The organism is Singulisphaera sp. GP187, from assembly GCF_900129635.1.
Classification (GTDB): domain Bacteria; phylum Planctomycetota; class Planctomycetia; order Isosphaerales; family Isosphaeraceae; genus Singulisphaera.
The window spans coordinates 1346841-1462183 of record NZ_FSRB01000001.1 but is presented as its reverse complement, the minus strand read 5'-3'; the positions used below and the strand labels follow the sequence as shown (position 1 = coordinate 1462183).

85 protein-coding genes (2 of these 85 cut by a window edge) are annotated in these 115343 nt (G+C 63.2%); 50 read left to right on the top strand and 35 right to left on the bottom strand.

Features of this window, described 5'->3' with window-relative positions; all coding sequences use genetic code 11:
* A protein-coding gene (locus BUS42_RS42545) for a hypothetical protein (protein ID WP_143206251.1) crosses the window boundary here: on the bottom strand, positions 1 to 954 show its 5' end (the start). Its footprint begins 1188 nt before the window's first position; only the first 954 of its 2142 coding nucleotides appear in the window; it begins with the start codon at positions 952 to 954; the stop codon falls past the left edge of the window.
* Between the two features lie 1272 nt (positions 955 to 2226).
* Here BUS42_RS42545 and BUS42_RS44270 point away from each other — a divergent pair.
* Positions 2227 to 2472, top strand: a complete 246-nt coding sequence (locus BUS42_RS44270) for a hypothetical protein (RefSeq protein WP_074306014.1) — start codon at positions 2227 to 2229, stop codon at positions 2470 to 2472.
* A complete protein-coding gene (locus BUS42_RS05690; protein WP_074306011.1) occupies positions 2469 to 3434 on the top strand; it encodes an ISAzo13 family transposase in 966 nt (321 codons plus the stop codon). The genes BUS42_RS44270 and BUS42_RS05690 overlap by 4 nt, the downstream gene beginning before the upstream one ends.
* 28 nt (positions 3435 to 3462) lie before the next feature.
* Here the strand turns inward: BUS42_RS05690 and BUS42_RS05685 are convergent, their stop codons facing one another.
* The 5 genes from BUS42_RS05685 to BUS42_RS05665 all read right to left on the bottom strand — a co-directional run bounded on the left by BUS42_RS05685 (position 3463) and on the right by BUS42_RS05665 (position 12848).
* Positions 3463 to 4428, bottom strand: coding sequence for a DUF1559 family PulG-like putative transporter (locus BUS42_RS05685; protein ID WP_074306009.1), 966 nt, complete (start codon positions 4426 to 4428; stop codon positions 3463 to 3465).
* Between the two features lie 184 nt (positions 4429 to 4612).
* A complete protein-coding gene (locus tag BUS42_RS05680; RefSeq protein WP_074306007.1) occupies positions 4613 to 5758 on the bottom strand; it encodes an ISAs1 family transposase in 1146 nt (381 codons plus the stop codon).
* Between the two features lie 1525 nt (positions 5759 to 7283).
* Positions 7284 to 8867 carry a zinc metalloprotease gene (locus BUS42_RS05675; protein ID WP_074306005.1) on the bottom strand — a complete coding sequence of 528 codons (1584 nt, stop codon included), beginning with the start codon at positions 8865 to 8867 and terminating at the stop codon, positions 7284 to 7286.
* 331 nt (positions 8868 to 9198) lie between these two features.
* A complete protein-coding gene (locus BUS42_RS05670; protein ID WP_074306003.1) occupies positions 9199 to 12069 on the bottom strand; it encodes a hypothetical protein in 2871 nt (956 codons plus the stop codon).
* Positions 12066 to 12848 (bottom strand): protein-L-isoaspartate(D-aspartate) O-methyltransferase, encoded by a 783-nt coding sequence (locus BUS42_RS05665; RefSeq protein ID WP_074306001.1) that lies wholly within the window; start codon positions 12846 to 12848, stop codon positions 12066 to 12068. Before BUS42_RS05665 ends, BUS42_RS05670 begins: the two co-directional genes overlap by 4 nt.
* A gap of 306 nt (positions 12849 to 13154) precedes the next feature.
* On the opposite strand from BUS42_RS05665, the gene BUS42_RS05660 reads away from it, so the two are divergent.
* From BUS42_RS05660 to BUS42_RS05615, 10 genes are all read left to right on the top strand, one after another.
* The gene (locus BUS42_RS05660; protein WP_074310735.1) at positions 13155 to 13604 is read left to right on the top strand and encodes a hypothetical protein; all 450 of its coding nucleotides are present in this window, start codon (positions 13155 to 13157) and stop codon (positions 13602 to 13604) included.
* 88 nt (positions 13605 to 13692) lie between these two features.
* Complete coding sequence (locus tag BUS42_RS05655) at positions 13693 to 14901, top strand: ceramide glucosyltransferase (RefSeq protein ID WP_074305999.1); 1209 nt, start codon at positions 13693 to 13695, stop codon at positions 14899 to 14901.
* 95 nt (positions 14902 to 14996) lie between these two features.
* The gene (locus tag BUS42_RS05650; RefSeq protein ID WP_074305997.1) at positions 14997 to 16622 is read left to right on the top strand and encodes an ABC transporter permease subunit; all 1626 of its coding nucleotides are present in this window, start codon (positions 14997 to 14999) and stop codon (positions 16620 to 16622) included.
* Complete coding sequence (locus tag BUS42_RS05645) at positions 16619 to 17365, top strand: amino acid ABC transporter ATP-binding protein (protein WP_074305995.1); 747 nt, start codon at positions 16619 to 16621, stop codon at positions 17363 to 17365. The genes BUS42_RS05650 and BUS42_RS05645 overlap by 4 nt, the downstream gene beginning before the upstream one ends.
* Before the next feature lie 73 nt (positions 17366 to 17438).
* Complete coding sequence (locus BUS42_RS05640; RefSeq protein WP_074305993.1) at positions 17439 to 18512, top strand: fatty acid desaturase family protein; 1074 nt, start codon at positions 17439 to 17441, stop codon at positions 18510 to 18512.
* A gap of 193 nt (positions 18513 to 18705) precedes the next feature.
* On the top strand, positions 18706 to 19956 hold the full coding sequence (locus BUS42_RS05635; RefSeq protein WP_074305991.1) for an RNA polymerase sigma factor: 1251 nt from the start codon (positions 18706 to 18708) through the stop codon (positions 19954 to 19956).
* A gap of 87 nt (positions 19957 to 20043) precedes the next feature.
* Positions 20044 to 20424 carry a YciI family protein gene (locus tag BUS42_RS05630; RefSeq protein WP_216821009.1) on the top strand — a complete coding sequence of 127 codons (381 nt, stop codon included), beginning with the start codon at positions 20044 to 20046 and terminating at the stop codon, positions 20422 to 20424.
* Between the two features lie 104 nt (positions 20425 to 20528).
* Positions 20529 to 21008: a DUF1579 domain-containing protein gene (locus BUS42_RS05625; RefSeq protein WP_074305988.1), complete on the top strand. Its 480-nt coding sequence runs from the start codon at positions 20529 to 20531 to the stop codon at positions 21006 to 21008.
* A 38-nt stretch (positions 21009 to 21046) separates the two neighbouring features.
* The gene (locus BUS42_RS05620; RefSeq protein WP_074305986.1) at positions 21047 to 21406 is read left to right on the top strand and encodes a YciI family protein; all 360 of its coding nucleotides are present in this window, start codon (positions 21047 to 21049) and stop codon (positions 21404 to 21406) included.
* 52 nt (positions 21407 to 21458) lie between these two features.
* Positions 21459 to 21908 (top strand): DoxX family protein, encoded by a 450-nt coding sequence (locus BUS42_RS05615; protein WP_074305984.1) that lies wholly within the window; start codon positions 21459 to 21461, stop codon positions 21906 to 21908.
* A gap of 344 nt (positions 21909 to 22252) precedes the next feature.
* On the opposite strand, the gene BUS42_RS05610 is transcribed toward BUS42_RS05615, so the two are convergent.
* From BUS42_RS05610 to hpnC, 8 genes are all read right to left on the bottom strand, one after another.
* Complete coding sequence (locus BUS42_RS05610) at positions 22253 to 23629, bottom strand: PFL family protein (protein ID WP_074305982.1); 1377 nt, start codon at positions 23627 to 23629, stop codon at positions 22253 to 22255.
* Positions 23616 to 24215, bottom strand: a complete 600-nt coding sequence (locus BUS42_RS05605; RefSeq protein ID WP_254053326.1) for a glycine cleavage system transcriptional repressor — start codon at positions 24213 to 24215, stop codon at positions 23616 to 23618. Before BUS42_RS05605 ends, BUS42_RS05610 begins: the two co-directional genes overlap by 14 nt.
* Positions 24216 to 24294: 79 nt before the next feature.
* The gene (locus BUS42_RS05600) at positions 24295 to 24717 is read right to left on the bottom strand and encodes a DUF423 domain-containing protein (protein WP_074305980.1); all 423 of its coding nucleotides are present in this window, start codon (positions 24715 to 24717) and stop codon (positions 24295 to 24297) included.
* 116 nt (positions 24718 to 24833) lie between these two features.
* A complete protein-coding gene (locus BUS42_RS05595; protein WP_254053325.1) occupies positions 24834 to 26240 on the bottom strand; it encodes a bifunctional folylpolyglutamate synthase/dihydrofolate synthase in 1407 nt (468 codons plus the stop codon).
* Positions 26241 to 26252: 12 nt separating this feature from the next.
* Positions 26253 to 26645, bottom strand: coding sequence for a response regulator (locus BUS42_RS05590; protein WP_074305978.1), 393 nt, complete (start codon positions 26643 to 26645; stop codon positions 26253 to 26255).
* A gap of 118 nt (positions 26646 to 26763) precedes the next feature.
* Positions 26764 to 28320 (bottom strand): hydroxysqualene dehydroxylase HpnE, encoded by a 1557-nt coding sequence (gene hpnE, locus BUS42_RS05585; protein WP_143206250.1) that lies wholly within the window; start codon positions 28318 to 28320, stop codon positions 26764 to 26766.
* Entirely contained in the window at positions 28314 to 29216 is a 903-nt protein-coding gene (locus BUS42_RS05580; RefSeq protein ID WP_074305976.1) for a phytoene/squalene synthase family protein, read from the bottom strand. Before BUS42_RS05580 ends, hpnE begins: the two co-directional genes overlap by 7 nt.
* Positions 29213 to 30211, bottom strand: a complete 999-nt coding sequence (hpnC, locus tag BUS42_RS05575) for a squalene synthase HpnC (protein WP_074305974.1) — start codon at positions 30209 to 30211, stop codon at positions 29213 to 29215. Before hpnC ends, BUS42_RS05580 begins: the two co-directional genes overlap by 4 nt.
* A 269-nt stretch (positions 30212 to 30480) precedes the next feature.
* Between hpnC and BUS42_RS05570 the strand changes: the two genes are divergently transcribed.
* The 13 genes from BUS42_RS05570 to eutC all read left to right on the top strand — a co-directional run bounded on the left by BUS42_RS05570 (position 30481) and on the right by eutC (position 48252).
* Positions 30481 to 31092: a 3-keto-disaccharide hydrolase gene (locus tag BUS42_RS05570; RefSeq protein WP_074305972.1), complete on the top strand. Its 612-nt coding sequence runs from the start codon at positions 30481 to 30483 to the stop codon at positions 31090 to 31092.
* Between the two features lie 310 nt (positions 31093 to 31402).
* A complete protein-coding gene (locus BUS42_RS05565; RefSeq protein ID WP_074305971.1) occupies positions 31403 to 32899 on the top strand; it encodes a DUF3754 domain-containing protein in 1497 nt (498 codons plus the stop codon).
* Positions 32900 to 33219: 320 nt separating this feature from the next.
* Positions 33220 to 35430, top strand: coding sequence for a cytochrome c biogenesis ResB family protein (locus BUS42_RS05560; protein WP_074305969.1), 2211 nt, complete (start codon positions 33220 to 33222; stop codon positions 35428 to 35430).
* A gap of 137 nt (positions 35431 to 35567) precedes the next feature.
* Positions 35568 to 38228, top strand: a complete 2661-nt coding sequence (locus BUS42_RS05555) for a cytochrome c biogenesis protein (protein WP_074310731.1) — start codon at positions 35568 to 35570, stop codon at positions 38226 to 38228.
* 262 nt (positions 38229 to 38490) lie between these two features.
* Positions 38491 to 39555, top strand: a complete 1065-nt coding sequence (locus BUS42_RS05550; protein ID WP_074305968.1) for a hypothetical protein — start codon at positions 38491 to 38493, stop codon at positions 39553 to 39555.
* Between the two features lie 4 nt (positions 39556 to 39559).
* Complete coding sequence (locus tag BUS42_RS05545; RefSeq protein WP_074305966.1) at positions 39560 to 41824, top strand: molybdopterin oxidoreductase family protein; 2265 nt, start codon at positions 39560 to 39562, stop codon at positions 41822 to 41824.
* Between the two features lie 49 nt (positions 41825 to 41873).
* The gene (locus tag BUS42_RS05540) at positions 41874 to 42503 is read left to right on the top strand and encodes a 4Fe-4S dicluster domain-containing protein (protein ID WP_083670516.1); all 630 of its coding nucleotides are present in this window, start codon (positions 41874 to 41876) and stop codon (positions 42501 to 42503) included.
* Positions 42500 to 43042, top strand: a complete 543-nt coding sequence (locus BUS42_RS05535) for a QcrA and Rieske domain-containing protein (protein WP_083670065.1) — start codon at positions 42500 to 42502, stop codon at positions 43040 to 43042. Before BUS42_RS05540 ends, BUS42_RS05535 begins: the two co-directional genes overlap by 4 nt.
* Complete coding sequence (locus BUS42_RS05530; RefSeq protein WP_074305962.1) at positions 43039 to 43269, top strand: DUF6755 family protein; 231 nt, start codon at positions 43039 to 43041, stop codon at positions 43267 to 43269. The genes BUS42_RS05535 and BUS42_RS05530 overlap by 4 nt, the downstream gene beginning before the upstream one ends.
* A 1-nt stretch (position 43270) precedes the next feature.
* Positions 43271 to 44311, top strand: coding sequence for a tellurite resistance/C4-dicarboxylate transporter family protein (locus tag BUS42_RS05525; RefSeq protein ID WP_074305960.1), 1041 nt, complete (start codon positions 43271 to 43273; stop codon positions 44309 to 44311).
* A gap of 176 nt (positions 44312 to 44487) precedes the next feature.
* Entirely contained in the window at positions 44488 to 45900 is a 1413-nt protein-coding gene (locus BUS42_RS05520; RefSeq protein ID WP_074305958.1) for an ethanolamine ammonia-lyase subunit EutB, read from the top strand.
* Positions 45839 to 47422 (top strand): amino acid permease, encoded by a 1584-nt coding sequence (locus tag BUS42_RS05515; RefSeq protein WP_315850714.1) that lies wholly within the window; start codon positions 45839 to 45841, stop codon positions 47420 to 47422. Before BUS42_RS05520 ends, BUS42_RS05515 begins: the two co-directional genes overlap by 62 nt.
* A 38-nt stretch (positions 47423 to 47460) precedes the next feature.
* Positions 47461 to 48252 (top strand): ethanolamine ammonia-lyase subunit EutC, encoded by a 792-nt coding sequence (eutC, locus tag BUS42_RS05510; protein WP_074305955.1) that lies wholly within the window; start codon positions 47461 to 47463, stop codon positions 48250 to 48252.
* Between the two features lie 21 nt (positions 48253 to 48273).
* Here the strand turns inward: eutC and BUS42_RS05505 are convergent, their stop codons facing one another.
* Together BUS42_RS05505 and BUS42_RS05500 are read right to left on the bottom strand one after the other, a co-directional pair.
* Positions 48274 to 49110, bottom strand: a complete 837-nt coding sequence (locus tag BUS42_RS05505) for a Cof-type HAD-IIB family hydrolase (protein WP_074305953.1) — start codon at positions 49108 to 49110, stop codon at positions 48274 to 48276.
* A gap of 45 nt (positions 49111 to 49155) precedes the next feature.
* The gene (locus tag BUS42_RS05500) at positions 49156 to 50346 is read right to left on the bottom strand and encodes an MFS transporter (RefSeq protein WP_074305951.1); all 1191 of its coding nucleotides are present in this window, start codon (positions 50344 to 50346) and stop codon (positions 49156 to 49158) included.
* A 172-nt stretch (positions 50347 to 50518) separates the two neighbouring features.
* On the opposite strand from BUS42_RS05500, the gene BUS42_RS05495 reads away from it, so the two are divergent.
* Positions 50519 to 51280, top strand: a complete 762-nt coding sequence (locus tag BUS42_RS05495) for a DeoR/GlpR family DNA-binding transcription regulator (protein ID WP_254053324.1) — start codon at positions 50519 to 50521, stop codon at positions 51278 to 51280.
* Positions 51281 to 51324: 44 nt separating this feature from the next.
* Here the strand turns inward: BUS42_RS05495 and BUS42_RS05490 are convergent, their stop codons facing one another.
* Both BUS42_RS05490 and BUS42_RS05485 read right to left on the bottom strand, forming a co-directional pair.
* Positions 51325 to 52260, bottom strand: a complete 936-nt coding sequence (locus BUS42_RS05490) for a hypothetical protein (protein WP_074305949.1) — start codon at positions 52258 to 52260, stop codon at positions 51325 to 51327.
* Between the two features lie 303 nt (positions 52261 to 52563).
* Positions 52564 to 53163: a TetR/AcrR family transcriptional regulator gene (locus BUS42_RS05485; RefSeq protein ID WP_074305946.1), complete on the bottom strand. Its 600-nt coding sequence runs from the start codon at positions 53161 to 53163 to the stop codon at positions 52564 to 52566.
* 147 nt (positions 53164 to 53310) lie between these two features.
* Between BUS42_RS05485 and BUS42_RS05480 the strand changes: the two genes are divergently transcribed.
* The gene (locus BUS42_RS05480) at positions 53311 to 54720 is read left to right on the top strand and encodes an amidase (protein WP_074305945.1); all 1410 of its coding nucleotides are present in this window, start codon (positions 53311 to 53313) and stop codon (positions 54718 to 54720) included.
* Positions 54721 to 54976: 256 nt separating this feature from the next.
* On the opposite strand, the gene thiO is transcribed toward BUS42_RS05480, so the two are convergent.
* Together thiO and BUS42_RS05470 are read right to left on the bottom strand one after the other, a co-directional pair.
* Positions 54977 to 56122, bottom strand: a complete 1146-nt coding sequence (gene thiO, locus BUS42_RS05475) for a glycine oxidase ThiO (RefSeq protein WP_074305943.1) — start codon at positions 56120 to 56122, stop codon at positions 54977 to 54979.
* A 25-nt stretch (positions 56123 to 56147) separates the two neighbouring features.
* Positions 56148 to 57017 carry a hypothetical protein gene (locus tag BUS42_RS05470; protein ID WP_074305941.1) on the bottom strand — a complete coding sequence of 290 codons (870 nt, stop codon included), beginning with the start codon at positions 57015 to 57017 and terminating at the stop codon, positions 56148 to 56150.
* A gap of 231 nt (positions 57018 to 57248) precedes the next feature.
* Here BUS42_RS05470 and BUS42_RS05465 point away from each other — a divergent pair, with 231 nt between their 5' ends.
* The 7 genes from BUS42_RS05465 to BUS42_RS05435 all read left to right on the top strand — a co-directional run bounded on the left by BUS42_RS05465 (position 57249) and on the right by BUS42_RS05435 (position 68949).
* Positions 57249 to 57530 (top strand): hypothetical protein, encoded by a 282-nt coding sequence (locus BUS42_RS05465; protein WP_074305939.1) that lies wholly within the window; start codon positions 57249 to 57251, stop codon positions 57528 to 57530.
* 62 nt (positions 57531 to 57592) lie between these two features.
* Positions 57593 to 58444, top strand: a complete 852-nt coding sequence (locus tag BUS42_RS05460) for a 3-keto-disaccharide hydrolase (protein ID WP_074305937.1) — start codon at positions 57593 to 57595, stop codon at positions 58442 to 58444.
* Between the two features lie 276 nt (positions 58445 to 58720).
* Positions 58721 to 60382: a prenyltransferase/squalene oxidase repeat-containing protein gene (locus BUS42_RS05455; RefSeq protein WP_074305935.1), complete on the top strand. Its 1662-nt coding sequence runs from the start codon at positions 58721 to 58723 to the stop codon at positions 60380 to 60382.
* Positions 60379 to 61329 carry a hypothetical protein gene (locus BUS42_RS05450; protein ID WP_074305933.1) on the top strand — a complete coding sequence of 317 codons (951 nt, stop codon included), beginning with the start codon at positions 60379 to 60381 and terminating at the stop codon, positions 61327 to 61329. Before BUS42_RS05455 ends, BUS42_RS05450 begins: the two co-directional genes overlap by 4 nt.
* 140 nt (positions 61330 to 61469) lie before the next feature.
* Positions 61470 to 64979 carry an outer membrane protein assembly factor BamB family protein gene (locus BUS42_RS05445; protein ID WP_074305931.1) on the top strand — a complete coding sequence of 1170 codons (3510 nt, stop codon included), beginning with the start codon at positions 61470 to 61472 and terminating at the stop codon, positions 64977 to 64979.
* Complete coding sequence (locus BUS42_RS05440) at positions 64976 to 67468, top strand: ABC transporter substrate-binding protein (protein ID WP_074305929.1); 2493 nt, start codon at positions 64976 to 64978, stop codon at positions 67466 to 67468. The genes BUS42_RS05445 and BUS42_RS05440 overlap by 4 nt, the downstream gene beginning before the upstream one ends.
* A complete protein-coding gene (locus tag BUS42_RS05435) occupies positions 67444 to 68949 on the top strand; it encodes a hypothetical protein (RefSeq protein ID WP_074305927.1) in 1506 nt (501 codons plus the stop codon). Before BUS42_RS05440 ends, BUS42_RS05435 begins: the two co-directional genes overlap by 25 nt.
* Before the next feature lie 596 nt (positions 68950 to 69545).
* On the opposite strand, the gene BUS42_RS05430 is transcribed toward BUS42_RS05435, so the two are convergent.
* Complete coding sequence (locus BUS42_RS05430; RefSeq protein ID WP_074305925.1) at positions 69546 to 70634, bottom strand: DUF1559 domain-containing protein; 1089 nt, start codon at positions 70632 to 70634, stop codon at positions 69546 to 69548.
* A gap of 363 nt (positions 70635 to 70997) precedes the next feature.
* On the opposite strand from BUS42_RS05430, the gene BUS42_RS05425 reads away from it, so the two are divergent.
* The 3 genes from BUS42_RS05425 (at position 70998) to BUS42_RS05415 (ending at position 72820) form a co-directional block, all read left to right on the top strand.
* On the top strand, positions 70998 to 71180 hold the full coding sequence (locus tag BUS42_RS05425; protein ID WP_074305923.1) for a hypothetical protein: 183 nt from the start codon (positions 70998 to 71000) through the stop codon (positions 71178 to 71180).
* Positions 71181 to 71483: 303 nt separating this feature from the next.
* Positions 71484 to 72560, top strand: a complete 1077-nt coding sequence (locus tag BUS42_RS05420) for a DUF1559 family PulG-like putative transporter (protein ID WP_074305921.1) — start codon at positions 71484 to 71486, stop codon at positions 72558 to 72560.
* Positions 72561 to 72592: 32 nt separating this feature from the next.
* Positions 72593 to 72820 (top strand): hypothetical protein, encoded by a 228-nt coding sequence (locus BUS42_RS05415; protein WP_074310724.1) that lies wholly within the window; start codon positions 72593 to 72595, stop codon positions 72818 to 72820.
* 474 nt (positions 72821 to 73294) lie between these two features.
* Here the strand turns inward: BUS42_RS05415 and BUS42_RS05405 are convergent, their stop codons facing one another.
* Together BUS42_RS05405 and BUS42_RS05400 are read right to left on the bottom strand one after the other, a co-directional pair.
* On the bottom strand, positions 73295 to 74122 hold the full coding sequence (locus BUS42_RS05405; RefSeq protein WP_074305915.1) for an IS5 family transposase: 828 nt from the start codon (positions 74120 to 74122) through the stop codon (positions 73295 to 73297).
* A gap of 51 nt (positions 74123 to 74173) precedes the next feature.
* The gene (locus BUS42_RS05400; RefSeq protein ID WP_074305913.1) at positions 74174 to 74773 is read right to left on the bottom strand and encodes a GbsR/MarR family transcriptional regulator; all 600 of its coding nucleotides are present in this window, start codon (positions 74771 to 74773) and stop codon (positions 74174 to 74176) included.
* Positions 74774 to 75185: 412 nt separating this feature from the next.
* Between BUS42_RS05400 and BUS42_RS05395 the strand changes: the two genes are divergently transcribed.
* The gene (locus BUS42_RS05395) at positions 75186 to 76100 is read left to right on the top strand and encodes a carbon-nitrogen hydrolase family protein (protein WP_074305910.1); all 915 of its coding nucleotides are present in this window, start codon (positions 75186 to 75188) and stop codon (positions 76098 to 76100) included.
* A gap of 211 nt (positions 76101 to 76311) precedes the next feature.
* Entirely contained in the window at positions 76312 to 78288 is a 1977-nt protein-coding gene (gene asnB, locus BUS42_RS05390; RefSeq protein WP_074305908.1) for an asparagine synthase (glutamine-hydrolyzing), read from the top strand.
* A gap of 170 nt (positions 78289 to 78458) precedes the next feature.
* On the opposite strand, the gene BUS42_RS05385 is transcribed toward asnB, so the two are convergent.
* On the bottom strand, positions 78459 to 79865 hold the full coding sequence (locus BUS42_RS05385; RefSeq protein WP_074305906.1) for an alkaline phosphatase family protein: 1407 nt from the start codon (positions 79863 to 79865) through the stop codon (positions 78459 to 78461).
* A 146-nt stretch (positions 79866 to 80011) separates the two neighbouring features.
* Here BUS42_RS05385 and BUS42_RS05380 point away from each other — a divergent pair, with 146 nt between their 5' ends.
* On the top strand, positions 80012 to 80578 hold the full coding sequence (locus tag BUS42_RS05380) for a DUF309 domain-containing protein (RefSeq protein ID WP_074310722.1): 567 nt from the start codon (positions 80012 to 80014) through the stop codon (positions 80576 to 80578).
* A gap of 62 nt (positions 80579 to 80640) precedes the next feature.
* Here BUS42_RS05380 and BUS42_RS05375 read toward each other — a convergent pair whose 3' ends face one another.
* The 5 genes from BUS42_RS05375 to secA all read right to left on the bottom strand — a co-directional run bounded on the left by BUS42_RS05375 (position 80641) and on the right by secA (position 92342).
* The gene (locus tag BUS42_RS05375; protein WP_074305904.1) at positions 80641 to 81051 is read right to left on the bottom strand and encodes a bleomycin resistance family protein; all 411 of its coding nucleotides are present in this window, start codon (positions 81049 to 81051) and stop codon (positions 80641 to 80643) included.
* A gap of 347 nt (positions 81052 to 81398) precedes the next feature.
* On the bottom strand, positions 81399 to 86012 hold the full coding sequence (locus BUS42_RS44265; RefSeq protein WP_216821008.1) for a type VII secretion-associated serine protease mycosin: 4614 nt from the start codon (positions 86010 to 86012) through the stop codon (positions 81399 to 81401).
* A gap of 562 nt (positions 86013 to 86574) precedes the next feature.
* On the bottom strand, positions 86575 to 86970 hold the full coding sequence (locus tag BUS42_RS05360; RefSeq protein WP_254053322.1) for a DUF3467 domain-containing protein: 396 nt from the start codon (positions 86968 to 86970) through the stop codon (positions 86575 to 86577).
* Between the two features lie 128 nt (positions 86971 to 87098).
* On the bottom strand, positions 87099 to 88406 hold the full coding sequence (locus BUS42_RS05355; protein WP_074305899.1) for a 3-deoxy-D-manno-octulosonic acid transferase: 1308 nt from the start codon (positions 88404 to 88406) through the stop codon (positions 87099 to 87101).
* Positions 88407 to 88721: 315 nt separating this feature from the next.
* Positions 88722 to 92342, bottom strand: a complete 3621-nt coding sequence (secA, locus tag BUS42_RS05350) for a preprotein translocase subunit SecA (RefSeq protein WP_074305896.1) — start codon at positions 92340 to 92342, stop codon at positions 88722 to 88724.
* A 275-nt stretch (positions 92343 to 92617) separates the two neighbouring features.
* Here secA and BUS42_RS05345 point away from each other — a divergent pair, with 275 nt between their 5' ends.
* The 8 genes from BUS42_RS05345 to BUS42_RS05295 all read left to right on the top strand — a co-directional run bounded on the left by BUS42_RS05345 (position 92618) and on the right by BUS42_RS05295 (position 103490).
* On the top strand, positions 92618 to 93415 hold the full coding sequence (locus BUS42_RS05345) for an MBL fold metallo-hydrolase (RefSeq protein WP_074305894.1): 798 nt from the start codon (positions 92618 to 92620) through the stop codon (positions 93413 to 93415).
* An 88-nt stretch (positions 93416 to 93503) separates the two neighbouring features.
* Positions 93504 to 94934: a UTP--glucose-1-phosphate uridylyltransferase gene (locus tag BUS42_RS05340; RefSeq protein WP_074305892.1), complete on the top strand. Its 1431-nt coding sequence runs from the start codon at positions 93504 to 93506 to the stop codon at positions 94932 to 94934.
* Between the two features lie 93 nt (positions 94935 to 95027).
* Complete coding sequence (locus tag BUS42_RS05335; RefSeq protein ID WP_074305890.1) at positions 95028 to 96107, top strand: mannose-1-phosphate guanylyltransferase; 1080 nt, start codon at positions 95028 to 95030, stop codon at positions 96105 to 96107.
* Between the two features lie 108 nt (positions 96108 to 96215).
* Positions 96216 to 96683, top strand: a complete 468-nt coding sequence (gene ruvX / locus BUS42_RS05330; RefSeq protein ID WP_074305888.1) for a Holliday junction resolvase RuvX — start codon at positions 96216 to 96218, stop codon at positions 96681 to 96683.
* Complete coding sequence (locus tag BUS42_RS05325) at positions 96680 to 97552, top strand: SDR family oxidoreductase (RefSeq protein ID WP_074305886.1); 873 nt, start codon at positions 96680 to 96682, stop codon at positions 97550 to 97552. Before ruvX ends, BUS42_RS05325 begins: the two co-directional genes overlap by 4 nt.
* Before the next feature lie 744 nt (positions 97553 to 98296).
* Positions 98297 to 98701 (top strand): BlaI/MecI/CopY family transcriptional regulator, encoded by a 405-nt coding sequence (locus BUS42_RS05315; protein WP_074305882.1) that lies wholly within the window; start codon positions 98297 to 98299, stop codon positions 98699 to 98701.
* A 94-nt stretch (positions 98702 to 98795) separates the two neighbouring features.
* A complete protein-coding gene (locus tag BUS42_RS05310; RefSeq protein WP_159452171.1) occupies positions 98796 to 102323 on the top strand; it encodes a M56 family metallopeptidase in 3528 nt (1175 codons plus the stop codon).
* Between the two features lie 660 nt (positions 102324 to 102983).
* Positions 102984 to 103490 (top strand): hypothetical protein, encoded by a 507-nt coding sequence (locus BUS42_RS05295; protein WP_074305874.1) that lies wholly within the window; start codon positions 102984 to 102986, stop codon positions 103488 to 103490.
* A gap of 1094 nt (positions 103491 to 104584) precedes the next feature.
* Here the strand turns inward: BUS42_RS05295 and BUS42_RS05290 are convergent.
* The 5 genes from BUS42_RS05290 to BUS42_RS05255 form a co-directional block, all read right to left on the bottom strand.
* Positions 104585 to 105040 carry a TIGR03067 domain-containing protein gene (locus tag BUS42_RS05290; RefSeq protein WP_159452170.1) on the bottom strand — a complete coding sequence of 152 codons (456 nt, stop codon included), beginning with the start codon at positions 105038 to 105040 and terminating at the stop codon, positions 104585 to 104587.
* A gap of 525 nt (positions 105041 to 105565) precedes the next feature.
* On the bottom strand, positions 105566 to 106771 hold the full coding sequence (locus BUS42_RS05285) for a DUF1501 domain-containing protein (protein WP_074305870.1): 1206 nt from the start codon (positions 106769 to 106771) through the stop codon (positions 105566 to 105568).
* A 24-nt stretch (positions 106772 to 106795) separates the two neighbouring features.
* Positions 106796 to 108127, bottom strand: a complete 1332-nt coding sequence (locus BUS42_RS05280) for a DUF1800 domain-containing protein (RefSeq protein ID WP_074305868.1) — start codon at positions 108125 to 108127, stop codon at positions 106796 to 106798.
* Between the two features lie 33 nt (positions 108128 to 108160).
* Entirely contained in the window at positions 108161 to 111172 is a 3012-nt protein-coding gene (locus BUS42_RS05275; RefSeq protein ID WP_074305866.1) for a sigma-70 family RNA polymerase sigma factor, read from the bottom strand.
* A gap of 1133 nt (positions 111173 to 112305) precedes the next feature.
* Positions 112306 to 113055 (bottom strand): leucine-rich repeat domain-containing protein, encoded by a 750-nt coding sequence (locus BUS42_RS05255; RefSeq protein WP_074305856.1) that lies wholly within the window; start codon positions 113053 to 113055, stop codon positions 112306 to 112308.
* A gap of 386 nt (positions 113056 to 113441) precedes the next feature.
* Between BUS42_RS05255 and BUS42_RS05250 the strand changes: the two genes are divergently transcribed.
* Together BUS42_RS05250 and BUS42_RS41730 are read left to right on the top strand one after the other, a co-directional pair.
* Positions 113442 to 113894: a TIGR03067 domain-containing protein gene (locus BUS42_RS05250; RefSeq protein WP_074305854.1), complete on the top strand. Its 453-nt coding sequence runs from the start codon at positions 113442 to 113444 to the stop codon at positions 113892 to 113894.
* A gap of 317 nt (positions 113895 to 114211) precedes the next feature.
* The gene (locus BUS42_RS41730) at positions 114212 to 114565 is read left to right on the top strand and encodes a hypothetical protein (RefSeq protein ID WP_254053321.1); all 354 of its coding nucleotides are present in this window, start codon (positions 114212 to 114214) and stop codon (positions 114563 to 114565) included.
* Between the two features lie 304 nt (positions 114566 to 114869).
* Here the strand turns inward: BUS42_RS41730 and BUS42_RS05240 are convergent, their stop codons facing one another.
* A protein-coding gene (locus tag BUS42_RS05240) for a hypothetical protein (protein ID WP_143206249.1) crosses the window boundary here: on the bottom strand, positions 114870 to 115343 show its 3' portion. 30 nt of this gene lie beyond the right edge of the window; only the last 474 of its 504 coding nucleotides appear in the window; its start codon lies off the right edge, out of view; it ends in the stop codon at positions 114870 to 114872.

Genomic DNA, 115343 nt, shown 5'->3' with positions numbered 1-115343 from the left:
ACGTGCCTTGTCTTTAAGTCGCACAACGCCGCCCGGAGAACTGATAGCGTACGCATTTTCCGTATTTGCGAATCGAATCGAAGCCTTAGGAGAAAGGTCTTCAAATTTTGTTACTTTGAATTGCGAAAGCGACACATGCCGTTCGGCAGGCTTAAGCACCGTTTCATCCGAATAATTCGGATAGGTAGCTTCAAAATTATTGACTAAATAGTATGCTCTTACCCATTCAGTAGGCACAAATCCTCCTCCAGAAGTGATCTGCGCATTCGCAAGAAACATTTCATTCACAACTCCCGAGCCAGCTTGACTGCCACCTTTTTGGACGAATATTGTCCGAATCGATCGCGGCAGATAGCCGATTGCTGGATCATAGGCTAACTCATGTTGAATCCACGTATTGCCAATTCCTTCCCGATAGATCTCGATTTCACATGGATGCCCACCGCGCAATCCTTGCTTGACTACTGGCTTGATCTTATTGAAGGTTTTTTCCAGAGAAGCTTTGAACGATACGAGCGAGAAATGGAATGGCCCGTAATCAAGGCATTTTGGCTCCTCCCTTGCTTCTACCTCGATCATAAACTTATCGGCTACATAATAGCATGCAGACATACCGTTGCCTGAAAGCACTTCAATATCAGGTTTCCAAGGAACAAACATTCCCGCCTTTGGCTCGGGCAAAGTCTTCTTCGCTTCAACAGACAGTCCGCTTTTGGTGTGCTGCACGTTGCCGTTGGATTCCCACATCCCGACAACAGTATAATCTTGTGAGACAACCATACCGTGGTCACCACTCGTCCAAATCCGTCCGCTGACAATCTCATCTTGATGTATTGTGCCCGTTTGATGTGTAAACTCTATTTTAGCGTGAATTGCTGCCTCATTCGCTCTAAACGCATCGATCGGCCCGACATTAGATTGCGTGACGAGAACCAGTATCATAGAAATGATCATCGGCAACTCCCGAAGTTGTGCTAATCTGACACTTAACGCCTAGGTGCAAAATGTACTACTGCCGGCTGTGGGCGTGATATTCCAAGTCACAAAACTTCCCGTCGCGATTCTCTAACTGGCGAGTAACATCCGAGGAGGGCGATAAAGACACGTAACTGCTTACAGCATAACAATCGCCAGCATATCAGCATTCACTAAAATCCCAATACGTTTTGTTTGTTTTAAGTGGGACGCATTCAAACACTTATCGTTGATCACGGCGGGCGATTTGAGGTAATACCGGTCCAGCTAACGAGTTACCTGGTGAATTCGGCCTCGGATTCCGGCGGCCGATCGCCGAAGAGGCTCTCCTCGTACACGTCGAGGGCAGGTCATAGCCGCGTCAAAGAGTGGGAACCGATCTTTTGCCACAATTTCAGACCTTACAAGCCGCCGGAGGCAGTCGGGATTGGCGAGAAGTGTCACGATTTGGCGAGCGCATCGAAAGGCTCACTGGAGCATTTCCTGCTCAATTTCGCGTGCAATGTTGATTAATATGTCATCTACAATAGCCAGATACGCCCTAACAAGAACCGGTTCAGCTCAAATCTGCGTGGTTTGCAGTGGCTATTGTCAGGGCCTCTTCATGTTATCCCTAAAAGGCAACAGCACGCCTCTCCATTCGCCCATCCAACTCTTAGAGGCATGGATTTGTGCCAGTAGAGCCACACATCAGCCGCGAGCCCGATCCACATTTAGTAAGGGTCTCGGAGCAGTAACAAAATCCCGGATCGCAGATTTGGGTCCAATGCAAATTATATGACATGCACACGGTTAGTTTTGTAGCACAAGCCCCGCCATTCACTTTGGGGACGCATGTTGGAAACGCGGCTGGAATGGCTGTTGGCCAAAACCACTTTGCGGTAAGATTTCCGCCACCACAATTGTTTATCCACGCGTCCAGATCGTAACAAGTATCTAGGTTGTAAGCTGAGCAGGGGTTTCCAGCACCCGCGTCTCCGCACGCGTCAGTAGATCCAGTGCAGGTCAAGGCCCACCCGTGGTTTGTATAGACAGTGACGCAAATCGCCACTACAACGCCCGTCAGAACTCCGAGGGCTAGTCTTGCTCGCGTTTTCCGCATGCTGTTGCTCCAATTGAAGAACCGTTTCGAAAACATTAACGGGCATTTTGCCCGAGACCGCCTTAGGAATAGGCAGGGAATAACTTCCGTGGTTGGCATCGGTTAGGATGTCAGACCAGATGTTTGGAGGGAGTATACGGGAGGGTCACATGGAAGCCTACACACCGACAGTCCAACGGATGATGAAACGGCTCTTCGGCTCGTTGAAAGAGAACGACCGGCGGCGGTATGCGGCGATCGAGGCCGCGAAGTTGGGGCACGGCGGGGTCGAGTACATCGCGGGTGTCCTGGAGTGTGATCCGAAGACGATCCGGTTGGGCCTCGGGGAGTTGGAAGGCGAGGACGACCTGGACACGGGCCGCACTCGCAAAAAAGGGGCGGCCGGAAACGGTTGATCGAGGTCGACCTGGCCGTCGAAGTGAAGTTTCACAAGGTCCTTGAGGATCACACCGCGGGCGACCCGATGCGACTCGAAGTGAAATGGACCAACTTGTCGCGGCGCCAGATCGCCAAGCGGATGGAGGAATTGGGGACACGCGTCAGTCGCGACATCGTCTCGAAGTTGCTCCGGAAGCATGGTTACCGCAGGCGGAAGGCGGTGAAGAAGAAGACGATGGGGCCGCGCCACCCGGATCGCAATGCCCAGTTCGAGAATATCTCCCGTCTCAAGAAGAGGTACTTGAAGGCCGGCTTGCCGGTAATCAGCATCGACACGAAGAAGAAGGAATTGCTGGGCGATTTCCAACGCGACGGGGTGGTCGATACTCAAGAAACGATCGTGGTCAACGACCATGACTTCGGGAGCATGGGCTCGGGTACTGTGATCCCGCACGGGATCTACGACGTGGGGCGGAACCTTGGATTCGTCCACCTCAACACCAGCCACGACACCAGCGAACTGGCCTGTGACAGCATCGCGGCTTGGTGGGAATATCACGGTCGGTCGGCCTATCCCGGGGCAAAGAAACTTCTGGTGCTGTGCGACGGCGGAGGTAGCAATAGTGCGTCGAGATATGTATTCAAGGAGCAACTTCAGAAGTTGGCGAATCGGCTGGGCATCGAGATCCGAATCGCCCATTACCCGCCGTACTGCTCGAAGTACAACCCGATCGAGCACCGCCTCTTCCCGCACGTGACGCGGGCCTGCCGCGGGGTGATCTTTCGAACGTTGGGGACGGTCCAGTACTACATCTCCAAGACCGAGACTGCCACGGGCTTGAAGGTGGCAGTGCGAATCCTTGAGAAGGTGTATCAGACCGGCATGAAGTGCGCCGAGGGATTCAAGAAGGGCATGAAAATTGTCTTCGACAAAGTCCTGCCCAAATGGAACTACCGGGCTCTCCCCAAACCAGCATGAAAACGGGAAGTTATTCCCGGCCTATTCCTTAGTCACCAGCATTATAAGTACCGAGGCTTTGCCAGACATTCAGCTGGATCGAATCTCTGATCGCCTCAAGATGCCCATCACCAAATAGTACGTTCACACATCCATTGTGAAATGATCGAGGTGGGCTTAAGCCGCCGGGATCAATAATTCCTAAACCACCGGTATAGCATGATGGCCTAACGTCATTTGGTACCCCGTTGTGATTGTAGTGAGTATTGGCGAATCCAGCATAGAACCAATATCGTCCCGACACGTTCATCCATAATGCCGGCTCATATGTCAAGCACAATTGTATCAACTGATTGTCCGAAGCCACCATAACAGCGGGCATATCAGGGTACCGTACATCCCGCTTCAGACCAGTAGAGCCACCTTGAAAACTACCCGCAATCCGCTCACTCGCGAACGCGGTACCTGAAAGTCCATCAGTAATTGTAGCCGCACTGGGCATAACCCCGATACTGAACGGTCCATCATATGGAAGACCGGTTCGTACATGATACCGGCCACGATTGAATCGATACGAATTGCGCAGATTTGCCTCACCGTCGCTGGGACACACAAATGTAGAAATTAATGTTCGGCGAGCAGTCCTGTTCTGAGTGGAGGGTGCTTCTGGACTTTCAACATCCATGAATGCTATATTTATAGATACATAGATTACGCGATTTTCAAGGTAAGGCAATAGAAACACATGCTCAGCAACACTGCTCCGGGCAATCTGCTTAGCATCAATCAGCATTGATGACTGATACATATTGTGATCGCCATGATACGATGTTATTGCTATTCCCAACTGCCGAAAGTTTGAACTGCATTGAACTCGCCTTGCCGCTTCGCGAGCAGCTTGCGTTGCCGGTATGATTAACACCAAAAGCATTCCGATTACACTAATTACACAAAGGCACTCAATAAGCGTAAACCCAGCTGGACTTTTTTCCCTCCTCCTGCCAATATGCCCCATAGCGACCAAGCTCTCCCTTTGCAGTGTGGAAATAAACTGTTGCAGTCATGGCCGCGAGCCAGAATTTCACCATCTGTAGAACGCATCATGTGACCAGGCCACGTAACTGGAAGCGAGGATGATCTATACCCCCTCAACGGCGTGATATGATTCCTCTGGGATAGGGCAACAAGGCCAGCGCATATCAAAGTGGCTGCAATGAAAGAACTTGTGTAAGATAGTCCGTATTGATCATACAGGACATCATCTTGCCGCGAAGACTATCCTTGTCGGGATGACGCTTCAGGAGCGTCACGGCGAACCGCCGAAGCCAGCTCAAATTGTTCCCCAAAGTTCGCTCGCGAGTGCGGTGCTCGTCCTCGCGAAAGTTGACATCCAGGACCCAATGCATCGACTCGATGCCCCAGTGTCCGCGCACCGCTTCGCCGAACCGCTTGCCACTGAGATCGCAAGTGCTCAGATAGTAACGCATCTCCTCCGACTCCGTACCGTCGGCATGCCACGTGACTCGCACCGAATAGCCGATCGCTTTGACCCACGGCCACTCTTTCCCCGGGGCGAAATCACTGGGCACCTTGGCCAGAAGATAGGCCCGTTCGTCGATGCGGCCGTGCCCGTCATCGCGGGTCTCGTGATATTGATACCGGAGGTCTTCCAGGTCGCGTTCCATGTGGTCGGAAAAGAACGACTGGATCGCTGCTGCAAGCTTCGGCTGGTTGTCTTTGACGGCGATCACGCAGTCGCCCTTGCCAGTGACGATCTGCTTGACGATCTCTTTCTGGCAGCCCATCGCGTCGATCGTAATGAGCGTACCGGCGAGGTCGATCTGGTTGAGGAGTTGCGGTATCGCCGTGATCTCGTTGGACTTGGCGTCGGTGGCGACCTGGCCCAGTGCGATGCCCTCCTCGCTGGCCCAGGCGCTAACGATGTGGAGATTGCCGAGTCCTTTGGCCTTGTCGTGCGACCCGCGACAAGCCTTGCCGTCGATGGCGACGAGACGGTGGGGATTGTTGACGTCGACCGGAATCGCATCACAGATCCAGGCCTGAAAGACGCGTTGAAACGCTTCGGGCTTGAGCGTCATGAGCAAGCGTCGGATGCAGTCTCGGGAGGGGATGCCGTTGGGCAGAGTGAGATGCAGGGCCAGCCAGGATTCTCGGTTCTTGGCCCATCGATGGATGGCGGTGGGTCCATCGCAACCACAGATGACGGCGCAGACCGCAATGACGGCGATATCGACCAGCAAGTGCTTGCGATTGCGTGTATGACGCGGATCGGAGAGCGACTCGAAGTAGGAACCGATCGAAGCCACGTCGACAAACTTGGCCATGAGACGAGATCCTGAGTTCGGTCCGTGTCCAACCTCCACGCGCCAAGTGTCGAGGCAGGCGATCACGAAAACCGTATCTCAGGATATCGAGTTGAATCCTCTCGCGCTAGACCGCCTAAACCGTACAGCTATGCGCGCTGGCCTTGGATAGGGCAATGGGAATTCGATTTGGATTTCACATGAGTCTTATAACAGCAGAGCATAGGGGCGTCAAGGCTCAAGAATTTTGATTTTCAGGTTTCTATTTGTCCTTTTTGAGGGATTGCTACGATGGCCAGGCACCCGAATTGAACAAGACCAGGAAGTCTAGGCAATATGTCCGGCCGCACGACTGGACTGCCCTACTGTCTAAACTGCCCAAATCTCCCCGCTGAGGTGCCTGGCGACTTTGCCCTGTGCTGATGAAAACCAACACCAAATGATCCAATGGATATTCCAGATTCCCTGCTCTACCCTCTTTAGGGCCGGGGAGCCCCGGAGGATTGCCCTCCGGGGCTCCCACAGATCCGGACTTGCCGAACTACGGCATCCGGCTCGTCGTCTCACGGTGACGCTGCACGCTTCATCGGCGCACACCCGACGCTTGAGGAACTCCCGGAGAGGGCCGTGAAGGCCATGTCCGGGGCTTTCCGAGCGAGTTCCGCGATCCGTTGTCGTTGCGGGGACACGGACTCAGGTCTCAGTGTACCTGTCATGTTTCCCTCCAACGGTTCATGAGACGGCGCCCCCTTCCCTCCTCGGGGTCCCTCGGGACGGTTCCCCCGACTCGACGGTACTATGGGACGCTCCGACTCCCCGTCGCCCGTTTCGCCGCCCTTCGTTTCCTTCGCGCGGCGATACCATCGTTGCGTCCTGAATTCGTCCCCCATGGCGTAGGACGCAACGCCGCAGGATCATCCTGGAGTTGGTCAGCCGGTGCTCCAGCCGGCAGTCACGATGGAGGCGGCGGGGCCTCCCAAGTTCTCGGGGAACCCTTGTGATCATTCGCCCTGTTCTCCGACCCCGGCGTGAACGGACCGATTCTGTGGGACCAAGTGTAATCGGACCGACGCGGCCCCCGTTTCAGGCAACGACGAAGGCTCACCACAAGTGTTGATTTCGGGGCTCAATGGCACGGCTTTTGATCTCGCTGTCTACGCTTCGCAGTGAGGGTCGCCCCCCGCCACGCAAGACTCGCTTCCGGCTGCTGGCCCGGCTCTACCGGACGGGATTGGTGACCCGCAGGGTTCCTGTGAAAGGTTTCAAGCTGGAAGCTGTCCTCCTCTCCTCGAGCTTCTTGGCGCAATGCCTGGCCACCGACTCTGGCCCCAGGAAAACATCGAGCCAAGGCGTCCCGGGGCCTGGAGGGCCGCGACCGCACACAGTTGGCGCAGGAACACGGAGGCCACCCGAGAATACGCGGAACGCCGCCGCTCGATTCTGCCGGAGGCGTGTGATCGCTGATGTAACGGTCCGCCACTTCGGCGAATCATAAAGTTGCCGCCATCCCGCATTTCGTGTGTGGTGGTGTAACCAGCCTTCCCGTTCACGGCAGAAGCATCGCAAAACACGCAAAAAACAGCCCGCCAAACCAGGGCATAACCGCCAGGGTGAGAAGGATGACGCCGCTGGACTGCTTCAACGACGGGAGAAGCTTACCGACAATGAGGTCGAGCAGCAGGTAGAACGCGCCCAGCAACGTGAACAGGGCCAGCAGCGCCGCCAGGACCAAGGCAGGCGCTCCGTGTGGCCGCCCGATGGCGAGTGCCACTAGAACCAGCGGCACGAACGAAACCACGTTGATCAGCATCAGGAGCAGTGACCACCGTCGACACGACTTGTCCCGAGTCCGTAAGGCATGGTCCGGTCGGTGCGCCTCGATAGCCTCGATGAGCGGCGCCACACTCTCAGGATCCAGCGCCTGTCTCGCCTCTTCGATCAGGCCCTGTTGCGCATCGATGAAAGCGGCCTTGTCGTCTGCATCGCGCCACGGTGCGGCGAGCGCGGCAATCGCTTTCAGCGCGCGACGGTAGTCATCCTGGGCATCGGCGCCGCGCGACGAAGCGAAACGGGCCAACGCACCATAGGCATGCAAGTCGCGCAAGTCCGATGGGAGGTGCCGCTGCCGGGTTTCATAGCGGGCGTGCAGTGCGGCGACGGCAGCCTGGTCGCCAGCGACGCAGGCGGCGCGGAGGTGATTGGTTAGCGCTGACAAGCCAAGCCCCGGGCAACACTCGCCCACCGGGTCAACCGACAGCCTCTCGAACGCCGCCAACGCCTCGCCCGGCTTGCCTTCGTTCTGCAGCAGGTTGGCTCGTAGCAAGGCGAGCAGGTAACGCCCTTCCGCCGTGGCCGACTCGCGAAGGCTCTCCGCCTGCGCCAAAGCGGCACTCGCTTCTGCCAGCTCGCCCTTGGCAAGTGCCAGGTTGGTCCGGGTAACCGACTCCAGCCAATCGATATAGGGGTGTGCGCCGTCGATCGCGGCCGCCTCGGAGAAGAGCGATTCGGCTTTTGCCGTAGAACCCAAATCAATCCACGATAACGCGGCGCCGAACGTGCAAAGGCGGTGCATCAGCCGGTCACCGATCGCTTGCCACAGCCGGCGGCAGCCCAGTGCGGTCTGGATCACATCGGGCGGCAGCGGCGTCATCGAGCCGGTGCGGATGGTGTCCAGGAGTAACCGCCCGTCGCTACGTAGCATCCCCCCGCCCACGTGCATACTAACGGGGATGAGGTTGAGCGCCGCAAAAAAGGCGTTGACGGCGGCAAACATGCTGCAGAAGGTTGCTAGACTGCCGGCGGGCAGGCATAGGGCCACGCAAAGCGACGTGGCGGCACAAAGTGCATTGGCGGCGATTCCCCCCGCCACAAAAGCCGCCTGACGTCGCCAGCCGTGGCAAGGGCGCGGCAGAAAGGCGAAAGTGAGGCCCTGGAAGGGTTGGATGAGGCCGAGATAAAACCGCGTGCGGCCGATCGGCAGGATGAAAAACAGCCGCGCGGTGCCTAGGCCCACTGAAGTGACGACGAAACCCAACGCCTTGCCGGTCACGGCATGCCCGGCCTCATGGACGATCACGACCAGATACAGCGCAGCCAACAGAAACAGGAAGTGTTGGAACAGTTCGGGCATAGGATTGCCTCGCAGCCGGAGGCCGCGGTGTTTCCTAAGGACACGCCATGATCAGGGCATACGGGTACAAGTCTCCGCACAGCCGGTACCGGCCGGGTGGAAGCGGAGGCATGGCCGCAGGGTTAGAACTATCCGAAAACGGCCTGCAGACACTCAAAAGACCTCGAAATCAAAGGGATTGGAAACGTTCTCGGATAGTTCTTTAGCGAGTCGCAGAAGATTCACTCGCCTTCAATCGGTCAAGCAGGCGAGCGGGGAGCTTACGCTCCCCACTCGCCTGCAGAAAAATCAACAGATTCAAGAACATACGCAAGTCATTCTTGCTCGATTTCTATTCTTCGACCAGCTCCCAATGGAAGTTGGCCTTCGATCCGTTGATCGTCAGCTCGAGCCCATCCTCTTTTTCGACGAGTGGAACGGCGGGGCCCCGCGTTCCGTTATTGTCGAGCGGATAGGCCTTCACGTTCCCCTTGTGGCGCCAGAGCACCTTAGCGCGAATCGGTTCTTGAAGCAAAGGGGAGGTGCCCGGCTCGGCCACGTCGACCTTCAGCTCGTCCACCCAGCGAAACCCAGTCGGTTCGACTCGCGCGACGGCCGTCACAAGCAGGCGCTTGGTGGTGGCGATCGGAGCGGAGCCAACGGAGGAAGCGACAAGGACCGCATAGGGCTGGTCGGTCTCGAAAACGAGGTGCTCGAACACGGCGGCCTCGCCCCCCGGCCAGCCGGCCAATCCCTGGGTGAAGGGCGTCTCGATCACGAGCCGGCCCCGTTTCGGCTCCCACCCCGCAACGGCGCGGTTGGTCCGATGACGCAGGGGGGTTCGAGTGGCCTGGCCCGAATGAACGGTGTCGGCTCCGCTCCGCAAGAGCATCGAAGCGGCGTGCGGCCAGAGCGCAAAGATCTGGGGCATGCCGTTGACCACTTCCGGAAGCTGGAAGAGGTCTTCACCTCCGCCGGTCCCGGCCGCGGCGTTGCCCCACAGTTTCGGGTGCAGGAAGACCCCACGACGCACCAGGGCATCCCAATCGTCGGTCACGGCGATATCGACGGCCAACAACTGATCGGCCGCCTCGTAGGGCAAGGCCCATCCGCCTCGCGTCTGATGACACCACTGGCTGACCACGTACGGACGATCGGACCGGCGCTTGTGGGTCGCCCCGGCGATGAGCGCCCCGTCCTGGCTCCAGAGGAGCGAGCGACGCTCGGGGGCCGCCCATGGGGGGGGCGACCAGTAGAGCCGATCGTCGATCAGGTCGAAACCCTTCGCCGCTTGCTGTGCGGAGAACTCGGGATCACGCCGCCAGTGCGAGACACCGGCGATCGGCACCCGGAGCTTGTCCTTGCGCAGCGAATTCGCCATCTCGGTCCAGTGCGCTTCGCCGAGTTCCTGCCAGATCCGTCGGACTCCTCCCACCGTGCTCTTTGAGGCGAGGGTGCGGAGTGTACCGGAGTACTCGCTCGGCAACGACTCCGGCCGTTCGATCTGATCGAAGAGCGAAGTCTCCCCCGCGAGGGTGACCCAGGCTAGAACCGGATCGTCGCGCAGGGCGAGGCCCGTTTCCGGGTTCACGTGCTCGAGCAGGGCCTTGGCCGACTGGAGCGCGAGCTTGCCGAGCACCGGGTCGAACTCGGCCGCCGGCCCGCCCCCCGGAGGCAGGGCAAACGGATTGGCGACGCCGTCATCCGCGCGGAATCGCCGGGCGCTCTGCAACTCCAACGAGACGTAGACACCGCGTGCCTTGAGTGCGGCAATCAGGTGGTCGAGCCGGGCCAAGGCGTTGACATCAAACACCTTGGTATCGTCGCGTGTGTCGTCGTACAGGCTGCGATCGGGTCCGAGCGCGGTATCGAGATCGGCGAGCCGAACCAGGTTGACCCCCGACCGCGCCAGCCGATTGGCCAAGGCATCGGCGGCATCGGGTTCGAGGTAGGCGGAGGGGGGCAAGAGATAGACGCCGAAGAAGCGGGCGCGCCCCCCTTTGGAGAAGGCGAGCCGACCGTCACGGACGGTGACGAACCCATGCTTTCCCGCGGGAGCATCGAGCAAGAAGGACGCATCGAGCGCGGAGCTGGCGTCGATCGCTTTCGAAGGCGTTACGGCGGCCCACCCTGTCGTGTCGTCCTCGACGTGAAACGGAGTCCAGGCCCCGAGCTTGGGATCGGGCGATGAACTGACCACGACATCATCAACTCGCAGCAGTCCGTTGCTGTCCGACTTCTCGAACTGGAGCACGGCGCGGATCGCGCCGGCCGGGATTGGCACGGTGGCACGGGCGACCCGCCAATCGAACGTGCCGGCCCATCGAAAAACGTTGGCCCCGCCCCCGCCGCCTCCCACCGGCCGGCCGTTGCCATCGACAAAGAAAAGGTTCGCCGCCGCCCCCCCTGCTCCACGCAAACCTTGGCCGCGGACCCTGACCGAGACGTTCAGTTGGCCGAAGGGATCGATCGCCACCGCGAGACCGGTCAATGCGCGGGCGCCTGACTTCGGAAGCTCGATCGCCGAATCCGATTGAAAGCCCGGGAACGTGCGATGAGCGCCGTTTTCCAGGTTCCAGGCGAACGGAGCCGGATCTCCCAGCTCGAAATCGCCGTTGTTGACCAGATTCGTGCTCTCCGTGCCTCCGACCGGGACCAGCTCCACCGTCAGGCCGTCGAGTTCCAGGATCCCGGTGGCACCCAGGAGGCCCACCGACAAAATCGCGTCGCGGGTGCCGGGCGGAACGGGGATCCGCCGGGAGACCCGAGTCCATCGCCCGCTCGGTGTCCTCCCCCACGGGCCCAGGGTGCCTCGACGCAAGGCGCGAAGCCCTTCGCCGAGAAAATCGATCATCAAGCCGGGATCTTCACCGAGTCGTTCGCCTGCCTGGATCTGATCGAGCCGGATCCAGGCACCGATGACGACGGCCTCGGTCTTTCGGCCGTCGAGGCCGAAGGCACGGCTCAGCCGAGCGGGCCGTCCCGGCTTGCGGACCTCGAATTTCAGGTAGTGGGGACCGACCTTGCCCCCTTCCGCAATGAGCACGACATCTCGGGCGTTATACCAGCCATCAGGAACCCCGTCCTTGTTCGTGTCCCCCTCGAAATCGTCGAGCGCGGGAGGAGCGGGACGCTCGAGCTCCTCTTCCTGGCCGACGACCCATGGCCCGAATGCAATGAGCGAGAGGACGCCCAAGACCCAGAACCGAACGACCTTTCTCATGGCTTCTCCTTGTTCTTTCGGGCCTCGATCGCTTCTCGCTGAGCGCGGCCGGTCATGGGAACGAACAAGGTCGGACGGAGTTCCTTGAGGGTCAGCTTGCCGTCTTTTTTCGTCCCAAAATAGACCATCTGGTTGAATCGGTTCCCCACCGGAATCACGATCCGCCCCCCCTCCTTGAGCTGGTCGACCAGCGGTTGGGGGATCGCCTCAGGCGCACAGGTCACGATGATCGCGTCAAACGGCGCGGCGTCGGGCCAGCCGGCGTATCCGTCACCGATCCGGGTGTGAATGTTCGTGTACCCGAGATCCTTGATGACTTGAGCAGCCCGTTTCCCCAGCGGCACCTTGATCTCGACGGAATAAACCTCCTTGACCAGCCGCGAGAGGATCGAGGCCTGGTAGCCGGAACCGGTGCCGACTTCATAAACCTTATCGGTCGGCTTCGGCTGCAGCGACTCGGTCATGAACGCGACATCAAACGGTGGGGTGATCGTCTGCCCCTCGCCGATCGGAATCGATTCGTCATCATAGGCCTGCCTGCCGGTGCCCTCGGGAAGAAAGCGATGGCGAGGAACCGTACGGAACGCGTCGAGCACGCGCGGATCCTTGATCCCCCGTTCCACCAGGTGGCGCTCAACCATTCGCTTGCGGGCGGGCTCCGTCGGATCAGGAACAGCCGGGGCCGCCACCGGCTCGCCGCCGCGGGTTTGAACGACCGCGAGCCATGGGTTCGCGACACTCAGACCGATGAATAAAACGACCGTCGCCCGTGATGACATGGCGAATCCCCTTCTGGGAGAAGAGAGAACGAAAATCCTCGTAGGGGGGGGGGATCCCTCTGATGGTACACGGAGACTTGGCCCCCACGAAAGTTCTTGCCCCCCAGGCAAGAGCATCTGCACCCTCAACATAACCTAAAACGTTGCCGCAATTTCGAGTGAGCGGACGTTGAGCCCTCGGGTTCGAGAGGAATCCGCTTGGCCGCTCACCCACTTCCAGCTATACTGAGATTCCGCATAAACCCTTCTTCCAGGAACAGCGGCAAACTCGCCCTGTTCATTCACCCGAAGATGATGGGGGTGATCATGCCGATGCTGGCTTGCTTCATCCTATTAGCGTTGTCCGCCGATGCACCGGTCGACTCTTCTCGGCCGATTGTGTCCACGTTAAAAGGCCAGGTCGTTGAGCTGACCAAAGCATTGCACGAACAGGGACGAACGTTCGACGAGGCGCCGATCGCTACCCAGGTCGTGCTCAAAGACCAGGATAACACGCTCACCCCCCTACTCTCCGACGACGCCAGCCGAGCGCTCTTCCAGGACGAACGATTGCGAAACCGGCCGGCCGAACTCAGAGTCCGGCGGCTCCCCAAACTTCCCTACGTGCAGGTGCTCTCCTTCAAAGTCGAGTTCAATGGAACGCTCCGAACGCCCGAATACTACTGTGAGATCTGCTCGATCAGTGTCCGGTATCCGCAGACCTGTCCATGCTGTCAAGGTCCCATGGATCTACGCATGCAACCCAAGGATGATTGACACAGCGGTACGACAATGAAGTCGCTCCGGACGGAGCGCCCCACATTCGGGCCGACGGCGGCGGCACCGCCGGGGATGCCTTCCAATCATGGCGATGGTTAATGCCAACTATCTGCTCGGCCTGATCGCGATTTTTGCCGTCACGACCACGCTGTTCGGCATGATCTCGCTCTTTTGGGCCACCCGACGGCGCACGAAGCTCCCGGATTTCACTCCCCCGATCTCGATCTACAAGCCACTCAAGGGGCAGGATGAGGGCCTCGAGGCGAACCTTCGGAGCTTTTTCGCGCTCGATTATCCCACCTATCAACTGCTCTTCTGCGTGGCGGACAACGACGATCCGGCGATCCCGATCGTCGGTCAGTTGCTCGCCGAGTATCCGGAGCAAGATGCCCAGTTGATCGTCGGCTGCCCGTCTTTCGGACTTAACCCGAAGGTGGAGAGTCTCGCGGCGATGGATCGTTATCGCCGCCACGACACGATTCTGATTAGCGATTCGAACGTCCGGGTTCGCCCCAATTATTTACGGGAAACCGCCTGCTACCTGGCTGAGCCAGGGGTGGGGCTGGTCACAAACCTGTTCGTCGGCGTGGGCGAGGTTCAGACCGGAGCCGTCCTCGAAAATCTCGAGCTTAACGGGTTCATCGCCGGCGGCGTGGCCGCGGCCTCACTGCTTCGAATGACCTGCGTCGTGGGCAAGTCGATGCTCATGCCGGCCCGTGTGCTCGAGGCGATCGGCGGTTTCGCCGCCGTGCGCAACTTGCTGGCCGAGGACCAGGTGATCGGTATGCGGGTGCGCAAGGCGGGGTACGGGATCCGCCTGAGCCACCACGTCATCGAAAACGTCAACCAGACACGCGGGTTCCGCTGGTTCCTCAACCGCCACTCACGGTGGTACAAGATCCGCCGCCGACTCGCGTTTCCGACCTTCGTGATCGAGCCGACGGCAAACCTCGCGACGATTGGACTCGTCTGGGCCCTTTCGGGCGAGACGCACATCGCCTGGGGCGGCCTGATCGTCCTGGTCGGCCTGGGAATCGCACGCGACGCGATTCAGACCCGCTGGCTCCGGGGAACGTTCCCGAGAATGCGGCACCTCTTGCTCAGTCCGGCAAAGGATCTCTTCCTCTTACCGGTCTGGTTCGACGCCCTGGTGAACGATCGGGTCCAGTGGCGCGGGCATCGGTTCCGGATTGGCCGGTTCACCCGGCTTCGAGCCACCGGCATCCCCTTGACGGTCCGTCGCCGAATGCGCCGGGTGCAGAGGCTTCGATCGCAGCACGAACACGAAGGGTGATCGCGCCTGCACCGCTCCCCACAACTCAATTTCCCCTACGGATCGGATTGGATGGTGGATCCGCCATTCGTCCCCTGGAAGAAAGTAGTCTCTTGATGGAAGAACCGGCCGGTGCCCCCGAACCCGCCCCCCCCTCTGAGCCACACCCCTCGTCGATCTCGTTGGACCGCCTTGCTCGTCGGACCACCACAATCGGGCTTCGCCCCGGGCGCCGCAGCTCGTTGATCCTGATCCTGGCCGTATTTTTCCTGACCGTCAGCGACGCGCCTGGCCGCGCTGACACCTTGGCCAAAGTCCGCGCCGCCGGCCGCCTGGTCTATGGCAGCGATAAGGAAGGCGGAGGCCCGTACGCCTACCCCGACCCAAAAGCGCCGCGCGAGGTCACCGGCTTCGAAGTCGAGCTGATGAATGAGCTGGCCAAGGAACTGGGGGTTCGGGCCGTCTTCTCTCAAGGCCCTTGGGATCGACTGCTCAAGGTGCTCGACACCGACCGAGTCGACGTCGTGGTCAACGGCTACGAATGGACCGAGAGCCGGTCCCGGGACTACCTGGTGACCCGCCCCTATTACGTCTATCAGCTCCAACTGATGGCTCCACGCGGGGGCACGATCCAGTCGTGGGCCGACATCGAGCGGCCGACCCCCCGAAAGCAGCGCTGGCGGATCGGGGTCCTGAGCAGCTCGGCGGCCGATACCTTCGCGCGCGAGTCAGGGGGGGCGAACGTGGAGGTTCTCTCCTTCGACGGCGCCACCGACGCGATGACGGCGGTCCGCAATGGTCAGATTGACGCCACCCTTCAAGACCTTCCCGCCGCTCTCTATTATCGGAACCGGTTCCCCCACCTGGAACTGGCCGGCCCTCCCGTCGGACACGGCTACTACGTCATCTTCGCCAGGAAAGAAGACGAAGCGCTGCGCCGCGAGCTCGATCGCGCGATCGGTCGCCTCGTCGAGTCGGGATCGCTTCGCAGCCTCTATGAACGGTACGGCCTCTGGAACGACGCTCAGGACGAACTGGCCGGATGGACCGGCGCCAAGTTCGTCGCCACGGGTTCCGGCCCCCCGCGAGGTTGGTCGATGCTCTGGCAGTATCGAACGCTCTTATTCGATGCCGCCTTGATGACGATCCTCCTATCGGTAACGTCGATGCCCTTGGCGATGGCGATTGGCTTGTTCATCGCGCTGGGACGACTCTACGGGCCCCGATTTCTCCGCATCATCCTCTCGGCCTATGTCGAGCTGCTGAGAGGGACGCCGTTGATGCTGCAACTCTTCATCTTGTTCTATCTACTCAAGTTGCCCCCGCTCGTGGCGGGAATCGGCGGCCTCGCGATCAACTATTCGGCCTATGAGGCGGAGATCTACCGGGCCGGTCTGCAAGCGATCCCGCCGGGCCAGATGGAGGCCGCGCTGGCGCTCGGGATGTCTCGCTGGATGGCATTGCGCCGGGTGATCGTGCCTCAGGCGGTCCGGATCGTGATTCCGCCGGTGACGAACGACTTCATTGCCTTGTTCAAGGATACGTCGGTCTGCTCGGCGATCACCTTGGTGGAGTTGACCAAGCAATACTCGATCCTGGGCAACAGCACGGGGGGCTGGATCGAGTTCGCCCTGGCAACCGCGGTGCTCTACATGGCGATGAGCCTGCCGCTTTCCTGGTTCTCACGCTGGTCCGAACGTCAACTTGACGCCGCGGCGGCGAAAGGAGGGGGATTGAAATGATCGAAGTGAACGGCCTGATCAAGTCCCACGGACCGCTGCAAGTCCTCCGCGGCGTGAGCCTGACCGTCGCCCATGGTGAGGTCGCCGCGATCATCGGCCCCTCGGGAGGGGGTAAGAGCACCTTCCTCCGTTGTTTGAACGGGCTCGAGACGTTCCAAGGAGGTTCGATCGCCATCGACGGACTCCGGCTCGAGTCCGACACCCCGGCCGCGGTCCGCGACCGGACCCTCAGGCGGATTCGCCTGGAAGTTGGCATGGTCTTCCAGAGCTTCAACCTCTTCCCCCACCGGACGGTCCTGGCCAACGTCACCGAAGGTCCGGTCTACGTCCGAGGTCTCGGCCAGGACGAAGCCGAGGACCGGGCCAAGCGACTGCTCGACCGGGTCGGCCTGGCCGACAAGCTGGGGGCGATGCCCCGTCAGCTCTCGGGGGGGCAGCAACAGCGCGTGGCCATCGCGCGAGCCCTGGCCATGGAACCGCACGCGATCCTGTTCGATGAGCCCACCAGCGCCCTCGACCCGCGAATGACCGCCGAGGTCCTCGCCGTGATGACCGACCTGGCCTCGGACGGACTCACGATGATCGTCGTCACCCACGCCATGCGATTCGCCCGCCAGGTGGCCCATACCATTCACGTCTTCGGCGAAGGGCGAGTCATCGAGTCGGGCCCCCCCTCGCAGATCTTCGACGACCCGCTCCAGGAAGCGACCCGAATGCTTCTGTCGGAAGTGCAGGCTGCATGACGATATTGATGAGGAAACGGCTCGGCTCCGGAGATCGTAGCCGTTACCCCTCGATCATGGATGTACGTCTGTCATGGAACCGACCACTGACATCTCCTGGGATGAAGCCCAAGCCGACCTCCGTCCGCTCTTAAGGACCGATAACTGGACGAACGTTGCCTACTTAACCGCAGAATACCTATGGCTCGGGCTCGTCCTCTGGGGATGTTCGGCCGGGTTCAACGCGTGGTCGACCGGTCGGCTCTCGACGCTCGGCTTCGTGCCCTGGGCCCTGGTCGGAGTGGCGTTGGTGGCCGTCTCGCAGCACCGGCTTTCCGGCCTGGCGCACGACGCCAGCCACTACACGCTGTTCAAGAACCGGCTGGCCAACGAGCTCGTTTCCGACCTCTTTCTGCTCTTCCCGCTGGTGGCGATGACCCAGCAGTATCGCATGGCCCATTTCGGCCACCACCAGTTCGTCAACGATCCGGAACGCGACCCCGACCTGATGCGGCTCAATCATTCGGAGCCCCATGACTTCCCGATCAGCAAGCCCCGGTTCTGGCAACGCTACGTGCTCCGCGGGCTCTGGCCCCCGTCGATCCTCCGCTACCTGTTCGGCCGCGCCAAAGCGGCGAACCTCGGGACCGCCGAGCCCAGCCCGGTCGTCCGCACCGCCTATCCCAAGTCGGTCGCCCGCCGGCTCCGGGGTTCGTACTGGCTGGCCGTGCTGGCGACGGTGCAGATCCTCCACGTCTGGCCGATCTTCGGCCTCTTCTGGGTGGTGCCCCTGCTGACGATTTACCCGCTCCTGATGCAGCTTCGCGAGATCGCGCACCACAGCAATGCGCCCGACGATGGCGACCTCACCAACTCGCGGATCTTCCGCGTCAACCCACTCTGGAACGCATGCGTCTTCCCCTACGGCCAAGCGTTCCACCTGACCCACCACCTGTTCGCCGTGGTCCCGCACTACCACATCGCCGAAGCGCATCGGCGATTATCCCGGCACCGGCCGTACCGTGAAAACGTTCAAATCTGCGAAGGCTACTTCTTCCGGCGATTGGGCACGAACGGCCCCTCGGTGCTCGAAGTCCTGGCGCGAAAGTCGGCCATTCCGGCCCCCAAATCGCTCACGCGACGACCAGGCCGCGTCCGGGTCGACTGACACCCGAACCACCTACCGCCCCGTGGGGTAAACAGGGCCCACCCCACGGGCAAACATCAACGACAAATCCGAATTTCCGAAACTCGACTCCCTCACCTCGCGATTCTCTCTTCCCAGCAACGGACCGCCCTTCTATACTGTACAAACAGTCATAGCCAGATTCTCGGGGGGCCAGGTTGGGAGAAATCGACGGATGGATGCGATCACGATCGAGCAGGTCTCCCAGACGGTGGATGCCGTCTACCGAACCGAATCGCGCCGGGTGTTCGCGACCCTCGTCCGGCAGCTTGGCGACTTCGATCTTGCGGAGGAAGCGCTTCATGAAGCCTTCGCCGCGGCGTTGGAACAGTGGTCGCGCGATGGCTTGCCGGCAAATCCGCGAGCATGGCTCGTTTCCACCGGCCGGTTCAAGGCGATTGACGCCATTCGCCGGCGCGTCCGATTTGATTCCACACTCGTGGAATTGGCGAGACAACTCGATCAAGTCACGCCCGCCGTCGAGGGTGACGACGAAGCAGGGGTTGAGGACGATCGCCTGCGGCTCATCTTCACTTGCTGCCATCCGGCCTTGCCGCCGAGCGCGCAGATCGCCCTGACGCTGAGGGAGGTCTGCGGCCTGAAGACCGAGGAAATCGCCAGCGCCTTTCTGACCGCCCCCGCGACGATCGCCCAGCGGATCGTGCGCGGCAAGGCGAAGATCCGGGACGCCCGCATCCCCTACCAGGTGCCGGCGCTCCTCGAGCTTCCCGAACGGTTGGACTCCATCCTCACGGTGGTCTATCTCGTGTTCAACGAGGGGTACTCAGCCTCGTCCGGCGAGGCGCTGAACCGTACCGATCTTTCGGACGAGGCGATTCGCCTGGGACGGCTCCTCCTCGAGCTGTTGCCGGATCCGGAGGTGATGGGACTGCTCGCCCTGATGCTGATCCAGGAATCTCGCCGCGCCGCGCGGTCGACGTCCGATGGCGATCTGATCCTCCTGGAGGATCAGGACCGTTCGCTCTGGAACCGATCGCACATTGATGAGGGGCGAGCGCTGGTCGCGCGAGCGCTCGCGTCCCAACAGTTCGGTGTCTATACCATCCAGGCGGCGATCGCGGCCGTGCATGGCGAAGCACCGACCGCTGCGGCAACGGACTGGGTTCAGCTCGTGGCCCTGTACGATGTGCTCGTGCGCGCCCAGCCATCGCCGGTCGTGGAATTGAACCGGGCGGTGGCGGTGGCGATGCGCGACGGACCGGAGGCTGGGCTCGATCGAATCGACGCCATCCTGGCGAGCGGCGACCTGGCCGATTACCACCTGTCCCATGCCGCGCGTGCCGACATGTGCCGGCGGCTGGGAAGAACGGCCGAAGCCAAGGAGTCGTACCGGCGGGCGCTCACGCTCGCGCGGCAGGAACCGGAACGTCGGTTCCTCGATCGACGCCTCCGCGAACTGGGTTAAAAAAAATTCGGCCCCCTGTCGAATCGCCGCAGCGCCGAACGACAACTCGACGTTCAAGGCCGTTGCACTTCCCACTCTTGGAGAAAAATGATGCGATTCGTATGCCTGGGTTACCTGGACGAGGCGAAGTGGGGCGAAAGGTCGGAGGCCGAGCAAGCCGCCATGATCGAAGACTGCTTCGCATACGACGACGAACTTCGGAGAGGCGGACACTTCCTGGGAGGGGAAGCGCTCCAAAGTCACCGCAACGGCGCCACATTGCGATCACGCGATGGGGACGTCGTGGTCACCGACGGACCGTTCGCCGAGACCAAGGAACAGCTCGGGGGTATCCTTTTTCTCGAGGCAAGAGACCTGAACCACGCGATCCTGTTGATGTCCAAGCATCCGGGAATTCGCCACGGGGCCTTTGAAATTCGCCCTGCCGACGAGGAGTTCAACGCGTTGATCGCTGCCAGGAAGCCGTAGGCCCGTCGTCGAAATCACGCCGAGTCCCCGGTTATCAGCACTCAGCAACAGCGAATCCACACATTCTAACACCGTTTATCCCCAATCAAAAAAAGGAAAAATCGATGTTTTCAGAACCTCAGAAAGAGCACCACTGGCTTGACCGGCTCGTCGGCGAGTGGTCCAGCGAATCCGAATGCATTATGGGACCGGATCAGCCGGTGATGAAGTCGCACGGGGTCGAAGTCGTCCGGTCGCTGGGCGGGCTCTGGATCGTCGCCGAAGGTGAAGGCGAGATGCCGGGCGGCGGCGCCGCAAAGTCCATCATGACGATCGGCTACGACCCGCGGAGCCAGCGTTATGTGGGGACTTTCGTCGCCTCAATGATGTCGCATCTCTGGATCTACAACGGATCGCTCGACGCGGCCGAAAAGGTGCTCACGCTCGACGCCGACGGTCCCGACTTCAGCGGCCAGAACACGGCCAAGTACAAGGACAGTATCGAGTTCGTCGACGACGACCACCGGGTCATGACGTCGCGAGTTCTCGGCGAAGACGGCACCTGGAATCAGTTCATGACGGCTCATTACCGTCGCAAGCGATAATCCTCCGTACTCGGCAACCTCAATCCGGGAGACCGACCATGAAATACATGCTGCTCATCTATAGCAACGAGAACGCGTGGACCGAGGGCGAGCGGGAAAAGTGCTACGCCGAGTCGATCGAGTTGACCCGGCAACTGCACGCGAACGGGCAGTACCTGGGCGCTTCGCCGCTGCATCTGGTCTCCACGGCGACCAGCGTTCGGGTTCGCGACGGAAAACGACTCATCACCGACGGCCCGTTCGCGGAAACGCGTGAACAACTCGGCGGCTACTTCCTGATCGAGGCGACCGATCTCGACGAGGCGATCGAGATCGCCGGCCGAATCCCGGGCGCCCGCGTGGGCACCGTCGAGATCCGACCGATCCTGGAGCTCTACGGTCTCCCGAAAAACAACTGATATCTACACACATGACCACAATTAATGACACCCATTTAAAAGGATTTTACTCATGCAAGCCGAGGCGGAACCCGCGCGTAATTCAATGACAACGCGCTACGCCGGCCGGTTCCTGACCGGTCTCGTGGTCCTGTTCCTGCTCTTCGACGGCGGCGCGAAAGTGATGATGGTGGCTCCCGTCGTCAAGGCGTCGACCGAGCTCCAGGTCCCCGAACGGGTGATCCCTGGAATCGGGATCGTCCTGATCGTGGCGACGCTCATCTATCTGATCCCGCAAACTTCGGTCCTGGGAGCCATTCTGCTCACCGGCTATCTTGGCGGCGCGACCTGGACTCACGTCCGTATGATAGGCGGCCCGGTCTTCCCGATCGTGTTCACGTGCCTCTTCAGCGCGATCATCTGGGGCAGTCTCTACCTGCGAGAACCCCGGTTGCGGGCACTCATTCCGTTGCGTTTGCAGCCCAGAGAGACGCCTGCTCCTCGCCCGGCGCAAAACCAATAACATCAAGACAAGTTCAAATCACAACTCTTTGATTGCACGAAGGAGGGGCGACCGTCAGCGCCGGACTAAGCGGTTGACAGTCGCCCCTCCGGTGCTGGCAAGGACGGCATGACCTCGCTGACGAGCGTTCCCGCGGGCGGCTGGCAAAACCACAACCATGCGATTACATGCGCAACCATCGATAGGCTGCAATCACCAGTTCTAGAGCGGTTCGCGACCGGCTGGCGCACGGAAAAAGGGGACAGGCACCCGGCCTCCAAAGCGTTCGGCGAGATTCAAGGGCTCAGGGGCCGGGAGCCAGTCCCCTTTTTCCTCCGCTGTGCGCAATGCAAAGGAAAACCGCTCTAATTCCGCAGGCTTGACAACGGGGCGGGGATCCGGCCGCCGTGGCGGACGAATGCGGTGCTTCCGCCGGCGGCGTGGATCGGCAAGATCGCCATCTCGCCGAAGAGGCCGCCGAACACGGCGCGTTCTCCCGCGACCTTGCCGGGCACCGGGATCACCCGGACGGCGGTCGTCTTGTGGTTGATGACGCCGATCGCGACCTCGTCGGCAATGAGCGCGGCAAGGGTCTCGGCGTCGGTGTCGCCCGGGACGGCGATCATGTCGAGGCCGACCGAGCAGACGGCCGTCATCGCCTCGAGCTTGGCCAAGGTCAGGTCTCCGACCTCGACCGCTTTGGCCAAGGCGGAGTCCTCGCTGACGGCCACGAACGCGCCGGAGAGGCCGCCAACTGACGAGGAGGCGAAGCTTCCCCCCTTCTTGACCGCATCGTTCAAGAGGGCCAAGGCCGCGGTCGAGCCCGGCGCACCGATCCGGACCACGCCCATCGCCTGGAGGATTTCCCCGACACTGTCGCCGACCTGCGGCGTGGGGGCCAGGGACAGGTCGACGATCCCGAACGGGACCCCGAGTCGCGAGGCGACCTCGCGGCCGATCAACTCACCGACCCTCGTGACCCGGAAGGCCGTGCTCTTGATCTCCTCGGCGATCTCCCCCAAGGTCAATCGCGTCGACGAATGAGCAAGCAAGTCTTCGATACCCGCTTTGACGACCCCGGGGCCGCTCACCCCGATATTGATCACGCAGTCAGGCTCCCCCACTCCGTGAAACGCGCCCGCCATGAACGGGTTATCGGTCGGCGCGTTGCCGAAAATGACGAGCTTGGCGCAGCCGAACCCGTCATGATCGCGGGTGCGTTCGGCGGTGTCTTTGAGAACATGCCCCAGCGCGAGGATGGCATCCATGTTGATCCCGGCCGCCGTCGTGCCGACGTTGACCGAGGCACAGACGCGTTGGGTGGTCGAAAGGACCTCGGGAAGCGCTTCGATCAGGCGGCGATCTCCTTCGGTCGTGCCCTTCTGAACCAGTGCGGTGAACCCACCGACCAGGTCGACCTCCACTTCGGCGGCGACCGCGTCGAGCGTCCTGGCCACCGCGAGATAACCTTCGGCCGTATGCCCGGCGGCCACCGACGCGATCGGGCTGACGGCGATCCGGCGATTGACGATCGGGATCCCGTACCGCCCTTCGACTTCAAGGCAGACGGCGCGGAGCCGGCCCGCGAACCGGAGCAGCCGCTCGCGGATCCGGCCACAGAGGACCGAGATGTCGGGCGAGGCGCACGGCTGAAGGTCGATGCCCATGGTCACCGTCCGCACGTCGAGCTTGTGCTGGCGGATCATGCCGAGAGTGGACAGGACGTCCTCAGTGCGGTGCAACGGCGTCTCCTTGCAGTTTCCAGGCCGGCCCGACGCGTACGGGGCTGGGCTCACTGGTTGCCAGAAAAATGTTTTCGTGCTGAACGTAGGCTTCCAGACCATGGTCGCGGCCGAACCGCTCGAGCTCGGCCCGAACCGTGCTGGGCGAGAGATCGGGCGGGAGGAACGCCTCCATGATCAACGAGAACCGAGTGCCGTCTACCCGCGCGTGCAGGTCGACGATGTTCACCCCGTTCGCGGCAAGGCAACCGGCGATCCCGTGGATGTTGCCGATCCCATCGCCACCGAGCACCGTCAAGATGAACCGCTCGCCGTTTGGGACCGGCGGCTCCAACGCCTCTTGCTTCATCTCGATCACGGCGACCGTCAGGTCGAACCGCTTGCCGCGCTCGGCGATGATCTCGGCCAACTGATGGGGTGTGCGCGGATCGGGAAACTCCACGGCAAGGATGATGGTGAAACAACCGCGCATGACCGTCTGGCTGAGCTCGAGGATATTCCCCCCTTGATCGCGCAGGGTCCCCGCCACCGAATAGACAATCCCAACCCGATCGACCGCCGTGACCGTCACAATATAAGTAGACATGCCCGACCCGTAATGAATGAGGAGGGATCGAAACAAACGCAGGATCGATCAAGTCACGACTGGGCGACGGTGTGCCTATTTAAGGACGCGAAGGTCCGCTGGCCGCCACGGCGAGGGCCAGCCAGCCCACGAGGAAGCTGAGCCCACCGAGCGGGGTGATCGCCCCGAGCCATCTCTGACCTGAGAGCACCAAGATGTAGAGGCTCCCCGAAAAGAGGAGCGTCCCCACCAGAAACGCCCAGCCCGCCACCGAAACCGCGCCGCCCGTTCTCCCATGAATCGCCAGCAAGGCGACCGCGCCGATCGCCAACGCATGATACATCTGGTATCGCGCGGCGGTCTCAAAGTTCTCGATCATGCGATGCTTACTCGTTCGCGCCTCAAATGAGTCGCTCTCCTCAACCTTGAAGCGATCGCGCAGCGAGTGAGCCCCAAAAGCCCCGAGGGCGACCGAGAGAAACCCCGAGATCGCGCCAATTCTCAGCCAGGCCCAACCAGACATTGCACCACCTTTTCCAAGCCAGAGTGGATTCCATGGTGGGCCGTGCCCACCCTAACAAAAGAATTCAAATCAGCATTTTCTGTTTTGTAGGAAAGGCACAACCCACCATCTTCGGCTCACGCCAGAATCTGACCAACTGCCGGGGCGCCTTCTTCGTTCAAGATCAGGGCTCGCGCTTCCGCGGCCAGGAAAAGCGAACCGGTCACGCAGATCAGGCCGTCAGGCCCGGTCCGCTGCCGCGCCAAGGCGAGGGCCTCGGCAGGGTCGGCTGTCGCGAGCGCCACACGGCCGTCGAGTTCCTCAATGGTGCGCGCAATCTCTTCGGGGGCCACGGAGCGCGGATTCTCAAGGTAACGGGTGACGATCACTTGATCGAAGAGAGGCAAGAGGGCCTGGAGCTGACCCCGCAGGTCTTTGTCCCGGCTCGTGCCGAAGATCAAGGTGCGCCTTGTGGTCGGAAAACAGACTTGCAAGGTCGACGCCAGCGCCTCGGCGGACGCAACGTTGTGCGAGCTATCGACCACCAGCCAGGGAGCTTCACCGAGCACTTCGACTCGCGCAGGCCAACGTAACGACGCGAAGCCGCGGACCACCGCGTCACGTCCCACGTTCCATCCCCGTTCGGCCAAAACGTCGAGACTGGCCAGGGCCACGGCGACGTTGCCTGCCTGATGAGGCCCCAGGAGCGGGAGCTCGATCTCCCCCCAGTCGGTTCGCCAGGTATTTACATGAACGCGGCCTGCGGTCGGGCGGGTCAGGGGAGTCCCCGGTGGGGTGTATTGATAGCGGAAATCACAATCGAGCTCGCGTAAATGGCAGCGGCGTTGCGCCGCCACGTGCCGAATCGCGTCGCGGGCTTCCGGCGCGGTGACACCACTGATCGCAGGGCAGTCGCGCTTCAGAATCCCCGCCTTTTCGGTGGCGATGGCGCCCAGGGTCGTGCCGAGCTGGCGGATATGGTCGAACGAGATCGTCGTGATCACGGCGAGCTCGGGATGAACCACGTTCGTCGAGTCGAGCCGTCCTCCCATCCCAACCTCGAGGACCACCGCCCCCGTCTGCTTTCTCTGGAAGTGGAGCAGACCCATCGCGGTCGTGATTTCGAAAAAGGTGGGACCACGATACCGACTATCGGCGCAGACCGCATCAAGCGTTTCCACGGCGGGGCGAACCGCATCCGTGAGGGCGATCAGCTCGTCGGCAGTCGCGGCTTCGCCGTCGACGCTGAATCGCTCTTCCAGGCGATGAAGGTGAGGCGAGCAGAAGAGGCCGGTGCGCAGGCCCGAGGCCGAGAGCGCCGCGGCGATCATCACCGAGGTCGACCCTTTCCCTTTGGTCCCGGCGACGTGGATGATCCGGAGCGACTCGTGCGGGTCGCCGAGCAGCCGAAGCAGCTTTCGCATCCGTCCGAGACGGAGCTCCTCGGTAAGCTTCGGCATGCCCAGCCACTCATAGTTGAGGCGGCCGTAAAGGAAGTCGAGACGATCTTGGTAGTCGACGTTCATGTCGGGACGGCGGATCACGCCTCCCCCTTCTCAGCCTGGGTCGGTCGTGAGTTCCATGTCAGCCAGGATCCGCTCGACGCGTTCCTGAAGGTCGGTGAGCGAGAGTCCCTTGACCCAATAATCCGTCACCCCGACCGCAAAGCTTTCGAGCCGGGTGTCCGAATCGCCGAGGTTCGAGAGCATCACGACCTTGAGGTTGGAGGAGTCGGATTCCTCCCGCAACCGCTCGAGCACCTCGAAGCCGTTGAGCTTGGGCATCCAGACGTCGAGAATCAAGAGCGCCGGCTTTCGATCCATCACCAGGACGATCGCTTCCTCACCGTCGCACGCCTCCCAAACCTCGTGCCCCGCGGCGCGAAGGCAGGTGGAGTAGATCGCCCTGAGATCGGGTTCATCATCGGCCAGGACGATGTTCACTCCCATTGCGAGCCGCCCTCCTTGTCCCTCACCGGCCGGCGTCAGAGATCCGCCCCGACGGGAAGGATTTTAGCATACCTCGGGTGTTCGAGCGACTACCACGTCAGCCATCCTTCATTCCGGGTCAAGCCCTCCCCACTGGCCCCGCGCTTCCGGAAGCACGGGCCGCGGGACTGCCAAGTCGAGACGAAGTGGGCCGATCCCGCGTTTGCGAGTCACCGGCTTGCCCCCGATCCGCGTTCAACCCCAGCAACCAGCCCGCCATGGGTTCGGTCGCAAGGTCGGGAGCCACGAGCGCGGTGGGTCGACCCAGATCCTCAAGGATTCCTTCGGCGGTCCGATAGCCGCTTCTTACCGCCCCTTCCATCGTGGCCGGCCAGCCCGTATCGGTCCAGTCGCCTGCCAGAAAGAGCCCGTCGATGGGGGTCCGCTGCAACGGCCGATGGGCTTCGACACCCGGCCTGACCGCGAACGTGGCCCCATGTTCGGTCACGACCCAAGAACGAACCAAGGTCGCCTCTCGGGTCGCCGGCCAGATTTCGGCGAGTTCCTTCATCACGGCGTCGAGGATCGCGGCCTTGTCCAGAGCCAGAAGATCGTACGATGCGCTGATGACGAGCTGCAGATACTCCCCTCCTTCCCCGGTCGCGGAACGACCTTGGATCGCCGTGTGATTAAAGACCCATTGGATCAAGCGGCCGACGGTCACGACGTGGTCAAAAGGGCAGACCGAGCGGTCAAACCAGAGATGGACCCCTGTGATCGGGGACGCCTGGAGGACATCCAGCGAGGTGAGCGCGGGGAGCTTCGCCAGAAGGTCGTCCGGCAGCAGCGCTCGAACGCGATCGAACGGCACGGCCATGACGACGAAGTCGGCGTCGATCGACTCCCCCGAACGGAGAGTCACGCCCCGGATCTCCCCCTCAGAATCCATTTTCACCGCGCGCACGCCGGTCGTCAATCGAACGGTGACATCGTGGTCCCGCAGCCAGGTTTCGAGCCTGGTCCCGTAGAGTTCCCCGAGCGGGACGAGGGGAATCTCCATCTGGAAACCAGCGCGATTGCGAAGGAAGCCGTCGATGAAGATTTTGCGGGCATGGCCCACATCCATCTGCTCGAGCCGCTCATTGAGCGCAGAGACCAGAACGGTCGCCCAGTAGAGGTTGATCGTCCGGATGGTCTGTCCGTGCCTGAGGAGCCAGTCGGCGAACGACTCGCCGGGTCGATCGTCGCGGCTCGATCGGAGACAGGCCAGGCCGTACGCGACGCGCAGCTTCTCGCTCCACCGCAGGTAATTGGCCCGCAAAAAGCTTCCGGCGAGATGAAAAGGCGCGGGCAGGAGGCCGGCGCGGAGCCTCGAGATTCGCCCCTCCGGGCTGAGAAAGACGATCGCCTCCTCGCGCCGAAAGAGTTCATGGATATTGACACGTCGGCAGAAGTCGGTCAGGTTCGTACAGCAGGTCATGGTGACGTGTTGACAGTTATCGACCGACTCGCCGGTCGCCGGGTCAACGAACGAGCTCGCCCGGCCTCCCAGCCGGGGACGGCTCTCGATCACGCTGATCCTGACGTCGTGACCGGCCAGGGCCGTGGCCGCCGCAAGGCCCGCGAGGCCGCCGCCGACGATCAGGACGTGGGGAGGAGCGGGGGCATAGGTCGGCGCCTGAGACGAGTTCAACACCGCGGGACCTCCGCTCGGCTTGGTTCCGAACGCTCGAAACGGCCCGAGAACGAGCGAACCGTAATCGCGGCCTTGCGCCAGGGGGAGAGCGAAACCCGACTGGCCAGGACCTCGTAGCGGCGACTGACGATTTCATCGAGCAGCCGGCGATAGATCCCGACGATCGTGCGATGCACCGGCCGCCCTACCGGCTCGATCAAGTGGTCGAGGTCGGCGCCCTTTTCATAGTACTCGTAGGCGCGTTGCGCCTCGAACGCGAGCAGGCTCCGCAGTCGATCGCTGGTTCGGTCGGCGACCAGGTCTTCAGGAAGCACGCCAAACCGATCGAGGTCTTCCTGGGGAAGATAGATCCGCCCACGGGTCGCATCCTCGCGCACGTCGCGGAGGATGTTGGTCAGTTGCAAGGCCACACCGCACGCCTCGGCCAGTTCTTCGGCGCGCCCCCCGTCCGAGCGGTATCCCCAGATATGGATACAGCTCAGACCGACGACCGAGGCCACCCGATAGCAATAGCCGTGGAGATCCTCAAAGGTCGCAAACGGACGAGGGTCGAGATCGATCTCGACGCCATCGATGACCTCGTCGAGATAGCGCCGGGGGATCGTGTGCCGCTCCACCGTGTCGACCAGGGCGGGCAGGCCCGGCCAGCAGATCGCCGCGCCGCCCGTGAGTGCCTGATCGACGCTCCGTCGCCAGGCGTCGAGCCGCGCACGCTGCTCGAGCGCGGGGGCCGGTTCGTCGGCCAGGTCGTCAGTGTGCCTCAGGAACGCGTAGAGTGCACACATCGACCGACGGAGCGGCGCGGGGAGCACGAGGAAGCTGTAATAGAAGTTCTTTGCTTCCTTGCGTGACAGGGCGCCACAGAATCGATAGCTGGCCCGGAGTGCATCATTCATGGCCGAGTCCCTCCTTGGCCGGTCGGGATTCGATGGCTTCCCCCCATCGACCGTGCAGCGTGATCGAGCTTGGTCGGGCGTGGCGTCACGGGGCTCGGGCGACAGAACAAGGCACGCGCGAGCAAGCCGAACTTCGCGAGCTTACCCAATCGGGGCCGGCTCGTCAGCACGTCGAAGCCTTGCCCTTCGATCCGATCGAGGATTGCCAGCCCGCCTCGCGAGAACAGGTCAACATCCACCGCAATGTCACGCGGCAGCAAGAGCGCCAGCCGGTGCCCACCTTCGAGCAAGGCACGCGCCCGATCGACCTCGAATTTCAGGAGGGCCGCAAACTCGGGCGTGAACTTGAGTTCATGCAAGGCGGCGTCGGAGTAACCAAACCGCTGGCGATCCTCGCGCGGCAGATAGATCCGGCCGATGGCCAGGTCGCGTGCCACGTCCTGCCAGAAGTTCGCCAGTTGCAAGCCGGTGCAGGTCATGTCGGAGAGTCGGACGTTCTCAGCGTCGAACGACCGGGCCAGGTAGAGCATCAGATGCCCGACCGGGTTGGCGGATCGGGTGCAATAGTCGAGCAACTGGTCATAGGTTGGGTAGTCAGTGAGGTCCTGATCCTGCTCGAAGGCCGAGATCAAGGCCTCGAACGGCTCGATCGGGATCGAAAACTCCGCGACTGTCTCTCGGAGTGTTTGCATCACGGGGTGACGCGCGGGCACGCTCCCCTCATACATTCCCCGCAGTTCACCCCGCCACCAGGCAAGCAGTTCGCGCGACTTTTGGCGATCGCCGATCTCGTCGCCGAGGTCGTCCGACCAGCGGCAGAAGGCATAGATGCTTTGAAAGGCCGGGCGGAGCCGGCGCGGGGTGAGCCAGGTCACCACGCTGAAATTCTCGTAGTGCGAAGCGGTCAGGCGGGCGCAGTAGGCTCGTGATTCCGCCAGAGTCATCGAGTACGTGGCATCCGGGCCGTACTGGCGGAGGTCATCCAAGAAGGGCATCGGGGCATCCTGGTTGCGTTTCGGCTGCGGGCATCGTGCCCGATTCTAGTCTCCCAGGTCGCCACCCGCCAGACGCCTCAATCGTTCCCGGCGGCTCGGGCGATCGAGATCGAGCTCGCGGTTCGAAACGATCCGCCCCGGACGCGCGGCAATTGACCCACTCCACCAGCCTGGTCAGAATCGTGCGGTTGCTGGACCCAAAGGCGACGCAAACGGGTCCGCGTTCCACGAGACGCTCGAGAAACTCAAAAAAAAGGGAGAAGCTGCTGATGATACGAACCACACTCGGGTTGGCTGTTGCTTTGACGCTCGCGGCGACTTCGGCCGGGGCCGCCGACGGGGAATTCAAGGCTCTCTTCAACGGCAAAGACCTGAGCGGATGGGTGACCCCCGCCGACAAGACCCTCTTCAGTGTCGAGAATGGCGAGATCGTCGGCCGCACCAAAGGGAATCTCAAGAAGAACGAGTTCCTCGTCACCGAGAAGCCCTACGGCGACTTCGTGCTCAAGGCCAAGGTCAAGCTCCGCAATCACAACTCCGGAATTCAGTTCCGCAGCAAGCGCGCCGACGACGGCGCCGTGAGCGGACCGCAGGCCGACGTGGCCAACGGTTACTGGGGCCTGCTCTATGAGGAGCGGGGTCGAGGGATCCTTGAACAATTCGACAAAGAGAAGGCTGAAGCCCTGATCAAGAAGAACGACTGGAACGACTTCGTGATCTCGGCCAAGGGGGATCATGTCACGATCGACATCAACGGCACCCGCGTGATCGATCGCGTCGACCCGAAGTTTGCGAAGGAAGGGATCATCGCCCTCCAGGTCCACACCGGCGAACCGATGGAGGTCCGCTACAAGGACCTCGAAATCAAGACGGCCGACTGACCCCGCCAAGCGGGTCCACAATCCGCGGCGCGACGCCTTGGCCCCTCCTAACGAAGGCCAAGGCGAGCGCCGCGGTTCCTTGCGCCCGGAGTGCGCGTCCGAGGTTCAAGGCCACGGCACTCTCGGAAACAAAGGGAGCGGAGAGAGGCGCTTTCTCGAGCTGGGGTCGTGTATAATCCGAACTTGCAGTCGCGGATCCTGCCGCCGAAGTACCAACGGTTTCGAGTCCCGAGACCTGATCATCTCGGCCATTCGGGCCTCTGACCTACTTCCCGCGCGTTCTCCATCCCGGACGAGCAAGCCGACCGCCATGCCCACCAGACTTCCCTCGAGCGACGCCCCTTCCGAGGACGATTCGCCCGCCTTGTTGGGGGAAGAATCACGAACCAGGCTGATCGCCGAAACGGTGCTCACCCCTCTGCCCGAAGCGGTCGAGGTGGGAGAGGAGGAGGAGTCGACTCTCGAGAAGCTGGTCGACGCGGCCTTTCCTCCGCAACCCGAGGATGAAGACAGTCCCGACCAACAACCGGTGCCCCTCGATTCTGAAGCCGAGGCGGACTTCAAATCGCCCCCGGAAATCGCCTACCAGCTCCCCGGCCTCGACGACCGAGAGCGCTCGCTGCCGATTCGCCAGGGGGATCTCACCCGGCTCCTCATCGCCGAACCCGACCTCTCGGACCTGGAACGGCAGCAGCTCGCCGCCCTGGGAGCGATTCTCGGCGCCACCTTCCACAGTGAGTTTTACAACAAGCTCCAGCACTTGAAGGAGCGGTACGCTCCCCTCGACCCCGACTCGGACTATGTGAATCTCAAGGACCACTCGATCCAGGTCGACCCGAACTCGGACGAAACCTTCCTTCGCGCTCTGGAAGACGCCCTGACGCGGGCCAACTACAGCGCCCTCGACCTGGAGATGATCGAGCAGGCAATCCGGGCGCCAAATGAGAAGGGACTGACCTATGTCCCGGACTTTACGCTCTTCGAGCATCTCAAGGTCTGGGTTCGCGGGTACACACGGATCAGTCGAGACGCCAGGTCGGCCCGGACCCGGTTCCGCAAGCGTACCGTGCATCTCGACGCGTACCAACGTCTCGTCGTCGCCTTGAAATTCAAGCCAGGGTTGAAGTTAGGTCCCCACGTCCGCTCCGACGTACTCTACTTGCGGATGTTCAAGGACGTGCCGCACGTCGACATGGAAATGCATCTCCCCGAACAGGGGACCAAGGTTCGCATGCGATGGATCGACAAGGCGCAAATTGCCTCGCCGCTCGTCGTGGGCCTCCCGACCCTGGCCATGAAAATCTTTGCAGCCGTCGGCTATCGCCTCTTCTCGTTGGCCTTCTTGCCGTGGGGCGTGATGGGGGGGCTCATGATTGCGCCGATCAGCGCGGGGATCAACTCGTTTTTCGGGTTCCACCGCGCCAGGGCGAAACACCTCAGTGCGATGATCAACAGACTCTATTATTTAACTCTGGCCAACAACGCCAGCGTCCTCACCCGGATGATCGACTCGGCGGAGGACGAGGAATACAAGGAGGCCATGCTCGCCTACTTCTTCCTCTGGAGATCGGCCCAGGCCCCCACCCCCCTGACCCTGACCGAAGCCGAGCTCGACGCCCGGATCGAACGCTATCTGACGCTCAAAACCGGCGTCGAAATCAATTTCGAGGTGAACGACGCCCTCGACAAGCTTTTCCGGCTCGGTCTCGCGTTCCGCGAGCCCTCCGGAGCGTTACGGGCCGTCCCGATCGAGAACGCCCTGATCGCCCTCGACCGGCAGTGGGATCAGACCTTTCGGTATTCCTGAATCGGGTCGGCACGCCCCCCTTTTGATCGGGCTGAGCGACAAGAATTGCCCGGTCCCGAAAAAAGACCGATTTCTCTGCGCCGGAATCGCCATTAGAATAAAGTGGGACCTTCAGTCCGAGAGTGCCGAACGCTGCCGACGGCCCGGACTCGTCAGTCGTCACTTGGTGTCGCCCATGCCTGGACCAGGGCCGTGACTTGGCCCGCCAGCGTGGATCAGGCTACAATGACGGAATTGAGGCGTGCAGCGACGTCGGGCCGTTTGCCCCACCCCCGGTCCCACCCTCCTTCCGCGCCTTTGCCCTCCCCTAGGTGTCTATCATGGCGACCGCCACGAAGAAGAATCCTTCGTCTCCCTCTCATCCTGTTGACTCACGATCCGGGGTGGTGGGCGGCATCCTCGGCGTCTTCGACGCCATCTATCGATTCCTGGCCTCGCTCAAGCTCGCGGTCTTCAGCCTGGCGAGCCTGGCGTCGGTCCTGGCCTACGCCACCTTCTTCGAGTCCTGGTACGGCGCCAGCGCGGTGCAGGAATGGATCTACCAGACCAAGTGGTTCGCCGTCCTGCTCGCCTTCTTAGGGGCAAACATCCTCTGCGCAGCCTTGATTCGGTTCCCCTGGAAAAAACGGCAAACCGGCTTCGTGATCACTCACGTGGGTCTCTTGACCTTGTTGGCCGGTTCCTTTTATAGCCTCAAAACCGCCGACGAAGGACAGGTCGGCATGGTCGAGGGGCAATCCCGGCAAGAGCTCGTCCGGATCGACTATCCGGTCATCCGGGTCTGGCCGATCGACCCCGAAACCAAGAAGCCGACCGACGAGGAATACCGCCTCCCGTTCCGACCGGGCAACTTCGCCTGGGGGCCGGGGAGTCCTCGGCCTCGGAGCGTGGTCGGGTCGGTTGCGAGCACCCTGACCGCCGGCATGTTCGATGCCCGGAAGGACGACGGTGAGGTGCTCACCAGTCCCCAAGATCCGATCAAGTTCGTGGTCAAGTCGCACATCCCGGCCTCGGCCTGGACGACCGCCCACGTCGCCGACCCCGCCGGCATTCCAATGGTCAAGGTCCGCGTGCAAGCCAAAGCCCCCGGGCAGGTACGGCCGATGGACGCGTTCGGATCCGGCCAGGGCGAGGACCGTTGGATCACGCCCACCGACGACAAGCTGATCCAGGTCTTCAAACGCCTGAACCGGGTGGTCAAGCGCCAAGGGCCCGCAACGATCGCGTTCACCTACGTCGATCGCCCGGAGCTGGTCGAAGACTTCCTGAATCCGCCCAAAGACTCGGGACCGAGCGGGATCGCTCGCTTCCGCTATCGCGACAAGGCGAACCAGGCGAAAACGTATGAATGGAAGCTCGAGGACCAGAAGGACAAAACCGTCACGTTGCCCGATAGCGACCTGATCGTCACGTTCAAAGGGGCGACCCTGATTCCGGCCGGGCTCGATGACTTGCTGGGCGATCCCGACATCCCGGTGGCCCACTTCAAGATCAAGCGGGGCGATGGTCCCGAGGCCGACTATTACGGCTGGGCGCTGATGCCGATGGTCCCCAGCCTGATCCCGAACCCCGACAAACCCGAGCTCTCCAAGGAGCCGTTGGCGGAGATCAGCTACTTCCTCCCCCCGACACTCGACAAGGCGGCCGGCCGGCTCGGGCTGATCGAGATCCTGGGGACGCCCCAAGGAACCCTTTACCACCGGATCTTCGGCCGAGGTAAGGGCGCGGTCGCCGAGGTGCGCGGAGTTGGTCCCCTGGCCAAGAACAAGGAAATCGTGGCCTTCGGCGGCAACCCGGGCATGCCCATGACCATCTCGTTCGAGGTGGAAGACTATCTCACCGGGGGCCGCGAGGAACAGGTCTGCGAGCCGATCGTCCTCCCCAAGGGGCAGCAGAGCAACGGCCTGGCCGCCAGCCTCGTGGCGATGACGGTCAAGAACGGCGACCGACCGACCACCAAGGAGTTCTGGATCCGCCGCTCCCCCACGCTTGAACCGGTCCCCCAGCGGGTCTCATTCCCCGACGGTGATTACGACGTGGTCTACGACGTCGACCGGAAGCCGCTGGCGTTCTCGCTCAAGCTCGATGACTTCAAGGTGGAGTTCGACCCCGGCACGCAGCAGGCGTCGAGCTTTACGAGCAAGGTTCGGCTCTCCGACGACACGATGGCGATCAAGAACAAACCCCACACGATCTCGATGAACGAGCCGATGACGCATCGCGGTTACACCTTCTACCAGGCGAGCTATGCTCGCGAGCAAGACCCGCACACCGGACGAGAGACGGGCCGGTTCCAGTCGATCTTCCAGGTCGGCATCGACCCGGGCCGCTCGATCAAGTATCTCGGCTGCCTGCTGATCGTCATGGGGGCATTCGTTCAGTTCTACATGCGGGCCGGCCTCTTCTCCGACGGCGGCAAACGCGAGCGTGCCCTGGCCGAGGCCAAAGCCCGGGCCAAGGCCAAACCAGGCGAGCACTCGCCCGTGGCGAACGACGTGGAAGTGGTATCGGAGTCGGACGAGACGCTGTAGCCCGAGTGAGATCACCGTAAAACGTCGGGCCGCCACACTCCTGAACTCCTGAGATCAGGGTCTCGGATTCGTTTCCCTCACCCGTGACGCGCCCCGACGATCGATCAGACCAAGACTTTCCGAGCCGGGAGATGAACATGAAACGATACGGGTGGCTCCTGCTTTGCCTCCCCCTGGCGCTCGCTCTCGAGACGCCGGCACCAGGGGCGGAGGCCCCCAAGGCGCTTGGCAAGGGGCCGGCCTACGTCGACCTCGCCAAGCTGCCCGTCATGCACGAAGGGCGGAAGAAACCGCTCGATACCTTGGCCCGCGAAGAGGTCAAGCAAATTTTCGGCCGCGAAACGATCAAGATCCTCGGCGCCGATGACCAAGTCATCGCCACCTGGGGACCGGTCGCCGCCCTGTTCAACTGGTCGGTTCGCCCCGAGTTCTGGGACGATCAGCCGATCATCCTTGTCGAATACATCCCGCTCAAGCGGCTCTTGCTCGCCGACTCCATCGAGGCGCGATTGGCCGCGATTGTCAACCAGCCGAATACGAAGGATGGCGACCGGACTAAGGCGAAGGCGCTCGCCGCTCGCAAGGACCTCGACGCGGTCGACTTGCGGAACTTCGCCCGCCAGGCGACCCTCTCGAATGAGGACCGTAAGGCGGTCGAGACGCTCGCCGACGAGCTGGGCGAAGCCCACAAGTGGCTCACCCCGCGCCAACTCGAGTCGGCTCGGGTGAAGGTGGAGGGGCAGACCCTCGACTTCTTTACCTGGTTCCGCGACCTGGCCGATCGCAAGAGCAAGAGCGAGTCGAACATGAGTTACGACGGCCCCAAGCTCACCGACGTCGAGAAACGCGCCATTGAAGTCGGCACGCGGCTCGTCCATTACCAGGCGCTTCGCGACCGCACGATCAGCTCGGTCGAGCCGATGCTCGTCATGCCCCGCCCGAACAATCCGACCTATCTGGCCTACTGCGGCGCCGCCTTTGAAAAGGCGAGGGAACGGCAAGGGGTCGAAGGCCTTTCTCCGCTCGAGCTCGACTCCGCGAACGTCCTTTTGACTTACTACAAGGACATTCCTCGCGAAGACTGGAAGGATCCGGGCAAGGACCCCGAGTTCGACGCCAACTTCACAGCCTGGCTCAAAGAGAACTCGGTCTGGATCCCGCTCCGGGTCTTCCTCGAGACCAAGGCCGAGGATCTGACCAAGGCCGGCTTCCCCGCCAAGGAGACCGAAGCGTTCCTGGCCAGTTTCCGGGCGATGGAACAGGCCGAAGAATCGGCTCCGGGAGCCGCTCCGAAGTCAAACGGAGCCGCGCTGCTCGCCGCCGCTCGGGCCCTCGGCCAGCAGGTGAACGGGTCCAACTACCCGACCACCAAGGCGATGGACCTCGAGGCCCACTTCAACGAGACGAACCCGTTCTTCAGGGCTCCTTACGGCTACGGTTTGGCCTTGGCCCTCTTGGCGGTGAGCCTCGGATTCTCGTCGAACCGCGAACGCGAGCGGGCTCCGTTCTGGCAGCTCGGCTCGATCGTCTACTGGTCCGGAATCGTCTGCCTGCTGGCCGGGATCGCGCTTGAGGTCCTCGGCTTCTCGATGCGGGTGCGAATCTCGGGCTGGGCGCCGGTCACCAACATGTATGAGACCGTGATCTGGGTCTCGCTGGTGTCGGCCGTCTTGGCGGTCGTCTTCGAGGCGATCTTCCGGAAGACCTTCGCGGCGCTGGCCGGTTCGGGCGTGGCCCTCTTCGGAACGCTACTGGCGGCGAACGTGCCCCTGCTCGACCCGGGGATCCATAGCCTCCAGCCGGTCTTGCGGAGCAACTACTGGCTGACGATCCACGTCTTGACCGAGGTTTCGAGCTACGCGGCCTTCGCCCTGGCGATGGGTCTCGGGATGATCGCGACCTTCTACTACCTGACCGCCACCTATCGTCGCTCCCCCGCGATCATGGAGGTCGGCGCCCCCTTGATTCCGGGCCTGCCGTTGCTGCTGCTCGGATCGTTCGGGCTGGCGGCCTCCTACGGCGCCTTCGGCGTGAACCTGCCGTTGGACCGGGCCAACCTGCTGTTCAACGTCTGCTCGGCTCTTGCAGGCGTGGGCGGCTCGATGACGATCATCGGCGCGGGCGGCGTCTTCGGTGAATTGGTCGCCCGGGCCACGTTCCGGGATCAGCCCACGCTTGATGAGGCGGCAATCGCCGGTGAGAGCGTCGCTCCGGCGGCTCCCGCGGCGACCTCGGTGCAAACCGTGACCGTCGAGGAGCGTGGATCGGTGACCACCGCCACCAAGCCGACCGTCGCCGAGATTCGCGCCCGGGCCGCCTTGAGCCGGCCGAAGCTTGATGCACGCGGCCTGGCGATGCAAGCGACGGCCGCCAAGATCAAGCCGCTCTCGAACTTCATCTACCGGACCATGCAGGTGGGCGTCCTCCTGATTGCCGCCGGCACGATCCTGGGAGGCGTTTGGGCCGACTACTCATGGGGCCGGTTCTGGGGCTGGGACCCCAAGGAAGTCTGGGCCTTGATCACGCTTTTGGTCTACCTGATCCCGCTCCACGGTCGATTCGCCGGCTGGGTCAACACGTTCGGCCTGGTCATCGCGTCGGTCGTCTGCTTCCTCTCGGTCGTCATGGCCTGGTACGGCGTCAACTTCGTGCTCGGCGTCGGACTCCACAGCTATGGATTCGTCGAAGGGGGATCGCAAGGCGTGGTTCTCGCGTTCATCCTCGGCGTCCTGTCCATCACCGGCGCCGCGGCCTGGCGCCGCGGACTCGCCTCGCGGGTCGTGAACACGACTGCGTAATCGACCGAGCTTCGGATTTCCATCGAGAACCCGGTCCCCACCCAAAGGGGCCGGGTTTCTCGTTGCGCCTCGCCCGTTTCGCTCGCCCGTAAGGCGAGCGAAAATCACCAGGCGAGTGCGGGATCGTCACCAAATATGACAAGGCCGCTGAGTTGTTGACCGGATGGTGGGGGACGGGTAGAGTCGGCGCGGAATCGGCCGCGGTGGTGTCGTTCCGATCGCCTCCGGCCGCGTCTCGCTGATCGGTCGCGAGGGAACCGCCATGTCCCCTGAGCAGAGGAAAGCGGCCATCGCCGGGCTGACCACGGCGGGGCTCCTGGCCGTCGCGATCCTGGTGGGGTCGCGTAACCTCAAGCATATCGACGCGGCCCTGGTCGGATACACGTTCGCCAGCCTGTTCGCCGCCTTTGGAGTCGCCTACCGCTACTCGATGTGGCTTCAGCGGCCCCCGACCCGGATGTACTGGCGGCGTGGGTGGAAAGCGTTCTGCCGACCGGCCCACCTCTGGGATACGCTCACCGATTTCATCAAACGGTTCACAAGCGTATTCCTCCTGAATGCGTTTATCTGGAAACGAAGTAAGCCTCGCGGTCTCGCCCACATGCTGATCATGTGGGGCTGCATCGGGTCAGCCGCGATCACGTTTCCCTTGGTCTTCGGGTGGGTCCACTTCGAAACCGTGCCAGGTGACCTGTCGCGCTATCGGACTCACGTCTTTGGCTTCGGCCTGTTCGACTTCCCGCATGAATCCTTGTTCGGCCATCTCTTGTTCCACGGCCTGGTCTGGTGTTCATTGCTCGTGATCCCGGGGGTGCTGATGGCCTACCAGCGCCGGATCCGCGACCATGCGGCGGCCGCCCTTCAGAACTTCCGCGAGGACTTGCTGCCACTCTTCCTCCTCTTCGCGGTCAGCATCACCGGCCTCTTGCTCGCGGTCAGCTATACCTGGATGAAGGGGTACGCATACGAATTCCTGGCGATCCTCCACGCGGTCACGGTCATCTTCACCCTGTTGTGGCTGCCGTTCGGCAAATTCTTTCACATCTTCCAGCGACCCGCCCAACTCGGGGTCAAATTCTACCGCGACGCCGGCGAGGCGGGTGAACAGGCGGTGTGCGTCCGTTGTGCCTCGCCCTTCGCCACGAAGGTCCACATTGAGGACTTGATCGCGGTCGAGCGTGAACTCGGGTACAAGTACGAGACGGCGAATCAGACCGGAGCCGGAATCGGAACCGGGCACTATCAGCACGTCTGCCCAGCCTGCCGGCGCAAGATGTTCGCTCTGGCTCAGGGTCAACTCTGGAAACAGGTGTCCAACGGGGGATGATCGCGTGGCCGTCGAACCGCCGCTGACGCCGGAACTCCTTGCCAAATTCGGCCCGCTCAAGACCTACCCGACCGGGCAACAGGTCGATACGAGTGTCGACCCGGACGAACTGATCAAAACCCATTGTTGCTTCTGCGGACAACAATGTGGAATCCAGCTCAAGGTCAAGGACAACGCCGTCGTCGGGTTCGAGCCCTGGGAAGAATTTCCGTTCAACAAAGGAATGCTCTGCCCCAAGGGGGTCCGGCGCTACCTGCAAGGGTCGCACCACGACCGGCTGACGAGCGCGTATGTCCGCGATGCATCGTCGCCCGAGGGATTCCGGTCGGTCGGCTACGACGAGGCGATCCAGCGCGTGGCGTCGGAGATCGCGCGGATCCAAGACCAGTACGGCCCCGACGCCTTTGCCGTCCTGGGAGGGGCGAGCATGACGACCGAGAAGTGCTATCTCCTCGGCAAGTTCGCCCGAATGTGCCTCAAGACCAAACATATCGACTACAACGGCCGACTCTGCATGGTGAGCGCGGGGGTCGGTAACAAGAAGGCGTTCGGCATCGACCGGGCCGGCAACCCGATGTCGGACATCCCGCTCGCCGACGTCATCTGGATCGGCGGCGCGAATGTCGCCGAGTGCGCTCCGATCACCACCAGCTACATCTGGCAGGCCCGCGAAAACGGGGCGAAGATCATCAATGTCGACCCTCGGATCACACCCCTCGCCCGGACCTGCGACCTGATCTTGCCCGTCAAGCCAGGCCGCGACGCCGCGCTCTACGCCGGTATCCTCCACCTGATGATCGAGAATGACTGGCTCGATCATGAGTTCATTCGAAACCACACCGTCGGGTTCGAGGCAGTGGCCGAATCGGTGAAGGAGTGGACCCCGCGGCTGACGGCCACGGTGACCGGGATTGCCGAGAAGGCGATCCGCCAAGCGGCCGAGCTCTGGGGCACCGCGAAGACCAGCTACTTGATGCACGCCCGCGGCATGGAGCAGCACAGCCACGGCGTCATCAACGTCCTGGGGGCGATCAACATCGTGCTGGCCTCGGGACGGATCGGCCGGTCCGGCTGCGGGTACAGCACGATCACGGGCCAGGGGAACGGCCAAGGGGGGCGCGAGCACGGCCAGAAGTGCGACCAGCTCCCCGGCGGTCGTGACATCGAGAACCAGAGCCATCGCGAATTCGTCGCCAGCATCTGGGACATGGCCGAGCCGGAAATGCCTCGAGCGGGGGTCGACTGCTATGAGATCTTCCGCAAGGTTGACGCCGGTGAGATCAAGGGCCTCTTGTTCTGGTCGTTCAACCCGGTCGTATCGCTCCCCGATAGTACGTTCATCAAACGGATGCTCGAAAAGCTCGAGTTCGTCGTCGGCATCGACTTCTTCCTGAGCGAGACAGCCCGGTTCGCCGACGTCGTCCTGCCCGGCTCGCAGCATGAGGAGGACGAAGGGGTTGTCTGCTCGACCGAAGGACGGGTCATCAAGATCAACCAGGCCGTGACCCCGCCGGGGGACGCCAAACAGGACTGGCGAATCATCCAGGACGTCGCCAAGGCCCTGGGCCGCGAGCGCGGGTTCTCGTTCACCCAACCCCGTGAAATCTTCGACGAATTGCGCAAGGCGTCGACGGGCGGAGTCGTCGACTACTCCGGAATCACCTACGAGAAGATCGAGTCGCGGATGGGCGTCTTCTGGCCGTGCCCAGCGACCGACCGCGACGGCAAGCCGATCGATCACCCGGGCACCCCGCGGCTGTTCGAACCCGGGTCATGGAATCCGGTGGCCAAAGGGGCGGGACCGTTCTACTTTCCGGACGGCAAGGCCCACTTCAACGTCGCGAAATCCGAGCCACCGACCGAGGATGTGGACGCGGACTACCCCTTGATCTTGACCACGGGCCGGGTGGTCAGCCAGTTCCTGAGCGGGAACCAGACCCGGCGGATCGGCCCCTTGGTGGATCAATATCCCGAACCCCTTCTGGAGCTGCACCCGGTCCTCGCCCTCAAACACGGCATTAAGGATCAGGACTGGGTCACGGTCGAATCGCGACGCGAAAACATCACCATTCGATGCCAGGTCGTCACGACGATCCGGCCCGACGTTGTGTTCGTGCCCTACCACTGGGCCGGGGGCAAGAGCATCAACCTCGTCACGATCGCCGCGCAGGACCCGATGTCGAAGATCCCCGAGTACAAAGTCTGCGCCGTTCGCTTGCGGAAGGCCACGGAACCCGAGTATGTCAAGTCGCTCGAGTCCCAGCAGTAAATCAAAAAAAATATAATAAATCGGGGGAGGTGATACATTGTCAATCGAGATGGAATTCTTCGTGGATCCGAACCGTTGTATCGGCTGCCACGCCTGTGAGCACGCCTGTTCCGAGTGCGACACGCACAAGGGGCACTCGATGATCCACATCGAGTACGTCGACCGGAGCACGTCGGTGCAGACGGTGCCGATGGTCTGCATGCACTGCGACAGCCCCACCTGCGCCGACGTCTGCCCGGCGGACGCGATCAAGCGGAGCGAGGACGGGCGGGTCATGACCGCGCGGAAACCGCGCTGTATCGCGTGTTCGAATTGCGTCTTGGCCTGCCCGTTCGGGGTGCCCAAGATGATGACCGAGCTCGACCTGATGATGAAGTGCGACATGTGCTTCGACCGGACCAGCACCGGGCGCAAGCCGATGTGCGCGACCGTCTGTCCGAGCGGGGCGTTGTACTACGGCCCCCGCGAAGAAGTGGAGGAACAGCGGAAGCGGTCCCGGCCGATGAACGACTTTCGGTTCGGCGACCAGCGGGTCACGACCAAGGTTCAGATCATGGTGCCCAAGACCAGCCCGATCGACCACCTCGACATCACCGCGGCCATGGACAACCCACCGACGGGCAACGCCATCCTGCTCAACATCCTGACTGAGATCCCCCTGGAGACGGCCGGCCCATGAGCGTGCACGACCCCGACCAGCCCCGTAGCTACCCGGACGGTCGGCCGCTGGCCGACCAGCCACAGTGGCGGAAGGACTTCCCGACCGACGTCCCGGAGGACGACTACGTCGGTCGGCGTGAGTTCACCAAGTTCCTGGTCCTGACCAGTGGCGCCTTCGTCGCCGGCCAGTGCTGGATCGCCGGCGCGAGCCTGATCCGCAAGGACGGACCGTACCCCGAGAAGTCAATAGCCCGACTCGACGAGATCCCGATCGGCGGGGTGGTCGAGTTTCGCTACGCCGACGATGAGCCGTGCATCCTGGTCCGGCTCACCGCGGACCAAATCGTGGCCTATGGCCAGAAGTGCCCACACCTGGCCTGCGCGGTGATCCCGCGCCCGGAGCACGGCGACATCTTCTGTCCGTGCCACAACGGGCACTTCGAGATCGAGCGCGGCCGACCGATCGCCGGCCCGCCCCGCCGACCGCTCCCGCGGGTCACCCTGGAAGTCCGCGAGGGGACCGTGTACGCGACCGGGTGGGAGCTCCGCACCACATGAAACCGAAGCTCACCCGCGCCCAGAAGGGAACGATCCTGGAAGGGGTAAACCTGGTCGTCACCCTGATGGTGGTGCTCCAGCTCTGGCTCCTGACCGCGACCATGAACGCCTGGCTCGGCGGCGATACCGAGGTCGTCTGGCCGGCGGCGGCCGCCAGCTTCGGATGCCTGGCTGTGAACGTGTGGCTCATGAAGAAGTCGTTCGCCCCGCTCCGCGACCAGAGTTAACATGAGCACACGCAACCTGCCACCCAGCATCTTTGCCATCGTCATGGCCACCGGAATCGTGGCGATCGCCGCCAAAGGGGCCGGGATGCCGGCGGTCGCCTGGCCCCTGTTCGGGCTCAACGTGCTGCTCTATCCCCTGCTCTGGGGATTGCTCATCACCCGTTGTCGTTGGCACCACGACGCCGTTCGCGACGACTTGCGGAGCCACGCCAAGGCCCCCGGATTCTTCACAATCGTCGCCGCCACCTGCATCCTCGGCAACCAGTTCGTCACGCTCGGCGTATCGCCGTCCGCCGGGCTCTGGCTCTGGGTGGCGGGCGTCGGGTTCTGGGTCGGCCTGACCTATACCGTCCTCCCCTGGCTGATGGAGCAGGAGGAAAAGCCCCCCTTGGAAAAGGGGATCAGCGGCGCCTGGCTGGTCACCGTGGTCGGCACCCAGGCGGTGAGCGTGCTCGGGACCTTCGTGGTCGACGACCTGCCGGCGGGATGGGGACCGTTCATCCCTCTCTGTTTCTGGCTGGTCGGGGGAATGCTCTACGTCTGGCTGATTTCGCTCATCTTCTACCGCATCGTGTTCCTCCCGCTCGCCCCTGGCGACCTGACCCCGCCGTACTGGATCAACATGGGGGCGATGGCCATCTCGACCCTGGCGGGCGCCCGGGTCGCCGGACTGGCCGACCGCTCCCCACTCGTGGCCGAGTTGCTCCCGTTCATCAAGGGCGGAACGCTCCTCTTCTGGGCGACGGCGTCCTGGTGGATTCCCGTCCTGTTGACGCTCGGCGCCTGGCGGCACCTGCGGCGGAAATTCCCGCTCCAGTACGACCACGGCTACTGGTCGGCCGTGTTCCCGCTCGGGATGTATACCGTGGCGACGAAAACGATGGCGGATAGCTTGGGATTACCGTTCCTGGCTCCAATCCCAGCCGTGTTCGTCTGGGTCGCCCTGATCGCGTGGGCCGTCACCTTCGGTGGGCTCCTCGTCAATCAACTCGGCCGTTTCCGATTCGATGGCACGCCGAGGACCGGGCCGAAAACAAATTAATCAATCCACATTTCACGCTTTATCAATTCCCCAGATTCATCTGCACCTGGATTCTCATTCTATGGGTTTTGCTTCAAGAAACTGGCAAAGAACCTGGTAAAATCGAGCATACCCCAAAACGACCCGGTCCCTGAGGATCTCCTGGGGTTGGACTGCAGGGTGTGAGGCGAGTTGTCATGAACCTATCCACTGTTGTCAGGTCCGAGCGATTCGTCTTCGAGGATCTGCGTACCGTGTTCGCCAAGGCGAACGAGGAGAAGTCGGGCGATCGCCTGGCGGGGCTCGCGGCCGGGTCGGAACGGGAGCGGATCGCCGCGAAGCGTGTGCTCGCCGACGTGAGCCTCGCGGAGATCATCGACCACCCGCTGATCGATCCCGACCACGACGATGTCAGCCGCCTGATCGTCGATTCGCTCGACCGCCAAGCTTGCCCCGCGATTCACGGGATGACCGTCGGCGGTTTCCGCGACTGGCTCCTCGACGATGGCACGACGACCGCCGACCTGAATTCCGCCCGGGCGGCGATCACGCCCGAGATCGTCGCGGCGGTCACGAAGTTGATGGGCAACAAGGACCTGGTCCTGGCCGCCCATAAGATCCGTACCGTTACGCGCTGTCGGAACACGATGGGCGAGCGCGGGGTGCTCGGAATTCGGATCCAACCCAACCACCCGAGCGATGACCTCGTCGGAATCTTGCTCTCGGCCGTCGACGGCTTGATGTACGGCTGCGGCGACGCGATGATCGGGGTCAACCCCGCCTCCGGGTCGGTCGAGGCGACCGTCGCAATCCTCGCCGGACTCGCGCGACTGATCGACGCCTATGCGATCCCGACGCAGGCGTGCTGCCTGGCCCACATCACAACTCAGCTCCAGGCGCTCGATCGAGGCGCACCGGTGGACCTGCTCTTCCAGTCGATCGCCGGCACCGAGGCGGCCAACGCCAGCTTCGGAGTGAGCCTCTCCCTGCTTCGCGAAGGGCGAGAGCGAGTGCTCGAACATCACCGGGGCCGCGACGTCGCCTGGGCCGGCGACCAGGTCATGTACCTCGAGACCGGGCAAGGGAGCGCCCTCTCATCGGGCGCCCATCAGGGCGTCGACCAGCTCACCCTGGAGGCGAGAGCTTACGGCCTGGCCCGCACACTCGACCCGTTCCTGGTCAACAGCGTCGTCGGCTTCATCGGTCCCGAATACCTATTTGACGAGCGGCAGATCCTCCGCGCCGGTTTGGAAGATCACTTCATGGGCAAACTCCTCGGTCTGCCGATGGGCTGCGACGTCTGCTATACGAACCACACTGACGCCGACCAGAACTCGGCCGACAACCTGCTGCTCTTGCTCTCGGCCGCGGGTTGCAACTTCTTCATGGGCGTCCCCTGCGCAGACGACGTGATGCTAAACTATCAATCGACCAGCTATCATGACGCCCTCGGCGTCCGCCGGTTATTCGGCCTGCGACCCGCTCCCGAATTTCTCGACTGGCTGGAGCGGCTGGGCATCTTCCGAGGCGGCGAACTCTCCCTCTCCAATGCCGCGGAATTGCGCAAACTCATGCCAAAACTCGAATCAGTCCTCGAGGGAACCCACTGAGATGCAGTTGGCGCAAGGCGACGGCAAACGCGACGAGGACGGGGACGACGACGACGTGCGGACGCTGCACGCCATGGGATACGCCCAGGAGCTATCTCGGCGCATGAGCGCGTTCTCGAGCCTGGCGCTCTCGCTTTCGATCATCTGCATCCTTTCGGGGGGAGTGACCTCGTTTCATCTCGGTCTGAGTGCCGTGGGCGGGGCCTCGATCGGGCTGGGCTGGCCGCTGGCCTGCCTCTTCTCGCTGATCGTCGCCGCGACCATGGCGCAACTGGCCTCGGCGTTCCCGACAGCCGGCGGCCTCTATCACTGGGCTTCGCTGCTGGGCGGCCGAGGCTGGGGTTGGGCCACCGCCTGGTTCAACCTCGCCGGCCTCGTCACCGTGCTCGCGGCGATCAACGTCGGCACCTATCGCTTCGCCGTCGGGGCACTCGGCCCACGTCTCGGGTTGTCGGCCTGGTGGCTGGAGCCGGCGGCCCAGGCGCTGGGAGTCGCTTTGCTCACGGCCTCGCACGCCGCGATCAACCATATGGGGATCCGGGCGACGACCCGGCTGACCGACTTCAGCGGCTTTCTGATCGTGGGCGTCTCTGCCGCACTCGCGATCGCCTTGCTCGCGTTCGCCCCCAGCCTCGATCCGACCCGGCTGGTCACCTTCACCAACTACAGCGGGCCGGCGGGGGGCAACGTTTGGCCGGCGTCCGGCAGCCTGACCCTCCTGTTTGCCTTGGGCCTGCTGCTGCCGTCCTACACGGTCACCGGCTTCGATGCCCCGGCCCACGCCTCCGAGGAGACCCGATCGGCCGCGCACGCCGTGCCGCGCGGCATCGTCAGCTCGGTCGTGATCTCCGGGCTCGCCGGCTGGGGGCTGCTGAGCGCGGTCGTCCTGGCCGCGCCCGACCTGGGTGAAGCCGCCGCGCAGGGCGAAGGGGCGTTCCTCTCGATCGTCGATCGGGTGATTCCCGGCCCGATCGCGGTGCTCTTGACGGTCGGCATCGTCGTGGCCCAATACCTCTGCGGACTGGCCACCGTGACTTCCGCCTCGCGGATGGCGTTCGCATTCGCCAGAGACGGCGGCCTGCCCTGTTCCTCGGCGGTGCGCCGCGTCAGCCAGGCCCACCAAACCCCGGCCGTCGCGATCTGGACCGTCTCGATTGCCTCGGTCCTGTTCACCGTCTGGACCCCGATCTATTCCACGATCACCGCGGTCTGCGTCATTTTTCTCTACCTCTCGTATGTTGTTCCGACGGCACTCGGCCTCGTCGCGTACGGTCGGTCCTGGACGACGATGGGCCCCTGGAACATCGGCCCCTGGTATCGGCCGCTGGCGGCCTTGAGCGTGGTCGGATGCCTCGTGCTGATCGCGATCGGCATGCAGCCGCCCAACGATCGTTCCGTCTGGGTCGTCGGCTCGTCCGCCCTGGTCCTTGCCCTCGCCTGGTTCGGATCCGAGCGTAAGCGATTCCCAGGGCCACCTCGAATTGACGCGGCCGGCAGCCTGGCCGCGCGTGAGCATGATTGATTCCCCAGTCTCCGCCGTCGAGTCCGAAGGAGGACGTCATGGCCGATCCGCTGGCAGCCCGGGGCGAGGATAACCCAGCGCTCCGGTTCGACGCGATTCGCGCTCGGACCCCCGCGCGAGTCCTGGTCGGCCGCGCCGGGGCGAGCTACCCGACCTCGGCTCTGCTCGACCTCCGGCAGGACCACGCCGCCGCCCTCGACGCCGTCCGTGGCGAGCTGGACCTGGTCCGCGACCTCGGCCCGGAGCTCATCGAGCGGTTCGGCCTCTTCGAGGTGGGCACGCAAGCGCTCTCGAAGCGGGAATTCCTGATGCGTCCCGACCTCGGGAGGCAGCTCGACGCCGGCACCCTTGCCACGCTGGACGCCCAGTGCCCGCGTGGGGCCACCCTCCAAGTCGCGATCGGTGACGGCCTCTCCGCAGCCGCCGTCGCCGCCCAGGTCCCTGCCCTGCTCCCGTTGCTGGAGGCCGGAGCCAAGGCACGGGGCTGGTCGTTCGGCCGACCGTTCGTCGTGCGCTACTGCCGGGTCGGAGTGCTCAACGACATCGGCGAGAGGCTCGACCCGGCGCTCGTTCTGCTCCTGGTCGGTGAGCGGCCTGGCCTGTCGACGTCGAAGAGTCTTTCCGCCTACATGGCCTATCGACCTCGCGCCGGGCATACCGACGCGCACCGCAACCTCATCTCCAACATCCACGCCCGCGGCCTCCCCCCTGACGAGGCCGCACGGCAAATCTTCGAACTCGCGACCACGATGCTCCGGCAAAAGCGGAGTGGCGTCTCGCTCGGCGCGACTTCGGCGAGTGGGGAGCTTGGGCCTCCGACCCATTCCTGAGCGGGGGGAAAGGGAACCCGCTCACACCACCCAGCCACTCTGGTATTCACCGACCAATTGGTCCACCGCGCGGGCCAGGGCCGATTCCGGATTGCCGTCGCTGGCCACGATCCGAGCCGCCAATCGTGCCGCATCGCGCCCGTGGGGCATCGCCACGCCCATCCCGGCCCATGACAGGAGCGAAACGTCGTTATGGCCGTCGCCGAACGCCAGGACCGCGGATCGAGGGATCTCAAGATGACGGGCCAAGGCCGCGACCCCGTCGTCTTTGTTCGCGTTGAGCGCCGTGAACTCGAGATACCAGTCCTCGGTGATCGTCACCGACAACTGACCCGCATAACGTGATTCCATTTCTGTCGACGTTGATGTAATCCGCGCGGGGTCGGCGGCCCAGATGATCTTCTCCGCCGGACGCGAGGTGAGTGGCAGCAGGTCTGCGATCGTGACCTGGTCGTCGCCCGCGTGTTTGCTGTAATTCTCAACCCAGAAGGTTGCCACTTCGGCAAAAACCGTTTCCCGAAGCCAGAGCATCACGGTAAAGCCACGACGGTGCCCTTCCGCCACCAACGACGCCTGGTCGGTCGGCATCAAGGTGGCGTGGTGGATCAGTTCCCCGGTTCGGAGGTGCTCCACCCGGGCTCCTTGGCACGAGACCACGAAATCATCCAGGCCCAACTCGTCACAAAACGACAGCATATTCGCATGGCGACGGCCCGAAGCCAGGACGACGCGGCAGCCAAGGGCCTGCAACTGTTCGATCGCTCGGCGATTTTCCCAACTGATTTTCTTGTCGGGTCCGACGAGCGTGTCGTCGATGTCGATCGCGGCAAGCGAGTAAGGAAATTTTGAATTCCGCATGAATGAACAATCTTTCGTTGTTTGAATTTTTGAATTTCGACCGTTTCAACGACCCCGATCGACGGCAAGCCGGGCACAGGCCGCGATCATCACGCCAAACGCCACCACGACGGTGAGCGCATGTGACAACCCAACAACCCTGCTGAGGGCTCCGATGATCGGCGGGCCAATCAAAAAACCGAAGGAGCCGACGGTCGCGACCGAGGCGATCGCCCCGCCGGCGCGGTCTTCCCGCCCCGCTGAGCGGAACAGGATCGGGACCATGTTGGCGAGACCCAACCCGACGAAGACGAACCCGGTGAGGGCGGCCGTGTAGGACCGGAGCGCCAGTGCGGCCCCCAACCCCGCCGCCACAAAGAGAGCGCTGACGCGTAACAGGGCGGACGATCCGAGCCGCGCGACCAGCCCATCTCCGGCGAATCGCCCGACCGTCATCGCCATCGCATAGACCGAGTATCCGAATGCCGCCGAAGGCGCGGCCACCCCGACCTCACCCGCCAGGTAGATCGCCCCCCAATCGCCCATCGCCCCCTCGCAAAAGAGTGCGAAGAAAGCCAGGATCGCGAGCGACATCAGCCGTCCGCGTGGCCAAAGGGTCGCGTCTTTCTCATCGGGCGAAGTGACCTGATCGTCATTGCGAAGCTGCCCCGACGCGATCGTACTCAGCCCCAGCAGCGCGAGCCCCGCGACCAGCATCGCGAGCGGTGGCGGGACGCGAAACTCCAGCGCGACGGCCGCCAAAGCCGATCCGCAAAGCAGGCCCAGACTCCAGAATCCATGGCAGGCCGAGACCAGCGGACGCTCCCCAGCGCGCTCAGCCACCACGGCCTGGGCGTTCGCGGAGACGTCCAACGCCCCCTTGGAGCCGCCAAAAAGCATCGCGGCCAGCGTGAAGAGGAGAAAACCACCGGGGGCGATGGACGCCAGCGCCAGCAAGGGGAGCAAGCTGCTAAAACAGAGCGCCGAAACGAGCACCACGCCTCGGCTACCGCGACGGGTAAGAATCCGGCCTGCCACCGGCATCGTGAACAGGCTGCCGGTGACCATCGCAAATAAGGGGATGCTCAGTCCGCCATCACTCAATCCCAGGTTCGCCTTGAACGTGGGCAAGAAGGCCGCCCACGCCCCAAACCCAACCCCATCCACCGCGAACATCGTGAAGATCGCCAGCCGCGACCACCGGAGGGTAACCAGGCGTGGTGCCGAGCCGATTGGGATCAGCGACGTTGAATCCATGGAAAAACACCGGGCCTCATGCTTGATACTGCACGCAAATGCCGACTCAGCCCTTATTATTGACGCGATATCCGCGGAATCAAGGCTAACCATGCAACTACCCGCAATCTTCATGCGGATTGAAGCGGGTTTGTGCGGGATCTGTTAAACTGTGGAAAAGTCGGGAGGGTTTATGCTCATGCTCACTGCCGAGCGACAACGGGCTTTGCTCGAGGTGCTCCAGCGCGAAGGTAAGGTCCTGGCTTCGGGACTGAGCCGGCGGTTCGGCGTCTCGGAGGACACGATTCGCCGCGACCTGCGCGAGTTGGATAAGGCGGGTTTGCTGCAGCGGGTCCATGGAGGCGCGTTGCCCCGGTCGTCGATCTCGGTGGAATATTCCTCGCGACAGAAGGAATCGACCGAGGCCAAGCGGCGGATCGGCGCCGCCGCCGTCCGGCTCTTGCACCCGGGCGAGCTCATTGCGCTGGATGCCGGCACGACGTCGCTGGCGGTGATCGAAAACCTGCCCGCCGATTTCGCCGTCACGGTGGTCACCCATAGTCTCCCGGCCGCCACGGCGTTGGCCGAGCACCCAGTGGCCGAGGGCATCGTCATCGGCGGCCGTCTCTTCAAGTCAGCGCGTGCCAGTAACGGCGTCGCAACGGTCGACGCCTATCGGTTGATCCGTCCGGATGTCTGCATCCTCGGCGCGGCCGCCGTCCATCCCGAAGCCGGGATCACGACGTTCGACGCCGAAGAAGCCGAGGTCAAGCGCGCGATGGTCGCTTATGCGTCGCGGGTCATCGTGCTCGCGACCGGCGAAAAACTCGGCACGGTCTCGTCACACCTGATCGCCCCGGCAGGCCGCGTGACCCATCTGGTGACCGACCGCGATGCTTCGCCGGAAGTGCTCCAGCAACTCCGCGAGTTGGGAATCGAAATCGTCCTGGCCTGATCAATCTTCGCTCGCCTTAAAAGCGACAATACCCCAAAGACGGCTTACTTCTCGGTGCCCAGGAGCTCGACTGCGCGTCGTTTCAGGTCTTCTTGCGGGTAGTTCACCAGCGTCGCAATCCGCTTCGCCCCCAGCTTACTCTTCGCAAGCCGGCCTTCCGCCACGGCGTCGAGGAGGGCAGAAACCCGGCCTTCATCGCGAAGCAAGGCATCAAGGGCGAAATTCTGAACGTGAGGCGAATAGTGGTTCATGCCCGACAGCAGGGCAGGCCCGGCGCACGGAGTCGGAACGTCGGCCAGGCCACTGACACCCCCCTGTTGCAGTTCGGGATGAACGCCCTTGACCAGGTAGCGGAAGAGCTGAGCACCGCTCCGGTCCCAGGGCTCAACACCGAGCATCCGCAATGCATCATAACGTGTGCCTGTCTTGATTTTATCGTCATCGGCCATCACCGACGCGAGCTTGATCGCCTCGCGCCACCGCGGCATGAGATCAGGACGACCGGCGAGGACTTGCTCGAACCGCACGGCCGGCCAAACGTCCTCGAGGCTGACTCCGTTAATCAGGCCGCCGCCGATGACAACCGCGCGCCAATCGTCGAGACGAGCCGACGGAGCCGGCAGCGACGCGTCGAGAAGCTGTGCGAGTTCCTTGACATCGTTGCGCCGGCCTCCCGCGATCGCGACTCGCCAAATCCAGGGAATCCGGCGATACTCCTCGTCCGTGCCCGGGGTCAGGTCCTCCACCATCGCGACGATCAGTTCCGCCGACGTCTCGGGATGTTGGGCGACGAGTGCCTCACGCTCGGCTTGGGGGAGCGAGTCATCGAGAATCTTCCGAGCGATCGCTCGGGATGAGTCGGTCGGGCAAATGCCCTGGCCCTGCGCTTTGGCCTCGGCACTGGACTCCGCGGCCGCTTCAAGGCCGACCGTCAAGCCGACCACCAGCAAACTTCCCAATAGAATCAAAGGCCGCGGCATCGTGAAATTCCTTCCTCAATCCTCATGAAAAACGTGGGCGCGAGGCCATTCTAACTTGGAGGGTGGGCACGGCCCACCAGGTTTTACCCGCGAGGTGGAAAGTGCTCCCACTCGGGCCAACCTGTTCGTGGGTCATTTGGCTTGCTCGTAGCCATAAGCAGGTCTCGCAGACCGGCGAATGGGGCCGCAGGCCGTCCCGAAAGGACCGGATCGAAGCGGAATCCGAAAGCACCCGACCTGCGAAGCGAGAAACGCCTAAAGCAAACACGACCTGGTGGAACACCCGAGTGCAGCAAAGGCGGTCTAGGGGGCGCAGCGAACGTCGGCTATGAGTTCGCCAGTCGCTGGTAGGAGGCCGGCCGCGCGATAGCCCACGATCAACGCGTCATAGAGCGAGATATCGGAGCGGCTCCTTGCAAAAAGCTGTGCGCCGGCGACGGCGGCGAAGATGGCGCGGGCCCGCTGTTCGCTCTCTTCGGGACCGGTCACCGCCGCAGCGGATAGGACCCTGCTGAGCCATGCCACATTGATGTCGGCGAAGGTCTGGACCTCATTCTTCACCAGCTCCGGCAAGTCGTCGTATTCTGCGGCCATGAAGCTGCAGAGGCACAGGCGATTCTCATTCTCGAGCGCTGTGCGAAACGTCTCGGGATAGAGGCTCAGGCAGCGGATCGGATCCGAGGCTTCGGCCGACATGGCCTCAAGAGCCGCCGCGGAGTCCTCCCAATAACGCCTGGCTACCGCCGCGCCGAGATCGGCCTTGCTCGGGAAGTGGTGGTAGATACTCGCGGCCTTGATGCCCACGACCTCCGCGACGTCGCGGAAATTCAAGCCACTGTAGCCACGAGCCTGCGCGACCCGTTTTGCCGCGGCCAGGATCTTTTCCCGAGAGTCTGAAGTCATTTCACCGCCTCCTGCCCACTCGACCCCAAAACGATAGGCGCGCCTTGACAAGGAAGAATCGTCCCCTAGAGTGAATCTACCAACCACTTGGTAGGGAAGTCAACGTTGATGGTCAATCCACCAACTACTTGGTAGGGAGGGAGGCTGATGAACACCGACATCATCCGTACCGACGCAACTAAGCTGGCTGAACTGATCCGCGCTCGTGAAGTCTCGCCGGTCGAGGTCATGCGGGCGCACCTCGACCGCATCGAGGCCGTCAACCCCGAGCTCAACGCGATCGTCACGGTCGCGGACGGCGTACTTGAGGCCGCGAGGGCGGCGGATGCGGCGATCCTGGCTGGTGACGAGCTCGGCCCCCTGCACGGGGTGCCCTTCACGGCGAAGGATTCGATCGACACCGCGGGGGTGCTGACCCAGCGCGGCTCGCCGATATTCCGAGGCCGCATCCCTAAGGCGGACGCCACCAGCGTCGCGCGACTGAAGGCCGCCGGCGCGATCCTGATCGCGAAGACGAACCTCCCCGAATTCTCCTACTCGACCGAGACCGACAACCTGCTCACCGGAAGAGCTAACAACCCCTGGAATCTCGATCGCACGCCCGGCGGGTCGAGCGGCGGAGAGTCTGCCGCGATCGCGGCGGGCATGTCGCCGCTGGGACTTGGTACCGATCTCGCTATCTCCGTGCGAGGCCCGGCAGCGAATACCGGCATCATTGGTCTCAAACCCACGCATGGGCGCATCCCGATGACCGGAATTTGGCCGCGGGTGCCACGTCGCAACTGGCATGTGGGCCCGATGGCGCGTAGCGTTCGCGATATCGCTTTGGCCTATTCGCTCCTCGTTGGGCCGGATGGCACCGATGGCTTCTCCACGACGACTCTCGGCTTCGACGTTGGGGTGGGAGCCTCGCCGGATCGACCGCTTCGGGTGGGCTGGCTGGTCGAGCCCGGCTTCGGGCCGATCGACCCCGAGGTTGGTGCCACCGTGCAGGCGGCGGCCGAGGCGCTCATGGTTGCCGGCTGCGTCGTCGAGCCCGTGCGTATCCCGGTGCTCGAGCGCGATTTCGCCCTCGACGCGTTCAATCGCCTCCACGTGATGGAGCTCAAGCCCGCTTTCGCCATAGCGACAGCCGGCCGCAGCGACGATGAGCTCTACAAGATGGCCAAGGCCATGCTCGCGACGCCCGATACGTCCATGAAGGATTACATCGACGCCGAACAGGCAGCGGAGCGACTGAGGGACGGCTTTGCCGACTACTTCCAACGCTACGACGCGCTGCTCTGCCCGGTGCTCCCGATCCCAGCCCACACCCATGGCGCCACAGAGTTCACCATCAACGGCCAGACCGTGGACGCCTCCTACATCCAGGGCGCGACCGTGCCGTTGAACGTGACCGGACTTCCAGGCTTGTCGATCAGGTTCGGCACGAGCCTTGACGGACTTCCGATCGGGGTGCAGTTGGTCTCCAGCTGGTTTGCCGAGTCGACGATTCTGCACCTCGCTTCGCTGCTGGAGACGGCAAGCCCTGTTCGCGACCTTCACCCGGACATCTAGCCGGGAAGGAGCGAAGTCATGGAGAGCGCTGCACCCAGGAGTGAAACATCTCCTGGGTGCACAGTCCCCGGTTGGGAGGGGCCCGGGCCGGCTTTATGGCCTCGGGCAAGCCGAATGACCCACTAGTGGCAGGCCTGGTTGACCGTACACCAATCGTCATCCCCGGCTGGTTCCGACTTGTAGAGAAATCCTGGTGGGCCGTCCCCCCCACTTAACAAGATCGAATCGCCCCGCACAGTCGCTCGGAGTCGCCGACTCAGGAGCGGAAAACGTCGTCAGTGGCGGGCGCTGGCTCGCGATCGATCCGGAAGAGGCTCAAGTCAATTCGAGCCGGGCGATCCAGGACGAGGTCGGCGATTGCCTCGGCCGTCGCGGGGGAGAGTTGCAACCCGGAGCGTTTGTGGCCGGTTGCCACGAGCAGGTTCGAATAGCCGGGAACGGTTCCGAGATACGGTCGGCCGTCGATACTGCCGGGCCTCAGGCCCGCCCAGGTGCGCTCCACTTCGGTGTGGGCCAAGGCCGGAATGAGTCGAATCGCCTCATCGAGCAGGTCGCGAACCCCCTGCGTTGTGGTGCGGGTGTCGAACCCCGCGTCCTCCTCGGTCGCCCCGACCAGGACCCGGCCGTCTTCACGCGGGACCAGGTACATCCTGCCGTGCTCGACGATTCGCCTCAGGACCATTCCTTGCGATCGGAGCAAGACAATCTGCCCCTTGACCGGCGGGGTAGGTGCCTGGACCCCGAGCATCGCGAGCAGGTTGGCCGACCACGCGCCTGCGGTGACGATGACGTGTCCGCACGGGATTCGCCCTTGCTCGGTCCGAACCGCCGTAACCCGTCCCTCCGCGGTTTCGAAGCCCACCACGGCCTCGTTGGGACGAAGTCGAACACCACGCGCCTCGATGGCCGCCTTGAGGGCGTCGAGGTGCCACGGATTCCGGATCTGGGAGCGGTCGGGCAGGTAGTAGACGACCCGAAGGGTGGGGTTCAACGCGGGTTCGACGCGAACGTAGTCGCCCGGAGCGAGCCGCTCGTAGACGATCCCGTCGCTCCGCCAGCGACCGGCCGAAGTCCGCAGCGCGTTCTCTTCGTCCTCCGTCCAGGCGACATCGACGCCGCCGGTCCGGCGGAACCCGTTATCGATGCCCGTCTCGTCGCGGAGCATCTCCGACCACTTCGGGTAGAGCCGGGCACTCCAGGAACGAAGCAGCTCGTACGGTTGCGCAGGGGGCCGTTCGGAACCAGGTGGTAACAACCCGGCCCCGGCCCAGGAGGCCTCACGGCCGAACTCCCGCCGATCGAGAAGCGTGGCGTGAATCCCTTCTCTCGCCAAGGCGTAAGCGACCGAGAGGCCGATGACCCCTCCTCCGACGATGACGACATCGTGTTGCAATCGACTCATTCCCCTATCAAAGTCAAAGCGAGAATCATTTCCTAAATCGTTCAGCGGAGCGAAGCGAAGGGTCCGGTGCAACCTTTTCGCGACCGGTTCGCCAGCCAGTCTCGGAGATCCGGTAGAGCGCGCGGTTCTCGCCGGCAAGGACCAGGTCAAGGCCGTCCCAGGCGATCGCCTCGACGTCATCCGCTTGATACCGGACGGTGCCGACGAGCGTCCACAATCCCGACCGGTCGCGCTGGTAGACACGGGCGACATTGACCGCGCAGACCGCCAGGAGGCGGCCGTCGCGCGTGAGGTCCGCGCCGGTGGCCGGCTCACGAAATTGGGGCAGCCGACCCAGCGATTCGGGAACCGCGGGCCTCAACAGCGGCGCAGGGGGGCTGAGCGGAATCGCGAAGAGTTCCGCCTCGTCGCGGTGGAAAGTCTTGGCCACGACGACCGCGCGGCCGGCATCAAGGAACAGACTCTCCGCATCGAACCGGCCGCTACGTGGGAAGCGATAGTACGAGGTCGCCTCGACGACCAGGGCGCCTGTGCCGGGTTGCGTCGGGTCGGGCTCGTCGATCCGATGGATCGCCCGCAGTGGCAAGCGACCGTCGTTGTTGCCGATCTCGCCCAGATAGAGATGGCCATCGTTATCAATGGCAATGTCTTCCCAATCGATGTTCGGCACACGCACCAGGTACTCGCGGACCAATGAGCCATCGCGCTTGACCGCGAACAGCGAGGGCAGATTGCCGGAGTCGTTGTGGACCCAGAAGATTCCGGGATGGCGCCGGCTCGCGACGATTCCCGAGGCCTCGCGGATCGCCGGAGCGTCGAGCCGTCCCACGCGTTCCAGCGGAGAGCCGCCGGAGCCGAGGACCAGCGTCAGGGCGATGCACGTCGAAAATGTCATGGTGCTGCGCAGCTCCCCCCTCGAATGAAACCTGATCTTAACAAGTTGCGCGGTGCCAAGGCCACGATTGCCAGAGAACTCGCCGTTCGTTTTCTCGACGCGAAAGCAAGGGGGGTCGTGGCTTGCATCCCGACTGCGGGGAGGTCAAACTCTCCTTTTCCGGTTCCGGCCGTGTACCGCCCGAGGAGGTAGGCGACGGCCGTTGTCCGCCCCTTGAGGTTTGCAAGTCCCATGGAAATCCCGCAGATCCGGCCGGGCAAGGTCAGCGAGCAAGCCAGACCGATGCCGCGAGTCGTTGCGTTCTTCCGCAACTCCGCGCAGGGTAACTTGGTGATCCAGATCCTGGGCACGATCGGCATTCCGAACGATCGGCTCGGCGTCACTCCTCCCGAACAGATCGAGACCGGCCAGGGAATGGTGTTGTCGATCGCATGCCCCGACGAAAAGTCGATGGCGCGTGTGGAGACAATCTGCCGTGGACAAGGAGCCGACATTCACCGCCAACGCTCTTGATTCCGACTCTGCCCCACCCACCCACCCCCTCCTTCTTTCGTTTCTCTTGCCGAGGTTGAACGATGACACCGTTGCGTGTTCCGAAGACCTTCCTGGCCCTGGGCCTGACCGTGCTATTGCCCCTCTCGGGAGTCGCCGACTCGCCGACGGAAGTACCCTCGTTCGCCAAGGACGTCCCGCTCGTCAAGACGAGCGAGCCGATCTTCCAGTTCAATGGCAAGGACCTTACCGGGTTCTATACCTACACGAAGGACAATAAACGGGAAGACCCCAACCAGGTCTTCACGGTCAAGGACGGCGAGATTCGCGTCTCCGGGCAGGAATGGGGCGGGTTCGTCACCCAAGAGGAATACAGCAACTACCACTTGATCGCCGAGTGGCGATGGGGCAATAAGACCTGGCCCCCTCGCGTCGCGCGGTCACGCGACTCGGGGATCCTGCTTCACTGCGTCGGGCCCGATGGCGCCGCGGGGAGCGGCTGGATGATGTCCCAGGAGTGCCAGATCATCGAAGGGGGTTGCGGTGACTTCATCATGGTCGGCGCGACGATCGACGGTAAGGCCGTTCGACCCAGCCTGACCTGCGAGACCCGGGTCGGCCCCACCGACAAGCAGCTCTACTACGAGAAGGGCGGGAATGAGGTCACGGTCAACCAGCGCTACAACTGGTGGGGCCGCGACCCGGAATGGAAAGACGTGCTCGGCTTCCGTGGCAAGCGCGACGTCGAAAAGCCAACCGGTGAATGGAACCGGATGGAAGTGATCTGCGACGGCGACACCATCACCAACATCGTCAACGGCTATGTCGTCAACGTCGGAACCAAGTCGAGCCTCACCAAGGGCAAGATCCTCTTCCAGTCCGAAGGGGCCGAGCTCTTCTTCCGCAAAATCGAAGTCCGACCGCTCGTGAAGTAAGGCCCCTGCGCTTGACCATTCGCTTGTCTTAAACCTAAGACTCCGCCCAGGTTCGCGCCATTGCCCCGCGGATCGTCTAGGTCCGGGGGCAGGAGGGCCCATGCGGCCCCCTGCCCCTCGGCTGCGTCAACTCTCTCTTCACTTCCCCCGCGGTCGCGGGCAGGCTCACCGACGCGTTTCGAATCAAGTTGAGCGAAACTTTCCCTCGGACACGCATGAGGGATACAATGGTCATGTTCGCCCTTGCCGAGAACGGTGGAAGGGGAAGTCGCTCCCATGTCGCGGATGGTTCCAATCTCGATCTGCGTGCTTGCCACGGCCCTGCTGGGTGTCGGCGGTTCGTCGGTACGCGCGGCGAACGACCCGGCGATCGACCGGGGCCTCGCCTATCTCCGCCAGCATACCGGTGACCAGCAAGCGGGAGAGACGGCCCTGATCGCCCTGGCGTTAATCAAAGGGGACGTTCCGCTGAACGACCCCGCGGTCGTCGCCTGCTTCGCGAAACTCCGCCAGCGGTTCACGAGCTCAGGCTACACTCCGGAACGCTCCAACGGCCACGAGGTCTACGAGGCCGCCGTGATCGCCATGGCGTTGGCCAACCTCGACGCGGAATCGAGACGAGCCGACCTCGACCAAGTGGCCAGCTTCCTGATCGGCCGGCAAAAGGCCAACGGGTCGTGGGACTACACCAGTCGCACCAATGGAGACACGTCGATCTCCCAATATGCCGTGCTCGGTCTCTGGGAAGCGGAGAACGGCGGAGCCCGCGTGCCCGCGAGTGTCTGGGATCGCGCCGCCCAATGGTTCATGTCCACCCAAAGCGCATCCGGCGGTTGGCGCTATCACCCGGACGAAACCGGCCAGCCCGAAACGATCTCGATGACCGCCGCGGGGGTCGGCAGTCTCCTGATCTGCAAGCGCCAGTTGGCTCACTATCGCACGGCAAGGTCGCAACAAAGTGCGCTGCTCGTCCCGCTCAACCCCGAAGGGACCGACACCCGGTACGACGTCAAGACCCCGTTCAACCGGATCGACCAATCGATCGGTGGCGGCATGAGTTGGCTGTCGTCCAGCTTCACCACGGCGCCCAATCCGATCGTCGGGCCCTCGATTTACTACGGACTGTACGGCATCGAACGGATCGGAGCCCTGGCCGATAAGGCGTTGCTCGGTCGCATCGACTGGTACGAACGGGGTCGCGCATTTATCCAATCGAGCCAGACGCCCCACGGCGCCTGGTCGTCGGCCCACGGTGAGCCGATGAACACGGTCTGGGCGATCCTGTTCCTGAGCCGCTCGACCGCCAAAACCCTCCGGCGGATCGATATCAAGCGACTGGGCGCGGGGACCCTGCTCGGTGGCCGAGGGCTGCCGACGGACCTGTCGAGCATGACGGTCGCAGGGGGGCGCGTCGTCAGCCGGCCGATGAATGGCGCGGTCGAGGGAATGCTTGCCGTGCTCGAGGATCCTCGGGCCCAGTTCGCCGAGTCGGCACTTTCAGGGCTGGTGACTCGCTATGAGACGGAGGGGCCCGCCGTGCTCCGCCCCCACAAGGAGCGGTTTCGAAAGCTGCTGATCAGCCCCGATCAAGGCCTGCGCCGGGCCGCCGCCTGGGCGCTCGGCCGCACCGCCGACCTCGACGCCGTTCCGCCCTTGATCGGCGCCCTGACCGATCCCGATGAGGAAGTGGTCAACACCGCTCGGCTCGGCCTCCAACTGCTCAGTCGCAAGATCGACGGCCTCGGTCCCCCCTCGGTTTCGACTCCTGCGCAGCGCCAGGAGGCTGCGAACCGCTGGAAGGCCTGGTACGAGACGATCCGTCCGCTCGAGCTCAACGGCCAGAGCGATGAGAAGTCGGATCCGACCGCCACCAGTGCCTCGGTGCCGGTGCCATCGCCCGCAACCGCACCCGCGGCTGGCACGAGGGAGCCACGATGACCCAGCAGGCGAGCACTCCCGCACCGGCGGAGACCGGTCATTCCGAACCGCAAGTCCGGGGCGAGTCGATCTACGACCGCGTCACGTCGCTCTTGATGGCCATCGTCATCGGGGCCCTGCTGGTCGTCGGCTGGCTGGCCTTGGTTTATGCGACCAACCAGGCCTATGCGTCCCGAGTGACCGCTCCGCTTGAGATCGTCGACGTGTTCGGTGGTGGGGGAGGAAGTCCGGACGGCACGCCGGGCTCGACCGAGAAGATCGACGTCGCGGGCGCGGAGGTCGCCGCCCAGGCCTCGAATAATGAGGAAGTGGCCGGCGACTTCGAGGAACCCGCCGTGCAGGAAACCCCCTCCGCCATGCTCGATGCCGTGGCCGACGCCGGCCAGACTCTCGCGGAAGTCGACCTGGGTGCCGTCATGCCAACCGGAGGCGCGATCGCCAGCGGCCGCAAAGCGTCGAAGATCGGCACCGGCGGCCCTGGGCTCGGTCTGGGGCCGGGCGACGGAGGCGTCCCTCGCGAGCAACGCTGGAGCATCGTCTACAACCCCGGCCAGACCCCCGACGAATATGCACGCCAGCTGGACGCTCTCAAAGTCGAGCTGGCCGTCGTGAGCGGGCCCAACCAGCTCACCTACGTTTCCAACTTCTCCAACGCAACGCCGGACAAACGCCGCGGGTCGGGCCAGGGCGACGACCGGCTCTACTTCCTCTGGCAAGGCCGGGGCCGGAAGGCGTCGGACGTGGCCCTGCTTCAAAAGGCGGGCATTGATGTTGGCGATGGAGTTGTGATCCAGTTTTATCCCAAGCAGGTGGAGAACACCCTGGCTCAGCTCGAGGTCCGCTATCGCGGGAAACAGCCGGCCGAGATCCGGGTCACTCGTTTCAGCGTGGTCCCCAAGGGAGACGGTTACGGCTTCGCGGTCCTCGCTCAGGAAACGCTTCATTGATGTCTTCACGTCAATCTCAGCAACCGCCTTGCGATCGAGTCTCGAGCCGGCGGAGCCAGACGGCTCCGGGCTGTCCCCTGACCTCGGGAAACAAGACGGCAAGTCTTGATCCCGCATCCCCCAAGGTTTGACGAGTCCGCATGGCCACGCTCGAAGTCCACGACGGTCAGGGGCGAGTGCAACGCGTCACCATCACGCGTGAGCAGACGGTTCTGTTCGGCTCGAGCCCGAAGTGTGAGATCGTGCTGACCGGGGACGGAGTGCTGCCGTTCCACGGACGGTTGCGCTGGAAAACCAGCCGGTACAAGGCCGACGCCTCCCCTGACGCCGGTGCGATCGAGATCAACGGCAAGCGGATGGCGTCCTCGAGCTTCCGCCAAGGCGACGAGATCGTGGTCGGCCCGTGTCGGATTTACCTGATCCACGCCGATGAGGATCTGCCCCCGGACGATAAGACGCGGATCCAGCCCGTCCCGTTCGTCTCCAATCCGACCATGGCGCCCGTACAACCGCGGTCACACTCGCAACGTGAGAGCCGGAGCAAGCTCGAACGCGACGACTGGTTTCAAGACCTGGAAGTCGCCCCTCCTTCGGTCGAAATCGAAGCCGCCCCCGCGGAGACTCGCGGCCGCGGCAGGCGTCACAAGACGCGCCGTGGGCGGGCGGACGCCCCGTCGAAGCCGGCGAAGCGGGGGATCCGCGGATTCCTCGAACGCTCCTTCTTCACCCCGGCCGCGCCTGGAGAAGAGCGCGTGCTGACCTCGCCGCTCGTCTTCGGCCTGGCCATTGCGGTGATCGTTCTGGTCGTGCTCGGGTTGACCCTCAACACGATCATCGCCCGAACCGTCACAACGCGCTTGTTTCACCGGGCCGTGGAGAGCCTTGAGGACGGCGACTACCGCAACGCGATCCGCCGGTTTGACGAGTTTCTCGCCAGAAAATCGGGCGATGAGTCGAAAGCGAGCAAGGCACGCGTGTTTCGTGCCCTGGCCAATGTCCGGCAGTTCACCACGAATACAGGCGCCTCGTGGTCGAACGCCCTGACCGCCGAGCGCGAAATGCTCGACCAGGTCGGTGACGAGCCCGCCTATCGCGACTCGAGCACCGAACTCGCCGAGTTGGTGCTCAAGACCGGAGAATCGCTCGCCGATCGGGCGCGACTGACGGCCGACGCCGCCACCTTGGGCGAGGCGGAATCGGCCTTGGCGCTGCATGCCAAGGTTTCCGGGAGCGCGGCGGGGCAATTGCTCGGCCGATCGAAGCTGCCCGCCAAACTCAACGTGGCCCGCGCGGCCGTCCGCAAAGGGGCGATCCGCTCCCAGTTCCTGGCCGCCATGGACGCCGCGATCAAAGCAGGGTCGGCCGGCGACGCGTACCAGGCCCGCGACACCTTGGTTCGCCAGTACGCCGACCTCGCCGGCGATCGCGACCTGATCGCGCGGATGACCCGGGCCAACGACCTGATCCGTCGCGCGGTCACGTTCGACTCCTCGCGGCGACCGGCCGAGCTCGAGCCGCATCGGGAACCGCTCGGACCTCCCACGAGTCTTGTGCTCCGCTCGAAGAAAACCGATTCGACCCCGGAGTCCGCCACGGATCATCGCGTCTTCGCCCTGGCGGACGGGTACGCCCTCGGAGTCAACGGCGACTCAGGCGCACCGCTCTGGCAGGTGCCGGTCGGCCTCTCGTCCCCCTTCCCTCCCCTGGCGATTCCCGGAGGTGCGACGGTCTTGGCGTTCGACGCGCGCCACGACGAACTGGTCCGGCTCAACGCCAAGACCGGAGAGTTGCTCTGGCGGCAAGGGCTCGGGGGACCCATCGACGCCCCTCCCCTGGTCCTCGGCAACCAGGTGATCCAGGCGGCCCCCGACGGAAACGTCTACCTCTTCGACCTCGTCAGTGGAGAACTCCGCGGAACCTTCCGGCTTGGCCTGCCACTGACCCGGACGCCGGTCAGCGACGAGTCGGGCCAGTATCTCTACGTGCTCGCCAATCAGGACTGCCTGTTCGTTCTGAAACGCGACCCCAGTTCGTGCGAGGCGGTGGAGTATCTTGGCCACGCGCCGGGTTCACTCCCTTGCACCCCCGCGCGGATCGGACGCTTCCTGGTGATCCCCGAGAATCAGGGGCTCACCGAAGGGCGCTGGCGGATCTGCATCCTTGAGGACGACGGCGCCCGGGTCCGCCAGGGTCAGCAGGTCGCAATCCCGGGCTGGACCTGGGGGACTCCCGCGTCGTCCGGATCGGTCATGTGGGCCACCGGCGATCGGGCGGCGGTGGCCGCCTACGCGATCGGCGACTACGGCGAAAAAACGCCGTTCCGGCTCATCGCCCAGTTCGCGGCGGACGCCCAGCCCTCGGGTCCCGCGTTCGCGTTCGCCCGCTCCGAGCACGAGCTCTGGCTGTCCGGCGGCCGGCCCGGCCGCTACGACCTGTCCGTCGAAACAGGCGCACTCGACAAGGTCTGGTCATTAACCGGCGCCGGTCCCGCGCTGGCACCGCTCCAGGTCGCCGGCTCAATCGTGGTCCTCACCCATCAGTATGCGGAACGGGCAGGCGTTTCGCTCTGGGGAGTCGATCCCCAGTCGGGGGCGGTCCGCTGGCAGACGGTCCTCGGTACGGCATGGCCCCTGGCGTTACAAAACCGGCCTCAAAGCGACGAGCTGACCGCGCTCGGGATGGACGGTCAGAAAATCCGCCTGTCCTTGAGCCAACTCAAGACGGGCGGGTTCCTCCAATCCCCGTTGCCGCGCCCCGGTGAGTTCCGAGTGCCGGCCACCGTCGAACGTCGGCTCGAGGGCGAGGGACTCACGATCCTGGTGCCCGGACCGAACGCGCGCCAGCTCCTCGTCAGCCGTGAGGGCGGTGCGTTCCGACCGATCGAGCTCCCGGTCGCTCTGGGGGCGTCCCCGTTGATCTGGGGGCGCGACGTTCTCATTCCGGGCGACGACGGCCGCGCCTACCTGATCGATCCGACCACGGGCGAATCCAGGGCCGAACCGTTCGTCCCCACCTTCGACCGAACCCACGCGACGTCCTGGCGTTCTCCTGTCCCGCTTGATGACGAAGCCGTGGCCCTGGTTGACGACGCAGGCAAGGTGCGCCGACTGACCCTGGTGAGCGATCCCCGACCGCGGCTGATCGCCTCGGCCGAGGTCGCGCTCGGAGCAAGCTTGCTCGCCGACCCGGCCTCGACCGGATCGGCGATTGTGCTGGCGACCGCCGACGGGCGAATCCGCGCCCTCTCCACACGCGATCTCAGCCCGGTGGGCGCATGGCCGGTCGAGTCGTCGCTCGCGATCGGCCCGACCGCACTCGGCAACCTCGTCTTCGCCACCGACCTCGGGGGAACCATTTCAGCCTTCGGGGCGGACGGGCAGCGGACCTGGTCGACCAAGCTCCGCGGCACCTTCGCCGACTCGGCGCCTGCAATCCTCGACGATTCCGCGTGGTTTCTGGCCCGGGACGGCTCCCTTCATCGGCTCTCGCTGACCGACGGTTCACCCCTCGAGCGGATCGAGTTGAACCTGCTCCCGGCCGGCGACTTGCGGACGATCGGACCTGACCTGGTCGTTCCCGTGGCCAATGGAACGGTTCGCCTTCTCAATCTTCAGAAGGAATCGGGCGGGAAGCCGTCGACCAGCCCATGAAAATTCATCAGAATATAAAGACATGGCTCGAATCGATCCGAAACCGGAGACCCGGTCGCGTCGGTTCACTCGGAATCAGCACGCTTCTCGTCGTCCTGGGGATGGGTAGCCTCCCCGTCGCGGTGCGTGGCCAGAATCCCAGTGGCGGCGGGGCCAAGCCCGACTTGCTCCGCTCCTTGCCGTTCGACCGCGTGACGCTCATCGACGGGTCGATTCTGATCGTCGATCCGGTCAGCCCGAGGCCCCTGCCCGCCTACGACGCGGAGAAGGAACGGAAGCAGAAGCAGGCGTTTCGTCCCCCTGCGGAGGGCAACATCGGCCTGCCGGGCTCGAAGTCCAAGGTCGTCATGCCCGGAGCCGAGGAAAAGGCCGCGGAGATCGCCAGCCAGGTCTCACTCCACCTCATCGAGGGCGAGATCCGCGACTTCAAAGTGAAACGCGGCAGCATCAAGAAAGTCGAATATTTCGAGGATTTGCTGCTGGCCGAGGGCGATCGCTGGCTCCTCGCCCGAAACTACGCCAAGGCGTTCGAGTGCTTCCTCCGCGTTCAGTCCCGCGAGCCTGGGTGGGTCGGGCTCGACGACCGGGTCAATCGCCTCTTGTTTGAGGAAGGGAACGCAGCGCTCCTCGACGGCGACGGCGAGCGGGGCTTGCGGCTCCTCCGCGAGCTCTTCGTCCGCAAACCGGACTATCCCGAGCTCGCCGACAAGCTGGCCAAAGCCTACGGTTCCCGGGCCGACCGCGCGTTCCAGCTCGGCCTCCATGCCCTGGGGCGGAAAATTCTCCACGACCTCGAACCGCTGGCGCCCCATCATCCGGTCGTCACGGAAGTGCGCGAACGGTTCATCAGCCGCGCCAGGGAGCTCACCGACCAGGCCAATCGGCTCAACGGCCCCGCGCGGCTCGACGCCCTGGTCGAAGCCCTCCGCGTCTGGCCCAAGTTCGAGGAGGCGAGTCGGGCCTACCCCGACGCATTTGCATCCGTGCCAACCCTCGATGTCGGCGTCATCGACATTCCCCGTCCGGTTGGGCCCTGGATCCATGCCCCCGCCGACGCCCGCGTCACCCCCCTGCTCTATCTGCCGATCCTCACGCGCGACGACGATGAGTCGGCCGAGGGCAAGCGACCCGGCCAGCTTGCAGCGGGGCTCGAGTCGACCAACCTGGGACGAAGGATCGTGATCCCGGTTCGCCAAGGGGTGAGCTGGTCGGATCGGTCCCGGTCGGTTTCCGCCAATGACATCGCCCGCGCGTTCACCGACCGCACCGAACCGGCCTCCCCCCAGTACAACGCCCGCTGGGCGGACGCGATCGAACGGGTTGAGACGCCCGATCCGACCCGGGTCGAACTGCGGCTGAACCGCTCCTTGTTGAAGCTGAACTCCTGGCTCCTCGCGCCGGTCGGTCCCGCGCATGGGGGCTGGGACGGTCGAGTGGCGACCGGCGATCAAGGCCGCCTGCTCGTGAGTGACGGGCCGTTCGCGCTCGCGTCTTCGGCCGCCGACGAGATTCAGTTGCTCGCGACCGATCCCTCCCATTCGCCGGGGCGACCCAAGCCGCGGCGGATTCGCGAGATTCGATACGCCGACGCTCCGTCGGCCCTCGGCGCCCTGGTTCGCGGTGAAATCAGCCTCCTGGAGCACGTTCCGGCCGACCGGATCCCCGCTCTGGCCGCAACCCCTGACTTCAAGGTCGGTCGCTACTCGGCCCCTTCGATGCACCGAATTGCCCTCGACGGTCGCAACCCGATGCTCCGCAACCGGGCCCTACGGCGCGGACTCTCCTACGCGATCAATCGCCGCCTGCTCCTGGAAGAAACGCTGTTGAAGCATCCCCCCGACGAGCGCAACCTCGCCTCCGACGGACCGTTCGCCAAAGGGACGATCGCCGACGCGCCCGACGTCCTTCCCCTGGGCTACGACCCGCTCCTGGCGGCGATGCTCGTGGCCGCCGCTCGCAAGGAGCTGGAGGTGGGACCGATCAAGCTGAATCTCGAGTATCCGTCGATCCCTGAGGCCCAAGCCGTCGTCCCGAAGCTGGTGGAAGCCCTCAAACTCGTCGGTGTCACCCTCGTTCCCATCGAGCGGCGCGAGTCGGAACTCGAGTCGGAACTCCGCGCGGGCCGGAAGTTCGAGTTGGCCTACCGGGCTTCGCGGACCGACGAACCGGTGTTGGAGCTGGGGGCGTACCTCTGCCCGGGATACGACGCGCCTTCGGCCGCCGGGACCCTCGCCTCGGTCGCTAGTCCGAGAATCCTCCAATTACTCCTCGAGCTCGAACGCGTTTCGGAATGGCCCTCGGCACGCGCACTCGCGATCCAGATCGACCGCGAGAGCCGCGACGAGCTCCCCGTACTGCCGCTCTGGCAGCTCGACGACCACTACGCCTGGCGAACCCGCTTGAAAGGGCCCACCGAGGCCTCCGGCAAACTCTACGAAGGGATCGAGTCGTGGGAGATCGAACCGTGGTTCGCAATCGACCCCTGGTGATCAGGACGCTCGCAATCGCAATCACAATCGCCCTGGCGCTGACACTGGCCATCGGAGCCAAGGCCTCCGGAGCACCGGCCGACAAGAGCGAGCCGCCGACCGAGCGGCTGCCTTACCGGATCGAAGCCTCGATCCGGATCGACCCGAAAACGCGGATCGACGCCCGCTCGCGCGATCGTCTCTTCACCGACTGGCTCGCCTTGGTGCACCGATTCGTCGGAGCCCCCTGGGACCTGACCATCGCCAAGGACTCAGCGGCCGACTTCGCGGCCCCTCTGGAATCACTCGACCCCAAGAGCTTCGCCTCGATTTCGACCGATCGCGACAAGGTCTGGGTGATCCGACTCGAGCCGGCCAAAGCGGGCTACGCCCTCTCCGGGCGCGAGTTCGACGTCAGCACGGGCCGGCTGGGACCAACCCTCCAACAATCCGTGCCGATCGTCGATGACCTGCCCCGGGGACTGTTGCGACTCGCGCTCGACCTGTTCAGTCCGATCGCCGACTTGGTCGAACATGAAGCCGGAGGCGCGACGCTCGCCGTCCGGGGCGCGGCGATCGAACCGGCGAGTCCGGTGGGACGCGTCGTGGGACCGGGCTCGATCTTTCAGCCCGTCCGGCTCGTGTTTCAGCCCGACGGCTCGACACGGATCATGAATCTCCCATTCTCCTACTTGAAGGTCGAAACACTTGAAGGCGCGCGAGCGCGATGCACCATCGTCAGCGCCTTCCGAGACCCGTTCACCCAACGGATTGCGCGTAAGAACAAGCTGATCGCCCTCGGTGCCAAGCCGGCCGACCGGCCTACCCGGCTCAAGTTCGTCATTCGCCCCGACATGACGCCCGCCGCGGGCTATGTCCTGACCGCCCGGACCTTGCCCGACGGGCCATCCCGCGAGGTCGGGATCAGCGACCGCCAAGGGCGGATCGTCCTCGAACCCGGGTTCGCCAGCGAGCTCGTCGTGATTCGGCTGCTGGCCGGTAACATCGAGCCGATGGTCGAGTTGCCCATGATGCCCGGCGAATCGGCCACCGAACGGACCATCCCGTTCGTTGCGAAGCCGGCGACGATCGTCCTTGAGGCCCAGCTCGACTCGCTTCGTGACACAGTCATCGACCTGGTGGCGGTCCGGGCCCGGTTGGAGGCTCGCCTCAAGGCGCGGACCGAGGGCGAAGACTGGGCCGGGGTTGAGACCACCCTGAACGAGTTTACCAAGCTGACGGCACGCGACAGCCTGGCGAGCAAGCTCACGACGCTCAAGGACGAGGCCACCCGGCAACAGGCGATCTCGAAGACCGCCATCCTGACCAAAACCGCCCAGGCGCAAATCGCGGAAATCCAGGCGTTGATCGACCGCTACCTCGACGACGAGATCGTCCGCAGTTATTCCGAGGCGCTCCAGGCATCCCGCGACGCCGCGGTTGCCCAGACCAAGGCCGCAGCCCGGAAGAAAGCCGCCGCGCCACCACCCCGCAACCCCTGACCGACTACGCGATCGTAGGCCGACGGTAATCACAAGTATGTTGAGACTGTAGCCAGGATACCGGGATTTCGGCCTCCGGGGCGGACAGGCGGCCCGGTTTCCTTGCGACAGACACAGTATTTTCCACGGTTTCACCCCTGGAGATCAACGGTCGCATCTCCGGGGTTGCAACAAGACCGCCCGTCGGAACGGCTTCGCAGACAAGTCAACTCGGCAAGTGACCAACCCGAAGCGGGATGGTCGGCCCCTCGAATCCCCCCCCCCTCCTTGGCTACCGCGGCCAGACCGTTCGTGACATACACCTGGCCTCACCGGCTCGTGGCCATTGGGGGGCTCGTCTTTCAACCGAAGTACGTCGCCAATCTTAACCTGATCGAACCATGGTGGAAGAGGCTCCGATCGCGCTGGCGTGGAACGGATGGCGGTTCGCAGACGGGAAACTCGGATGTCGCGCGGTCGGAGCGGCAATGTCTCACAAATCAAGACGCCCGCCCATATTTACATGATACCGGCGGCACCGGCCACGTCGGACGCCGGGAATCGGAGCCGTTCCCGGCGTCAGGTGACTTCCCGGATGCACCACTTAGAAATCGAGATCAATACGCATCTGCGCTAATCACCTCGCCCCCCGCGATGGTGCCGAGTGCACGCCAGGTCATGCCACTGACGCTGCTTTTGATGAACTTGACGCTCCCGTCAGCAAACAGGGTGTTCACCCCCCCTGAGTGATAGCTCCGACTGGTGAAGGCCGCATACGTCGGACCGCCATCGTTCTCATTCGCGCTAATGATGTCGGTGTCGATCGGGCCCGAAGAGGATGGGCCGGGGAAGGTGAAGACCGTTCCCGCGGGAACGTTCGTCATGGTGCTTTTGTTGGGAGGCCAGGCCGTCGTGAAACCCGTGTGGTAGACGCCTCCATTCGACCAGCGCGAGTGGAATTTGTTATCGGGGACACCACAACTCGCATACTGTGCGGGAAGCGGGTCGGTCGGCCCGGGGAAACTGGATGCGTCGGGACTGGTGATGCTACTGAACAGACTGCTGCATTTGATCCGGGGCTGGAACGCTTTCACTTCGGAGAACAAGATTGTGTTCGATGTTCCATCGACGAATTGCGCGATGCTCCGAGCCTGGTTGACTGCGAACGCCCCGCGCGACGGCATTCCACCGCCAGAACCGATCCGAGAAGAGGGCGTGTCGGGCCAACTAAAGACGTACCAGTCGCCGTCGTTGGGACCGTAGTTCGTCGCGCCGAAGACGGTCCCACCGTCGTTGAACGCCCGCGTATTGGGATCGCTCGGACAGGCGAACATGTTGATCAGAAGGCCACAAATTGTCGTATTCGACGGCTGGCTATCCTTGACCGTAAAGTTCATTGCATTGAAGACCGCCCCTCCCTCGGCGAACGGCAAGGACTTCGCCAGGGCGCTCCAGTTATTTGTCCAAGCGACAGTCGGATAAGCCCCCTCTTTCATAATGTTCGAGGGCTGAAAGCTCCCGTTCGTGCTCTCGTAGTTATGGCTTGCAAGGCCGATCTGTTTGAGATTGTTGACGCATTGCATACGCCGGGCCGCCTCCCGCGCCGCCTGAACCGCAGGTAGCAGCAGCGCGATGAGAACGGCGATGATCGCGATTACCACCAACAGCTCGATCAGAGTGAATCCGCGACGACGATCAGGGATCATGGAGCGAGTCCTGCAAGAAAACTCGGTATCGAAGCCTAATTGCTTGGGCCAACCATAGAATGAAGCTCCAACCAACGTCAATATTATTTTTATCGATCATTTATTTTCATCTAATACTCTCATAACTTTCGCGTTTTTTCACGAATTAATCGCGCAATCTTCACACTCATGCGGTAAGCCCAAACTCTCGGACTCGAGAGGTTCTTTGGTAACCCCACTGTTCCTCGTAGCATCCTCTGAGGTGTGCCCTTTCTCACATCAAGGGCAATGGCCCAGCCGCCTTCACTTTGAGCTTTTCCAAAGTACGACGGGCTCATTCTGGTTTAACCGGATCCGGCTTCGCCTCAGGGTCGAAGAAGTGCGATGCTCCTCAGTCATGATTCGATCCTGGTGGCGGCGGATCTGCCTGGACAACAGGGAAACGCCTCGCTCGTCGAGGGTTTGACTGAAGTGTCGGCGGGTGCAGGTTCGGTCCTCGGCGAGCAACCGCCTCAACTCCTCGGCCAAGCGGTCGTGATTCGCGAGGATCGGGCCGGCCCGAGGTGAAACGGGTAGTTCGGCTCGAGGTCGTGGGCCAGAAATGCGTAGGGGCGGGATCCGAACGACTCGCTGGCCCGCTCAGACCAGGCGACTCCGTCTCCATTTGATCCGTGCGCCATCCGGCATCAAATCCATCGAATCAGCATTGATTTTCAGGACGAGGTACCCGACGGATCGGCCTTCACTCAATCTTAACCAATCACCCATCTCCATTTCATTCATCGTAGATAGACTGAATCGGAGACATCGACCAGTTTGAGTGTGTTCTCGGATGGCCGGTGGCTTTCGGTTTCTTTGATGAGGAGCGGGATGAACATTGCAGCGGTTGTGCCTATTGAACGTGATTCTTCGGTTTCACAACGGCGCTCGGGTTTTACCCTCATTGAACTCTTGGTCGTCATCGCCATCATCGCCGTGTTGATCGGTCTCCTCCTCCCCGCCGTGCAGGCCGCCCGTGAAGCCGCCCGGCGTGCCCAGTGCACCAATAATCTCAAGCAAATCGGCCTGGGATTTATGAACTTTGAGTCGGCCAACAGTCATCTGCCTCAGGGGCCTTATGACGGCCAATCCCCTGATTTTCTTTGCTGCGACGCAGATGGAGTCGACGGCTGGAACCACTTTTTCAAGATCTTGCCTTTCATCGAGCAGCAGCAACTCTACAATCTGGCCAACTTCACCATTCCTCCCGCAAAGACCCGAGACAAAGCGCTGAACGGCGAGCTCTACATCGCGCGAACGGCGATTGCGGGCTACTACTGCCCGTCGCGACGGGTTAACGAACGGTACGGTTCCGATCCAATCACGTCGGTCTCCCGGAATGACTATGCGGGATGCCAAGGCTTCAGGACGGGCTTGGCGGCAAGCTGTGCCCCCGCTTCGACGCAGCCTGCCCCCCCGAATGGTCTGCCTGACAGCACGAAGGACGCTAGCACGACGTATAACCGAGGAAACTTTGCCGGCTCCAAAGGCGCCATCGTCTGGAGTGGCACGGGAGTCAAGCGGTTGTTAGCCGACTTCAAGGATGGCACCTCGAACTCGATCCTGTGCGCGGAAAAATCCATCTCCCCGAAGGGATTCGGCAACGAAGGGGGCGACAACGAATACTGGCAGAACTCGGGCTGGGACGAGGATAACACCCGCGCTCATTTCGTGCCCACTCCCGACAGTGCGAACCCTTGGTTGTGTGATGCCTACAAGACTCCCCCCAGCCCCAATACAGGCTCGGCGATCTGGCGGCGGAACTTCGGTGGCCCTCACTCCGGCGGCATCAACGCCGTGTTTGGAGACGGCTCCGTCAAGTTCATCAAGTTCACCGTGAATCCGACGACATTCCGCAAGCTGGCAGTCATTGACGACAACGAGCCTCTCAGCTCCGACGAGTATTGATCCAACGCAATCTTGAGTGAAGGTGAATGACGATGAGACTTCGATTCTTCCTGGCGACCCTTCTGTCGCTCCCGTGCCTGGCTCTTGTTGGCTGCGGCGGTTCGCCCTCCTCCCCCAACGCGACGGTCGAGGCCAGCACCGCACCGCTGAGCGCCGCCGACGTCGCCAAGGCCGAGGATGAGTTGAAACAAGCGACGGACGGAGAACGTGCCCAGCAAAGCCAGAACCTTGCAGGCAAGAAAAACGGTCAGAACCGCTGACAATCAAGACCGCCCGGCGAGAGAAACCTCGAACGACCGCAGTCGGGTGCCTCTGGGATTGAGGCGTAAACCGTCCCGCGGCCACCTCTTGACGTCAGGTCAAGAAGCACCGCGCAGCCGTCTACGAGAGACCGGTTCCTTGTCGCCTCAACGGAGTGAACCCGTTGGGGCGACTGCGTTGGTCCACTCGAGCGGGCGACTTGGTCAACAGGCGACCCAGCCCTCGGCACCGTTCCTCAAAGCTGAAAATCCCCAGCTAACAGGTGGTCCTGGTCTTCCTTAACATCAATCAAAAACATGTGCATTCCTTGAGTGCTACGGGTTGGACTCAACCCGTGAGCGATCACCCAGGTTTTGGGCTCACGGATTGAATCCAACCCGTAGCACCCAGCGGCCTTTGCATCCCTGCGGTCGCCCATCAGAAAATCAATGAAAACCGAGACCAATGGCTTAGAGACTGTCCCATAAGCAGGGTTAGGCCGATTTTCGGTAGTGGAACTCGGCGTCCGCTGTCGAGGGCTTGAGTCGATTGAGCATCAATTGGATCATGGCCAATTTGACAAACGACTCCGACGACAGGACGCTCTTTTCACGGTCCTTGCTCAAGCGTCGACATCGGCCGAGCCACGCGAACGTCCGCTCGACCGTCCAGCGAATTGGCAGGAGCACCCAACCCTTGGCATCCTTGGGACGTCGCACGATGGTCAATTCCCATTGCTCGTGCTCCTGGACCCAAGCGTAGAGATCGAAGTTATGATACTTCGAGTCGGCGTACATCCGTACGACTTTGCTCATCGGTTGGCCGTCCAGCCGAGTGAACAGTTCGGTCGCCCCCTTGGCGTCGTCGACATCGGCGGCCGTCACCAGAACGGCCAGCAGCAAACCCATACTGTCCACCACAATGTGGCGTTTCCGACCATCGACGTTCTTGGCGTTGTCGCGGCCCCGCTCCTCGCCACCGGAGGTGGTGTCGACCGACTGGCTGTCGACACTCGCCGAGGTGCGGGGGTGGTAAGGCTTCTCTACCGTGCGGACTTTACGACGAAGTAGGTCGTGGATTTTGTCGAAAGTTCCATCGTGCCGCCACTCATTGAAATACCGCCAGACGGTGCTCTTGGGCGGGAAGTCCACAGGGAGGTATCGCCACTGGCAACCGGTGCGGAGGATGTAGAAGATGGCATCGACGACGTCCCGCAGGTCGGTCTTACGAGGCCGTCCGCCGAGGGGCGCAGGCGGGAGATGCGGCTCGATCAAGGCCCACTGCTCGTCGGTGACGTCGCTGGGGTAATGGTGGGTTCTCATACCACTTCTACGTCGCTCAGTGCTCGTTTGTTCCCCTTATGGGACAGTCTCTTAGCCTGTCGCTGACTTCGTCCCGGTTTTCACTTCGGCCGTTTCGGTCGCCGCCGAGCCCGAAATCCCGAAGAGGGTCGCCAGCTTCGCGCCACCGCGAAACAGGCGTTGAAGTGCAGGGGTCGACAAGCGATCGATCTGGCTGTACCAGGCGGTCACCATCCGGGTGAACTCGAGCATCTTCTCGAGTTGCTCGCGAGTGTAGTGCTCGGCGTCACCGCCCGACTCAGCCTCGTGGACGCAATGCTCCAAGAGTGCGATCGTGGGATCCATCTCGCGCCGCTTCCGCTCGGCCATGATCACCCGGAACGTCTCCATGACGTCCTTGAGCGCCTCGAACCGGTCCCGGCGATCGCCGATGATATGGACCCGACGGACCACTCCCCAGGTGATCAGCTCGCGCAGGCTGGTCGAGACGTTCGAGCGGCTCACGTCGAGGAGCTTGCTGATCTCTTCCGCGTCGAGCGCTTGAGGCGCCACGAACAACAAGGCGTGGACCTGGGCCATCGTCCGATTGATCCCCCAGGCCTGGCCCATCTCGCCCCAGTGGAGAACGAATTTCTGTGCGGCAGGAGTGAGTGTCACGGGATGTACCGCCATGTCTGCTCAAACAGTTTCTTCAGAAATAATACTCCGAAGTGGTTTCCACAACAAGGGAATGGCGATGGTCCAAGGGGGGCCCGGGCTTTGCGGCTCCTTTTTTTGGAGTTGATCTTCTCGGCCGTTTCGAAATGGGTTAACAGTAACGACTCGATCGATTCCGGCCTTGCGTTCCAGGCAGTTGCTCCGAGATCCGCGCCCTCTTGAGAATTCGGACAAAAGGTCAAACCGGGCCTGATCTGAAAAAACCATCCTTGCGACGGCCTGGTTCCCGCCGATGATCAGGATGATGAGTGGCGACCGACTCCACCGTGGTCGCATTTTTTCTGAACGGACAACCTGACAACCTGCTCCCCAATGCTTCCTCAGACCGCATCGTTCGCCATCCTCATGGATGCGGGGGTGAACCACCATGAAAATCGTCGCCGCTGCAATTCAGATGCCCTGCGAGCCGCTTCGCGTCGCCGACAATGTCGCGCGGGCCGACGCTTTGCTTCGTCAAGCCTATGAGGGAGGGGCGGAACTGTCCGTCTTGCCCGAGTTATTCAACACCGGCTACGGCCTCTGTCCCGACTACACGCCTTATGCCGAGGGTCGGGATGGCCCCACCCTGAACTACCTACGGCAGCGGAGCCGACATTGGCGGATGGACATCGCCGCCGGCTTCGTCGAACGCGAGGGAAGACATCTCTACGACTCGATCGCGTACGTCACGGCGACCGGGGAAACGCACGTCTACCGGAAGCGTAACCTGGTTTTCTGGGAGCGGTTCCGGTTCAAGCCGGGCCGCGACCCGTTGATCGTGACCACGCGTTGGGGTCGAATCGGCTTTGCGGTCTGTGCGGATATGATCTATCGCCGGGTCTGGCACCACTATCGCGATCGGATCGACTTGGCAATCGTTTCGGCCGCCTGGCCAGACTTCGCCGATCGCAATACCGGAAAAAAACATTGGCTCTTTGGCCACGTCGGCCCGCTCTCGGGCGCAATACCAGGTAAGGTTGCTCATGACCTGGGAATTCCCGTCGTGTTCGCGAACCAATGCGGTTCGACCCAGACGATGATTCCGGTCATCAAACAGCGCATTGCCGATCGGTTCGCCGGGCTCAGCAGCATCAGCGACGGACTCCACGGCGCGACGGTCCTGGCCGGTGTCGAGGAACAAGTCTTACTGTCTCCCCTGACCGTTCACTCTCATCGAGGACTCAAATCGTGGCGTTCTACGTCCCACTCGGCCCGCGTGGATTCCTCTTCCGGCTCGGAACTCTCTGGATCGGTATCCTCGGGGGTTGCATCTACTGGAGAGCAAGTCGGCGCCGGTCTCTGAACGCCACCCCGCCAACGCTCACCTTTGACTTGCCCGAGATTGATCTCCTACCATTGGGTGGCTGAAGTCCGTTGACCTGGCGGTGGCCTGAGGTTGTCGCGGCGAATGGTTGGCTCGCTTGGCACGTCCCCCTCCTTGGACTTCTCTGGGCCGAGCGCCTTCTCGACTCGGCGGCTGAATCCCACGAAACAAACTGGACGAGGGTTCGACGATGTGTGGCATCGCTGGTGCTTTGGACCTGAATGGTACGCGTGAGTTCCCGGCCCAACGGCTCCTGGCCATGACCGGTGCGATCGCCCATCGTGGACCTGATGACGAGCATATCCACATCGAGCCCGGGGTCGCCCTCGGGGCGCGCCGGCTCTCGATCATCGACCTGGCCGGCGGTCGGCAGCCGATCCCCAACGAACGCGGCGACATCTGGGTGGCGTTCAACGGCGAGCTCTTCGAGTATCCCGAGCTCCGTGAACAGTTGCTGGCGCGCGGTCATCGCCTGGCGACCCGGTGCGATACCGAGGCCTGGGTCCACCTCTACGAGGACCATGGCGAGGCGATGTTTGACCACGCCCGGGGCCAGTTCGCGGTCTCGCTCTGGGACCGCCAGAACCGAACCCTGATCCTGGGACGCGACCGGGTCGGCATCTGCCCGCTCTACTACACCGAGCGCGATGGCTGGCTCCTCTGGGGGTCCGAGATCAAGGCGCTGCTTTCCTCGGGCATGGTGCCGGCCGCACCGGACCCGAAAGGGATCGATCATCTCTTCTCATTCTTCTGTGCAGGGACGACACGCACCTATTTCGATGGGATCAAGTCGCTCGCCCCGGGTCACTACCTCAGAATCAAAGACGGCCGAGTCGAGGTCAAGCAGTACTGGGATCTCGACTTTCCCGACATGGGCGACGAGCGGCGACTCGACAACCCCGAGCCCTTGATCGACGAATTCGAGGGATTGCTCCGCCAGTCGGTCGAGCGCCGGCTGAGGGGGGATGTCCCGGTCGTCAGCTACATCAGCGGCGGCCTCGACTCGACGGTGGTTCTGGGCCTGAGCTCCCGGCAGCGAGGATCGGCGGTCCCTTCATTCACGGTCGGCCTGGACAATGCCGGTCCGGACGAACGTCCGCAGTCGATCGAAGCCGCGCAGGTGCTTGGCTCCAAGCTCACGACCGTGACGATGGACAAGGCGCAAATTGCCTCGGCCTTCCCCGAGCTGACGGTGGCGGCCGAAGGGCCGATCCTCGACACCTCGTGCGCGGCCCTGATGCGGCTCGCCCAGGCGGTCCATAGCCAGGGCTACAAGGTGGCCCTCACGGGCGAAGGGGCCGACGAAGCGTTGGCCGGCTATGTCTGGTTCAAGTCCCAGAAGGTGCGTGAGGCGATCGTCGGCAAGATCGGCGCACCGATCCCGCGGTTGTTCCGCAAGTTCATGCTGGGAGCGGTCGGCGGCGGATCGGCCCATCGGCCGGCCGAGCTCGCGCTCGGTGGGGTCAGGCCCGCACAGCAAGATATGTATGAGTTGATCAGCCAGGCCCGATCGACCCTCTACAGTGACCGGATGTGGAACCGGCTGGCCGATCACGACCCTTACTCCGACCTGAGCCTTACCAACGACCGGATGCAGCGCTGGCACCCGTTGAACCAGTCGCTCTACGTCGGCTACAAGGTGATGCTCGCCGGTCTCTTGATGATCTCCAAGGGCGATCGGATCGCGATGAACTCGTCGGTCGAGACCCGCTACCCATTCCTTGATGACGATGTCATCAACTTCTGCGCGGGGATCAGTCCCGACTACAAGCTCCGCGGTATGAACGAGAAGTGGATCCTCAGGCAGGTGGCCGCGAAGACACTCCCGCCCCAGATCGCCAACCGCCCGAAAACGATGTTCCGAGCCAGTCTCGCAAAGACCTTCCTCGGCCCCAATCGCCCCGCCTGGGTCGATCAACTCCTCAGCCCCGAGTCACTCCGGGAAACCGGCTACTTCGACCCGCAGGTCGTCGCCCGCGAACGAAGCTGGCAGATGATGATCCCGCGAATTACGCCACGTCGCCTCGCCTTCGACGTCGCCCTCACCTGCGTCGTCACCACCCAACTCTGGCACCACCTGTTCTGCGGCGGCGGACTCTGCGAATTGCCGACCTGGACGCCGACCACGATTAAAAACGTCGACATCCCGGAAGTTGTGACTTCCTAAAATTGCTCATAGCTCTGCCATCGGCATCAATCGATCCTGGTGGGCCGTGTCCACCCTACGAAATGCGAATTCCGCTCCCGTAGGGTGGCCACGGCCCACCACGATTCGCCTCCGCACCGCCAGATCACCCGCGCCCCGCGCGATCACAGTTCCGCGAGACGAAGCCGGCATCACCCCGCCTCGGGAACGAGAGCGCGGAGCAAAAGGCCGTGCGCATCGACCATCTCAATCGTCTCGTTGGCCGAGGGTGCCGGACCATCGCCGATCAGGATCGGCCGGTCCTCCCGGGTCGCGGCGCGCAGGCCATGGCTCCCTCGAACGAGGTTCGCGTCGAGCGGAATCAGATCGAAAAGGGTGCGGAAACCTAGCTTTTTCTGTGCCAGGCGGAGCATCGCTCGCCCTTGCGGCCATCGGAGCGCGGGATCGAAGAAGAGCTCGCACGGATCGTAGCCCGGCTTGCGATGAATATCGACCGTCCTGGCAAAGTCGGGGGCCCGGCGATCGTCGAGCCAGTACGGGTAAGCGAACCAGGCATCCGGGTCGGACAGGGCGATGAGCTCCCCCGACCGGGGATGGTCCAGCCCCCACTCGCGGCGCGACTCGCCGGCCAGGACCTGGGCCACCCCCGGTTGGCCGAGCAGGAGGTCGCGGACCCGCTCGATGTCCTGGACGTCGCGCACGTAGATATGGGCCAGTTGGTGGTCGCAGACCGCAAACGCACGGCTCTGGAAGGTCTCGAGCACTTCGCCGAACGGTCCGTCACGCGCCACCAAGAGACCGGCCTTGCGGAGCAGGCGATTGATCAGGATCGGACGCGAGACGTCGCAGTGGCCATACTCGCTGACGACCCAAACTCGCGCTCCCACCTGACGCGCGGCATCCAACAACGGAATACAGGCCGCGTCGAGCTCCCCGACCAGCCGGGTCATGTCCGAGTTCGTGGGTCCCTGACGTTGCGGTTCATAGTCGAGGTGGGGGAGATAGACCAGGCTGAGATCAGGCGGCGCCGACTTCAGGAGCGAAGCGGCGCAGCGCGCGATCCAATCGGTGCACGGGAGGCCGGCCCCTGGTCCCCAGAAAGTTCGGAACGGGAATGGGCCGAGTTCCCGTTCGAGTTGCTCGGTCAGTCCGTCGGGGGTGCCGGTGATGCCAAACGCCTTATTGCCGTCCGCGCCGTAGTGCGGCTTCGGGGTCACGCTGATCTCGACGGCCGCGCCTTGGTTGAACCACCAGAAGAGTTGGGCGGCTCGAAAGGACCGGCCGGCCGCGCGGGCCAGGCGTGCCGCGGTCTGATACAGCGGCTCGGCTTGAATCAAGGCGTTCGACTGCTGCCAAAACCGGACTTCTCCGGTTTCGCGGAAGAGCCAGCCGTTGCCAACAATGCCATGGCCCGAGGGCGGAAGCCCGGTCAGCAGGCTCGCCTGGGCCGTGCAAGTCACGGCCGGCACCACTTCACGAAGCGACCGGTGCCATCCCGCCTCGGCCAGGGCATGGAGCCGAGGCGCGTGCGCGAGCAGCCGGCCGGTCAAACCCACGGCGTTGATCAAGACGAGAGGGGCAAGGGCAGGTGTACGCAAGGCTTCCACTCAATCGAGAGTTTGCCAACCCAGGAGCTTCGCCGAACGCCGACCGCGTGATCACTCCGGGTGGCCTGCGCGGGAACCAGGGAAGAGTTTAACATTGAAGCCAGCGAGCCCGAAATATGCCCAGGGAGATGAGCGCGATGGTTGCCGGTGACAATGAGGCCTTCCCCCCCTATACCTACGTCCCGAAGGGACCTTGGCCGCACCCGACGAGTTCACCCCAGGGACACTCGGCGGGCCGTACTCATCCACCGGAGCCACCGATCGTGGCCGAGGCGTGGGACCGCTCGCCCGCTTACCTTCGCGGAATCGCCCTGTTCAACGCCGGTTATTACTGGGAAGCGCACGAAGCCTGGGAAGGGCTCTGGCATGCTCATGGGCGGAAAGGAACGACGGCGGACATCCTCCGTGGCCTGATCAAACTCGCCGCCGCGGGAGTCAAGGTTCGAGAACAACAGCCCGGAGGCATCGTGACCCATGCTCGCCGCGCCGCTGCCCTCTTCCGGTCGACTCAACTTCTGGCCGGGCAAACCCAGCTCGGTCTCAACCTTGGTGAACTTGCACTGAGGGCCGATCAGATCGCCGACGATCCTCCCTCCGACTCCGGCTCGCGCGCAGACCGGGTCGTTCGCGTGTTCGCCTTCCGTATTGAACCGCGCCACTGCAGCTCGCTCCACGACAATACCTGGTATGAATCAGGCGACTGATCGACCCGGAGTCGGTACGTGCGCATGCCCGCTAGCCCGATTCCTCCATGGCCGTCCTTTCTTCAATGACCGCCGATCCCCCGGCTGATCCTGAAGACATGCCCGTCCGGGTGACGCAGGTGCATCTCGCGGACGCCCCACGGCATATCGGTAGGCGGCCAAGCGACGTCAAGGGCCTGGTTGAGGCAATGCTGGTGAATCGCGTCCACGTCGTCGACCCAGATCGACATCCAGACGCCCTTGTCGGCCGTCACATCGCCTTCAGGGCCGAAGGTGGATTTCACGCCACCGTTGCCGCGCCCACCCTGCGCCCCCTGACATAGGAAGATCTCGCACACTCCAGAGCCGACGGCCCCGAAGGTTGGCGGATCGCCCCAGTCCCACTTCTTCTTCCAGCCAAGTGCTTCAAACCAGACGAAGCTCGCAACGATGTCCGAGACGTTCAGGATCGGCGTGAGGCCTTGGGCGTGCATGGACGTCTCCTGGGGGAGAGGAAACCCGGCACCCCCGGCCACATGGACGGAACCGTGTCGGGTCTCTGAATTGAAACCAGCGAGTGGCCGCTTGTCAACGTTTGTACAGGCAATTCAAATTCAAACGGAATCTCGATCGCCGCGAAACGGCGATCGTTTCGCCTGCCGGATTGAACTTCGGCCCTTGCATCCCATCGGATGACGACCCGTGCGCTTGCGCTCGAACCAATCCCGAACCAGCGACTTCGGGACGGCTCGGGGCGGGACGGAAACGCGAACCGGCCGTGCCTTCGAGGGAAGGCACGGCCGGCCGTGTGTCACCGATCAGGTCTCAGACCTTCGACCGATCATTTGAAGATCTTCTTGACACCATCATAGATCTTATCGAAGACGTTGTTGCTCTTATTGGGCGTGACCGTCGTCTTCTTGCGAACGACATTCACCCCCACGGGAACCTGTCCACCACCACTCTGAGCCGTCGTCGAGGTTGTCGTCGAAGTCGTCGTGGTGATCGGCGTCGGCGTCGAGAGTTCGGTCGACGTCGTGGGTGTCGGAGTCGGCGTCGGCGTCGGGGTCGGGGTCGGGGTCGGGGTCGGGGTCGGGGTCGGGGTCGGCGTAGCGGTTGAGGTCGCGTTCGCGTTCACCGTCGTGGCCGCCTTATCCGTCGGCGTCGGCGTCGGGGTCGGCGTCGGGGTCGGCGTCGGGGTCGGCGTCGGGGTGGCGGTTGGCGTTGTGGTGGTGTCGGCCGGCGGCGTCGCGGCCGATCCGGTTGGCACAGTCGGCGTAGCCTCAGGGAGTGGCGTCAGGTTACCCACGGTGTTCGGCGTACCGATCGCGGCCGTGGAGCCACCCGCAAGCTTCTTGAGGGCGTCGAGAATCGCCTGCGACTGATCAGTCGAGGTTGGAGTCGGGGTCGTCGTTCCTCCCGTGGTCGGCGTGCCGGTCGGGGTCGAAGTCGGTGTTGGGGTCGGGGTCTGCGTGGCTGTTGGAGTCGGTGTCGGCGTCGCAGTTGGCGTGGGGGTCGGGGTCGAAGGCTGCTGGACTCGGCTGCCGCCATTGAAGAGGGTGTAGACCGGGAACTGGCTCATGATCGAGTCAATGCCGGGCACCAGGCGGTTGACCTTGAACCGCGCCGGGGAGATGTTCCGGTACTTGACGAGGGCCGACTTGGGAACGAACTGGAACTTCGGCAGAATGTGTTGCAAGTCCTTGAAGTTCCGGGTCGCGGTCGGGTCGAGCAAGAACCCGTTGGCCGATGCCCGCTGGCGATCAGTGATCGTGAACGCGTCCGGCTTCGGCAGCAGCGTCTTGGACAGCATCTTGAGCTGGTCGAGGGTGATCCCACCGTTGAGCTGACCGTCGGCCGCGTAGTCGAAGAAGTTAAACCGGCGCTGAAGCACGTCGGGCTGATCGGGTTGTTCGCCGAAGAGCGTGCTCTGGGCACCGGTCTGGGGAATTCGCGAGGTTCCACCCAAGAGCCGAGCCATGGCTCCGGCCTCGGGCAAGCCCATCGCCGCCGATGAGTCGACGAAGGTCTGGATCTCCTGGGGAGTGATATTGCCGTTCTTGTTGGCGTCGATGATCGGGAAGATGTTGTGGTCGAGCAGATAGTTGATCGCGACCTCGCCCTCGATCGCCGCGATCGCGTTGCCGATATCGATCCGCGCGAACTGCCGGAAGTTGGGGCTTCCGATCAGATAGGGCGGATTCGCGCTGCCCATCTGGTCGTTGGCATCGAGAACGGGGACCGAGGTCCATGCGAGAATCGCATTGATCCCGTCCGGATTATTGTAGGCTGACAGGTCGTCGAGGGCGTGGTTCCCGAAGTTCAGGGTTCGCGCGCCCACCGGCTGAGTGAGATAGGCGTCGGAGGTGGCCCCGTTCGAAGCCAGGTTCGACCAGTAGTCGAGCGCCGAGGCGACCGTGGCGAACGATCCACCGACGATCGCCGCGGAGAGCGAGGTCCCCGCCCCGACGAACGTGAGATGGTTATTCGGGTCAACCGTCTGGCCACCGGTTCCCACGGTCGAGGTGGTCGTGGTGGTGGTGGACCCGCTTCCCGAGCCACCCACCAGGACGATCCGCCTGCGGAAGGTCGGCACGTCGATGGCGGGGGCCGCGAAGTCGGTGGTCGTGCTCCGGTTGACCGAAGCGAGGATCCGGTCACTGTAGATCCCGATATCACCGGCGGTCAATTGGGTGATCGGGGGGTTGCCGTTGGCGTTGTTCCCCGTGCTCGTCCCGGTGATCCCGAAGCCGCCAATCGTGACGCCTTCTTGGAAGATCGTCGCGGGTGTGAAGTTGAGCGCGGTTTGGAACGGTCCGATCGTGGGATCGACGGGGGTTTGACCGGGCCCCGTGGCGTAGGGGAACGGAATCGTGCCGGTCACCGACACCACCTCGTTGAGGATGGCTGGGAACGCCATCCCCTGGACGTCGCCGTCGTTGCGGTTCTCGGCGTTGTTGGTTCCCAAGCCTCCCGGTCCGCCCGTACCCGAACCACCGACGGTCGTCCCGCCGTTGCCGGAGCCGGTGCCGCCGCTCGTGCTGCCGGTCCCGGCCTGGAACGGAGCTCCGAACTGACCCGCGGCTCCGATGGGGGCGATCCCCAACGCCCGGAACTTCTTCAACTGGTTCTTGAAGGCGATCACCATCTGCGGGTATCGCCGATAGGCCGTGCCTTCGCTCGAGAACGTTTCGGTCGTGCCGAAGCCGTAGACCGACGCCACCACGCGATCGGCCTTGTTCGGCCGAACCGGGTCGTTGACGAACGGATGCTTGGCGACGTAGGCCGTTCCCTGGTAAACCGCGTCGGTCGTCGTCAGCGCGTTCGACGCCACACTGACCGATCGCTGATTTCCGCCGGTACCACCGGTGCCGCCGGTGCCGCCGGTGCCACCAGTACCGCCACCGCCACCCGTGGAGGTCTGACTTCTGAAGCTGACGAAGGGGTAGAAGACGTTGACCGGGAGGATCGTCGCCTGAGGAACGAACTGAGCGACCACTCCCGCGACGAGCGTGCCGTGGCCGTCCGACGTGATCGAGGTGGTGTTGTTCCCGTTACCCGTACCGCCCGTGCCACCACCGGTCCCGCCACCACCGGTGGTGGTCGCCGAAGTGATCGTCGCGGTATCGGTGTTACCGAACCCGTTGGTGACGACGTTGGTGCCGGCCGCGACGCGACCGCGGAACGGTGGGGAAAGGGCGTCGACGCCCGTGTCCACGACGGCGACGGCGCTATCCTGCCCATCGTAGGGCACACCGAGGGTCTTGAGGTCGTTCAAACCGATGATCGAGCCGCTGGTCGAACCGGCCAGGCTGGTCGTCGTCTTGAACTGCCAGATCCCATCGTCGTCGGACGCATACAGCGTCGTGCCGTCCGCCGAGAAGGTGATGCTCAGGCTCGAGTTGATGAAGCTACTCGAATCCTGGGCGCCTGAGGTGTGGAAGCCTTGGGCGAAGGTGGTCATCACCCCCCCCGGCGTAATCCGCACGATCCGGCCACCGATGTTACTGCCACCGGTGGTATTGCCATTGGTCACCGTCGGGGTAATGTTCCCGTTGGCGTCAATGGTCAAACCGACCGCTCCCGACCCCTGGATCGGAATCCGGACATCGGTCGCAGGTGTGATCGGGGCCGTGGTCGTGGCAATCGATTTCGTGTCCAAGAACAGGCCGGTCCCGAGATCGGCCACGAACAGGTTGCCCGCGCTGACCGGCGAGCCGATCGTGTTGAGCGTCGCCCCGGTCGAGGTCGTGTTCGTGGCCGCGGCGATCGGGAAGCCTTGTGAGAAGTAGCCGTACTGATCGAACGCGACGTCCTCGAACCGGCGGAAGTTCGTTGAAACGAGCGCCAACTGGTCGGGGGGCAGAGTGGCGGTCGTCGCCGCCGAGGCGGGGGGCGAGATCAGGAGATCGCCGCTGATGCCCTGAACACCGCTGACACCGGTCCGCGCGGGAATGCCACCGGCGGCAGCAGTGCCGAAGTCGGTGAAGACGTCATAGACCCGGGAGAGGTAATCCGCGTTGGCTGCCGTCAGGCCCACCTGGGGGCCGAGGGTAAAGCCGGTCTGCGAGACGCCCTGAGGCAGCGTGCCGTTGCTGAGGTTCTGGCCGGGTGAATAGCTGTTCGCATCGAAGAAGAGTCCGGCGAACGTGGTTCCCCCGCCGGCGGCCGACGTCTGCGACGCCGCCATCCCGCTTCCCGAGATCAGGCCTCGGAGGAACGTCTGGTCCTCGACCGGCGGAACCACGATCGCACTCGGATTGATGACGAAGCTGAGATTCTGCAAGCCGTCGGTCAGCGAGGCGAACGCCCCCATGAACGTGCCGTCCGGGGCGATCCGGTAGATCACGTTCTTGTTGGGGTCAGAGCGATCGACGCTGCTGACGAACATTGAGGGGCGACCGTCGAAGTAGCCCTCGGGGTCGAACGCGATGTCGTACCAGTTTACGAGACCCGAGGACGCTCCGACGGAGTTCGAGGCGTTGCCGTTGGTCTCGAGTTGGCTCAGAACCGTGTTCAAGTCGAAGAAGACCGACGACTTGCCGGTGGCCGGATCGACTCGGTAGATGACACCGGGACGATTGACAGCGCCCGTGTTCTCACCTGAGCCTCGCGAAATGGCGTACACCCCACGGCCGAAATCGCCGCCGGGGCCCGCCTCGATGCGGACGATATCGCCACCGAACGAGGTGTTCGGCGTCAGGAGGGACACCGAGGTCACCGGTGCCGCCGAGGGGAAAGTCGACGTCGTGGTGGTGGGGGAAGTGACCTGCACGGTACCCAGGAACGCATTAGTCGGCGTGGTCGCAGGCGTGAAATTCACCACGGGAGGGGCGACGGTCACGACGGGAGCGAGAAGGCACTTCTCCTCGAGGAGAGCCACCTGGTCCACCTGAAAACTTCGGCGACGCCGCTGCGCTGGGCCTCGCGCCTGCGGTCGGGATGGCTGAGACATTCCATTCTCTCCTTAGGCTGGACACGGTCCGTCCTGGACCGAGGCCGAGATGCCCGGCAGACTACGGTATCGGTGCGACCGTCGCTGGCGGTTGAGTCGAACCCGAGGCAAACCCGGCAACCGGTCGAACCGGCATGCGCGGACTGCCATTACGATCATGAATCGGCTAAATCCGATTCGGAACTCAACGAAAGATCTGATCTTGACGGTGGAATCGTTGGCAAGGACTGTTTCGGCCCTGCGGCCGCGAGGTCAGATACGCCACCGCCGGCCTGCGCGGATCACGATCGACCACGAGCGTCTGGGGATAGAGGGGGAGGTTTCGTCAGCAAGGAGTGCGAAGAGCACCGACCGGAATGGCGAGGAAGGCGAGGGAGAAGAAGTGTCCGCGGAGCGGAGATGCGGAAAAAACAAGAACGCCCTCATCCCGAATCTCTTGGCCCTCGGAAACCCGATGGGACGCGAGAAATCGGGGACTCCGTTCCCGATCAAAGGTCACGGAGCGTTGATGAGGGCGCAGGCGATCGATCGGGAGAGCAAGTGAACGAGAACCAGGAACGGCTTACTCAACGACCCCTTGGGGACCACCCGGAGGCCGGCCCTGGCTCTGCGCAAACTGCTGCTGAGCGGAGCCCGCCCGGCGTCGAACGTCGAGCTCAATCGCGCCGAAGGTCTGCTCGTGGCGCTGAATCGTCATTCCGAGAGCGGTCAGAAGACGCTTGGCCGTGTAGAAGTTCATCACGATCCGCTGGTTCGCCTTAACGTCCTGCCGCCCGGTCGCGAACGGCTGAGGATTCAAGCCGAAATCCAGAATCACTTCTTCCGGCGTCGCCGTGACCCTGCAAAAATTCGAGTACGACGGTAACGTTCCCGAATCGTCGACGACCACTTCGGTGGTCACTTGCTGATTCGGCTGTTGCGAGGCAACCGCCCCTTCGGGCACGTCTTTTTCACTCATGTCGTTCTCCCGTTTCAGGTTGATCCCCACCGAGACGGCGAAGGGAACCGAGCGTACCATAGCGATGCGGGTCCCACAACCAGACGTGGAGGACCCACCCCGACTTTTCCGTCAGGCCCCGCTTGACTTCAAGCGGTCTTTCCAAGCAACGGTGATTCCACGAGCCGATCGAGCTCGACGAGCGTCCGGGTCGATGCGCCGTACTGGGCCAAAACGTAGGCGCGCCCCGCCGCACCGCGGACGGCGGCAGTTTCCGGATCGTCCAGATCGGTGATCAAAGCCTCGGCCAGTTCGGCCGCGTCGGCGACCTGGCGGGCACCGCCCCGCGCGAGCAATTGCTCGACGGTTTCGCGGAAGTTCGCGGTGTAGCGGCCGAACAACACGGAGGAACCGAACGCGACCGGCTCCATCATGTTCTGCCCGCCACGGCCGGGAAGCAGGCTGCCCCCGACGAACGCCACGTCGGCCAGGCCCCAGATCGCCGACAGTTCCCCCATGGAATCGACGAGGATGACCGGCGGCGGGTCGAGCTTCGACCTCGGGACATGCGACTGGCTCCGCTGCAACACGGGTTCGCCGAGTTGCCTGAGCCATCCGGCAACCTTTTCAAACCGCTCGGCGTGCCGAGGGACAATCACCAAGCGAAGCCGCGGGTGCCGCAACCGGGCGGCCCGGTAAGCGGCGAGCGCGGCCGCCTCCTCCCCCTCCATCGTGCTCCCCGCCACAAACACCAGGTCGGACGCCGAGAGCCCGAGTTCTCTCCGAAGCGTCAGGGTCTGCGAATTGTTCCGGTCGGTCTCCAGGCCGTCATACTTGATGGAGCCGGTGACCCGTATCCGCTGGCGCGGGATGCCCAGATCCTCGAACCGCTCCGCATACTCATCATTTTGAACGGCGACCGTGTCGAGTCGGCGGAGTGTCGGTCCGAGCGGCCCGCGGAATCGTCGGTAGCCGCGATGACTGCGATGGCTCAGACGGCCGTTGACAATCGCCACCCGCGCTCCGGCCTGCTTCGCCGCCCACACGAGGTTCGGCCAAAGCTCGAGCTCCACCAGGGCGAGTACCGTCGGCCGGACCCGCGTCAGCGCCTGACGAGTGGCCCAGCTAAAGTCGAGCGGCGCGTAGAAAGTGACCAGGTCGGGGAACGCCCGACGGGCCACGGCCAATCCGGTGTTCGTCGTGGTCGAGATCACCACGTCCCATCCCGGCCGCCGTCGCGCCAGTTCCTCAACGATCGGCTTTAGCAGCAACACCTCACCGACGCTGACCGCGTGGAACCAGAGGCAGGGACCGTCACCGATCCGGAGCGGTGCCCTCCCGAGGACCTTCTCGGCCCACCCCTCGCGATACTTGCCCGCGCGAAACGCGCGAAGCAGCAAGATCGGCGAGCAAGCCAGAAGAATGGCCAGGTAGAGCACGTTCAGCACAAGCGGCATGGGGGGAATCCTTTCCCTTACCACGATACGGACAGCGACGCGACTGGCCGAAAACTTACGAGAGTGCAAGTGGCGTGCCCAGCCGCGGGCCAGACGACCGTAAAGTCGGCTGTCTCGGCCAATCGTTCCGAGCCAGCGCCATCCTCCGAGCCGCGAACATTGCTGGCTCGATGCCCTGCCCCGTTCTCCAACTTCTGCCCCTGAGGCGACATGCGTTGTCTTGGCCCCAAGAGTCTCGGCCCGAACACCTCGCCAGGTCACTGGTGAGGCGTTCGAGCCAAGTGGGATCCCTCATCGACGCGTCCTCATCGACGCTTAGAAAGGATCGGTCGTTGCCTCGTTCCGCATGTGGCAAGCTTTGAATTTTTTACCCGAGCCGCAGGGACAAGGGTCGTTCCGACCGACTTTTTTGCCAACGTTGCGGACCGGCTCCGGCTTCTTCTCCGTCGATTGCTGGCTGGCGGCAATGGCGGCGTCTTGCTGGGCGCGAACCCCCGAGGCGGGCGTCGCCGCGAGCTCGGAGGGGGCCGACTGGTGGATCGACTGGGCTCGATCCAACTGCCAGCGATTCCCCAGGTAAGAGAGGAAGTCGGGGTCGAACTGCTCGACCCGGAAGATCAGGTCGGTCACCTTGTCGGAGATCCCGTTCCACATCTCCGCAAAAATCTTCATACCTTCACGCTTGTACTCGACCTTGGGGTCGATTTGCGCGTACCCTTGCAGGCCGACCGAGCTCCGCAGGTGATCCATCGCCCGGAGGTGCTCCATCCAGCTCGAGTCGAGAATCTGGAGCACGAGCACCTTTTCCATCTCCCGCATCTCAGGGCGATGCCGAGCATCGAGCGCGTTGACAAGTGAGAGCCGAGCGTCCTCACGGGTCAGCGTCGCGAGCTCCGAAGCGGTCTTCTCGACCCCGAGCTCTTGCCGCGCCCAGGCCGCGAGCTCGGCCACCGCCTTGGAATCGGGCGGGCTCGCGGGCTTGCCCACGGCGGGCACAGGGCCATAGGCGGCGTCGATCCGTTGTTCCAGCTCCTTGGCGAGCCGGGCTCCCGGATAGTGCTTGCGCGCCACGCCGATCAAGAGCTCCTCGATCTCGGGGCGCAACATCGGTCGCAACTCTTCGGCGTCGATGGTCGTCCGGAACCGTTCCGACGCCCACTCCGCCAGCCCTTCACGGTCGTAACGCGGGCTCTGGCTCTGCGAACGCTCCGCGAGGTAGCGGGTCAGTCCGACCCGGACCGGGAACTCCGCTTCTTTTTGGCCGTAGAGTTCGCGGGATTGAGCCACCACCTGGGCGACGATCTTCGGTTTGGGCTGTCCCGCCCACTCCGCCGGATCGATGGCCAGACCAAACTTGTGGTGGAGCCATCCCGCCAACGAGCGGCGCCCCCAGTCCTCCTCGAGAAATTCGCGGGCCGGGGTCAGGTCGAGTGCGTGGATCGTCCCCGCGGCCTTCTCCGCCAGAAACTCCTCGAGCGCGTCCCGGTCGAACTCGAATTCGTCCCGGTCGTAATGCGCGAACTTCTTGAGATCCTTATCTTTGAGAGTCAGGCCGTAACGCGCATTGAACCAGGCGGTGAGCGACTGCCAGGTCCAGTCGGCCGGCTCGGCATCGGCCGGAAGGTTTTCCTCGACCGCCTCACGAATCAGATCCACGACTTGCCGTTCGGCCTGGCGGATCGCCTCTTCCTTGGCATCCTCAAAGGTCGCCCCTTTGAAGTCGCGAGCGTTCAGCTCGACACCGAGCCGCTGCCCGGCCCACTCCGCGAAGCTCGACGTCCCATAGTCGTCGGCCAGGAACCGATCGGCCGCGTCATGGACCTGGTTGTCGATCATGTCGAGGATCGAATCCTTGGCGGGGTTCCCGTCGAGCAGCCGCTGGCGGAACGAGTAGATCCGCTTGCGCTGTTCGTCCATGACCTCGTCGTACTCGAGCAGGTTCTTCCGGGAGTCGAAGTTCCGCTCCTCAACCTTCTTTTGGGCCCCTTCGATCCGCCGGGACACGAGCCGGCTCTCGATGGCCTCGCCTTCTTCCATCCCGAGTCGGGTAAGAACGGCCGAAACCCACTCGCCGGCAAACTTCCGCATCAGGTCGTCTTCGAGCGAGAGGAAGAACCGCGACGAGCCGGGGTCGCCTTGGCGTCCCGCGCGACCGCGAAGCTGGTTGTCGATTCGACGGCTCTCGTGCCGCTCGGTGCCGATGATATGCAGGCCTCCGAGACCGGCGACCTCGCGGCCTTCGGCCTTCATCACCGGTTCGTATTTGTTCACGGCTTCGGCCCAAGTTTCGGGCGCGACTTCGAGGCGCGTCGGGTAGAGCGGCCGCCCGTCCTCGTCGTTGAGCCGCTTCAAATCGGCCCAGGCCATGAACTCGGGGTTGCCGCCCAGAATGATGTCGGTACCACGGCCGGCCATGTTGGTGGCGATGGTCACCGCCCCCTTCCGACCGGCCTGCGCCACGATCTCAGCCTCGCGCTCGTGATACTTGGCGTTGAGGACCTGATGCTCGATCCCATGCCGGCGCAGCATGTCGGCGAGCTCTTCCGACTTCTCGATCGAGGTCGTCCCGACCAGGATCGGCCGCCCCTTCGCGTGGATCTCGCGAATTTCCTTGAGGATCGCCCCGAACTTCTCGGAGTCGGATCGATAGATGACGTCCGAGTAGGAGTCCCGGGTCAGCGCCCGGTTCGTCGGGATCGCGACGACGTCGAGGTGATAAACCTTGTAGAACTCGTTCGCCTCGGTCATGGCCGTGCCGGTCATGCCGGAGAGCTTCTTGTAGAGCTTGAAGAAGTTCTGCAACGTGATCGTGGCGAGCGTCTGGTTCTCTTCCTTGATCTTGACCCGTTCCTTGGCCTCGACGGCCTGGTGCAGGCCATCCGACCACTGGCGACCGGTCATCAACCGACCGGTGAATTCGTCGACGATGACGATCTCGCCGTTCATCTCGACGTAGTCGCGGTCGCGTTTGTAGAGGTGGTGCGCCTTGAGCGAGTTGTCGATCAGATGCGGCCACTCCATGTTGCCGGGCGTATAAAAACTCTCGATGCCGGCGATGCGCTCAGCCTCACGGATCCCGTCGTCATTGAGGTGACAGGTCCGCTCCTTCTCCTTGACCTCGAAGTGGGCATCCTTCCGCAAGAGGCGGGCAATCCGATCGGCCTCGGCGTACTTGCGGACATCATCAAACGCCGGCCCCGAGATGATGAGCGGGGTTCGCGCTTCATCGATGAGGATGCTGTCCACTTCGTCGATGATCGCGTAGTGGAGCGGCCCTTGTGACTGAAGCTCCTTGGTGGGCTTCATGTTGTCGCGGAGGTAGTCGAAGCCGAATTCGTTGTTGGTGCCGTAAGTCACGTCGCAGCCGTAGATCCGCTGCCGCTCCTCGGCATCCATATCCGACTGGATCGCGCCGACGGTCATGCCCAGGCCGCTGAACAGGGGGGTCATCCACTCCGCGTCGCGGCGCGCGAGATAATCGTTGACGGTGACGACGTGGACCCCACGCCCCTCAAGGGCGTTCAGATAGGCCGCCAGGGTGGCGACCAGGGTCTTCCCTTCGCCGGTGACCATTTCGGCGATATTGCCGCCGTGGAGCACCATCGCGCCCATCAGCTGGACGTCGTAGTGCCGCATCTTGAGATAGCGAGTTCCCGACTCCCGGCAGGCGGCGAACGCTTCGGGCAAGAGCGCGTCGAGCGTCTCTCCCTTGGAAAGACGCTGGCGGAACTCGTCGGTCTTGGCGCGCAGGTCGGCGTCCGAGAGAGCCTTCATGGCAGGCTCCATCTCGTTGATCCGACTCACGATCGGGCGCATCCGGCGGATTTGCCGCTCGTTGGAGTTACCGAAGAGCCGGATCAGCCCCTCCGAAACCCCCTCGGACATCGCGGAGAACGCGTCGGTCGTCTTATCCCAAAATTCGCTAAGCAGTTCCATTGCCAAGTTCGCCTTGCGCCGTGGATTCGGAATAGTCGCAATAAGTCAAGTGTAGTGCCGATCTTACATCAGCCCAAGAACACCGTCAACATCGACGCAATCTGCGTCATTACGCGGAGGTCTTACCGTTCAAGGGACACTGAATCGGGAAGATTTCGCCAACGAGTTCGCCGGTTCAGGCCCATACTGATGTCGAACCCTGGTGCCAACCTCCGTACAATGGGCCGCACCTGCTTCGGGACGACGACGGAGACCCCTTGGGAGGTATCAGATCGGTGGAGCATTTGGCGACGGCCCCGCGACGGCTTGTGTTTCTCGGCAGCGGCACATCGACAGGCGTACCAGTTTTTGGGTGCGATTGCGCGGTCTGTACGTCTGACGACCCGCGCAATCAACGGACGCGCCCCAGCGTCCTGCTCTCGTTCCCGCTCGGGAACCTCTTGATCGACACCACGCCGGAGATGCGGCTCCAACTGCTCCGCGAAAAGATTCGCAAAGTCGATGCGATCGCGTACACCCACAATCACGCCGATCATCTCTTCGGACTCGACGATGCCCGGCTCTTCCCGAAGTATCTGGGGGGTCCGGTGCCGGTCTACTGCGAGGCCGAGACCGAGGAGAGCATCCGCACCGTCTTCCATTACGCGTTTGTCGAGAAGGCCACGGCACTGCCGCCGGGCTATGTCCCCAAACTCCAGTTCGAGCGGGTCGCGCCCGGGATCCCGTTTCAGGTCCTGGGCCAAGAAGTGATCCCGCTCCGTCTCGAGCACGGCCGGTTCCGGGTCCTCGGATTTCGGATCGGTAACCTGGCCTATTGCACCGATGTGAGCCGGATCCCCGACGCAAGTTGGCCGTTGCTCGAAGGACTCGACACGTTAATCCTGGACGCCTTGAGGCACGAGCCGCACCCGACTCACTTCTGTCTCGAGCAGGCGCTCGGCGTGGTGGAACGGCTGCGACCGGGACGAACCTTCCTGACCCACCTCTCGCACGGCTTCGATCACGGACCGACCGAGTCGACCTTGCCCCCCAAAGTCGCTTTGGCCTACGATGGGCTGACTTTGGAGTTCTGAGAAAAAGGTGCCACCGAAACTTCGTCCGCCCCACACACTGTTGAGGGTCGGCCAGAAACCGTGTGGCCGTTTGGGAGTTTGGCGCGAAATGGCCCCAGATCGATCGCTCGTCGAACGCCTGGCACGGCACGGGCAGGACTCCTTGCTGAGGTGGTGGGACGACCTCGGGCCAACCGAGCAGGCCGACCTCGTCTCAGAGATCGAACGCCTCGATTTGGATCAGATTGACACGCTGATCGCGCAGATGGTCAGAGCGGATCAACCGCCAGCCACCCCTCCCGACCAGGTTGAGCCGATCGAGGTGTTCAGGCTCCCGAAGACGGACGGGGAACGCGTGGCGCGCCGGCATGTGGCCGAGATTGGCGCCAACGCCTTGGCCGCCGGTGAAGTCGGCGTCGTGATCGTGGCCGGCGGATCGGGGACCCGGCTCGGATTTGAAGGCCCCAAGGGAACATATGCGATCGGATCCGTCTCGGGCGCGAGTCTGTTCCAGATTCATGCCGAGAAGATCGTCGCGATGGGCCGCCGCCACGGCAAGCCGTTGCCGCTCTACATCATGACGAGCCCCGAGAACCACGAGGCCACCGCGCTCTTTTTCAAGGAGCACGACAACTTCGGTCTCGAACACGTCCGCTTCTTCGTCCAAGGGCAGTTGCCCGCCGTCGATCAAACCGACGGCAAAATCCTGCTCGCCTCCAAGGGACATCTGGCCTTGAGCCCCGACGGCCACGGCGGCACCCTGGCCGCCCTGGCCGCCCGCCCCGCGGACGGGGCGCCAAGCTGCCTGGACGAGCTCCGCGAGCGCGGGATCCGGACCCTCTTCTACTTTCAGGTCGACAACCCGCTGGTGCAAATCGCCGACCCCGCGTTCCTCGGCCTGCACCGCGAAGCCGATGCCGAACTCTCGTTCAAGGTGATCGAGAAGGTCGCTCCCGACGAGAAGGTGGGCGTCGTGGTTCGCGTGGAAGGGCGTCCGCAAGTCATCGAATATTCCGACCTCCCGACCGAGCTGGCGGAACGCCGCGAGCCGGACGGAAGCCTCGCGCTCTGGGCCGGGAGCATTGCCGTTCACATCCTCGAACGAGAGTTCATCGAGCGGTTGGTGGACAACGGCGGTCATCAACTCCCGTTCCATCGCGCCATCAAGAAGGTTTCGTTCGTCAACGAGGCGGGCGAACTCGTGCAACCGGAAGCGCCGAACGCGGTCAAATTCGAGCGGTTCATTTTCGACGCGCTCCCCCAGGCGAGGCGCTGGACCTTGGTCGAGACCGATCGCGCGGTCGAGTTTGAGCCCTTGAAGAACGCCACGGGGCCCGATTCGCCGGCCACGGTCCGCCAGCGGATGAGCGACCTGTTCGCCGGTTGGCTCGAGAGTTCCGGAGTCCGGGTCCCCCGGCGCAACGACGGCTCGGTCCCGTTCGGAATCGAGGTCAGCCCCTTGTTCGCCCTCGACGCCGAGGAACTGAAAGCGAAGGTCAGTTCGGGTCTGGTCATCGACGGCCCGCTCTATCTGCGATAGTCGTCAAGCCTGGTGGGTGACGGCGAAGACGCGCCGTCACTTGCGCTGTTTCGTGGGACTGTCCGTCGAGCACCCAAGGAGAACGGAGTCGCGATGCTTCACGCTGTGGTCATGGCCGGAGGAAGTGGGACCCGATTCTGGCCCAAGAGCCGACGCAACCGCCCCAAACAGTTGCTCCGCCTCTATGGGGACGCGACGATGCTCCAGCAGACCGTCGCCCGGATCGCCCCCTTGGTCACACCCGAGCGGACCCTGATTATTACCGGCAGTGACCAGGCCGACGCGGTCCGTGCGCAGTTGCCCCAGCTTCCCCCCGAGAACGTGGTGGCCGAACCCTGTCCACGCGACACCGGCCCCTGCGTCGGGCTGGCCGCTGAGATCGTCGCCCGCAAAGATGCCGACGGCACGATGATCGTCATGCCGGCCGACCACGTGATCGAGCCTCGCGAAAAATTCCTGGCGACGGTCAACGCAGCCGTCTCGGTGATCGACGCCGACCCGTCGGCATTCGTCACCTTCGGCATCAAGCCGACGCACCCCGAGACCGGCTACGGGTACATCGAACGCGGCGAAGCCCTCCCCTCCAAGAATGGAATTGCGCTCCATCGGGTGGCCCAGTTCCGCGAAAAGCCCGACCGGGCCACCGCCGAGCGGTTCCTCGCCGAAGGCCGGTTCGCCTGGAACTCGGGCATCTTCGTCTGGCGCGCTCGCGCCATCCTCGACGCCTTACAGGTCCATCGCCCGGTCCTCGCCGCGGCTCTCGACCGCGTCGGCCAGGTGCTCGGCACGCCCGAAGAGGAAGCGACCGTCGCCCGCGAATACCCGCTGATGGAGAAAGTGCCGATCGACAAGGCCGTCATGGAGCAGGCGACGAACGTCCGGGTCCTCGAAGTCGTCTACGACTGGAACGACGTCGGCGACTGGCGTGCCCTCACGGCCCTCGTCCCGTCCGACGCCAACGGAAACACAACCCAGGGGAAAGTCTTCGCCAACGACACGACCGGCAGCATCATCGTCTCCGATGATGGGGGGGTCATCGCGACGTTGGGGGTCGACGACCTGGTGATCGTCCAGTCCGGAGGCGCCACCCTGGTCGCCCGAAAAGACCAGCTCGATAAACTCAAAGCGCTCGTCGAAGGCCTCGAAAACGGCGGTTTCGGCACCTTGCTTTGAGTTCTGACTTCCCTGCTCTCCCTGAGTCGTTGGGTTGAAAAACCAGTCATGCCAGCACGAGGCTCGGCCTGTTCGGTGCAACGTCGTTCCTCGTGCTTGGAGTCGGTCATGCCGCGGATTCTTGGCCTCGATTTCGGTACCAAGCGGGTCGGCGCCGCGGTCAGCGACCCGAGGCGAATGATCGCCACGCCGCTCGAAGTCCACGAGCGGACCGACCAGGCGCAAGACGCGCGCCACTATAAGCACCTGGTCAGCGAGCACGAGGTCGATCGGATCGTGATCGGGCTCCCCCTCCACACCGGGGGACGCGAGGGCACATCGGCCTCGAAAGCGCGAACCTTCGGCACCTGGCTCGCCAACCTGACGGGCCTACCGGTCATCTACCACGACGAACGTTACACCTCATCCGAAGCGGAAGATGCCCTGATCGCGATCGGCATGAAGCGGCACAAACGCAAAGGCTATCGCGACATGCTCGCCGCACAGATCCTGCTCCAGAACTATCTCGACGCCGGCTGTCCCGAAACCGAGCTGCCCGCCGCGCCACTGGCCGACCCGATTGAGGAGGAGTCTTGAGCCGTACCCTGATCGTCGGCTGCGGCTATCTTGGCCAACGCGTTGGCAAGATCCTGGCGGCCCGTGGCGAGACCGTCTACGGCACGGTTCGCTCCACCGCTCGGGCAGCGAGCCTACTGAGCGCGGACATCGAACCGGTGATCGCGAACGTACTCGCGCCCGACTCGCTGGCGGACTTGCCCGTTGTCGACCGCGTACTGTACTGCGTCGGCTTCGACCGCTCGGGCGCCGACTCGATGCGATCGGTCTATGTCGAGGGGCTCCGTAACTTTCTCGAGCACGCCCCAGGGACCGCCGGCCAGCTCGTCTACGTGAGTTCCACGGGCGTCTACGGCCGTAACGACGGCGGCTGGATCACCGAGGACGACCCGGCCGAGCCGGCCCACGAATCCGGCCGCGTCTGCCTCGAAGCCGAGGCGGTCGCGCGACATCTCGGCCCGGGGCGCGGTCTGAATCCGGTCGTGATCCGCTGCTCCGGTCTCTACGGCCCCCAGCGGCTTCCGCGCAAGGCGACCCTCGAACGAAACGAGCCGATCGCCGGCGACCCGACCAAGTTCCTCAACCTGATCCACATCGACGACGCCGCCAACCTGGCGGTCGCCACCCTCGACCGAGGCGCACCCGGCCGAATCTACCACGTGAGCGACGATCGCCCCGTCGAACGCCAGGAATTCTACCGCCTTGTCGCGACCTTGCTGGGACTGGCCCCGCCTCGGTTCGAAGCCTTGATCCCGGACAACCCGGCGGCGGCGCGCGAAGAGTCGAACAAGCGGATCTCCAATCGCCGGATCCGTACCGAGCTCCAGGTGGAGCTGACCTTCCCCGATATCCAGAGCGGAGTGCCCGCGGCCATCGCCGCCTCCGGATGAGGTGGGAGTATCGACTACAGCGCCTCCCACCGATCGGCCAGCGCTCCCTGCCAGATCTCGAGCTCGACAGGGGCACGGGCGACATACTGATGTAGCCGCTCCACGCCCTCGACCGAAAGAAACTCCAGACAAGGAACCTTGGCGCGTGGAGTAGACTCAGTGTCAGTTCAGGTTTCGACAAGTGGCCGAGGCGGAAACATGTCCTAACAAGAATGGCACGAGGTCAAGAGCGGGCGTACACTGGTTTTCGTCGCAAAAACAGTGTACAGGAGCCTGAAAATTACTGCACAGAATCCTTATCCTCGTACCATTCTCCAAGATCAGATATCGCGATATCGGATCCTGACCCCTTTAAATTCACGGCGGCCGTGACTCCGCGAGCGTCCGCCACGCCTGCATGGCCGCCGCCGTCCGCCACGCCGCCGACCCCGCCCTCCCGTCCGGCCGCCGCCGCCCTCGCCCGCCGCTGGAGCCAGGGCGAGCTTCGAGAGCCGTCCTCCCACTCTTGAGAGCCAGAAAAAAGTGAAGCACGCATTGCAGCCTCGCGGAGGCTGCAATGAACCCTCGCGCCGGGAGGACTTCGCGTCCCTCGGGAGTGCGAGCTTCGCCGGACTGATTCGATGCGCCTGATCGTTGACAAACGTACGCGATCCGATTACGGTTCTCAGTGGGGTGGTAAACCATCGATGGTTTGCAAGCGTTGGCATTTCTGAATACAGGCCCGGCGAATCAAGAGGCGGACCGATGAGTCCCGCGGAGCGGAAGGATCTATCCAAGGCGGAATGGAAGGTCATGAAGATCGTCTGGGAGTTGCGGAAGGCGATGGCCCGTGAGGTCTACACGATCGCCGGCGAGCAGCATTCCTGGACGCCGGCCACCGTCAAGACGCTCCTCAAGCGGCTGGTTGACAAGGGGTACGTGTCGACCACCCAGGTTGGCAACGGGTTCGTCTATCGGCCGGCCCAGACGCCACTTTCGACGCTACAAGCCGCCGCCGACACCTTGATGACGAATGCCGTCGAGGGCATGACGGGCCCGCTCTTGGTCCATATGGTCGAGCGGACTCCGCTGAGCGAAGCCGACCTCGACTCGCTCCAGAAGCTCATCGACGCAAAGAAAGAGTCGTTGAAGAAGCGCGGTGACGTATAGCTTGCCCAGGTCTCGTTTCCGACGGGAGGACGTGGTGATGATGGAAGTCATGATCGCATATGCCAACTCCATGGGAGACCGGTGGGGAGGCTGGATGATCGCTACGTTGCTGGATTCGGCGCTTCTGCTCACGTTGATCGGCCTGGTCTGGTTAGTCATTCGCACTCGGGTCGCCCCCCAGGTGGGTTACGCCCTCTTCCTGCTGGTCCCGCTCAAGTTACTGGTCCCCGTAGCGGTGACGGTTCCGGCCGGCTTGGCGCAATGGACGCCCTCCGCCCTGGCGTCATCATGGTTTAAAGGTACTCATGGCGCCGAGGTTGTCGAAGGCCATCCTTCGGCTGAATCGCCGGCGGTTGCATTGGCGACGGGGCAGGCCGATTCGTCTGGGTCAAGGCTCGAACCGTTCCTGGGGTCACGCCCTCTCACCGCGGAAACGAATCCACAGATCTTGCCAGGCGAAGTTGAATCCAAGTTCACGAGTACAGCCGCGATGGGTGGACCGGCTCAACCCGGTGCGGGGGCGGCCCGGCTGTCGGTGTCGGCCCTGGTCATGATCGCCTGGCTGGCTGGGGTCCTGCTACTACTGGGGCGGCTCGCGCACGCCCAGCTTCGATTTCGGGCCCAACTTCGCCGGGTCTCGCCGCTTGATGAGTCGAGGCTGGCCATCGACTTGCCCAGACTCTGTCGGCTCGCCGGAGTTCCTGAGACGATCCGGCTGGTGGAACATGATTCCATCGCCGCCCCCGCGGTTTGGGGCGTCGTTCGACCCGCGATCATCTTCCCGCAGGGGCTGGCCTTTTCCCTCTCGGCGCGGCAACTGCGGTGGGTCTTGCTTCATGAGCTGGCCCACGTCAGGCGCCTTGATTTGATCGTCGTGGCCCTGCAGCGATGCGTCGCCATCCTCCACTTCTTCAATCCGGCGGCCTGGATCGCGAATCGGATCATTCATCGCCTTCGGGAATACGCCTGCGACGATCTCGCGGCCTCACTCAGCCCTGGGACCGCGGTCGAGTCGGGCGAGGCGTTCCTGCGGATCCTCCGGCATGCCGATCGGAGCGGCCGCAACCTGGAAGGAGCCCTCGGGGTCTTCGGCCTGGATTCGCGAGCCTCCTGTTTTCTCCGCATTCAGCGGCTGCTGGATGCGGAGCGGCCGATTCGGCCCGCGCCGGGCGCGTGGTCGCTCTGGGCCTTGATTCTGCTCGCCGTTATCGCGGTGCCCCAACTGCGGGCCTCCGGTGACGACCTTCGGGCCGATTCGCAGGATCGCGGCAAGGGATCGGCGGCCCTGGAACAACCGGATCCGAAAGCCGGGGGCGACAAAGCCGTCGCCAAGGCCGAGCCGTCATTCGAGCTTCGCGTCGTGGGGCCGGACAGGAAGCCGGTGCCGGAGGCCGTCGTCGAGATTCGCACGAAGCCCGCTCCGTCCGCCGAGCAGATCCGCCGCGGCACGTTCGTCAAGAAGAGCACTTACGGACCGATCGTGAAGACGGACGCCGAGGGGTGCCTCGTGGTCGTGCTTCCCCAGGCTCCGGACCATTTCGACGTCAACATCACAACTCCGGGCTACGGGCCTTACTGGGCGGGTTGGTCTTCCGAATCTCATGAGGAACTGATTCCATCCCGCTTCACCGCCGAGTTGGAAGCGGGCTGGTCGGTGGGGGGAGTCATCGTCGACGCCGCGGGCAAGCCCGTCGAAGGCGTGAAGATCCATCCCAACCTCGAATTCAAGAAGCGTCCCGGGGACCATCGGCAATTCGGCGTCGGCACGACGCTGAAGACCGACGTCGCAGGCAAGTGGCATTTCGACAGCGTGCCGGCCTTGATGGGCGAAGTCTTCGTGGAGATCGATCACCCGGATTATAAGTCGCTCCGCCGGCCGTTGACGCGCGATGAGTTCGGCATCGAACGAGGTCGGGAGCCGGTGAGCAAGGTTGTTCTGGATCGCGGCCTGACGGTCACCGGCCGGGTCACCGACGAAGCGGGAAAGCCGATCGTCGGGGCTCGGATTCGCACGAAGTTCCTGAACGACATCCGCGAGGCGAAGACGGGGGATGACGGGGTTTACAAACTGGCCGGTTGTGAGCCCCGATCGGCCAGGATCGTGGCTTCCGCCAAGGGCCGGGCCACGGACGTGAAGGAACTGAGCATCGACCAGGCGATGGGGCCGGTCGACTTCCAGATGAAGCCCGGCGGCACCGTTCGGATCCGAGTTTTGGACGCTCAGGGCAACCCGGTCCCCAAGGCACGCATCCTCTTCCAGCAGTGGCGCGGCCACTACGCGTACTTCGAGTTCGACCACGTCAGTCAATATGCCGACAAGGAGGGAGTCTGGGTCTGGAACGAAGCCCCTCTGGATGAATTCCAGGCGGATATCTGCTCCGACCACGAGATGGACCTGGTTGATCAACCGCTGACCGCCCGCGCGGAGGAGTATGTCTTTCGACTCCCACCTCCCCTCGTGGTCACGGGCAAGGTCATCGACGCGGTCACCAAGGAGCCGATCAAAGCATTCCGCGTCGTACCGGGGGTGAGGTCGAGCGAATCGCACATGAACTGGATCCCGAGTCAGACCTATTCAGCCTCCGATGGCCATCTGCGATTCCGTCGTGATCGCGGCGATTTTGCCCATATGTTCCGCATCGAGGCCGACGGCTATATGCCCACGGTCTCGCGCGATTTCAAGAGTAACGAGGGGAACGTCTCGATCGATTTCGAATTGAAGCGAGGGAAGGACATCATCGCGAAGGTGGTCACGCCGGGTATCCTCCCCGCGATCGGAGCCAAGGTCGCGCTGGGAGTTGCCGGGTCTCAGATCAACATCCAGAATGGGGACATCGACGATGCCTCCACCTACTGTACGCGAGAGACGACCGACAAGGACGGCCGCTTCCACTTCCCCCCGCAGGACAAGGATTTTCAACTCGTCATCACGCACACTTCAGGATACGCACACATCAAGTCCGCGGCCGAATGGGCGACGGTGAGGATCATTCGCCTGAAACCATGGTCTCGGGTGGAAGGGACCTTCCGCGTCGGGAAGACGCCTACGGCGAACGTGCCGATCACGATCAGTTCCGGCGAAATCCATTCCTATGGACCGGATGCGCCGAGCATCTTCACTCATCACGACGTGACCACCGGGCCGGGCGGGCGATTCGTCTTCGACCGCGTGGTCTCAGGTCGAGGGGCGATCGGTCGTCGGATCATGCTGACGGTGGACGACGGCGCCACGGACGTGACCTCGTCGTGCATGCTTTCGGCGGAATTCCCGGGCGGAAAAACCGCCCACATCGATCTCGGCGGAACCGGCCGGCCGGTCGTCGGCAAGCTCCGGCCCCCCGACGGATTTGACGAGAAGGTTCGTTGGAATTTCGCCTTGGTCACGGCCCAACCCGACGCGGCCGAGGCTGGCGTGGCCGGTCCTTATCTTACGGCCAGCGTGGACCGCGACGGCCACTTCCGGATCGACGACGTGCCCGTGGGAACCTATTCCCTGAGCGTCCGGTTCGATCGGAATGGTGCGGGCCAGTTGTTGAATCACCGGATTGAAGTACCGGCGCAAGCAGGTGATGTTGCGGTCCAGGCGGTTGACCTGGGAGTGCTGAAGCTGGAGAAGCGCTGAGCGGTGGTTCCTTGCGGTTCGTTCGTTGAGGTCGAAGGGTGAGCCGCACGTCCAATGAGCGGCTCACCCGAGATTCAAAAAAGAGGGGGTGGGATTCCGAGGTGGTCATCCCGGGGCTGGGAGAACTGCGGCCGGGCTGGGGCGTGCTACAAAACGGCGCTAGTCCAGGCCGCGTGGGCGGCGTTCCGTGCCAAGCCGACGCACCTGTCGAGGAAGTTTCGAAGAATCGCGGGCAGTCGCGGCAAAAAGCGAGCAGCCGTTGCGGTTGTGCACACGATCCTTGTAATCATGCACCACATGCTGAAGGAGGGGGGGACCACCTATCAAGAGTTTGCCGGGGAGATCGAAGCGGCTTGAGAGGACGTCGCGGGCGTGATCGAGCTGCAACGACAATGATAGTGGCAAGGTGGTCAACCTGGCGGGCCGAGGCTTTGATCGCTCGTTCCACGTCAGGCGTCGGCGGTGTTTCGGGTGGAACAATCCGCCGAATGATTGGGTCCGATAATGGGCGCTATGGGCCGCAATCCGCCGGCCGTGCCGGTGGTGGCAAATTGACTCTCTTGGCGGCGGTATTGTGAGATCTTGGCCCCGCCAATCCGTGTCAGCCGGTCGAGCATCCTGCGCGGCTGGACCATGCCCGGGCCGGGTGGAGACAGCACCATGTCAGGATTCCGGACCTCGATCGCCGGCACCATGCTTATGGTCGCCCTGATCGCCGCGAACTTCGCCCTAGTCCCGACCCTGAAGGATGTGCCGTTCGAGGGGACGCGGCTCGCATTCATCGGGGCCTTGCCGATGGCGAATCTCGTGGCGGTCTGCCTGGCGATCGGAGCCTCACGGTTGGTTCGTCGGGGCGAGGTCGCACTCCCCCTCATCATGTTCGCGTTAGTCGGCGGGGCGGCGATCCTGCTGCTGTTGATCGTCGCGACGGTGGCGCCCGGGTCGTTCTACGACTACATCAGCCTCACCGCGGGCCTCTACCAGGGTCCGCGACAGTACGCGATGGAGATCCATCTACTCGGGATGGTGGCCACCGGCCCGGTGGCAATGCTCGTGGTCTACGGGGCGATCGCCGTTCCGCTGCTGGTCCCGACGCTGCTCGGGTGCTGGATGACTCGAGGCTACCGCCTGAGACTCTTGAAAGGCTCCGACGCCGCGGGAGAGTAAGGACCGGATCAGCGGATCTCCCCCGGAACCGCCGTAACGTCCGATCATGGGGAACTGATCCCCTTGAATTCCCGTAACTGCCATCGTAGGCTTCCGGCGTTCATAGGAATGGGATGCCGGGAAGGGAGAAAGTCATGGAACGCGGTGAGTTCCGTTTCACTTTGGGCGAAATGCTCGTTGGTGTCGTCCTATTTGCCGTCCCCCTTGCCTATTGGAACTCGACTGTCATAGGCTTCAGGTACAGTCCCTTGTCACCGTCGTCCCAAAAGTTGTCAGCAGCACGCCCGCAGCACTCTTTGGCTATCCAAAAACAAAACAATTCAAATATTTTATACATATTTAGTGCCTATAAGATTACATTTCATGTGATCGCGACGCTAAGTTCGGCAGTTTTCGTAGCATTTCTGATGATTCGTCGTCTCCGCCGAAGACGAGGTAGGACCTCGGTCGCCTACCCTTGAATTTTCTACTAATCCCTCGTTATCACGCGTGGAACGCCCCGAACAGGGTTGCACCATCTCCGGGCAATCGGTACGTTCCACGGTAAAACGTGCTGGTGTGGAACGTCCGATCATGGGGAACTGATCCCCCTGCATTTCCTCCAAAGGCCGTGCTGCTGTACGCACGGACGAAAGAGGGTCTTGTTGCACACAATGTCAGTGCTGGTTCCGATGTCGAATTGCCGGGGGGTTACCGATGAAACGATTCCGACTGAGTACGCTTCTATTGTTGGTGATCATCGCCGCTCTGTCGTTGGCACTTCTCAACCAAACTCGGAGGGCGGATCGTCTGGAGGCCGAGTTGCAGGCCCCCAAGCCAATAACGAGATATAATCCGTTATGGATCCAACATGCGGGAGATTTTGTGTCGCCGGAGGATGATGTGGTTATCGGTGAGAGACGATGAGTCACGAGCTGGTCAAAGCGTCGCCGGTCAGCGTAGCACGGTAGAACACCCAAGGCAGGACTGCGCGGGTTCGAGGCAGTATGTTCCACACGGCCGTCGCGATCGTCCGATAATGGCGACTCGGTACAAGTCGAACCCGCTCGGTTGGACCCAAGCCAGGCGAACATAGACGTCATGCGACGGTGAACTTATTTACACTCACGTTCGATGACGACGAGACGAGCACCCGAACCAGGGACCGAAAAACCCGTCGGACGCGCCATTGCCGCCTTCCCCGAAGGGCCGGTGAAGCAAAGTTTGAGGCGGTCGCCGTCCAAATCGTAGATGCCACGCAGGGTCGTCCCCGTAGGCAAGACGAGGTCGATTGCCTTGGGGGTCGACGTCGGATCGAGCTTGAAGGAAGGACTCTTGATATTCCGCTCAATCCACTCTCCCACCAACGAGGCGGCGATCGGTTTGCCTCGGGCGCTCACGATCAGTTTGCGGGCATCGAAGATGTATTGCCTCGTCATGAGAAACGGTTCATTGACCGCCACCCCTGAGTCTTCAATCCTCACCACCCGCCAACGACCCTGGATACTGGCCGCGTCACCCCGCGGAAACCAGGCGGAGAGATCCAGGATCACCACGAGAATGAGTCCCACCGCGCCGGCAATTCTCAACCGTGGAGAAGTCGACCGTAAGGAAACGAGTCGCATGGCTCGGTGTCCCACAAGATTATGCTGCGACTTCCTTTTACCCGCTGCCCTCCTGACACTTGTCGCAGAAGATTCTATCCGAGTCCAGAGGCCGATCAAGAGTCTCGATGGACGATCGATACGATTGCATCCGGAACGCGAGTTAACCAATCCTGGAGCCGCTCAAACCGTCCTGGGAATCGGAGGCAGGCTCGCCCGGGGAGTGAATATCGGGGACGTTCCACGGGGTCATCTCTGCGCGTGAAATGTCCGATACGGCTGTTATGTTGCGTTTGTAACCCCATGGGCTAAACCTTACCTACCGACGGGGCGCATGGCCCATAAGCCATCGCGACTTTGACCACATCCGCAGAGTTGTGGAGGTGGTTCGCGGTCAGCTCAACGGGGCGTGAGTCGCAATGGAACAGAAAACTGGAATCGGGACCCAATTGCCGCGGGATGGTCGGGTTCATCGGCACCACATGGCTCGAATCAACTATGGAACAGCGGCAAGGGTTCGAAGGCGCCGCCCAGGGCCTCCTTCGACGCCAGGCCGAGCCAGCCCTCCAGGACAGTGGCGTAGACGCGGCGGAAGTCCACCGTCAGCTTCAGGTCGCCGTCGACCAGATCGGTGAGGCTCGGGTAGGCCCCGTGCAGCCCCGGCCGGACGCGCGGGCTGGCCAGGAGGACCGGGCCGGACGTCCCATGGTCGGTCCCCTTCGATCCGTTCTCGGCGACGCGCCGGCCGAACTCGCTGAAGACCAGAACAAGAACCCTGTCCGCCAGCCGCGCCTCGGCCAGGTCATCGAGGAACGCCCGGAGCGAGGCCGAGAGCTCCTCCAGCAACGGGGCGTGCTGCGGGATCTGGTAGCCGTGGGTGTCATAGCCGCCCTGCTCGAGGTAATAGACGCGCGTGCCTAGCCCGGCCTTGATCAGCCGCGCCGTCAGATTCAGCCGACGGGCGAGCTCCGACTCGGGATAAGGTGCATCGCCGCTCGCCCCGGCGACGGCCTCGAGACGGTCCGCGGTCGTGTAGGCGTCCAGCAGGCTACGGCGGAGGAACCGCCCCAGGTCGTCACCGGCGGACGAGGAGCCGATCGGCGGGGTCTCGGCCTCCTTGTCGACCAAGGCATAGTCGTCGAGTCGGTCGAGCGCGGCGCTGATGGACCGCCGGCCGCGGATGGTCGGCGGCGGGGAGTCGGGCCCGATCAGCATGGCCGCCGGGGCGCCGTCGCGGGTCGGCGGGCCCGCGTCGAGGCCGCGGCCGACCCAGCCCAGACCGGTGTGGTCCCGCTCGTCGAGCCGGGCCGATTGCCAGATCGCCATGCTCCGGAAGTGCGAGCGACTTGGGTTGGGATAGCCCACCCCCGGCACGATCGCCAGCCGCCCTGACTCCAACAGCCTGCCCGCGGCGGCCATCGACGGATGCAGGCCCACCTCGCTGTTGATCCGGACCAGCCGCTTCTCAGGCAGGCGGATGGCCTTGCGGTGCTTCGCGTACCCCTCGTCCTTGAAGGGGACGACCGTGTTGATGCCGTCGTTGCCGCCGTCGAGCTGCAAGACGACCAGGATGCGGCCGTCCCTCTCCGGACAGGCGGCCTGCGCCGTGCGGGCCAGGAAGCCGGGCAGCGTCGGCGCCAGGGCGATCAGGGTCGAATCCCGTAGGCCGCGGGCGAGGAATCGTCGTCGTGTCTCCACGGTCTCACCTCCCAGGAATGCGGGTCAGATGCGTTGCGCCTCGGGCGACGCGACGAGTCGAGCCAAGGCCTGCCGGGCCGATACCAGCTCATCGAGGGGGACCTTGAGGCGATCGGTACCGAGCAGCAATTGCGCGAAGAACGCCGGGTTGTGGCGCTGGCCATGGCGCTCCGCCAAATCGATCGGGTCGAACGGCGTGCCCAGTCCGACCGGCTCGCCGGCGACCAGGGCCGCGGCGAGGTTCGCCCGGCCGATCGCCGAGCGGGTCGTGATCCAGGCCCGGCCGCCGGGCCACCCGCCGACGTTGGGCGGATAGAACAGGTCCTGGCCCAGCCGGCCGCACCAGTCGGCGAGCACCGGCGTACTCGGGGCCGGGTCGAACATCTCCAGCGCCCGCACGCTGCCGAGAGCGAAATCGAGCGGGCTCGCGACGCGGCGTCCCAGATTGGCCGCGTCGAAGCAGAGCCGTGAGCGGAGAACCGTCGCCACGCCCCATCCGACATCGAGGTCGTGCGCCCTCAGTTCCTCGGCGAGTGCGTCCAGGGCCTCGGACTCGACCGCGCCCTCGCCGAGGAACTCATGGCAGAGCCGCCAGGCCAGCCGGCGAGACGTGGCGGGATGCTCCAGGAGCAGCGCGGCCAGCCCGTCGGCGTCGAAGGCGCAGGTGTGGCCCAGGATGGTCTTCGTGCCCGCGTCGTGCCGGATCGGGACGAACCGCGCCTCGTCGTTCACGAGCTTCCAGCCCGTCAGCGCGCGGGCGGCCTGCTTGACGTCGTCCTCGGAATAGGGACCAATCCCGAGCGTGAACAGCTCCATCAGCTCGCGGGCGAGGTTCTCGTTGGGATGCCCCTTGGTGTTCTCCTGGGCGTCGAGCCAGACCAGAAGCGCCGGGTCGTGGAGCATCGCGTGCAGGAGCCGGCCGAACGGGGCCCGGCAGAGCGAGCGCAGGGTCTCGTTCTGCCGTCGCATCAGGGAGAGGTCATTGACCTTGAGGTTGCTGGTGGCGAAGTGGCCATGCCAGATCAGCGTCAGGCGCTCGGTGAGCGGGTCCGGGCCGAAGAGCATGCGGTAGACCCACCAGCCCTTGAGACGACTGGAATCGGGCGCGGCCAGCGCCCGGTCGGCCAGGCCGTCGGCGAACGCGGCGAACCCTGCGGGGATGCCGCAGGATCGAGACGTCCCGTCCAGGAGCCGGTCGATCGACGCCTCGGGGCCATCATTCAGGTCGCGCTGCAACTCGTCCCAGGTGGCGGCGAAGCCGGCCCGGCGGTGCAGATGGACGACCCGGCGAAGGTCCCATGGCATGGCTTCGTCGGGGACATAGGGCGCCCAGGGATCGCCCGATCTCGGTCGCATGGTATGCGCTCGCACCGGCTCTCTCCCGAGCGGTCATTGTTGGTGGATTTCCTTGGCCTTCACGTCGCCCAGGTCACGGAGCTCGCCCGATTTCAGAGCGGGCTTCCGGAGGGCATTGCCGCCGTCGAGTTGGACGCCCCAGCGATTCGGGACTGCGATCGTAACTTCGGTCTCAACGCCCGGCACGAACGCCTCGACCCGGAAGCGACCCTGGGCGTCTGCGGTGACCTTCTCGCCGAAGGAGCATCCGAAGGCCCCTGAGGGCCGGTCCGGGTCGGACATCCAGACATCGAGCGTGGCCCCCGCCCACGGCAGGCCATCGTCGTCGAGGAGCCGCCCCGTGATCGCGCCCGCCGGGAAGAGCTTGACCTCCAGCGGCGCGTGGGATTTCAGGTCTTCATCTTTGAGCACGGCCGCACCGACAAGCTTGCGGGTCCCGTGCGTGAAGACCAGCAGTCGAGGATGGCCCGGCTCCAGGCCCCCGACCTCGAACGTATCGGCGTCGAGCGCCCGTGAGTTACCAGTCCCCGACCAGTCGCGGGCGCTAAGGCCGTAGGCAGCCGCGCCGACGACGAGCCGCCCGTCCGGGTCGATGAGCCGGCCCACGCGGCTCTGGCCGCAGACCAGCTCGAGGTCCATGGTGACCGGTCCCGAGCCGGCCGGGACGTCGATGAATCGATAGATGTGATGACCGACGAGCTGGTGTGCGTAAACATTGTCGTCGCGCTGGTTCTTTCGATCCGCCGCCTTCAGGTGGGCGGCGGCGTACGGGTCATCCTTCCCTTCGACGGCTGCGGCCCCGGCGATCATCCCGCGGCCGGGCGGGACCGTCAGCCCGAACGCCGCGTCGGCCAGCCGGGAGAACCCGAGGGAGTCTCCGTTGGCCACATTATCCAGCGCCTTGGTGTATTCGACATCCGCTGGTGGGACCACCCGGCCCGTCACCTTGTCGATCAACCGACCGGTCACGATCACCCCGGGGGGCACCTCGATCGTCGTCTCGAGCGGCTTGAGCCCCTCCGTGTCATCGATAAGCTCCCAGCGGCGGAGGAACGAGTCGATTCCCTGCCTCGGATTGACCTGGATTCGGTAGAACTCCCCCTTCGGTATCCCATCAAGGCGGAAGTGGCCTGCGGCGTCGGTCTGGGCGGTGACGGCGGTATGGGTCCCCGGGTCGGCGCCACGGACGATGGCGCCTTCGACCGGTTTGCCGGACCCCTTCAGGCGGACGACGCCGACAAGCGGCTTGGTCGGGCCGGCGATGTAGTCGAAGGTCGCGCCGACGAGCTGGGTCCCCTGCGGATAGAGGCCATTGAACGCAGCGTCCCGGTCCTTGCTCATCAACTCCCTATGCAGGCTGGGCCGCGACCGAGCCCGAGGCGGCGCCTTCGCGGGGCGGGCCATCACGTCGAGCGTGCCGTCCGCCACGCCGCCGCCGTGGAACTCCAGCCGGGCGATGCGGTCGCGTCCGATCCCTCGTACCTCGAACCGACCGTCGGCGCCGGTGGTCCAAGCGTTCCGGCTCCCGGGCCAGAGGGGCGTGGGATCCGCTTGCCAGGTCGGGGGCGCCGATCCGAGCGAGTTGCCGTACCGGCGTGCCATCCGTGACACGTCTTCATCGACCGCGCCCGAGACCAGCAAGGCGTCGAGGTCGACGCCGTCGTTGACCTCCCAGATCGCCCGGATTCGCACGAGCACACCGGCGACGGGCCGGCCTTGCGGATTCAAGACACGCCCGCGGACGGGCACGTCGTCCCGGACCAGCCGCAGCGCCATGTCGCCCCGCTTGACCATGTCGCCGACCTCGACCCAAGCCGGTGCGAATCCCGGCGCAGCGACCGCGATCTGGGCCTTGTGCCAACCGGTCACGCCGCTGTAGTACGAGCCATCGCTCGCCCCCTTGTCCAACTCGAAATGGAACCGTCCATCTGCACCAGTCGCCGCCACACGCCCCTTCTGTCGCGCGGCCATCGGGTCGATCTCGCTCCAACGAGGTTCGGCATAGGGACGCACGTAGACCCCGGCGCCGGGGACCGGCTTACCGTCGGGGTCGAGCACTCGGCCGCGGATGGGGTGCATGCCAACCGAGGCGGCAAGGCCCGATCGAGGCGGCGGTACGGCGACCTCGGCCTCCTTCGGGACGGCGGGGGCCTGCGCCTCGCCCGTCCCCTGCTTTGTGGCCTCCGGCCCAGGCGAGTACAACGCGGCCGACGCCCCCCAGACCAGGAGGCAGGAAGTGGCGAGGACGGCCGAGACCAGGGGCAACTTCTGGAGCGACATGGTCCGTGATACCTCTCGGGTCAGTGCCATAGCGGTCGCCGAGACAGTTCCGACCGCCGCGGCGGGTTCGAAGACGGCCAGCGCCGCCCGCACGGTCGCCCCCCTCCAGGCGGCCGGCACGGTCACCCGGGCCTCTCGGAGCCAGAGCGACGCGAGCATCGCCCGGTCCTGTCCCAGGCCGCGGCCGGCCAATCGCGTCCGCAGCCGCTCGCGTCCCTCGCTCAGCCGACGCCGGAGCGTACGCTCGCTCAGGCGTAACTCCGCAGAGGCCCGGTCATGCGGGGTGCCCTGGAGGTCGCAGAGAACCACCGCGCTGCGGGATTTCTTGGGCAGCCGGGCAATCTCCTCGTGGAGGGCGTTCAAGAGCTCGTCCCGGGCCGACGGCCCCGGCTCCGAGGTCATCGGCGCCATCTGAGCGGCCCGCCGTTCGTAAGCCCGTCGCCGGGCGGCGGCAACATTTGCCCGGATCGCCACGCGGCGCGCCGCGAGACAGAGCCAACCACCCAGGGCGACGGGGCCGCGGATTGTCCCGGCTTTCCTGACCAGGATGAGGAAGGTGGCCTGAAACGCGTCCTCCGCGTCGTTCGGGTCGCTCAGGAGGCCGCGGCAGACGCCCAGGACCATTGGCCCGTGGCGAGCCACCAACGCGTCGAATGCCAAGGCGTCACGGCCGGAGGCGAAAAGCCCGAGCAACTCCGCGTCGGAGAGTCCCGTCAGTGTCCCCTCCGCGAAGAGCCGGCCTATCTGTTGCGGTACGCGCGGCATCACGATGGCGCTCTCGTATCCATTGTCCGATGTTACCCCCAATCAACTAATAAAGACCGGAGAGGGGACCGACCGGCCATCATTCCGCGAGTCGAGAGTGATTTGGACAACTGACGAGCAGAAAGTCGGGTCCGGAGGCCGCCCAACCCGCCAGGTCGTCCTTCGCCGCAAAACTGGCGTCATACGTTGAATTCCGGGCCGACCCGACGGATAGGACCGCTCGGTTCTGACCGCGAACCCCCGGAAAACCCGCGATGTTAACGATGGCCCGTACCTCCGAGTCCATCGAGACCTTCCCGTCGCCACGACTGAGACGGTCCTTCGCTTCTAACGGGTGAGCGGCCGGAGCCGATCGTGGACGTCATCGGGGATTCCGAGCTTGAGAGTCACAGTGTGGGTAGTCTCCTATCTCGTCGTGGGCCATCAGGTCAGGGGCTTCGTTGTATGGGGCCTCGCAGGTGATGCAGCAGTCGTTCTCGAGATAGAAATCGTCCGGAGTGTTCTTCGGGTAGGTTTGTCGTTCGTTCGCGTCTCCCTCGTTACGATGAAGTGCTGGCGACTCAATTGCCGAGGCAGGTCCAATCGATGCCCGCGTCTCAGGCAAGGGAGATACCATGAAGCCTCGCGTCTCGATCAAGGGCCTAATGACCGTTGTCGTCCTCGCGGCCATCGGCATCGCCGCCCTTCGTTCTGCATCCGAGTTGTGGGCTTCGCTCATCCTCACCCTGACGTTCGGAATCCTGGCGACGGCGAGTCTTGGGGCCTTGCTCAGAGCGGGGAACGGCGGGCCTTCTGGATCGGATTTGCGGCGTTCGGCTGGGGATACTTTGTGCTCACGTTCTGGACTCAGGTTGGTGAGCCGTTGATAACAACGCCTGTTCTCGATCGATTCTACGAGGATTACGGTCCCTGGAATCGCTCCAACTTTTCGGTCATGACACCAGCCCCGGCCATCCTTGGTACGCCACCCCAACCCACCCCCAGCGGCCCGACTCTCTCTTGGGGCAGCAACTTGCATCTGAACTTCCTGCGAAACGGCCACGGCCTCTTCGGACTGATCGCAGCCCTCATCGGCGGTTTAATCACCCGCTACTTTGCCGCCCCGAACCATGAGGCTGTCAGGCCTCCCCTGCCTACCTGATGACCTTAAGGTTGGGCATCGCCGCATTGAATTCCGCCTTACCGTCCTCGGTGATTCGAGTCCCTTCCACCCACATTTCTTTAAGTTTCGTGAGTCCTTTCAGGTAAACCAGCCCGGCGTCGGTCGCACCGGTATTCTGGATGTTGAGATACTCCAGATTTTTCAACTTCGCCAGGGAAGCAAGTCCGGCGTCAGTTACCTTGGAGTTCTCAATGGAGATAGATTTGAGATGATTCAAAGTCTCAATCCTTGCGATATCTGCATTGGAGACCCAAGGTGATCGAGCGATGACAAGTTCTTCGAGACATTGAATTCTGTTGATTGTGTCAAACCCTTTGTCGGTGATGCGAATTCCCACCAGGTGAAGCGACTTAATCGCATTCATTTGAGCGAGATGAGCCAGCACATCGTCACCAGAAATTACTTTGCTTCCTGGAACTGGCACTCCGATTGGAGTGCCAGTTAACGCTACAGAAGCCACATCCTGAAAGTATTCATCGCCAAGAAGCCCCCTTAACCATTGTGGTGCGTTCGGCTCGGTTGGCGTGCTTTTCCCTCTGTTTACGTACGCCCAATCGTAGACGACCCCACCGCCGCATCTCTTGACTGATTCGACCGCCTCCCGTTGTTTTCGGGCCTTGGTCACGCGATCGCCTATGAAGACCGCTGCGATCATTATCAGCAGCATCAACACCCTCAGGCTGACTCGCAGGCGGCGAAGTTTTAGCTCGACGGGTTCCATCGGTTGTGCCCTACGAGGTCGCGTGGGGTCAAAGCACCAAGCAAGCTATCCCGCAAGAGTCTGAAGTGAATCCACGCCCAGAGGGCCACCGCGATCATCGGGGGCTGGAGCCGGAATCATGGAAATCGCACGGCATCCACGCTACTCAAGCGGGGGATGAGTCCCGCGATCGACAATCGGCTTCGGTTCATGGCGAATTCTCAATCACCCCTTCAACATTGAGGGGCTCTGCCCTCATTCACCACGGCCGTCCCGCCATTTCTCCGTCGCTGCTCGCCCTGCGACAACTGTAATAATTTGTTTTAGCAAGAACAAGCCTCCCTGCTACAATCCTGACTCGCGGGGCATTCAGAGTCCTCCTACTCACAGTACAAAGCGGGGAAACCATGAGGCTTTCCATTCCAACACTCGTTCTCGGTTTCCTGGTCCCGGTCTTCGCCACGGGTGACGACGGCATTGTGACGGAACTGAAGGCAATTGCCGGGAATTGGCGGGTCGTTCATTTTGAGCACAAAGGAAAGGTCGCCCCGGACGGCGACGCAAAGGCGTCACTTGCGATCGAGGCCGGTGGCAAGGCCGTCCTCAAGCCTCAAGGCGGGGAGATACGATTCACGTTAAGCGTGGACCCATCCAAATCGCCGAAACAAATTACCCTCACTTATGATGAAGGACCTTTGAAAGACGCGAAGCAGTTCGGCATCTACAAGTTGGAGGGGACAAAACTGACGATCTGTATGGCTCCTCCGAAAAGACCGGAGATCGAACGTCCTGAAGGTTTCACGACGGAGGAAAAGGATCGAACCCTCGTGATCCATGAAAGGGTTGACGAGGGAAAGTGATGAGGGCGGCGAAACGGCGAGTTCCATACTCGGGATGCCGGTGGAGATGAAAATTGCCTTCGATCTCGACGACACACTGATCCCTGGCGTCGTCGTCTTCCCTGTCGAGAATCAGGGATTTCTTGCAAGGCTCCTTGGCCACGAGCAATTACGCAAGGGGACCATCGCCCTGATGAAGTCCTTGATCAAGCAAGGATGGGAGGTCTGGGTCTACACCACGTCCTTCCGCAGCCCTACCTATTACGACAGCGACAGGTCAAATCGGGAAATCGCAAAAAGAGCCTTGTTTCCCGGGGTTTTCCCTCTCATAAACTTTCATGGAACTGAGGGCGAGAGAAAACATCGCAACCCTGTATTTCTACTCGGCTTGCGTCGAGAATCGGGTTTTCGACATGGCGCTGTCGTACTATGTCAGGATGCTTTTTCTGCTTTACGGGGTTCGCATTGCAGGAGTCATCAATCAATATCACCACTTCAGAAAGGTGACCGGGTGCGGACACTCCTATCAGGACTGCTCCAAGTACCCGCCTGCGTTCGGCATCGACCTGCTGGTTGACGAATCCGAAGGAGTGTGGCTCGAATCACAGCGGCATGGCTTCAAGATGGTGCTCGTCCGGCCCGATGATAACGCTTGGGCGAAAGCGGTCAGGGCGATGGCCCAATCCATGTGACTGGGGACTCTCGAAATCATCCCGATGTCAGTTCAGGTTTCGACAATCGCCTTGCACGCAAACACGAGCATGCACGCAGTTTCCCCTGACACCGGGTTTCCCTCCTGAAATAAACCCGGTGTCAGCCGACATGCCGCCATTTCTGGCGGCACCCGAACCGACAAAAATGCATACTCGCAACCACTCAGTTGGTTGGAACTCGCTATTTTCAGAGCAGTTCGGGTTTCGACAAGTGGCTGGGGCGGAAACCTGAACTGACACCGAGTTCTTCTGGCGGGAACGGCCCGCCCGGCGGTAGGGCCGCCTATTGGAGCGTAACTTCTTCGGGTGCATCGAGCGGAAACCGCCACCACATGTCGAGATTCGTCCTCGCCAACACGTGGTCGCTGTGAATTTGAACTTCCTCGAACGGATTGCTACTCGTGAAGAACGCGATCCAGACGATCTCACCACTGTCGCTGCGGATGTTTGCTACGAATCCGTCCGCTCCATATCCACCCTCACCGCCAAGGATCCGGATGCCCCTGGCAAGGTCTTCGGCCACACACAGGTCGAGAATCCCGGTCCAATCCAACTGCCCCTTCTTCTGAAGATCCGCCAATGTCATCCATCCACCCGGCTGGATCTTCATTCCGGGCCCTTCGTTCACCTGCTTGTTCCGAACTGCGAACAGTTGCTTGATGCGTCCGTCGCCAAACACGATGCCGTCGATGATGGGGCAGTTTTCGGCGACCCACTGTGCCGCCAGATCCGCATCAGCGGGCTGGTTGTTCCTATC

What these genes read in the sequence shown, in the direction of transcription:
- BUS42_RS05280 (WP_074305868.1), bottom strand. Translation starts at nt 108,127, where the DNA reads ATGCGACCGAGATCGGGCGATCCCTGGGCGCCCTATGTCCCCGACGAA.
- BUS42_RS05550 (WP_074305968.1), top strand. Translation starts at nt 38,491, where the DNA reads ATGTCCCCTGAGCAGAGGAAAGCGGCCATCGCCGGGCTGACCACGGCG.
- BUS42_RS05500 (WP_074305951.1), bottom strand. Translation starts at nt 50,346, where the DNA reads ATGGATTCAACGTCGCTGATCCCAATCGGCTCGGCACCACGCCTGGTT.
- asnB (WP_074305908.1), top strand. Translation starts at nt 76,312, where the DNA reads ATGTGTGGCATCGCTGGTGCTTTGGACCTGAATGGTACGCGTGAGTTC.
- BUS42_RS05465 (WP_074305939.1), top strand. Translation starts at nt 57,249, where the DNA reads ATGGAAATCCCGCAGATCCGGCCGGGCAAGGTCAGCGAGCAAGCCAGA.
- BUS42_RS05520 (WP_074305958.1), top strand. Translation starts at nt 44,488, where the DNA reads ATGAACCTATCCACTGTTGTCAGGTCCGAGCGATTCGTCTTCGAGGAT.
- BUS42_RS05445 (WP_074305931.1), top strand. Translation starts at nt 61,470, where the DNA reads ATGGCCACGCTCGAAGTCCACGACGGTCAGGGGCGAGTGCAACGCGTC.
- BUS42_RS05485 (WP_074305946.1), bottom strand. Translation starts at nt 53,163, where the DNA reads ATGACTTCAGACTCTCGGGAAAAGATCCTGGCCGCGGCAAAACGGGTC.
- BUS42_RS05255 (WP_074305856.1), bottom strand. Translation starts at nt 113,055, where the DNA reads ATGGAACCCGTCGAGCTAAAACTTCGCCGCCTGCGAGTCAGCCTGAGG.
- BUS42_RS05635 (WP_074305991.1), top strand. Translation starts at nt 18,706, where the DNA reads ATGGATGCGATCACGATCGAGCAGGTCTCCCAGACGGTGGATGCCGTC.
- BUS42_RS05645 (WP_074305995.1), top strand. Translation starts at nt 16,619, where the DNA reads ATGATCGAAGTGAACGGCCTGATCAAGTCCCACGGACCGCTGCAAGTC.
- BUS42_RS05615 (WP_074305984.1), top strand. Translation starts at nt 21,459, where the DNA reads ATGCAAGCCGAGGCGGAACCCGCGCGTAATTCAATGACAACGCGCTAC.
- BUS42_RS05420 (WP_074305921.1), top strand. Translation starts at nt 71,484, where the DNA reads ATGAACATTGCAGCGGTTGTGCCTATTGAACGTGATTCTTCGGTTTCA.
- BUS42_RS05400 (WP_074305913.1), bottom strand. Translation starts at nt 74,773, where the DNA reads ATGGCGGTACATCCCGTGACACTCACTCCTGCCGCACAGAAATTCGTT.
- BUS42_RS05505 (WP_074305953.1), bottom strand. Translation starts at nt 49,110, where the DNA reads ATGCGGAATTCAAAATTTCCTTACTCGCTTGCCGCGATCGACATCGAC.
- BUS42_RS05650 (WP_074305997.1), top strand. Translation starts at nt 14,997, where the DNA reads ATGGAAGAACCGGCCGGTGCCCCCGAACCCGCCCCCCCCTCTGAGCCA.
- BUS42_RS05675 (WP_074306005.1), bottom strand. Translation starts at nt 8,867, where the DNA reads ATGCCCGAACTGTTCCAACACTTCCTGTTTCTGTTGGCTGCGCTGTAT.
- BUS42_RS05295 (WP_074305874.1), top strand. Translation starts at nt 102,984, where the DNA reads ATGTCAGGATTCCGGACCTCGATCGCCGGCACCATGCTTATGGTCGCC.
- BUS42_RS05340 (WP_074305892.1), top strand. Translation starts at nt 93,504, where the DNA reads ATGGCCCCAGATCGATCGCTCGTCGAACGCCTGGCACGGCACGGGCAG.
- BUS42_RS05355 (WP_074305899.1), bottom strand. Translation starts at nt 88,406, where the DNA reads ATGCCGCTTGTGCTGAACGTGCTCTACCTGGCCATTCTTCTGGCTTGC.
- BUS42_RS05525 (WP_074305960.1), top strand. Translation starts at nt 43,271, where the DNA reads ATGAGCACACGCAACCTGCCACCCAGCATCTTTGCCATCGTCATGGCC.
- BUS42_RS05380 (WP_074310722.1), top strand. Translation starts at nt 80,012, where the DNA reads ATGGTTGCCGGTGACAATGAGGCCTTCCCCCCCTATACCTACGTCCCG.
- BUS42_RS05315 (WP_074305882.1), top strand. Translation starts at nt 98,297, where the DNA reads ATGAGTCCCGCGGAGCGGAAGGATCTATCCAAGGCGGAATGGAAGGTC.
- BUS42_RS05580 (WP_074305976.1), bottom strand. Translation starts at nt 29,216, where the DNA reads ATGAATGATGCACTCCGGGCCAGCTATCGATTCTGTGGCGCCCTGTCA.
- BUS42_RS05685 (WP_074306009.1), bottom strand. Translation starts at nt 4,428, where the DNA reads ATGGGGCATATTGGCAGGAGGAGGGAAAAAAGTCCAGCTGGGTTTACG.
- BUS42_RS05480 (WP_074305945.1), top strand. Translation starts at nt 53,311, where the DNA reads ATGAACACCGACATCATCCGTACCGACGCAACTAAGCTGGCTGAACTG.
- BUS42_RS05570 (WP_074305972.1), top strand. Translation starts at nt 30,481, where the DNA reads ATGATACGAACCACACTCGGGTTGGCTGTTGCTTTGACGCTCGCGGCG.
- BUS42_RS05565 (WP_074305971.1), top strand. Translation starts at nt 31,403, where the DNA reads ATGCCCACCAGACTTCCCTCGAGCGACGCCCCTTCCGAGGACGATTCG.
- secA (WP_074305896.1), bottom strand. Translation starts at nt 92,342, where the DNA reads ATGGAACTGCTTAGCGAATTTTGGGATAAGACGACCGACGCGTTCTCC.
- BUS42_RS05360 (WP_254053322.1), bottom strand. Translation starts at nt 86,970, where the DNA reads ATGAGTGAAAAAGACGTGCCCGAAGGGGCGGTTGCCTCGCAACAGCCG.
- BUS42_RS05625 (WP_074305988.1), top strand. Translation starts at nt 20,529, where the DNA reads ATGTTTTCAGAACCTCAGAAAGAGCACCACTGGCTTGACCGGCTCGTC.
- eutC (WP_074305955.1), top strand. Translation starts at nt 47,461, where the DNA reads ATGGCCGATCCGCTGGCAGCCCGGGGCGAGGATAACCCAGCGCTCCGG.
- ruvX (WP_074305888.1), top strand. Translation starts at nt 96,216, where the DNA reads ATGCCGCGGATTCTTGGCCTCGATTTCGGTACCAAGCGGGTCGGCGCC.
- BUS42_RS05250 (WP_074305854.1), top strand. Translation starts at nt 113,442, where the DNA reads ATGAGGCTTTCCATTCCAACACTCGTTCTCGGTTTCCTGGTCCCGGTC.
- BUS42_RS44270 (WP_074306014.1), top strand. Translation starts at nt 2,227, where the DNA reads ATGGAAGCCTACACACCGACAGTCCAACGGATGATGAAACGGCTCTTC.
- BUS42_RS05670 (WP_074306003.1), bottom strand. Translation starts at nt 12,069, where the DNA reads ATGAGAAAGGTCGTTCGGTTCTGGGTCTTGGGCGTCCTCTCGCTCATT.
- BUS42_RS05335 (WP_074305890.1), top strand. Translation starts at nt 95,028, where the DNA reads ATGCTTCACGCTGTGGTCATGGCCGGAGGAAGTGGGACCCGATTCTGG.
- BUS42_RS05640 (WP_074305993.1), top strand. Translation starts at nt 17,439, where the DNA reads ATGGAACCGACCACTGACATCTCCTGGGATGAAGCCCAAGCCGACCTC.
- BUS42_RS05440 (WP_074305929.1), top strand. Translation starts at nt 64,976, where the DNA reads ATGAAAATTCATCAGAATATAAAGACATGGCTCGAATCGATCCGAAAC.
- BUS42_RS05535 (WP_083670065.1), top strand. Translation starts at nt 42,500, where the DNA reads ATGAGCGTGCACGACCCCGACCAGCCCCGTAGCTACCCGGACGGTCGG.
- BUS42_RS05490 (WP_074305949.1), bottom strand. Translation starts at nt 52,260, where the DNA reads ATGCCGCGGCCTTTGATTCTATTGGGAAGTTTGCTGGTGGTCGGCTTG.
- BUS42_RS05470 (WP_074305941.1), bottom strand. Translation starts at nt 57,017, where the DNA reads ATGACATTTTCGACGTGCATCGCCCTGACGCTGGTCCTCGGCTCCGGC.
- BUS42_RS05425 (WP_074305923.1), top strand. Translation starts at nt 70,998, where the DNA reads ATGCTCCTCAGTCATGATTCGATCCTGGTGGCGGCGGATCTGCCTGGA.
- BUS42_RS05460 (WP_074305937.1), top strand. Translation starts at nt 57,593, where the DNA reads ATGACACCGTTGCGTGTTCCGAAGACCTTCCTGGCCCTGGGCCTGACC.
- BUS42_RS05540 (WP_083670516.1), top strand. Translation starts at nt 41,874, where the DNA reads ATGGAATTCTTCGTGGATCCGAACCGTTGTATCGGCTGCCACGCCTGT.
- BUS42_RS05395 (WP_074305910.1), top strand. Translation starts at nt 75,186, where the DNA reads ATGAAAATCGTCGCCGCTGCAATTCAGATGCCCTGCGAGCCGCTTCGC.
- BUS42_RS05630 (WP_216821009.1), top strand. Translation starts at nt 20,044, where the DNA reads ATGATGCGATTCGTATGCCTGGGTTACCTGGACGAGGCGAAGTGGGGC.
- BUS42_RS05665 (WP_074306001.1), bottom strand. Translation starts at nt 12,848, where the DNA reads ATGTCATCACGGGCGACGGTCGTTTTATTCATCGGTCTGAGTGTCGCG.
- BUS42_RS05605 (WP_254053326.1), bottom strand. Translation starts at nt 24,215, where the DNA reads ATGTCTACTTATATTGTGACGGTCACGGCGGTCGATCGGGTTGGGATT.
- BUS42_RS05680 (WP_074306007.1), bottom strand. Translation starts at nt 5,758, where the DNA reads ATGGCCAAGTTTGTCGACGTGGCTTCGATCGGTTCCTACTTCGAGTCG.
- BUS42_RS05310 (WP_159452171.1), top strand. Translation starts at nt 98,796, where the DNA reads ATGATCGCTACGTTGCTGGATTCGGCGCTTCTGCTCACGTTGATCGGC.
- BUS42_RS05590 (WP_074305978.1), bottom strand. Translation starts at nt 26,645, where the DNA reads ATGGGAGTGAACATCGTCCTGGCCGATGATGAACCCGATCTCAGGGCG.
- BUS42_RS05620 (WP_074305986.1), top strand. Translation starts at nt 21,047, where the DNA reads ATGAAATACATGCTGCTCATCTATAGCAACGAGAACGCGTGGACCGAG.
- thiO (WP_074305943.1), bottom strand. Translation starts at nt 56,122, where the DNA reads ATGAGTCGATTGCAACACGATGTCGTCATCGTCGGAGGAGGGGTCATC.
- BUS42_RS05530 (WP_074305962.1), top strand. Translation starts at nt 43,039, where the DNA reads ATGAAACCGAAGCTCACCCGCGCCCAGAAGGGAACGATCCTGGAAGGG.
- BUS42_RS05275 (WP_074305866.1), bottom strand. Translation starts at nt 111,172, where the DNA reads ATGCCGCGCGTACCGCAACAGATAGGCCGGCTCTTCGCGGAGGGGACA.
- BUS42_RS44265 (WP_216821008.1), bottom strand. Translation starts at nt 86,012, where the DNA reads ATGTCTCAGCCATCCCGACCGCAGGCGCGAGGCCCAGCGCAGCGGCGT.
- BUS42_RS41730 (WP_254053321.1), top strand. Translation starts at nt 114,212, where the DNA reads ATGGAACTGAGGGCGAGAGAAAACATCGCAACCCTGTATTTCTACTCG.
- BUS42_RS05415 (WP_074310724.1), top strand. Translation starts at nt 72,593, where the DNA reads ATGAGACTTCGATTCTTCCTGGCGACCCTTCTGTCGCTCCCGTGCCTG.
- BUS42_RS05660 (WP_074310735.1), top strand. Translation starts at nt 13,155, where the DNA reads ATGCCGATGCTGGCTTGCTTCATCCTATTAGCGTTGTCCGCCGATGCA.
- BUS42_RS05455 (WP_074305935.1), top strand. Translation starts at nt 58,721, where the DNA reads ATGTCGCGGATGGTTCCAATCTCGATCTGCGTGCTTGCCACGGCCCTG.
- BUS42_RS05405 (WP_074305915.1), bottom strand. Translation starts at nt 74,122, where the DNA reads ATGAGAACCCACCATTACCCCAGCGACGTCACCGACGAGCAGTGGGCC.
- BUS42_RS05495 (WP_254053324.1), top strand. Translation starts at nt 50,519, where the DNA reads ATGCTCATGCTCACTGCCGAGCGACAACGGGCTTTGCTCGAGGTGCTC.
- BUS42_RS05450 (WP_074305933.1), top strand. Translation starts at nt 60,379, where the DNA reads ATGACCCAGCAGGCGAGCACTCCCGCACCGGCGGAGACCGGTCATTCC.
- BUS42_RS05430 (WP_074305925.1), bottom strand. Translation starts at nt 70,634, where the DNA reads ATGATCCCTGATCGTCGTCGCGGATTCACTCTGATCGAGCTGTTGGTG.
- BUS42_RS05600 (WP_074305980.1), bottom strand. Translation starts at nt 24,717, where the DNA reads ATGTCTGGTTGGGCCTGGCTGAGAATTGGCGCGATCTCGGGGTTTCTC.
- BUS42_RS05515 (WP_315850714.1), top strand. Translation starts at nt 45,839, where the DNA reads ATGCCGCGGAATTGCGCAAACTCATGCCAAAACTCGAATCAGTCCTCG.
- BUS42_RS05655 (WP_074305999.1), top strand. Translation starts at nt 13,693, where the DNA reads ATGGCGATGGTTAATGCCAACTATCTGCTCGGCCTGATCGCGATTTTT.
- BUS42_RS05555 (WP_074310731.1), top strand. Translation starts at nt 35,568, where the DNA reads ATGAAACGATACGGGTGGCTCCTGCTTTGCCTCCCCCTGGCGCTCGCT.
- BUS42_RS05375 (WP_074305904.1), bottom strand. Translation starts at nt 81,051, where the DNA reads ATGCACGCCCAAGGCCTCACGCCGATCCTGAACGTCTCGGACATCGTT.
- hpnC (WP_074305974.1), bottom strand. Translation starts at nt 30,211, where the DNA reads ATGCCCTTCTTGGATGACCTCCGCCAGTACGGCCCGGATGCCACGTAC.
- BUS42_RS05560 (WP_074305969.1), top strand. Translation starts at nt 33,220, where the DNA reads ATGGCGACCGCCACGAAGAAGAATCCTTCGTCTCCCTCTCATCCTGTT.